This window comes from Desulfobaculum bizertense DSM 18034 (assembly GCF_900167065.1).
GTDB lineage: Bacteria > Desulfobacterota > Desulfovibrionia > Desulfovibrionales > Desulfovibrionaceae > Desulfobaculum > Desulfobaculum bizertense.
In genome coordinates this window covers 57672-171655 of the sequence record NZ_FUYA01000001.1, presented here as the reverse complement: position 1 = coordinate 171655, position 113984 = coordinate 57672, and the positions used below count along the sequence as shown (strand labels likewise).

Here is a 113984-nt window from a genome sequence, read left to right as displayed (position 1 = left end):
GCCTGTCCTTGCAGGCCGCAGTGAACCCACACTGCCTTGTGCACCACTTTGCGCATCAAAGCGTTGAAAAAGAGCTGCGAAAAAACATCAGTCTGGACGACCTGTGGTGGTTCATGCTCTTTGGCAAAGGTGGCATCAATCCAGAGCTGCACTTTCATACCCTCAAGGCTGCTCCCCATCCCAGCAAAAGACACTCGTCTTACAAAAAGCCCAAGCTGCACCTTATTCGATAAAAAAAGCGCCCCTTCGAAAAGGAGCGCTTCTTTTTTTATCCTGATACAGGCATCGTGAGGCGTAAGCCTCTGGCCTGACCGCTGCGAAGCTCTCTGGCTCCACACATTTCCAAAATTGCATCGGCATAGGCCAGCCTGACCGCTTCCATGTATTCCGGGTCAATGGGACCGCGCGCCGTCACGACTTCGGTAAAGCGCTTGGGGATTTTGATACGGTGCGGCTGATAGCCCGTTTCAAAACGGGTTCGCCAGCGCAGTTTTTGCACTTCGGCGGCTTTTTCTTCCAGTCCATCCGCAATTCCACCAAACCCCACAAGGTCCAGACACTGGGCAAAAACGTCACTCGTATAAATCTTTCGGCCAAACATGCAGCCGACCATACAGTTTACAAGAGTTCGCATCCGCTCGTCCTGAAGCAGGACACTGACTGCGACATTGGGGTCACGCTCAAAAAATTCATAATCATAGCAGTAGCACAGATTATCCAGATGGGAGTGCCGGAAGTTCAGACTCTGTGCGGCAAAAAAGACTTCGCCCGTGGCATAGCCTGCCATTTCCTGCCCCAGTACGCAGGTAAAATCTTCACCACCGTACTGTTTGGCAGCGTATGCAGCACCACGCCCCAGCGCCTGATAAAACGGCGTCTCTCCAGCTCCAAGCCGATCAATGGCCTGTGCGTAGAGGTCTGCCCGGCCAAAAGCCAGCGGCAACCCCGTCTCGACCTCGGTCACAATGCCTTTCTCCATTGCTTCCGTTGCCCATGCCAGCACCACGCCCGCACTCATGATGTCCAGTCCCTGCCGTTCTACAGACAGAATCAGCCCCATCACATCATGCGGGTCCGTCACACCAAGCATGGAGCCAAGGGCAAAAATATGTTCATAGTCATAGCTAATAAGCCGAGGGTCAGCAGGCGATGCCCCAAAGGGACGCTTCACATGGGCCAGATGAATACAGCCCGCCGTGCAGCCAGAACAGGCGCGCTTTTCCGCAAAAACGCTTTCCAGAAGCGCTGCACCTGTGATGCGCTCAGCACCAGTATCAGCGCTCTCTTCCAGATTTCGCCACGGTAGCGCACCAAGGGCATTGATGGATTCAACAATCCCCGCCGTTCCCGGACCACGATACTTGGCAGTCTTGGACGAGTTGGCAACGGTTTTGGCCAATTCGCGATAGGCACTCTTGTAGGCCTGCGTTTTGGGCAATTCAATGCTCTTCTGCCCCACGACGGCAAAGGCTTTGAGCCGTTTGGCAGCAAGCGCTGTTCCCGCTCCAAGACGCCCAAAATGTCGGTACGTATCCACTGTGACACAGCCAAAGGTGCTGCCATTTTCTGCAGCAGGCCCAAGTGTGCACAGCGAAGCACGACCAGCATCTGCCCCAAGACGGGCGTGCAGCATCCGCTCTGTGGCAAAAAGATCTTTCCCCCGAAATTCAGGAGCCACAGTACACTGCGCACCACTCGCATCAATGCGGGCAATGCTGCATTCGGCCGCTGCACCAGTAAAGACCAGCGCATCCAGTCCACAGCGGGCAAGGGACATGCCCAGTCGCCCACCTGCGTGAGACTCCGTGTACTGCTCGTGGTACGGCGACTTAAAGCCGCAGACCACCTTACTCATCATGGGAAAACGGCCAGTCAGTGGCCCAATGGCAAAAATAATCGGCTGGGAGGGATGTCGTGCGGGGCGTTCGGCAGCGCCGAACTCGGCAAAAAGCAATGCGGCAAGACCACTTCCGCCAAGGACATCGTCCCGGCCAGGAAATGTATGAAAGCGTGAAATGCCTGTAGAAAGGTCAATATGCAACACGCGAAACATGTGCTGAAAGCTCTGCGTCAAATGAGGGTCCCTCACAAAAATTTGGAATAACGTGGCAGCTCATAGCTTGAGCTGGTCCGGCACTGTTTTTCGCGGAGAACAGCACTCCTGTCAATTATATTTGCAGTAAGAGAATTTTTTCGTGCAGTCACAAAAGATTGGTGAACCACTTTACAAGCTTTCTCGAATGCTCTAGCGTCGCCGGAAAGTGCTAGGGGGGCCGCGTAAGGCGGCTGAGATGGAACCGCGTTCCGACCCTTTGAACCTGACGCAGCTCACACTGCCGGAGGGAAGCCGACTCTGCCAGTACAGGGCCTGCTTTCCGCAGGCCCTTTTTTTATGCGTCACACTCTTTGACAGGACGAACAAATCAGCCTGGGCGCACCATGTGGTGTGTACCAGACGCTGGGGGAGCCAGAAAACTGGCTGAGAGGGAGATGTATGTCTCCGACCCTTGGAACCTGACGCGGTCAAGACCGCCGTAGGAAAGCGTTGGATATGACGTCGAAAAATCCAAAGCCTCTCCAAGAGGCTTTTTTTGTAGGGATTTCTGAACTTCGCACGCATCACTTCGCCCCTCCTCCATCCCCCGGCCATCCTGTTGCAACACAAGATCAAGGAGAGGCTATGCCTGTTCAAATTCACGTGAACGGACGTACCCAAGAGTGCCCTGATGAAACCACTGTGGATGCTCTCCTGCGCAAGCTTGAGCTTGACCCGGCAACGGTTGTTGTTGAGCTGAACACGCAGATTCTGGAAAAACAGGATTTTGCCAGCACCCTGCTGGCAGATGGAGACCATCTCGAAGTGCTCCGCTTTGTCGGAGGAGGCTGAACATGTCGAAGGATATCTTGACGATTGGTGGCAAGGAACTCCAGAGCCGTCTTTTCATCGGCACGGGGAAGTATGGAGATGAAGCCTGCATTCCTGCTGTTGCAGAAGCCTCTGGTGCACAGGTCATTACCGTGGCCCTGCGCCGGGTCGAGCTTCATGCAAAAACCGGAAACGTCATGGATCACATTCCGTCCCACATGCAGCTTTTGCCAAACACCTCCGGCGCACGCAGCGCAGACGAAGCCGTTCGTATTGCCCGTCTTGCCCGTGCAGCTGGCTGCGGAGACTGGATCAAAATCGAAGTCATTTCCGACAGCCGCTACCTCCTGCCAGATGGCTACGAAACCGCAAAAGCCACTGAAATTCTCACCAAAGACGGCTTTACCGTTCTGCCCTACATCAACCCGGATCTCTACGTGGCCCGCAGCTGTGAAGACGCTGGAGCCGCAGCAATCATGCCCCTTGGCGCCCCCATTGGCAGCAACCGAGGCCTTCGCACCAAGGAAATGATCGGCATTGTCATTGAAGAAAGCAGCCTTCCGGTTGTTGTTGACGCTGGTCTTGGCCGCCCCTCACAGGCCTGCGAAGCAATGGAAATGGGCGCAGCCGCCTGTCTCGTGAACACGGGCATTGCCTCCAGTGCCGAGCCAGTACAAATGGCCCGCGCCTTTGGTGAAGCCGTTCGTGCAGGCCGCACAGCATTTCTTGCTGGAGCAGGAGCACAGAACACCGAAGCCGTTGCATCCTCACCCCTGACCGGATTCCTGGGGGCCTAAAATGAGCTTTGGAGAAATTTGCCAAGAGGCACAGAAACGGCAGATCAAACAGGAACTCCAGAGCGTGACCGAAGATGACGTCCGCCGGGTTCTGAGGAAAAACCGTCTGAACGCAGAAGACTTTGCGATCCTGCTGGCACCTGCGGCAGAAAACCTGCTGGAAGAAATGGCCCAGAAAGCGCACGAAATTTCGCTGCGTCACTTTGGCCGCACCATGCAGATGTTCACCCCGCTCTACCTCTCCAACTTCTGCTCAAACGCCTGCCGATACTGCGGTTTCAACTGCTCCACAGGCATCAAGCGCAAAAAGCTGACTCTGGAAGAAGTGCAGGCCGAAGGCAAAAGCATTGCCGGGCAAGGCTTTCGGCAGCTCCTGATTCTTACGGGAGAGGCACCGGCCATTGCAGGCATGGACTATCTCGAAGACTGCATCAAAGTCCTGCGAAACGACTTCCCTTCGGTTTCGCTAGAAGTCTACGCCCTGACCGAAGACGAGTATCGACGTCTAGCTCAGGCCGGAGCTGACGGCATGACCATGTATCAGGAGACCTACGACAAGGATCTCTATGAATACCTGCACCCAAGCGGACCAAAGGCAGATTACGCCTTCCGTCTGGATGCTCCGGAACGGGCCTGCAAAGCCGGAATGCGCGTGGTGAACCTTGGGGCACTGCTTGGCCTGTCCGAGGACTGGCGCAAGGAAGCCTACTGCACGGCCCTGCACCTCCAGTACCTGCACAAGCGCTACCCCAATACCGACCTTGCTGTTTCGCCGCCCCGCATGCGCCCGCACGCTGGCAGCTTCCAGCCCAAGAGCCGGGTCACAGACGTGCACATGGTACAGATGGTCACAGCCATGCGCATCTTTATGCCGTTTATTGGTATCACCCTGTCCTCCCGCGAATCCGCAGAATTCCGCAACAACCTGATTCCTCTCGGCATCACCAAAATGAGTTCAGGTTCCGTCACGGCGGTTGGTGGACATGCAGAAAAAGACACCGAAGACACGGGACAGTTTGAAATATCTGACCCCCGTAGCCTTCCTGAATTCGTTTCAGAACTCACGCGGCAGGGATACCAGCCTGTGTACAAAGACTGGGAGCCTCTTGGTGCCCATCATGAGGCCCTCTTATGAATCTGATTGCACAGAGTATGACCGGCAAGATTGGGGCCTCACGCCTTGCCAGACTCCAGACAGCAAAAATCGGTCTGGCTGGAGCTGGCGGCCTTGGCTCGAACTGCGCCATGCATCTTGTGCGCAGTGGCTTTTGCCATCTTGTGCTCTGTGACTTTGACCATGTGGAAGCCTCGAACCTGAACCGGCAATTCTTTTTTCCGGCGCAGACTGGACTCCCAAAAGTTGAAGCACTTGCCCAGAACCTGCTCCAGATCAATCCCGACCTGGAGCTGACTCTGGTGCAGGAAAAACTCACAGCAGACAACGCGCGCCGCATCTTTTCCGGGTGCGACGCCGTGGTGGAATGTCTGGATGAGGCCGCAGCAAAAGCGATGCTGGCCCAGCAGTTTTTCCCGCAGCCAACGCTCTACGTCGCGGCCAGCGGCATTGGAGGCATTGGCACAGCACAGGGCATGAGGGTCAAAAAACTCAGGGACACGGTCTATATCGTGGGCGACGGGACCAGCGAAGTCTCAGTCGACTGCCCCCCCTGCTCGCCAGCGGTTGGAGCAGCCGCAGCCATGCAGGCAGACCTTGTTCTTTCCTACTTTCTCACTGGAGCGCACGAATGAGTATATCCAGACACACGATTCTCGACACAGACATTTACTGCCTTTCGGGCGAACAGTTTTCTCGCGGACGAAGCAACATTGAGGTGGTGCAGAACATGCTGGATTCGGGCATTCGCCTTATTCAGTACCGCGAAAAAAAGAAAAAAATGGGCGCCAAGCTTGAGGAATGCCGGGCCATCCGGGACATGACCCGGGCCACGGGTGCCGCGTTTATCGTCAATGACGACATTGACCTCGCCATGCTTGTCCATGCCGACGGCGTTCACATCGGGCAGGAAGATCTGCCCATTGAAGCTGTACGCGAACTTGTCGGCCCAGACATGGCTATTGGACTGTCCACACACTCCCCGGAGCAGGCACAGGACGCTGTACGACGGGGAGCCGACTACATTGGCGTCGGGCCAATTTTCCCAACCCAGACCAAAGAGGATGTGTGCGCGGCCGTTGGTCTCGACTACCTCGACTGGGTGGTCAAAAACATTGCGCTCCCCTTTGTCGCCATCGGCGGCATCAAGGAAAAGAACATCAGCCAGGTGGTGCAGCACGGTGCACACTGTGTTGCCCTTGTGACGGAAATCGTCGGTGCGGCCGACATCACGCAAAAAATTCACGACATTCGCCAGATTGTGGCTCAAACAAAGGAAAGACGAACATGACCTATACAACGCAGATGGACGCTGCCAGAAAAGGCATCGTTACCGAGCAGATCAAGACTGTTGCAGAAAAAGAAAACATGCGGGTCGACGACCTGATGGCAAAGCTCGCCAAGGGCACCTGCATCATCCCCTGTAACAAAAATCACCACTCCATCGTGCCCGAAGGTGTTGGTGAAGGCATGCGCACCAAGGTGAACGTCAACCTTGGCATTTCCAAGGACGCCAATGATGTTGAGCTGGAGCTGGACAAAGTCCGCCACGCCCTGCGCCTTGGTGCCGAATCCATCATGGATCTGTCCTGCTTTGGCAAGACACAGGAATTCCGCTCTCGCCTCGTGGAAATTTCCCCGGCCATGATCGGTACCGTGCCCATGTATGATGCTGTTGGTTTCTACGACAAGGAACTCAAAGACATCAGCACCGAAGAATTTTTTAAGGTTGTTGAACGCCACGTTGAAGACGGCGTTGACTTCCTGACCATCCACGCAGGCCTGAACCGTGCTGCTGCCGAGCGTATTCGCAAAAACGAGCGTATCACCAGCATCGTTTCCCGCGGCGGCTCCCTGCTCTACGCATGGATGGAACAGAACGACAAAGAGAACCCGTTCTACGAGCACTATGACCGACTGCTCGACATCTGCGAAAAGCACGATGTGACCCTGAGCCTTGGTGACGGCTGCCGTCCCGGCTGCCTTGCTGACTCCACCGACGCCGCTCAGGTCGAAGAGCTGATTACCCTCGGCGAGCTGACCAAGCGCGCATGGGAGCGTAATGTTCAGGTCATGATCGAAGGTCCCGGCCACATGTGCATGGACGAAATCCCCGGCAACGTCATGATGGAAAAGCGCCTCTGCCACGGTGCCCCGTTCTACGTTCTCGGACCGCTGGTCACCGACATCGCTCCCGGCTATGACCACATCACCGCTGCCATTGGTGGCGCTATTGCCGCTGCGGCTGGTGCAGACTTCCTGTGCTACGTCACACCGGCAGAGCATCTGCGCCTGCCCGACCTTGACGACATGAAAGAAGGCATCATCGCCACCCAGATTGCAGCACACGCAGCAGACATGGCGAAAAAGATTCCAGGCTCCCGCGACCGCGACAACGCAATGGCCCGTGCCCGCGCAGACTTTGACTGGTGCGGCCAGTTTGGTCTGGCTCTCGACCCCGAACGCCCGCGTGAATACCGTCAGGCCTCCCAGCCCGAAGTTGAAGACTCCTGTTCCATGTGCGGTAAAATGTGCGCCATGCGTACCATGAAGCGTGTCCGCGAAGGGAAAGACCTCGGTATGGCCAAATAAGTTTTCCCCATTCCTTCTCCACCCTGCCCGGCACCTTGTGTGTCGGGCTTTTTTTTGCACAAAAAAAAGCGCCCTGCATGTGCAGAGCGCCATAATCTTACGAGGGTGCTATTTTTTCAGACAGCAGCGGGGAGCCTTGTCCGGAGCAGGGTCCTTGACCTCGCCATAGGCAAGGCGACCGTCATGGTCTTCTGGCAGATACTCCGTAATGGGAGAACCGTTTTCTGCCACAAAGAGCATGCAGTGACAATACTTGTACTGCTGCATGTCGTCACAGGGACAAATCCAAGTCCGCTGCTTAATCTCTTCGTGCTTGTCAGGATAAAAGCGGCACGGACACAGTGGCTTGCCCAGATCATCCATATGCGCTGCAAGGCCATGTACAACAGCGTCAGTCACTTCCGGGTCAGGATGCGTAAATGTCCCGGTTTTCTGAGTATATTTTTGGATATAGCCTTTAATAATCTTAACATTCTTTTCGCTCGGCACGATATATTCTCCTTCTCCTTCCGACCTGTCGAAAGGCGTGCAAAGGGAAGATTACTCAACCCCAGTGTATAGAGATGTGCTGTCCAGCCTTCGCTGCAACACATAATAAGCATAAAATTCAAGAATGGGTCTAGGGGATTGCGTACCATACTCGCCCCCTGCTGAAAAGCAGGCATCTGTGGCATCCCCGCACAGGACGGGGCAAAAGTTCCCAGACAACAGAGTGCGAATGCTTTACCTTCCCTCTGGCTCCGCTTATCATGAACACTCTCTGTGGACTTTCAACCAAAGGGTTTTCTCATGAATCATTCCCGCAGTTCAGCGCTTATTCTCGGACTGTGCATTGCCATTGGACTTTCCCTTGCAGGATATTTCCTTGCTGGTGGCCTAATGCAAATCAAAGCCGCACAGCGCTTTGTCACGGTCAAAGGCCTTGCTGAACGCGAGGTCAAGGCAGACCTTGCCATATGGCCCATCACGTTCACGGCCACGGCAGGCCAGCTCCCAGAGCTTCAGCAGTCCATTGCCTCCAGCGATCGGACCATCGTGAACTTCCTCAAGGAACAGGGCTTTGCTGATGACGAGATTGGCCGTTCAGTTCCCCAGATCACAGACTATCAGGCACAGGGCTATGGTGGAGACCGTCCACCCTCAGCCCGCTACTCTGGCCGAGTCACTGTGACGGTCCATACCCGGAAGGTCATGGAACTCAAAAAAGCCATGGCCCAGTCAGGCAAACTCGTTGCTGCTGGCGTGGCCCTGTCGCAGGACTACGGCGCAATGCCCCAGTTCAGCTTCACCGGACTCAATTCCATCAAGCCAGAAATGATCGCCGAAGCAACGCAAAATGCGCGCAAGGCCGCTGGCCAGTTCGCCAAGGATTCCGGAAGCTCCGTCGGAAGCATCCGCCGGGCAACACAGGGACTGTTCTCCATCAATAACCGTGATGCCAACACCCCGGAAATCAAAAAAGTCCGGGTGGTCACGACCATCGACTATTTCTTGCAGGACTAAGCTGCATACAGCAAAAGGCCGAAGCACACGCTTCGGCCTTTCTTTTTATCAAGGGAAAAAACAGAACATTTCAAGGACTTGACCGAGCACGTCCGCTTCGATATCGAAAACTCTTTTATCTCAAACACATTCCCGATATGCTCAACATCGCAATTTTACTCATCGCAATTCTGTGCATTTTCTTCATTCTGACAATGCTTGTTTCTTTTGCCTTTGGCATCTCGAAACTTTTACTCAAAATACTTGGATGTATTCTTCTCGCATTGTTCATTCTCTTTCTTTTTAAAATTCTTTCTCCGCTCATAGCGCTTCTTGTTTCGGCTCTCGTTCTTCTCTGCGTGTACAAATGCTGACAGAACCCAATACGCGCGACAAAAATACAGAGACGACAAGCAGGCCGTACCGCTTGCTCGCCAAAAATTCTATATCATCCAAAAAGCGCTTCATCTCAAAACATCACAAGCTTTGAAATGAAGCGCTTTTTACTGGGCCATTGCCCACAAAAAAAGGGTTCCGAAGAACCCTGTATAATCATTGGTAGCGGGGAGAGGATTTGAACCCCTGGCCTTCGGGTTATGAGCCCGACGAGCTACCGTGCTGCTCCACCCCGCACCACTTCTCATCAAATTATGCTATGATGTTTTTCTGCTGACTTTCGTCAGCACTCTCGACATTGTCACAATTCAAAACCAGATGGTTTTCAAAATATGATTGGTAGCGGGGAGAGGATTTGAACCCCTGGCCTTCGGGTTATGAGCCCGACGAGCTACCGTGCTGCTCCACCCCGCAACGCTGTCGAGAACTGAGTGTTTACAGCCCCGGCACACAAGTGTCAACACTATTTACAAGTTTTTTTAAATTGACTATCCAAGTCCGGTCATGAACAACATAAAAACAGCGACACTGGTTATCCCCGTTTTTAACGAGGAAGAGAACCTCCCCATATTGTTTAAGGAAATCAGCAAAGCAATGGACCGCACCATCGTTGAGTGGACGGTACTTTTTGTTGATGACGCCAGCACAGATACCTCTCTGGAGGTCATTAAAAATCTTGCTGAGCAGGACGAGCATGTCCGATATCTGGCTTTTGCACAGAACTGCGGTCAGTCTGCTGCCTTTGGCGCTGGCTTTGCAGCTGCTAAGAGCGATGTCATTATTACTATGGACGCCGATCTCCAGAACGATCCCGCAGACATTCCTGCCATGATCCAGAACATGCAGACCAATGATGCCGATATGGTCATTGGCTGGCGTGTGAATCGTAAGGACACCGCCGTCAAGCGCGTTAGCTCCCGCATTGCCAACAAAGTCCGTAACGCCATGACCAAAGAAGTTGGCGTACACGACACAGGCTGCTCGCTCAAAATCATGCGCACAGACATGGCTCAGAAGCTGCCCATGTTTACAGGCATGCACCGCTTCCTGCCAACGCTTATGAAAATGCACGGCGCCAAGGTCGAAGAACAGCCCGTCAATCACCGCCACCGCCAGCATGGTGTGAGCAAATACGGCACATGGGACCGCCTCAAGGCATCCTCCTATGACCTGATTGCAGTGCGCTGGATGCAGCAGCGTTTCGTCCAGTATCAGATAAAAGAAAAGAACTAGCCCAGACAATGACCACTCAGCTTCCCTTCTGGACACTCATCATCGGAGTGTGCCTCCAGGGAAGACTCATATACACCCTCTTTCGCAAGCACGCGCCCTCTTTTACAGCTGTCCTACTTGCAGCCGCAGGAGCTTTTTGTGTTCTCGGAGGAGCAGTCTTGCTCCACGACCTCGTTCTCGCCTGTGGTCAGCTCCTTGTCTCTGCTGTATTCTGGTTGTGCATGCGGGATGTCCAGCGCTGACGTCCCCACACCACAGGAGAACCTCGTGGACCCAAAACAGGTCAAAACGTATCTCAAGGGCATTGTCATGCTTGCCGTTCTCGCCGGGATTGGCGTGCTGTTTCAGGCCTTTGATCTGGGCAATGCCCTGGATGAAAGCTGGATAGACAGTCACATCCGCAACCACGGTCTCTATGGCATTACCCTTTTTGTGGGAGCCGGAGCACTGTTTACGGCTGTCGGACTTCCCCGACAGATCATTAGTTTCCTTTCTGGCTATGCCTATGGATTTGTTGCTGGTACAGCCCTCGGTACGCTGGCCACAACCATTGGCTGCGCCCTCGCCTTTTTCTACTCCCGTTTTTTTGGGCGCAGTTTTGTGAATCGCCGCTTTGGGAAACGCATTCAAAAAGTCGACAGCTTTCTTACAAACAACACTATCAGCACCGCGCTGGTCATCCGCTTCATGCCCGTTGGCAGCAACATTCTGACCAACCTGCTGGCAGGCGTAACTGGCGTCAAAAGCGGTCCCTTTCTCCTTGGTTCTGCCATTGGCTTTATTCCACAGACACTCATTTTTGCCCTGCTTGGCAGTGGCTTCAATGTTGACCCTGTCTGGCGCACAAGCCTCAGCATCGCCCTGTTTATCATTTCGACGTGGCTTGGCTTCAAGCTCTACCGCGCCAGAAAAAACAGCCTGCCTCTCGAAGATTCAGAAGACTAGCCCGCGAGAACAGACGTAAAAAAAACGCCCCGCAGCATTCCCTGCGAGGCGTTTTATTTTTTCTGTCCAGACTACTGAAGACGTCCGTTCTGGCGCCAGCGTATTTCTTTTATTGACCGCGAGCACAGCGATAAAAGGACGGCGCAGATGATTGCGGCCATGACTGCGCCAAAAATCCAGCCTGAGCACACATCAATGGGATAATGCTTGGCAAGATAAAAGCGTGACCAGCCAACCAGCATCGGAAAGAGCCAGATACTCTTGCGGCAGGCAGGGAAAAAGAACGCCAGAAGCACGGCAACGCCCATTGAATTTGCGGCATGGGCCGAAGGAAAGGACGATCCTTTTTCCTTGGTCTGCACAAAATCCGCGGGGCGTTGCTGCCATTTCCCATCTTCATGGAAATACACGCTCGCCAGCGCATTCAGGGGACGCACACGCCCGACCTGGTTCTTAACGATATTTGTTCCACCATCTGCCATTCCAAGCAGGGCAAGGAGGGACAGCACAACAAGGACCTGATGGCGGCGGGGCCAGCCTCTCAGTCCAAAGAACAGCCCCACGAGGACCACACCCCACAAAAAAACCGGAGAAGAAAAGAGTGGAGCAAGGAAGTCGAAGGCCTGATTTCGTGTGTAGTGGAAAAATTCAAAAATCGTCTGGTCCCAAACCGGGGTGGCAAATGACATAGTCCGTCCTAATATCCAATGTTATCGTTAATCAGCACAACCTTGATGCGCTTTGCTGGCCAAGATTTTTCACTAATCAGCCAGTGGTTGCAAATGCGGTCAGGGCTGGAACAGTCCATACACTTCAGCGTCTTGGTGCATGGAGTTTTCCGCTTGAGGCGAATGCAGTTCATCGGGGCAACATAATTTTTGATGCGATCTTTTGCGGCCTCAACGTCGGTCACAATCTTGTTGGCGCTCACCATGACGATAACAGAACGGGGACCCCAGGCAATACCTGCGATGCGATTGCCCACACAGTCGAGGTTTACCAGCTCACCTTTTCTGGTCAGCGCGTTGGTGCCCGTCAGGAAAACATCAGAAAGCAGCGCTTCGCGGCGACGCTCCAGCACGCCGTCGTCGTGCAGGTAGGTGTCGATAAGCTCAAAGCGCTCATCTTTTTTCAAATCTTCGTAGACGCCAGAGTCAACAACCGTCATGGAGCCTCCAAAGCTCACAGTCTTGGCGTTTTCTTTTTCGGCCAGCTCAGGGAGAATCTCGTTCATAACGATATCGTGTGCGGCCTGAACGCTCTCTGCGACATAAACCTCAAAATTATTCTTCTCAAGTGCAGCCTTCACTTCTTCGGTACGCGCTGCAACAAACTGACTTTCTGGACTTGTCATCTTCTTTCTCCTTACGGGTAAAACCGGATATTCACTGCACTAGACCTGCCTCAGAAGGAATTTCTGGTCAAGGCAGTACCCGAAAGCATACCATGTCCTCCACAAGGGACAGGGGCAAAAATAAAAAATTTCCCCAGAGCCGGGGAAAGAGACTTTTTTGTAGAACCAGGCTCTTCAGAGCCAGATTTTGGCACATGTTCAAAACGGCAGACTCAGCACATCCCACCACGGCAGAACTCGCAATCAAACAGCGCAAGCAGCCTCAACATTGACACTTTTTTTCCCGCCTTCCCATTCTTTACGCATCAGAACACAAAAAGGTGACGCATTTTCCATGCACTTCCAAGCCTTTTGCGGTATGAAGAAAAGAGCGGTGTGTGCTCGCGACAACGCAGAGCACAGAAAATGCCCCGTGATACGTTTTTATTGTCATTTTTACGACTAAACGGAAGAGTCCGAGATGCCCCGGTTGCGACTTGACATCACCCCCGTGTTCAGGCACATAGCGCGTCTTGCATCATATAAATTTATGGCAAATGAGCCGCATCCTGTGCCGCATCCCCCGCAGAGGCTGCGGCATGACATGTGCTGCGAAGTCCCGTACAACTTGACTTTCGCAGACCTCGGGGGTACTTACCCTAGTTTAGCTTTGCCAAGGAGAAACCACAATGAAAAGAACATATCAGCCGAGCAATACCAGACGCAAAAGAACCCACGGATTCCTCGTCCGTTCCAGTACCAAGAACGGTCGCGCTATCCTTCGCCGCAGACGCGCAAAGGGACGCAAAAGATTAGCAGTCTAACGTTCCCGCGCCAGCATCGTCTACTTCGGCGCCCGGACTTTTTAGCTTGCTACGAGCGAGGCCGGCGGTATCATTCGCGGAATTTTATTCTGTTCGCGCTCCCAAACGGGAACCCCGATGGGGTTTGGCGCGCTGGCTTCGCCGTAAGCAAGAAAGTTGGATGCGCTGTTAGACGCAATCGCACGAAACGCCTCCTGCGGGAATTTTTCCGGCTGCATCAGGACGTCATCAACGCAAATGTTGATTTTGTCGTGGTCCCCAAAAGACACGTTAATCCTTTGCAGCTGACCTTCCAAACCGTCCGGGATGAATTGCTTCCACAATTGACACGCGCTCTCAAAGCGTCTGGCGCTTCGTCAAAAAGCAGTTCCCGACAGCACTAATCATGCGCACGATACTTATTTTCCTCATTCGCGCGTATCAGCGCTTCATTTCCCCGCTTTTCCCCCCGTCCTGCAGGTTTGTGCCGACATGTTCTTCCTACGCCCTTGAAGCTCTCCAGGTACATGGTCTCTTCAAGGGAAGTCTTCTGGCAGCCTGGCGCATTCTCCGCTGCCACCCCTTCTGCAAAGGTGGCTACGATCCTGTGCCACCCCGGAGGCAGCCAGGCCCCCCGGTATCATCAAAACGCCATCATGTAGCAGGTACTTTCAATGGATAACAAGAGAGTCTTTCTTGCAGTCGGTCTGTCCATGATCGTGCTTCTGGCGTGGAGCTACTTCTTCGCACCAAAGCCGAGTGAGCAGCCCGTCAGCACGGAACAGGCCCAGTCCGAAACCGTTTCTGCACCTAACAGCGCAGAAAGCACTACTGCACAGCCAGCATCTGCACCGGCCGCCTTTGTGGCACAGTCCGGCCAGAGCGTGACCGTGGACACTCCCCTGTACAAGGCCGTGTTCAACTCCGCTGGCGGCATCCTGACCTCATTTGAACTCAAAAATTATCGCGAGACTATCGCAGCAGATTCCAAACCCGTTAACCTGATCTCTCAGGAAGCTATCGGACGCGGTCCCCTCGGACTGCTCTGGAACGGAAAAGGAACCTGGCGCGAAGCTCAGTGGGCTGCACCCACCACGAGCACGCTTGCCCTCTCCGGAGAGGAAGCTGGTTCTCTGACCTTTACCGGTCAGGTCAATGGTCTGCGCATCACCCGTACTTTCAAGTTTGAAGCAGACAGCTATTTCATCGATGAAAAAGTCAACCTGCTCAACACTGCGAACGTCCCTCAGTCCGGTCGCCTCGGCTTTACCGTCGCTTCCGAAGCACTGACGTCCAAAGACGACCGCTACAACCAGACCCGAATTTCCTACATGACTGCCGACGGCGTCGACAACGAGAAGGACACTGACGACCTCGAACAGGGTCTCAAGTTCTCCGACGGCGTCAAATGGGGTGCTGTCCAGAGTAACTACTTTGTGCTCGCCCTCGCCCCGCAGTCCGGTGACCTCACCCTGCGTGCCAACTACCAGAACGGTCTCTACCGTGTTCAGGCTGATAAAGATAACCTCACCATCGCCCCGAACACCCAGACGAACGTTCAGGCTGGCTACTACTTCGGTCCCGTCACCGATAAATACCTTGCCGATGCTCCTAACCAGCTCGGCAAAATCGTGACCTACGGATTCTTCGACATCCTGTCGAAACCGCTTCTGACCCTGCTGCGCTTCTTCCACAACTATGTTGGAAACTGGGGCGTCGCTATCATCCTGCTGACCATCCTCATCAAGGGTGTTTTCTGGCCGCTCTCTCACAAGAGCTACAAGTCCATGAACTCCATGAAGAAGATCCAGCCCCTCATGGCAAAAGTCCGTGAGCAGTACAAGGATGACCGTCAGAAAATGAATGAGGAAATGATGCGCCTCTACAAGACCTACAAGGTCAACCCCGCTGGCGGCTGTCTGCCGATGCTCGTGCAGATTCCCGTGTTCTTCGGCCTGTATCAGGCCCTGCTGGGTGCAATCGAACTGCGTCATGCCCCGTTCATCTCTCACGTGCCTTTCACGGACATTATCTGGCTTGCAGACTTGTCCACCAAGGACCCCTTCTATGTCACTCCCGTTATCATGGGTCTGACGATGTTCCTGCAGCAGAAGATGACTCCTTCCCCGGGTGACCCCACCCAGGCAAAGATGATGCTTCTTATGCCCGTGATTTTCACGTTCCTGTTCCTTAACTTCCCCGCAGGACTGGTCGTCTACTGGCTCGTTAACAACGTCCTCTCCATTGCTCAGCAGTGGATGATGTTGCGCAAGGCCTAGTCCATACTGGATACTACTCAGGGGGGTGTTTTTTCACCCCCCTGCTTTTTTCCGGTTCGGTCGACCGGTCACCAATACCAGGAGACCACATGAAGGAATTCAAGGAGTTCGAAGCTAAAACTGTTGACGCTGCCATCGACGCAGCCTGTCGCCACTACGGTGTCGAACGAAGCAAACTCGAAATCGAAATCCTCCGCGGCGAAAGCACCGGTATCTTCGGTTTCGGAAAGAAAAACGCCCTCGTTCAGGCACGCCGAAGAGCATCTGCCCTCGCTTCATCATCCATTCTCGATGATGACTTTCTTCGCAATACCTTCAAGCGACCCAGCTTCTCAAAAAACAACTCAGAAAAACACGATTCCCCCCCCGATTCCGCCCCCTCCACCGGGCACTCCCCTTCCCCCGCTCATGAGGAAACAGCTCAGGCCTCTACGCCTGAACCTCAGACCCCTGCGGCTCCTCCCAAACCCGCCGCAAAAGCTCCTCAGGAACCCAAAAAGCCCGCTACCCAGCGAGATTCTGCCCCAGCCCCTTCTGCGCAAACGACCGCTCCACAGCAGCCAACGCCCCAGAAAGCCCAGCAGAAACCCTCTCAGCGCGCTTCTCACTTCCCTTCAAAGGAAGCTCTCGAACCTGTCGTTACTGACGCCCTGCGCGTCCTTCTCCAGCCCCTGACTTCGCAGTGCAAGCTCAGCTTCTCCCTCGAAGGAACACGCGTCAAAGTCAGGATCGAAAACGAAGACGACCCCGAACTCCTCATCGGTCGCGAAGGCCAGACCATTGCCGCCCTTCAGTATATTCTGAACCGCATCGTCTCCCGGCACTTCGAAACCACTGTTCAGGTCCATCTCGATACAGCAAATTACCGCGACAGGCAGGATGAAGAAATCCGCGACATGGCTCTGTCTCTCGGCTCAAAAGCAAAACGCTCCGGCCGGACACACAGCACTCGTGCACTCTCTTCCTATCATCGCCGAATCGTTCATCTCGCGCTTCAGGATGACCCGGAGCTTCAGACAAACTCCATCGGTGAAGGACCACTTAAACGCGTCCTCATCGAACCTACGACTCGAAAACGTCGCAAGCCTCGGCGATAGAGCTTACGAGACTTCGTCTCGTGCTCTGCAAGGGGCGCAGTTTTATTGGGGCGCTGCCCCAAACCCTGCAAGGGGCGCTGCCCCTTGACCCCGCCCAAGGACGAGGCCCTTGGGAATCCCACTTTCGCCCGAAATAAAAGGGGCCGGATGAGTGAAAGCCTTTGGCTTTCCCCTTCATCCGGCCCCTTTTTTTCGGCCTAATTAACTGGGCGTGTTTTCTTTTTCTTTGCGCTCCACCCCTTTCTTTTTGAACGTGAGCGTTCAAAAAGAAAATGATGGCGAACGCACGAGAAAGAGAAAGAAACTCTTTACGCCATTCTCACCCAAGTTTGAATTTCATTCACGCGAAGCGTGGATGGAATTCAAACTCGATGAGGATACGTAAGGGAATCATTCCCTTACGCGGGGGTTTGGGGGCTGGCCCCCAATCTCTTCTCCCCCACCCATCAGCATTACCGCACTGGGGCTAGCCCCTCAATAGCTTTACTCAACTTTAACCGGGAGAAAGCTCATTTGCTGAAAGGAGTCGATAAGGGCTTTTCCGGTGCGGGTAACACGTGGGTCTTCTCGTCCGGGGACGAGGGAAGTAATGCTGACGCGGCCGATAACGAGGCGTCCTTCTTCACCGGAGCGGGAGCGCGTAGCGAGGCCCCACATAGCGTGATACATAAGCGGGACGCCATCCTTTTCGCCAATGTAGAGCATAATGTGCCCAGGCTTCCAAAAGAGGGTCATCCACGGGATAGCTTTTTCTTTGATAAGGGCGAGCTTTTCAGAGCGCTCAAGCCCCTCAAAAGAGATGGAAGAGACAGTGGACTTCGCCTGCTGAAACGAGTTGCGAGGGAGCCTGATGCCAAAGGGGAGATAAAGGTCCATGAGGAGGGAAGAGCAGTCGCGGTTCTGATAGAGACCGCCCCAGCCATAGCGCTGCCCAATCATACTGTCTGCGAGCTGAGAAAGATGGCGTTCTGTTAACGCGTAAGGAAAATGCTGCACAGACATGGGCGGAGCCTGAACCTGAACCACAGAGGCCTGATGACTCGCGTCAGGCACAACGAGTAAAAGCTTGCCGTCCACCTCTGGCATGAGCATGCCTATGCGCGCGGACCCGCGATACAGGTTGTAGACGTCGGTAAGCGGAGAATTATCGACTATGACGGCGGAGAGGTCAGAGCTTTCGAGACGACGCTGGAGCGAGGGGGAAACCTGCACAATGTCCTCAGCAGGCAACCATCCCGCTGCATAATGCGTTTCAGCAAGGAGCCATGCCCCATCCTGAGAAATATGAGAAATGTAGACGGGAGTCTGCGACCAGACGCCGGTGTTCTGCAAAAGGTCAAAGGGCCAGCCCTGCCCTGCTTTGCGAAAATCGCGAAATGCGGGATGCCGGGTTGGGAAAAGGCGAAGCGCGGTGTTGCGGATGGTGATCGCGGCAAAACCGGAATTGGGGAATGAACGAAGCTGCGACCGAAGTTCAAGCTTCTGCTTCCAGGCAGAGCTGTAAGGGCGCATGTCTTCGCCATAAAAGACGCTTGGGTCAACCCGCTTCAAATACTGCGGGATGTCGTAAGCAGCAGCACCGGGAGTACTCCTGTGCCACGGAGAAAACCACATGCGCCGCATGTACTGAGCCTGCTCAGCAGCCTGATCAGGAGTCAAAAGCTCGCTGTTCCCACCAAGGGGATCAATGTAGGAATTGGTGAGCTGAGAATAGGTGCTCAAGTCCTCAATAGGCAGAGAAGCCTGAGGGGAGAGACGCTGGCCAGACACACAGCCTGTCAGATGAAGGCAGAAGCCCAGCACGGCAACCACAGCCAAAATGTGGAGCGCCTTGCGCTGCGTACGCAAAAAAATGTTCATTCTTGTAGGATACGCAGCAGAAAGACTCTTTGCAATCCCGAAAAGGCTAAAGCGCTGTGAGACCTGAACGTATGGCGACGAACTGCTCCCGCAAAAGAGGGAGAGACTGCGCACCAACAATGCGCTGCCCATCGTCGAGGAGGAAAGTGGGGGCCACCTGAATGTCGCGAGCTTTGGCTTCTTTTTTGACGTCAGCAAGCCGGACTTCATAGCGTCCATCCTGCACAGCCTGAATCATGCGAACGGGATCAAGCCCACAATCACTCGCGCATTCCTTGAGAACTGCGTCGCTGGAAATATCGCGGTCTTCGGTAAAATAGGCGACATACACCCGCTGATGAAAGGCATGAAAGGCACCATTGTCGCGAGCAAATTCACCTGCCAGCAATGCCTTGTGCGAGTTCCGGCTCTTGTGCATAGGGGCATAATGAATGCCAAGCTCTTCACCACGAGAATTCAGCGTGCGAACAAAGCCATCAAGCTCTTCCTGCAAATACTTGTCGAGCAGCTCACTGCCCTGCTCTGGAATCTCTGGATGAAGTTCAAGGGGGAGCCACTCATCCTGAAAATCCAGCTCTTCCCGAAGCTTGGCAATAATGCGTGAACCCAGCCAGCAAAAGGGACAGTTGAAGTCAGAAAAAATACGAATGCGCATTGCCACTCCAGAAAAAGGCGGCCAGTTTCCCGGCCGCCTGAGATACGTTCTTACTTCTTGCGAATCTCGTCTCCGATGGAGAACGCTTTGCCAAGGAACTTGCCAATTCCATAGTAATGGCGAGAACCTGGGCCAAAGACCACAGGCTTCAGCTTGTCGGTATCCAGATGACCGTTCAGGTCAAGTAACTCTTCCTGAACCTTCACGTCCTGAATCTCACCCACAAACAGGGTGTGCAGGCCAACTTCAACAGTATGAACAAGCTTGCACTCCAGCACCATCGGGAAATCCGTGATGATAGGTGCATAGACCAGCTCGCTGGGGATGGTGCTCAGACCAGCCTTGGCAAACTTGTCTTCGTCACGGCCAGAGGCCATGCCGAGGTAGTCAGCTTCCTTCACGAACTCTTCGGAAGGGATGTTCACAGTGAAAGCCTTCTGCGCAATGACAGCGTGGTGCGAATAGGTCGCAGAACGAAGGGAAACGGAAACGCACGGAGGCTTGGAGCAGCACAGACCAGCCCATGCGGCCAGCATAGCGTTAGGCTTGCCGTTTTCATCATAGGTGCCAACTGCCCATGCAGGGGCAGGGAAAGCCAGTGTCTTGGCTCCGAGAGATTTCAACATGAGACTCATTTCCTTTGGCGAATAGTTCGCCTAGTCTTTCTTTTTGAGCGCTTTTCCCACGCTCCAGCAGTCTGCGACAGGCTCCCCAAGAGAGAAGTATTTCTTGGATGCCATGTCAAAAAGCAGCGGCTGCACCTTGGTAATATCGATGTCTTTGCCATCGAGTACCGCAGGATCAACGTGAGTACGCTTCACTTCACCAATAAAAATATCATGGCTCTTGAGGTCGACGACATCATGCACCGTGCACTCCATGCACACAGGGCACTGCTTAATCATGGGTGCAAACGATGTTTCGCCATAAAACACGTCAAAGAGCTGCGATTTATCCGTGTTCTTGCCAGAGACAAGCCCACAGTAATCTGTGATTTCAACCATCTTTTGCGAGGGGACGCACACGCTAAACGCCTGATGATCGTGAATTCCCTTGTTGGTGTGGTGCACCTTGGCAAGGGCAATCGTCAGATACGGATTCTTGCTGTGTTTCAGGATTCCAACATGTGCTACCGCTATAAAATTCTCACGCCCGTTAACAACCGCTCCAACAAGCGTCGTCAGCGAAGGGTATAAGGCGTTCAGTGCTCCTATCTGTTCTTTCACGACAGTGAACTCCTCTTTATGCGATGTCAGTTATGGAAAAAATCCAAGTCCGATATGCTCAGAAAACACAGTCTCTCACCACAGAGGATGAGCTGTGAACGGTATATATCATACCAAAGTCCTAAACAAAGGCCGAACAAGGAAATGTCACCCACTCGTCCCATTCAGCAGTACAGGGCCTGCGCAGAGACGGCGAATTCTTTGCGGGTACTGTGCGCGTAGATCGCATTTTTTGCAAGGCCCTTTGTGTTTTTCCCCAAGCTCTTACCAGCGGTCCAGATGGATTCTGTCCTCACGAAAGCGGTCGACGGTACGAGACGGCTGATCAGGCACACCAATGGGAATAAGAGACAGCGGGACAACGCTTTCTGGCAGTTTGAACATTTCAGAAGCGCCTTTCATGCGGTCTTCCATCGGATAGATGCCGCACCACACAGCCCCAAGCTCCATGCCGCGGGCTGCCAGCAAAATATTCAGAGTCGCAGCCGAGCAGTCCTGCGGCCAGTAATCCTTGTACTTTTCGAGACTCTTGTCTGCGCAGACAATAATCGCCAAAGACGCCTTGCGCAGCATTTTCGAATACGGGTGCCACCCTTCGATAGCGGTCAGAATCTCACGATCGCGCACCACAATAAAATGCCACGGCTGCTGATTGCCAGCACTCGGAGCATCCATTGCAGCTTTCAAAAGCTCCTGAACCTGCTCATCAGAAACATCTTCACCGGTAAATTTACGAATACTTCTGCGGGTATGCAGTGTTTCAAAAATATCCATAACAGCTCCTTTCCTTGAATTCAGTGGTGCATTTACAGAATCATGGTTTTGGAATAAAGCTTTCCAAAAGGCAAGTAGACACTTTATTGAAAGTCAGTTTCTTTTTGAAACCATGAATTCTCTTTCAAGACTGACAAGTATACCCTACTTTCCTGTTTTTCGGCTCCACTTTCGTGTCAGCAAGGAGATTTTTCCATGAAAACAGTTGAACAGCCCTGCCAGCTCAAGCGCTGTGGCGACAAAGAATATTTTTGCAACTTCGAGCTTGCCCTGCAAATTATTGGTGGCAAGTGGAAGCCCCTTATTCTGTTCAAGCTGCACAAAAATGGTGTGCTTCGCTTCGGCGAACTTCGCCGCACCATGCCCAAAATCACACAAAAAATGCTCACCCAGCAACTCCGGGAGCTGGAGCACGACAGCATGGTCCACAGGCAGGTCTATGCGCAGGTTCCGCCCAAGGTTGAATATTCTCTCACGGAGGTGGGACGAAGCTTTATTCCGATTCTGGAAGGCATGTGTGACTGGGGGAAGCTGTATGAAGAACGCTTTGGTTCTTCTGCCGCAGAAGAACAGCACGAAGAGCTGGAACACCTCGCTCTCGCATAAAAAAAGGCGCCACACAGGGCGCCTTTCTTGTTGTCATTATTTGCCGATACAAAAATCGCTAAAGATCGAGTTGAGCACATCCGCCGAGGCAATCTCGCCGGTAATCTCGCCCATGATGTCGCAGACCGTTTCCAGCCTGACCCCAAGCAGATCATATGGAATCTCCGCTCGAATATCTGTGGCCAGCGCTTCCAGCTCAGCCACAGCGCTTTCCATTGCCTGCGACTGTCGCAGGTTCGGCACCAGCTCACCCGCATCAGGCTCGCCACTGCGCCCCACAATCCGCTCCCGGATTGCCACGCACAGCGCATCGACGCCAGCGCCAGAGCGAGCAGAAATTTCTACGCACTGATATCCAGCACGCTCGAACCACCCCGCATCAACAGCCTCGGCGCTCTCGCCGTGTCCATTTTCATCAAACAGATCAGACTTATTGAGTACGACCAGCACTCTTTCCGGTCCAAGGTCCTGCGCCAGCGATATGTCATCAGGAAGAATCTCGCGCGTCCGGTCAATCACCAGCAGCACAAGATCACCCTTCTGGGCCATATCCTTACTGCGCTCCAGACCGACGCGCTCTACCGTGTCCTCGGTCTCCCGAATGCCTGCGGTATCCACAAGGCGCACCGGCAAGCCGTCAATATTTACGGCCTCTTCAAGGTAATCACGCGTTGTCCCGGGGATGTCTGTCACGATAGCCCGATCACGGCCAAGCAAGGCATTCATCAGGCTCGATTTGCCTGCGTTGACCTGCCCGGCGAGCACGGTCAGCGCCCCCTCTCTCCAGCAGCGATCACGATGAAAATTCTTCAGCAGTGCGGCAATGGATTCTCCCACGCTTTGCGTCTCCTGCAAGAACTCTTCTGGAGACAGGCACTCGATTTCTTCATCAGGAAAGTCCACGGCAACGCAGAGCTGAGCACGCAGGTGTTCCAGCTTTGCCCGCAGCCCTGCTATCATTTCTCCCAAGGCTCCAGACAGCTTTGCCTGCGCAAGGGTCATGCCCGCGCGCGTTGGTGCAGCAATCATTTCGGCAACAGCTTCTGCCTGTGTCAGGTCCATACGACCATTCACAAAAGCCCGGTAGGTGAACTCTCCGGCCCCAGCAGCTCGTGCGCCGCTTGCCAACACAGCCTCAAGCACCGTGCGCACAACAACAGGCCCGCCGTGGCTTTGAAATTCCACAACATCTTCGCCAGAATACGAACCCGGTCCCGGCATGAACACCGCAAGGCATTCATCCAGCTTGGCTCCGTTTCGGTCATGCACCCACCCGTGATGCATGGTGTATGGCCGAAAATCAGAAAACGCCTCCCGAGACGAAACAAAAAGCTGTTTCGCAATCTCTTTGGCTCGCGATCCGCTCAGGCGAACAATGCCCACGCCACCGCTTCCGAGCGGCGTTGCAATGGCCGCAATTGTGTCTTTCAATGAATGATTTTGCTGCATGGCTGCTCTATACGTCAGGCCTCACCCATTGCCAAGGGTTCACGCCCCGTGTGCTTCATCCTTTTTTTTCATCAAAACATGGAGATCAATGCTAATCAGATCAAAAACAAGGTGATAGCCCAGCCGGGCAAACAGTCGCCCAGAGCCGTACACCACGCCCCACTGGGTTCGGTCAAAATCAAAGTTGGCCGCAATGGACACGTTTCGCTCTTCGAGGTTTGACACCGTTGCCAGAAGTGGCAGCGGCAAGCGTTCTCCACGAAGCTCCAGCTCGCCCCGAATTTCATAGTTTGGCATTCCAGGGCTTGCGCCTTCGACAGGGCTGGCTCCAGAAATATGGTATCGCGCTTCCGGAAATTCATCGGCAAAGAAAAAATCATCTGACAGCAAGTGCAGAATCAGCAAATTTTTCAGGCTCTCGTCCTCAAGGTCTGTATTGCGCATTGTGTTCAGCGGGATTGTAAAAGATCCCGTCAATCCACCATCCCGGACATCAATTTGCCCACGCGACGCCCGGAGAGTCCCGGTATGCACACTTTTTGCGTTTCGCCCAGCCCAGTGGATCAGACTTTGTGAACGGCTCAGCTCATACTGCCCATTAAACAGCAGCAGCCCTTCCTCTTTTGGAATGCGTTCTGTCCCCGTCGTCTCAAGGCCTTTTTCCACCCAGCCCCACAGACCTCCCGCCAGTATCCACACATTGCGGAAGCCTTGTCTATCCAGCTTTTCCGCCGCAATCACTGCGTCCCGTCCGTCCTCGCTCTCGCCGTACAGCACAACTCGCGACTCAGAACTTTCCACAAGCTCCAGCACCATCTCAACGAATTCCATATCAAAAACACATGCGTTTTCCGCTTCGGGAATTCGTTTCGCCTGGTGCAGCTCTGGCAAAAGCACATCAACCAGTGTAAATTCCTCGCCCGTCGAGCGCCACTTTTGCAACTCTTCCGCGCTGAGCCTTTGGAATCTCTTTTTCATGGCTTGCCTCCTTCACCCTACATTCTACACATTTCCCTCCCTTCCTTCATGTAAAAAGCACTCCCCCCTCTCCGCCCTCCCTTTCGGATTATTTCAGTTCGTCAGTGACACGATAAAAAAAAAGGTGTACGCCTAAAGCTATCTGCAACAGGCAGCCCTCTGCCCTATTTTTCATCACAAGGAGAGACGGTTATGTGTAAGAACTGCGGCTGCGGAAGCCACACGCACAGCAAGTATGAGCAGCTTATTCACGATCATGAGCAGTATCATGATCACTCCCATCCACACACCCATGAGCACGATCATGAGCATCCTCACACGCATACGCACGATCATGTTCACAGCTGCGACGCTCACTCTCATCCACACACTCACGAGCATTCACACGACCACGACCATTCCCACCCTCACACTCACGAACATCATCACGACTAAGTGAGTGGGTTACGAGACTCCGTCTCGTGCTCTGCAAGGGGCGCAGTTTTATTGGGACGCTGTCCCAAACCCTGCAAGGGGTGCCGGGCGGGCGGGTGTTGTTTTTTATTGGGGCGCCGCCCCAAACCCTGCAAGGGGCGCCGCCCCTTGACCCCGCCCAAGGACGAGGCCCTTGGGAATCCCGATTTCGCCCGAAAAAAAGGGGCCGGATGAGTGAAAGCCTTTGGCTTTCCCCTTCATCCGGCCCCTTTTTTCGGCCTAATTAACTGGGTGTGTGTTCTTTTTCTTTGCGCCTCACCCCTTTCTTTCTGAACGCGAGCGTTCAGAAAGAAAATCGCGGCAGCTCGCAGAAGAGAAAAAAGCCGCTTTAAGCAGCCCCAACAAGTTTGAATTTCATTCACGCGAAGCGTGGAGGGAATTCAAACTCGATGAGGATACGTAAGGGAATCATTCCCTTACGCGGGGGTTTGGGGGCAGCGCCCCCAATCTTCCCCCACCCACCCATCCAGCACTTACGTGCTGGGCTGGCCCCGGTTCTCTCCCCTCCCGCCCATCCAGCCCTCGCGGGCTGGGGCAGGCCCCCAATCTTCCCCCCTCCACCCATTCAGCGCTACCGAGCTGGGTAAAATCTGTTCATATAAATGGGCAATCGACAAAATTGAAAAAAGGAGTTGACAGCAAAGTGCAGGGTGTCGTAGCAGGTTTTCAACGGTTTTTGAAAAAGAGCCTCACGTGACTGGCGAGAAAATGTGGGATTACCACAGGGAAGCGTGAGAGCAACAATAGCCGCTCGCCTGGGCTGTATCCTGAGTTCTTTCAGGGTACCGACACGAAACTTTCATTTTATGACAGATGAGAGAGCGTGGGGAATGCCCGTGACCTATCTTGAACTTCTCCAGAAAAATGACTCCGCAGTGTATGATGCGATTGAGGGCGAAAAGAATCGTCAGCGTCTTGGCGTGGAGTTAATCCCTTCTGAAAATTACACATATCCTGAAGTGTTGAGCGCACTTGGCAGCGTATTTACGAACAAATACGCCGAGGGATATCCTGGTCGCCGTTACTATGGTGGCCAACAATACACCGACATTATCGAGGATCTAGCTCGGGAGCGTGCGAAGCAGGTATTTCGCTGTGAGCATGCAAACGTGCAGCCGCTTTCTGGCTCTCCGATGAACCAGGCCGTATACCTTGGTTTACTGGAGCCGGGCGACACGATTCTTGCGATGGATCTTTCTCATGGGGGACACCTGACGCATGGCGCGCCGGTATCTCACATGGGTCGCATCTTCAATTTTGAGCGTTACAAGACGAACCCTGCTGACGGTTCTATTGATTACGACGAGCTTTTGGAGATTGCGAAGAGAACCCAGCCGAAGCTGGTGTTGTGTGGTTACACTTCCTATCCCAGAGACATTGACTACGACGCGTTTAAACGGATTGCCGATGAGGTCGGGGCAATTACGATGGTTGACGCATCGCATTTTGCGGGACTGGTAGCAGGTGGTGTGCTGGAGAACCCATTTGATCATGGGTTTGACATCATGACCACGACCACACACAAATCTCTTCGTGGTCCACGCGGAGGAATGGTGTTGTGCCGGAAGGAATTTGCGGCAAAGATCGACAAGTCTGTTTTCCCTGGTTTGCAGGGCGGCCCGCACATGAACAGCATTGCGGGCATCGCCATCACCTTAGGGAAGGCACTTGAGCCTGAGTTCAAAGATTACGCTGAGCAGGTACTGCTGAACGCGAAAGCTCTGGCGCAGGCATTTATTGAGCGAGGAGTGACGCTTGTAACTGGCGGAACAGATAATCACATGATTGTTGTTGATACTGAAGCGAGCTTTGGCATTGACGGTCGTGTTGCGGAAGAGATTCTCGACACCATTTCGATCACTGTGAACAAGCAGATCATTCCAGATGACCCGAATCCTCCGTTACGTCCGAGCGGAATCCGCATGGGTAGCCCTGCGGCGACGGCGCGGGGGATGAAGGAAGAGCACATGAAAACTCTCGCCGGTTGGATGACCGTGGCCCTGCAGGACCCGACCAACCAGGCCCTGCACAAGTCCATTCGGAGCGAAGTGGAAAACTTGTGCAGGACGTTCCCGGTACCGGGGATAGACTAACCCTCCACCTCTTGGTACCGAAATGCGCCGTCCGCGGGTTGAGCGGCCTGCGGGCGGCGCTTTCCATTCTCTCTCCGATTCAGAAAGTGAAGCAAAACGTCCATTTTGCTGGTCCGTCCCTCCAAGACTTTGGACCAAACAAAAAGGGACCCAAGCCTAAGGCTTGGGTCCCTTTTTGTTTACGCGTTTTTTCGTACGCTAGATTAGCTACAAAAAACTTCGAGCAGACCGAAGACAACGCCACAAGCGGCGAGCTGGTTCAGCAAAGCGGAAACATTAATGACACAGCGGCGTCCAAAGCGTTTGGGCGGAGTGCCAATAAAAGAGTAGCCACAAGAGGTTCTTCTCCGACGGAGTTTAAACGGAGGGAACACAATCATGTACAGCATCACAAAAGTGCCAATAATAAGGACGAGGTCTTTCACTTTCTTTCCACCTACCCAGTTAGGTTCACAGTTACGTGGTAATACACATTACCGATGGTTATACACGTGACACTAAACGCCCATCGGCAGCCAATATCTCGCTCCACCTGCGCGGGATTGCGAAATGTCGTCTTTCTGTGATGAAGATGTCGAATATGACAAAAGGCGACTTTGGGGAAAAAAATAAGCGCCAGACTTGTGTCTGGCGCGAAAAATCATATGAGTGGTGGAGCTGAGGAGAATTGAACTCCTGACCTCTTGAATGCCATTCAAGCGCTCTCCCAACTGAGCTACAGCCCCACTCTGTGTGGAGGAAGAAAATGCACCAGTCGGTGCTACTTGTCAAGAGAGAAATATCTCTCTGAGAAATCTTCCTCGGATGGCTCTACCATGCTCACTGATTTCGCGCCGGACCGTGTCCAGCACAGCGACATGCAGTTTCCTTATGCAAGGGGACTGTATGTCACCTCACAAAAGCCTGTTTACGATGGCATCCGAAGACGGGGTGTCAAGGGGCGGGGGGGCAGAGGAACTGTCCTACAGCCACAAGCGTTTTGCTCAATACTGGGTATATACCCATCAAAAGTTTTTCGTCTACAAAAAAACGCTATTGTGAGAAAGTAATCATAGTCTCCAAATAGAACTTGTTTGGTCTTCAAAACAGCTGACACAAACGTCGCAAAACTGCAACAAATCTATATACAATAACCATTTGAAATAATTTAATTTATTGAATAAGTTTGGTGCAAAAACGGGCGCCAGAATTCCTCCTGACGCCCAAAAAACTTTGCGCAAAAAAGCACAATAAAATGGCGTTTCCAGCCTGTCCTAGTTCTTCATTTGATGAATTGGTGCAGGAATAAGACCACCGAGAGAAATAAAGTCCTCTGCTCCATCCTTGTGCGGCAGCTCCATGATGTGCGCATCACCAAGCAAACCACCCCAGGAAACAGTGTCTCCAGCCTTCTTGCCGGGGACAGGAATAAGACGTGCGGCTGTGGTCTTGGAATTGATCATGCCAATGGCCATCTCGTCTGCAATGATTGCAGAGATGGTCGAGGCAGGAGTGTCACCGGGCAACGGGACCATGTCCAAACCAACAGAGCACACACAGGTCATGGCTTCGAGCTTCTCAATGGAGAGCGAGCCATTTGCCGCGGCCTCGGCAATATTCAAATCCTCAGAAACCGGGATAAATGCACCAGAAAGTCCGCCAACGTGCGAGCTTGCAAAGGCTCCGCCCTTCTTCACCGCGTCATTCAGCATAGCAAGCACAGCTGTGGAACCGGGGGCACCAATGGTGGACAGTCCCATGCTCTGGAAAATCTCACCAACACTGTCGCCAACCTGCGGGGCTGGGGCAAGGGACAGGTCGACAACACCAAAAGGCACGTCGAGCTTGCCAGCAACTTCACGTCCAATGATTTCACCAACGCGAGTCACCTTGTAGGCCGTGCGCTTGATAACCTCGGAAAGCTGACCAAGGTTGAAATCTGGATTGGCTTCGCGGGCACGGTCAATGGCCTTGCGCACAACGCCGGGACCAGAAACACCAACGTTAATCACGGCTTCCGGCTCACCAACACCCAGATATGCGCCAGCCATAAACGGCACGTCCTGCGGAATATTGGCAAAGACAACGAGCTTTGCGCAACCAAGGCCATCAAGATCAGCAGTACGCTCTGCTGTTTTCTTAATAACTTTGCCCATGAGCTGCACGGCATCCATGTTGATACCAGTCTTGGACGTGGCCACGTTGATGGAGGAACAAATACGACCAGTCTGGGCAAGAGCTTCGGGCAAGGAGTCAATCAGCGCGCGGTCTGCCTTGGTCATCCCCTTGTGGACAAGAGCGCCAAAGCCACCCAAAAAGTCAACGCCGACTTCCTTGGCGACATCGTCGAGCACGATAGCAGTGCGAACCATGTCATCAACGCCAAAGTTTGCAGCAATCACAGACATGGGGGAAACGCTGATGCGCTTGTTCACCACTGGGATGCCGTACTTTTCGCCGACCTCGTCGCAGAAGGACACAAGGTTTTCGGCGTGGCGCAAAATTTTGCTGCGGATATTGCCCGCAAAACGGTCAAAGTCGTCACTCACGCAATCAAAAAGACTTATTCCAAGAGTAACTGTACGCACGTCAAGATGCTCATTTTTCAGCATCTTGAGGGTGCTCAGAAGTTCTCTATCTGTCAGCATTCTATTTTCCTCTGATCTCTTGCAGCCTAGAGAGGCTGGACACGGTGCATGGCTTCAAAAATATCACGATGCTGGAGGCTCACTTCACTTCCAAGAGCCTCCGCTTCTTCCCCAAGGGCGGTACGGAATGCAGCCAGATCGACCTGCTCACCCACGACAATCTCAAAACCCACGACAATATGATCGGGGTTGGTGTCACAGGCAAAGGCCTTCAGGTTCTCAATATTTGCGTTGAATCTGGCGAGCACACCACTCATGCGGGCAATAAGTCCCTCGCTGTCTGGTCCCTGAAGCGTCACGACAAAAGGCTGAACCTTGCCGCCGTCCCACTTTCCCTCATGGGAAAATTCTCGCAGCGTGAAGCTCATGTTGTGTGGTTTCAGGCCCTTGGCAATCTGCTTTTCCAGCTCGGCCAGTTCAAGGCCTTTTGGGGGAGTTGCGATGACGATCATGGCGTATTCGCCCTGAAGAATCGTCTGTGTAATTTCGTTGACGCTGCACTTGAGGGAGTGCAGGAGCTTGGCAACATTGTGGGTTACACCGGGGCAATCTCTCCCCAGAAAAGAAGCAACAACCTTATTCATTTTTTCCTCGTATTCATTGAGCAATAGAAAAGGGACAAAAGGACATTTCTTTTCCTGCAAGAGTTGACCATGCAGGCGGAGCGCATTACGAATTGCGCACACCGTGAAAGGGAGAATGAGGATAGTCTCACAAAGCCTTGTGAAAAGCCATATGAAAGATATGGATAGCGCAACAGTACAAATCGCAAACTATTTGTACTCCGAGACTCCTCAAACATAAGGGGAAATCCTCTTCCACGGCCAATTCGCACTTTTTTTCGTATGGGGAGAACCATGACCTATTCCGACGAAGACGTTCGGCGTGGACTTATTGCGACCATCGCCACCTTCTTTATGTTTGGACTGCTTCCAATTTACTGGAAGCTCCTCGCAGCTGTTCCTGCCTCTGAAATTCTCTGCCACCGCATTGTGTGGTCAGCGCCATTTATTGCAGTTATCCTGACGCTCATGCACAACTGGAGCGACGTCGCGGCAGCGCTCAAAAGCCCCAAGACACTCGGCCTGCTGTGCATTTCTGGCTCGCTCATTGGGCTGAACTGGTTCACCTACATATGGTCCGTCAATAACGACCATGTGCTTGACGCCAGCCTCGGCTATTACATTAATCCCCTCATCAGCATGCTGCTTGGGGTGATCTTCTTTCGTGACAAGCTCTCGCGCCTGCAAGTCCTAGCTGTCTTCTTTGCCGTGCTTGGCGTCGGCATAGAACTTGTCCACTTTGGGCGTATCCCGTGGCTTGCCCTTACTCTGGCCATCACCTTTGGTCTCTATGGCCTCATGCGTAAAATCATCCCGGTTTCCTCAATGGTCGGCCTCTTTTTCGAGACCATCATTCTTTCTGGGCCTGCGCTGATCTACTTCAAATTTCTGGCCTCAAATGGACACTTTGCATTCCTGAGCTTTGGGCCAAAGACCGCCATGCTTCTGGTTCTTGCTGGAGCAGTAACCTCCATTCCGCTGGTAACCTTTGGCTATGGTGCGCAACGGCTCCGCCTCACCACGCTTGGAGTGCTCCAGTACATCGGGCCAACCTGCATGCTCTTGCTCGGCGTTTTCGTGTATCACGAGCCATTCAGCTTTACGAAGCTCATTACCTTCTCCTCCATATGGGTTGGAGTTCTGATTTACACGGTCGACAGCGTCATGACCTACCGGGCGCCAAAGCCCCCCAAAGATCACGCATAAAAAAAGGCTGCCTTCTGGCAGCCTTTTTTTTTATCTCTTTTCGCAATCACTTTACTTCTACACTCTGCCCGTCTTCAAGACTGTACACTCCACTCGTGACAATCACATCACCAGAGGAGACGCCCGAAAACAGGACTGCCTGACCATCACGACGTGTTGCCACGTCCACGAGACTCCGGTTCACGGTCTTTGCGGCCTGATCGACCAGCCAGACATAACTGTTTCCACCGGGTTCTCCAAAAACTGCCTTCTCAGGAACGCGCACAAAAGAGAAATCCGACGCGCGATCCATACTGAAATGCACTTCGCCTTCCATGCCATCACGCACCCGGGCATCTGCTTTTTCGAGCAGCACCCGGACCGGAATCAGGCCCGTTGCCTCTGTCTGCCCAATGAACTCAACGCGAGCCGCAAAGTGGACCTCACGGAATACGTCAAAGGTTACGGATGCCGCATCACCTTCCCGCACGTACGGCAACAGTTTCTGCGGGATGCGGGCAAGCATTTCCTTGCCTCTGTTCGCATTGACCATAACGACAGGCTGCCCGGCCACAATCTGTGCCCCCGGCTCGACAGGAAGTGCAGAAACATAGCCGCGCTCTGGAGCAACAAGCCTGCTTCCACCGCCGTTTTTCTGCACTGTATCCATCATCTTTTCCTGCCCATCAAGCTCGGCTTCGGTGCTCAGCACAAGCTCTTTTGTCACTTCATATTCTTTCTTGCTCACAACTTCCTGTCGCAGCAGTTTCCCCATCTTCTGCTCCTGCACCCGGGCATCAGCAAGCTGCGATTTCAGAACCTTAATATTTTCTTTGAGCTGTCGAACATCTTTGGAATCAGTTTTGGATTCCAGCTCAGCAAGGGTCATTCCCTTATCCACGTCCTGCCCCTCACGGACAAAAATACGTGCAAGTTTTCCGGAATGATCAAAGGACAGCGCGAGCGGCTCGGAACTACTGCTCACCCCAACACTCACCCACTCTTTTCCACCGGTTGCAGGCGGAACAGTCATCACGGTTACAGGTTGCCCCGCAGTGCTTTTTTGAATCGTTGGAGCTGCGACCTTGTCCTCTTCGGGAGAGGAACAGCCCATCAGCCCGCCAATGCAAAAAACCATTGCCGCTACGGTCACGAGTACAATTTGTTTTCTCACAGCGTTTCCTCCAGCAGTGTTTATGGAAGTTCACGCGATCGAGCGGGCAGGCCGATGTCTTTCCAGCTCCATTTGCGTGAAAAGCTTTTTTCTTTTCCGTTCCATTTTCTTTATGTTTTCAGCATATTTTCTTGATTCACGAGGGCACATGGTCCCGGTCACGACTCTCGTCACAACAGGCAAAAAGACCGATATACCCCGATAAATCATACACCAAGCCATAAAAAAGAACCATACAGGAAGAAAAAAACTCATCACGCATAAAAAAAGCGCCCAGGAAACATCCGGGCGCCAAGAAAATCTTTTCGCAATACAGAGCGAAAAAGCTCTCTATTATTTTTCAATCCATTGAATTTCATTCAGTTCGCGGGGCGGAACAGCGGAATATTTCACATCCGGGTAGCCCAGCATCAACGTTCCATGCACTTCAAAGCCTTCCGGAATACCGAGGTAGTCCCGAAGCTCAGCACAGTCATTCACGCACTCATTCACGTAGCCAGCCCAGCATGCTCCAAGACCAGCAGCAGAAGCAGCCAGCTCAAGATAGCTTGTTGCAATGACGGCATCCTCACGCGGAGTTGCTCCCTCAACAGGAGCATACGCAAAGCTCAGTGCGGCGGCATTCCGGCAGATCAGATCATGTCCGGCACGCCAGGAACGTACAACTCCTCGCAGGTGGAGCTTCTGAACCAAAGGATGTTTTTCATCAACCTTGGTCTGCATCCAGTCTGCGCAGAACTGCCCAACCCTCTGGACCGCTTCCGGCGTTGCGGCAATTGCCCAGCGCACTTTGCGTTCATTATGTCCAGACGGTGCATAGGCCGTGACATCAAGAAGTTTTTGCAGTTCTTCCTGCGGCAGCGCCTCATCCTTAAAGGACCGCACTGAACGGCGGAAGCTCATCACTGTTTTTACAGCGTCAAAATCAGCCAGAGCAGTGCGTTTCACCCGCTCTGCCTGCTGTCCTTCGAAACATGAAAGGCGAATAGCCCCTGTGGGACAAATTGCCATGCAGTGACCACAATTGAAGCACCGGTCCGCGCGTTTTTTGTGCGGGCCAACACTTCCGGTCTTTTTATCCACGACAATAACGCCGAGTGGACAGTCTTTGGCACACAGTCCACAGCGTACACAGACGTCTGTATCTATGCTGATAGGTGGTTCAATTGCTTGCATACGCATCTTTCTAGTCTATTTTTCTTAAAGCGCAAGTCCCTTCACGCAAAATCGCCAGTCCAACGGAATAACAGGGGATTTTCACTTCTCCTCCACATTAAACTGGTACTTTCGTGGTTGAGCATCCCGCTTTTCTACATAAAATCAGGACAATAAAAAAAGGGCCGGAATCGCAGTTCCAGCCCCATTTCTACAGATTTTTTTGTCTCTACTTTGCGGCTTTTGCAATCACCTGACACACTTCAGCAATCTGCTCTTCCTTCAGGTAAGGATGCATGGGCAGGCTGAAGATCTGGGCTGCGCAGCGTTCGGAAACAGGCATATCACCCTGCTTGTAGTTCAGATCTGCAAACATCTTCTGGAGATGCAGCGGAATCGGGTAGTACGTTGCGGTCGGGATGTCTGCCTCGCGCAGTGCGCTCTGGATGGCATCACGCTTTTCGGACAGCACAGAGTACTGTGCCCATGCGCTCGTGCAGTGCTCCGGCAGGCTCGGAGGAGTCACACCCGGAATCTGGGACAGGCGTTCGCTATATGCGTCTGCAACCTGCTGGCGCTTCACCAGTTCATCAGGGAAAATCTCCAGCTTCGGCAGCAGTACTGCGGCCTGCAAAGAATCCAGACGGCCATTGATGCCAAGGCGCACGTTCTGATAGCGGTCTTCACCCATGCCGTGGATCATCACGGACTGCATCAGCTTTGCGGTCTCATCGTCGTCAGTGAACACTGCGCCGCCGTCACCATAGCCACCAAGTGGCTTGGCCGGGAAGAAGCTCGTTGCGCCAACATGTGACAGGGAACCAGTCCGCTTGCCGTGGTAGGTTGCACCAAAGCTCTGCGCTCCGTCTTCCAGCACGAACAGACCATGCTCTTCTGCAATCGCGTTGATGGCGTCGTACTCTGCCGGAATACCGAACAGGTCAACAGGAATGATCGCACGAGCCTTCAGCTCGGAATCCTTGCACAGCGGATGTGTGCCATTTTCAACGTCTGCGATCACCTTGCGGAGTTCTTCAACATCAATATTGAAGGTCACAGGATCAATATCAACAAAAACCGGGGTAGCCCCAGTCAGAGCAACAACTTCCGCCGTCGCAACAAAGGTGAATGGCGTCGTAAAAACAGCGTCGCCAGGACCAATGTTTTTGGCCATCAGGCCCAGCAGCAGTGCGTCCGTGCCACTGGAGCAGGAAATCGCGTGCTTTACGCCAGCAAACTCTGCCAGCTTTTCGTTCAGCTCGTGGACCTCTGGACCCATAATATACTGGCCGTGCTCAAGCACTGCATCAATGCGTTTGCGAATATCGCTTTCAATGGATTTGAACTGACTCTTCAAATCAATAAAGGGCATCTTCATCGTGTCCACTCCAAATTCGCCCCCGCAGCACGGGAACGTGGTCTATGAAAACAGCCTCGGCTATCTCACCCGGCGTTTTCCTGTCGTTAAATGAATCTCTCGCCTTGGAACTCCCCCTGTCGTTTTCAGACAAGAAAGCTCCAATGGCTCTAAATTTCTGCGGAGCATCAGCTCCCCGCTCACCGTCCAGATTTCCGCGCAACTGCTCTTCATCTGGAACTTTTCCGCCGAAGCAATTGCGACCAAAAGCGCACAGCCCTGTGTCTATTCTGCACCACTTTTCGCCCTTATCACCCCGTTTCGCGGCTCGCTTACTCTCTGTGCAAGAAGCAGGCCGCTTTGAAAAGGTGGGAGGAGTGGGGAGTGGGGAGTGTTTTTATTGGGGCGCTGCCCCAAGCCCTGCAAGGGGCGCCGCCCCTTGACCCCGCCCAAGGACGAGGCCCTTGGGAATCCCGCTATCGCCCAAAATTAAAGGGCCGGATGTGTGAAAGCCGTTGGCTTTCCCTTACATCCGGCCCTTTAATTTTGGTCTAGTGGACGTTTCCCTAGCGCGTGTTCTTCTGCCTTTTTCAGACCGCACTTATTTTCTTTTTGAACGCTCGCGTTCAAAAAGAAAATGGTGGCAACACACGGGAAAGAGAAAGAAGCCGCTTTAGGTAGCCCCAACAAGTTTAAAAACCGTACAAGCGAAGCTTGAACGGCTTTTAAACTCGATGAGGATACGTAAGGGAATCATTCCCTTACGCGGGGGTTTGGGGGCAGGCCCCCAACTTCCCCCACCCACCCATCCAGCACTAATGTGCTGGGGCAGGCCCCCAACTTTCCTCCGCCCGCCCATCCAGCACTAGCGTGCTGGGGCAGGCCCCCAACTTTCCTCCGCCCGCCCATCCAGCACTAGCGTGCTGGGGCTGGCCCCCAACTTTCCTCCGCCCGCCCATCCAGCACTCACGTGCTGGGGCTGGCCCCCAACTTCTCCTAAATTTTACCCATAAAAAAAGAGCTGTGGCGGTGCCACAGCTCTTTTTAAGGACAAATCAGATGCTTACTGAGCTTCGAGGGTCAGGTTTTTCTCACCCATGGAGACGTACATCCGGGAGAGAGCGATCCGATAATCTGCGAGGGCTGCGATAAGGTCAGCTTCTGCATTCGTCAGACGTTCCTGAGCGTCCAACACATCGGTGTTCGTACCGACCTGAGCCTGATAGCGAGCGACTGCCATGCGGTAGCCTTCCTGAGCGGCTTCGACGGCTTTGCGGTTAACCTTAATGCTTTCCGCAGCCTTAAAGATGCTCAGGTGATTTGATTTCACGTCAAAAGTTGCTTCCTGCCGCGTGTTGTCTGCGGTGGAGATCAAGCTTTTCACGTTTTCTTTTGCCTGCTGGACGGCGTAATAATTTTCACCCCATTCCCAGAAGGTCCACGTTGCATTCACGCCGATGGACCACTCACTGAACTCTGTTTTTACGAGATCGCTACCGGAAGCGGCAGGGTCATCGCCAAAAGTTGTCCAGTCAAAGTCAGCGCCGAGCTGCGGATAATAACCGCTACGGGCGATGCTTTCGTCCTTGAGGGCGATTTCAACACTCTTTGCAGCAATGTAGAGATCGGGACGGTTGTGATATGCGCGGGTCAAAACCTGCTCAATTGTCTGGGAGAACGGCGTGTAATCCAGAGAACCCTCATACTCGACATCAGCGGTAAGGGGGATATTGAGCAAGGTATTCAAGCGGGCGTGCTGAGTTTCGACCGAATTCTTGGATTCGATCAAGTTGTCTTCGGCCTGAGCCAAATCAACTTCAGCCTGCAAAACATCGAGTCGAGGCTTGAGGCCCACGTCATAAAAGGCGCGGGTCACTTTCAGCTGCTCCTGAAGTCGAGCCAGTGAATCCTGTGCAGCCCGAACGTCTTCGCGAGCTTTCAGGAGGCCGAGGAAATTCTGCTGAACCAGACCGACGAGTGTCAGCTCTGCATTCTGCAAGGTTGCAGCAGTCTGGTCTTTGCTCAAAACAGACCGCTGATAGGTGGAGAGGATTCTCCAGCCGGTGAAAATATCCTGATGGACATTTAAGCCAGCATTCCACAGATCAGCTTCACGCTGGGCCTCACCTGTTTTCCGAGGTTTTGGCTTGTCGTGGTCTGTGTGCGTGTAGCCATACTGTGCTGTCGCCGACGGGAGGAATGCTCCTCGCGCGGACTTCCGGCCTTCTTCAGCTCCCTGCAAGTCGTGTCGTGCAGCGAGAATGCTCGGGTTGGCTTCCAAGGCCCGTCTGACAGCCTGTTCCATGTTGTAGACGGTGGTTTCCGCGAGTGCAGGCACCGCGGAAAAGACAGCCAGCACCAAAGCAAAGAGCGTTACTCTCAAACCAGGTGTTTTCATCTGCTCGTCCTTTTCTCAGTTACCACCATTCCCTTTTCCATTTCAGATGCCCCCACGGCATCAACGAGTAGAGAGCACAGAACACCCTGTGCAGTCAACAGAATTGGGATGGCACATCCTTCTTTGCCATAGAATTTACGGTAGCCTACCATACAACGTGACAAGTTGCCGCATTTTTTCTGTAATTTGCCCGGAGACGTCTTTGCTGCGCATTCTCCATGCCCAGTTTCCACGGGCGCGGGAGGGAACATTCATCCTGCCCGATGCTGATAAATTCAAGATATCCTGCATGGGGAAAAGAGCAAACCGTGCCGGGGACATACAGGCGAGCCGAATCAGAGCTTCTGCTATGCCGCCTGCAGCCGGGGCGAGGCCAGTGTAACGCCGAAAGCGGGATTTTCGCGCCCCACCGTCACTTTCCCACCAATGCCGACTCGTCGTGTTGTCGTGAGTTCCTGTGTAGGATACGCCATTTTGCTCATGATTGTGAAGCGCATGCGGGCTTTTGGGCAAATCCTCGTCAAACCCGAACTGCAAAACGTGCATTCCGGGCAATGCAAATGCTTTGCGAAGGGCAATAACATCCGGGGTTATTTCACCTAAATCCTCCGCAATAAATGGGAGCTGCGGAATCCGCTGCTGCACGGCCGCAAGAAACGCTTCGCCGGGTCCTGGCTCCCAATGCCCATTTAACGCGGTTTTTTCTCCATGTGGCACGGCCCAGTAGCCCGCAAGGGCACGAAAATGGTCAATGCGTAAAATATCCACCTCGCGCAGACTGTGCTCCATACGATGCAAACACCACGCATAATCCTCTGCAGCATGGGCGGGCCATGCATAGACAGGATTGCCCCAAAGCTGACCAGTCTCGCTAAAGTAATCCGGGGGAACACCTGCGAGCTGCCGAGACTCACCGCGCTCATCAAGCTGAAAAAGCTCCTGATGCGCCCAGACGTCGGCAGAATCATGAGTCGGATAAAACGGAGCATCGCCAATAAGAAGAATTCCACGCCTGCGGCATTCCTCCCGCACCCGCTCCCACTGCGAAAAAAAGAGATACTGCTCAAAAAGAACCTGCTGAATGGTGTCGCGCTCTTCCTCGGCAAAGGCAGACAGGGCCGCAGCATCGCGCTGCCGGTATGGGGCAGCCCAGCGAGTCCACTGCTGCCCGCCATGCTTTTTTTTGAGCGCACAAAACAGAGCAAAATCATCCAGCCACGCCGAAGCATGCCGCTGAACAAAAGCCTGAAAAGCAGAATCCGCGAGGAGCTCTCTGCCCCACCGCAGATAGACCCGGTCAAGAAGACTCTGCCGAAGCACTTCACACCGGGGATAGTCGACTTTTCCTGTATTTGGGAGAGCAAAATCCGAAAGCTCAGAAAGGCGCAGATAGCCATCCGCAGCAAGACGCTCTGGACTAATAAACAGCGTGTTCCCGGCAAAGAGTGAATTGCTGGAATAGGGAGAATTTCCCAGAAAAGAAGAGACGGGCGTCAACGGAAGAATCTGCCAAAGCGTCAGGCCGGACGCCTCCAGAAAATCCAAAAAACGGACAAGACCACTGCCCATGTCGCCAATCCCATATGCAGAGGGAAGTGACGACACATGCAAAAGCACTCCGCTTCGACGCGTGGCAAAGAGTTCATTCATGCAGATAACTCCTGCGTTCAGCCCTCCGAACACTCAAAGAGTACCGCTCCCAGAGGGGGAAGCGCAATTTCAACACTCTGCTCATGCCCGTGGGAAGGAATGGCATCAGACTGCACCCCTCCATAATTTCCCCAGCCGCTGCCCCCATAGGAAACAGCATCACTACAAAGCAGCTCCTTCCAGAACCCGGCCCACGGCACACCCAGCCGATAGTTCTCGCGAGGGACCGGGGTAAAATTCAACACGGCGAGCACACAGCGCTTCTGCTCATCCCGACGAAGAAAGGCAATAACACTCTCCTCAGCATCCCGAAAATCTACCCACTCAAAGCCTTCCGGCAAAAAATCAGCGCCATGTAATGCAGGATCCGAACGCAAAAGCATGTTCAGATCATGAAGATACGCGCTCAGCCCAGCGCCCTGCCCTTCGAGCTGCCCCCACTCCAGCACCCCGTCATGATTCCACTCTCCATGCTGCCCAAACTCCGCTCCCATAAAGAGCAGCTTCTTGCCGGGCATGGTGTACATGTAAGAATACAGGAGCCGAAGCCCTGCCCATTTCTGCCAGTCGTCGCCGGGCATCTTGGTAAAGAGGGAGCCTTTGCCATAGACGACTTCGTCGTGTGACAGCGGAAGCATAAAATTCTCTGTGTAGGCATACCACAGGGCAAAGGTCAGCTTGTCCTGATGGTACTTCCGAAACACCGGGTCCATACTAAAATACTCAAGTGTGTCGTGCATCCACCCCATATTCCACTTCATGCCAAAGCCCAGCCCCCCAAGATGGACAGGACGGGAAACCATTGGCCACGAAGTGGATTCCTCGGCGATGGTCTGCACGTCGGGATACTGCTGATACACGGTGCTGTTAAGCGTACGCAGAAAATCAATGGCTTCCAGATTCTCGCGTCCGCCATACTCGTTGGGAATCCATTCCCCTTCTTTTCTGGAGTAGTCGAGATACAGCATGGAGGCCACGGCATCCACGCGCAGGCCGTCCGCATGATAGGCATCAAGCCAAAACATGGCGGAGGAAATCAAAAAAGAGCGAACCTCGTAACGCCCCAGGTTGAATATGCAGGAATTCCAGTCAGGATGAAAGCCACGGCGCGGGTCTTCGTGGTCATAGAGATGCGTCCCGTCAAAACGGTGCAGCCCGTATTCGTCATTGGGAAAATGCGAAGGCACCCAGTCCAGCACAACGCCAATGCCTGCCCGATGCAGGGCATTCACAAGGTCCATGAACTCCTGCGGACTTCCATAGCGGGAGCTGGGAGAAAAATAGCCGGTGGTCTGATAGCCCCATGAGCCATAAAATGGGTGCTCCATGACAGGCAAAAACTCCACATGCGTGAAGCCAAGCCCAGAAAGATACTCTGGTAAACAGCCCGCAAGGTCCACAAAGCTCATGAGTTCGCCATTGTCTTTGCGCCGCCACGAGCCAAGGTGCATTTCGTAGACGGACCACGGTGCATCCAGCGCATTCCGAGCACCCCGCTCGGCCATCCAGCTTTTGTCTGTCCAAAAATATTCCGTATCCCAGACAATGGATGCACTTTCTGGCGGCGATTCTCCAAAAAGCGCAAAGGGATCACGCTTGTCCCACTCCTGCCCGTTCTGGGCCACCAGATGATACTTGTAGACCGCGCCACGAGTCATGCCCGGCACAAAGCCCTGCCATATCCCGGAGGAATCAAGACGGGGGGCAAGGGGATGTGCACATGGGTCCCAGCCATTCTGATCCGAAATAACGGAAACACTCCTGGCATTGGGTGCCCAGACAGCAAAAAAACAGCCCGAAACGCCATCCGCATCCATCAGATGCGCACCAAGCTTTTCATAAAGCCGATAATGGCGCCCCTCACGGAAAAGATAGATGTCCTGCTCTGTCAAAAGGCTGAGATCATGCCGAACTGCATCAACTGTGTTCATGGACGACTCCTCATTACACCTGACGAAAGAGTGTAGCATTTTTCAACTGCGGTCGCATAGACTGCTTCTGAGGGTACATGCTTTACGCCAGCTGTAAAGCTCACGTTCAAAACACCTTGAAAATTCATACAATTGCCACACGAAAATCCGCCCACCCCAGTTGCTTTCTTTCGAAGCATATTTGTTTTACGCTCCCGTACCAAGCTCAGGGGATTCCCCTTCACGTTTTACAGTAGCGCACGCTGCGAAAGAGGAAGCTGCACCGTATGGCTCATTGCACGACACTATCTTCAGAAAACGATTTTCTTCAGCTGATTCATAAACATTTCCCCAACAGTCACGAGCGAATGCTCATTGGTCGGGGCGATGACTGCGCGCAGCTTCGCGGGCAGGATTCCATTGTGATGACCACAGATATTTTTCTGGAAAACGTGCACTTTCGCCGCAGTTACTTCTCACCCGCCGACATTGGACACAAGGCTCTGGCCGTCAATATTTCTGACATCGCAGGCATGGGCTGCCGTCCCACAGGATTCAGCCTTGGCCTAATCGTTCCAGACGAACACAGTGGTTCCTTTATGCAGGCCGCAGAGTGGGACGAATTCTTTCAGGCCATGAGCGCACTGGCTGCGGAACACAATCTGCCACTGACTGGCGGCGATCTCTCTCTTGGTCCCTGCCTTGGTATCTCCATTACCATCTGGGGCGAACCCGGAGAATCCGGGCGCGTTCTGACCCGCCAGAGCTGCTCGCCCGGCGACGTACTTTTTGTCTGCGGTGATCTGGGACTCCCCCGTGCAGGTCTGCTTGCCCTTGAGGAGCTTGGTCCAGAAGCCCGAAAGCTTTACCCCGGTGCAGTCAATGCACACCTGCGCCCCCTGCCCCGCATTGCAGATGGCCTGCAACTCGCAGAAATCCCCGGTGTGCATGGCGCAATGGACATCTCTGATGGTCTTGCCCGCGACCTTCCGCGCTTCATTGGCCCGGCCTGCGGCGCAGACCTGAATATTTCTGCTGGAGAAATCCCCAAAGACGTTCGGACCTACACTCAGGATAACGGACTGAATCCTCTGCACTTTACACTTCTTGGCGGAGAGGATTACGCTCTTCTTGGAGCAGCCTCCCCAGATGCCCTCGACGCACTGAAAACGCATCTGCCGCACCACACTGTTATAGGTACCGTGACCGCAACCACTGCACTCAGCCTCAACGGTGAGCCTCTGGACCTCACGGGATTCGATCATTTCGCCACTCACGAATAGAGGAGACGGCCATGTCTGAATACCAGCTTGAACCCATTGGGACTGTTGTTTCTCCACTCACGACACTTCGGGACTGCCCAAAGCAGTACTCGGAAAACGCCCCTGAGGCAGACGTCATCATCCGCACCGAATTTGCTGACGCCCTGACCTCACTCAAGCCGGGCATGGATGTTCTTCTGTTTACCTGGCTGCATCAGGCGGACCGCAGCGTGCAGCGCGTTCACCCGCGCGGAAATCTTGCCGTGCCGAAAAAAGGCGTGTTTGGCACCCGCTCACCAGACCGTCCCAACCCCATTGGCCTGCATCACGTCCGCATTTTGGACATTGAAGGCCAGCGCCTGCATGTGGACCGCCTTGAAGTGCTCAATGGCACACCCATTGTGGACATCAAAAGTATTTCTTCGGAGACGAGCGGAGCCAAATACTGGGGTGGAAACATCAGCTCCAGCATTGGGCAAGAGCTGGAAAATGTCTGCCGGGCAGGATGGGAAAAGAATCTGCTCAATGGATTTAACGGCAATGTGTCCATGCGCATTGGCAAAAGCATTGTCATTACCCGCTCTGGCGCAGCCAAAGGATTTTTGTCCCCCGGCGACCTGACCACTATTGACCTTGAAAGCGGCACGGTAACAGGTCCCGGCACCGCAGCCTCCAGTGAGGCCCCGGTGCATCTGGCTGTCTATCGCCAGCAGCCCGAAGCCAAGGCCGTTGTCCACACGCACCCAACAGAGCTTCTGGCCTACAGTCTCAAGCACGGCACCCACTTTGACCTGCCCCTTTTTGAGGCAGACTTTTACACCAAGATGCTCAGCAGCGTGCCGCCCATGCAGCCGGGCACCGAAGAGCTGGGGCTTGCCGTCGGAGAAAAGGCCAAAGACTACCGCGCCATTTTGATGGAGCACCACGGTCTTGTGTGCTGGGGCGATACGCCCATAAGCGCCCTCGCCCTCAACGAAGAACTCAATTCTCTCGCCCGCCTCGCTCTGCTGGCAGGCAAATAAGCATAAAAAAAGGACTGGCTCACAACGAACCAGTCCTTTTCTTTTCTCAATTTTCCACAGCTTAGGCTGTGTTTCGCGGGTGATAGGCAGAATACATAAGCCATGCCCCAATCACGACCATTGGCAGTGAAAGCAGCATCCCCATTGTCAGCCAGTTTCCAAAGAGGAAGCCCAGCTGGATGTCCGGCTCCCGGAAATACTCGCAAGAAATGCGCGCGAGGCCGTAGCCCACGCCAAACAGCCCGGCGACAGCGCGTGTGGGCCGAGGCTTTGACGAGTACCAGTAGAGCAGCACAAAAAGAACCAGCCCTTCCAAAGCCGCTTCATACAGCTGCGAAGGGTGCCGTGGATATGGTCCAGCTCCATAGCCCGGGAAAATCATCCCCAGCGGGGAGTCCGTCACCCGGCCCCACAGCTCGCCATTGATGAAGTTGCCAATACGCCCGGCCCCAAGCCCAATTGGAACAAAGGGAGCGATAAAGTCAGCAACTTCGAAAAAGCTCTTGCCTGTTTTCCTGCCATAGAGCCAAAAACACAGCATCACACCCACAAGACCACCGTGGAAGGACATGCCTCCCCGCCAAATTGCAAAAATCTGGAGCGGGTCGTGCAGGTAGACCGGCAGGTCATAAAACAGGATGTAGCCGAGCCTGCCGCCCAAAACCACACCCAGCATGATGTAGCCAACAAAATCGTCGACCTGCTCTGTTGTCCAGCCCGATCCGGGCTGTTTGGCCCGGTGTCGCCCAAGGAGCCAGCCCGAAACAAACCCCACAAGATACATGAGACCGTACCAGCGCACAGCAAGCGGTCCTATGTGAATGGCAATAGGGTCAAAATGCGGATACACAAGCACAGGCAAATACCTCGGTAAAAGAAAAGCGGCAGAAGCTCTGCCCTGCCGCAAAAAAACTTAGTCCTGCTCCAGCCACACAGCAATGTCGTGGCATTCGTCAGCCCATTCTTTGGAAAGGCGGAGCTGAAGGAACTCCTCAAAAAGCTGATCAAGGAAGCCGAGGCCGCGCTCGATGAGGTACATCTTTTCAAGGAATGCACCATCAGGATCTTCATCCTCTTCTTTGTGGACTTCGACTTTGGGAGTCTTAAAGCCATTGATGGCGAAGTCCTCGGCCCGCAGGGTAAAGCGCCATTCCTCAGAATCCACGTCCACGTGAATCTGGGCCTTGTTCACTTTTTTGCCCATAGCCAGACCAAGCTTGGCTTCTTTCAGCTCGCTCATCAGGCCGCTGACAGAGGTCGTTTCCTTGGAGTCGCCTTCGCCCCCCTGCACGGAAACCCGCTGCTCAACAAACAGGGTAAAGGCTTCATTGTCCGGCATGGAGAACATGCCGTTTTTTGCCTCACTCTTATACCACAGCCACGTCAGAAAATCCTGACCAAGAATCACGTCCTTGGCCTGTCCAAGATATGCGTCTTCCATGTCCCAATCCTTTAGGCGAAGCGCCCGGCTTCGATCTCGTCAAGTTGAGCGGCCTTTTCCTCACCCAAAAGCTCCACAGCCCGGTAGTACGGAGTCAGCGGCTCAAGGTGCAGGTCAAAGGTCAGGGTAAACATATCCTCAAAAAGCGAACGCATTTTCGGCTGAGTGCTGGCGAGGTAAATCATATTGGTGCGGATGTTCCACACCACGTCAAACTGCGCAGGCACAGGCAGGCTCCGAGCACGCAGCTTGAGCTGCACCTGCTCGCGGACTTCCTTTTTCCTCTCGCGAGACACAGACTTGCGTCCCAGCTCACGAGCTTTGGCCAGTTCCTGATTCATGGCAATGGCGACGTGCTTTTTGAGCACGGCAGCGCTAATGCGCCGGGTATCGAGGCGCAGGGCAAAGGTGATGTATTCACCCTTTTCCGGCGGAGCCATTTCGAAACGGGTATCCAGCATGTCGTCGATGGAAACCCAGCCAAAAGACCGTTCATCAGCGGTATCATCAATATCCAGAAAAGCGTGCTTCCTCAGGCGCTCAGTCACCTCAGGCCACAGGCTTTCCGGTACCTCCTCGATGAGGCGGTAGCGAGTAAATGTCGAACTGGCGGATAAGAATCCCACGAGAGTTCTCCTTGTTGTAATGAATGGAGCGGCACAGGCCACTCATGTCGAACGCCATTGCATACCTTTCGCGGCCCGCATCGGCAAGCGGCTTCTCTTTGCTCCTCCTCTTGAACCACTGCTCTCTTTATCGTACCGTAAGAAATATCCATATCTTTTTTTTGAGGAGTTGTGATGCACTTACGAGCCAGCCAGGGAAGCTTTCGGGAGCAACTCGGCCGATGGACAGTCATCTGTCTCTTTCTCGGCCTCATGACGGTTGACCTCTTTGCCCGCCCGGTGGTGGCAAAGCTTGCCCTCTCCTCCGGGACCCTCGCCCTGTATTTCGGCATTTCCATCCTGAATGGTCTTGTCGTCGCCGCCCTCAGCATGTTCCTTGAATGGTGGCGATGCAGCGTCGTTTCCACCCTCGCCCTTGCCTGCCGCATCAACCCACGCGAGCGCATTCTGCGCATGGGCGCCATTGGTTTCATCTGCGGAGCAATGGCCCTTGCCTATGTTCTCAGCCTTTGGGGACTCTTCGCGCTCACAACGCTTATCATCCTGCTCACCCTCGCTCACATGCGGCGCTTCATGCACGGCATTGCCGGACTCCTGCGTCCCAACCGTCGCCCAAGCTGGCAGGATATTGGTTTTCTGGTCCACATCTACATCACAGTGCTCGCCGCCCTCACCACACTGACCATCAGCCTTGAACTCCTCAGCTTTTCCCTTGGAAAAGCCCCAGCATTTCACGGTGCCATCATGACGGGGGAGGCAACCATGATAGATGCCTTTTATTTTTCCATTGTGGTCATGACCACGCTGGGCTTTGGAGACATCACGCCAGCAACCCCAGCGGCAAAACTTCTTGTCAGCTTTATGTGCCTCACGGGCTACGCCATGTTTGCGCTCATCATCGGCGTTGTAACTCGTGGCATCACCACCAACGAAGAGGACGACTAAATCATGCCCAAATACTGTGGAGTCAATCACCTCGCAATGGTAACTGGAGACATGGACAGCACAATCCGCTTCTGGCGAGACCTGCTTGGGCTTCGTCTTGTGGCCGGACTGGGGCATCCGGGCTACCGCCACTATTTTTTTGAAATCTCCCCAACGGACCTGCTGGCTTTTTTTGAATGGCCCGAAGCCAAGCCGCTTCCCATGCGCGACCATGGCTACCCCGTAGCGGGTCCCATTGGCTTCGATCACGTTTCCATTGGTGTTGAAACCGAAACCGACCTGTGGGAGGTCAAAGACCTGCTTGCCGCAGCGGGCTATGATCCCTCCGAAGTCATTCACCACGGATTTATCAAAAGCGTGTATGCCTTTGACCCCAACGGCATTCCCATCGAATTTTCTTTTTCCGTCCCCGGAGCCGACCCACGCCATACCCCCGCAATGGCGGACTCCGCCCCCTCACGCATATGCCTCGAAGGTCCAGACCCGCAGCCGGGGCACTGGCCAAAGCCCACGCCAACGCCACCAAGCCAGCGGCGCGACTACCCCGGAGAGGGCAAAGACGTACTCGAAGAGGACCGCAACAAATGGAAATAAAACGTCACGCCTTCAACAGACTAAAACCCACAAAAAAAGCCGGAGCCCATCAGGACCCCGGCTTTTTATATCTACAGGAATCTACATCTCTTTCTTTTGCAGGACCGGCTCTTCCTTTTCTGCCAGATCTCTATTTTGGCTATGTTCGCCCCGGCCGATCATTTCCCGGAACTCTTCGCCATAGAGGCGCAGCATGACCATTGCGAAAGACAGGATCAGCGGACCATAGAGCAGCCCCGGTGCGCCAAAGGCCTGCAAGCCACCAATCACAGACAGGAAGATGTACAGAAGCGGCATTCCCGAAGCGCCTCGCATAAAGTACGGGCGAAGGAATGTATCAATATTTGTAACCAGCAGCCCGCTCCAAATGACGAGGAACAGCGCAGATTTCCATGAGCCAATAAGGACCAGAAACAGTGTTGCAGGCACCCAGACAAGCCCGGTTCCAACGATTGGAATCAGTGACGAAAATCCCATCATTGTGCCCCAGAACAGTCCTGGAATACCAACAATCGCAAGCCCGATTCCACCTACGATGCCCTGGAGCATCGCAACCAGCAGGCCACCGACCAGCACTGAGCGGGCAATCCGGCGCAGGCTGTCAAAAATTCTGTTTTCCTGATCCTCTCGCAGCGGAGACAGCGACTTGATGTAGTCGATCATGCTCTGCCCGTCACGCAGCAGGAAAAACAAAATAAACAGCATAATCAGGAAGTGCAGGGTCAGGGAAAACGCATTACTCAGAACGCTTGTTCCAAGCTGGATGGAGAATTGCCCAACCTTTTGGGAAAAGCGCACCAGTCCCGCCTGAAAATCTATCTGTTCAAGGTGGATAAACGGCATTTTTGCATCTATCCACGCCATGAAGCTACTCACATGCGTTTGCCCCAGCATGCTATCCACGTCAGTGTGTGTTATCCAGTCCGTCAGCTGTGTAATTGATGATGCGGCCTGTGTTGCCAGCCCACCAAGGAACAGAAATGCGGGAATAAAAATACACACCGTCACCAGCAGCACGACGATACCTGCCGAGATATTGCCTCGGCCGCCGAGTTTCCCCATAAGGAACCTGAAAAGCGGAGTAAAAATACCCGCAAGGACGCCAGAAAAAATAATGGAATTCAAGAAAGGCGCAAAAACTTTCCATGCAAGGTACATGGCAAAGAGAATCAGGGCGAAAAGAAAAAACGAATAATAGCGCCGGCCACTGCGGGCTGACCATCTTTGGCCATTTTCGGTTTTCTCGGTTTTCTGTGTCATTATCATCCTCCGGCAGGGGCACTGCCTGAAAAAGTATCGTCTTCAGATTCAGTCTAACAGCATTTCCACATCACTAACACAGAGCATTATTGAAAAACCAGCGCAGCACATGTGCAAATTTATGCCCGTCAGCGCTGTATTTTCATTTATTTTCTCATCAACTTCTTAATTTTCTTCATTTTTTAATTTCTCCCCCCTCGCGTCTCTTCCAGCTCCGCCACAAAAAATCAGAGAAAACTTCTCTAAATTGACAAGCACCAGCTCTGGCGCTACAGCCCAAAAGCAAATACCAGCGAAGGAGAAACGCCATGAGGGAAAAAATCGAAAAGGCTCTCGAAAAGGTCCGCCCCGCTCTTCAGGCAGACGGTGGTGACGTCGAACTCGTCAACATCACTGAAGAGGGTATGGTCCAGGTCCGCCTTCAGGGCGCCTGCAAAGGCTGTCCCATGTCCCAGATGACGCTGAAAAACGGCATCGAGCGCTTTATTCTCAAAGAAGTGCCCGACGTTAAGGGCGTTGAAGCCGTCTAGGCTGCCCCCGCTTTTTTCATTTTTGTGCCCCGCGTTTTCCGCTTGGACCTGCGCGGGGCTTTTGGCGCTTTTCGCTTTTGCATGATTTTTCCGGTAGCATCGCTATCGAACACATACTGCTTTTTTCAGGAGTTTCCACATGAGCACAATGGTTACCCGATTCCCCCCGAGTCCCACTGGATACCTCCACATCGGTGGTGCCCGTACAGCACTTTTTAACTGGCTGCTCGCCCGTCGAAACGGCGGCCGCTTTGTCCTGCGCATCGAAGATACTGACACCGCACGTTCCACCCCGGAAATGACACAGGCTATCCTCGACGGCATGAGCTGGCTCGGTCTCGACTGGGACGAAGGTCCTTACCTCCAGAGTGAACGCACCGAGCGCTACAACCTCGCTATCGAAAAGCTCCTCGAAACTGGACACGCATATTACTGCGAATGCACCCCCGAGGAAGTTGACGCCATGCGTGAAAAAGCTCGCGCCGAAGGTAAAAAGCCCCGCTACGACGGCTGCTGCCGTGATAAAAACCTCGGCCCCGGCGAAGGCCGCGTCGTCCGCTTCAAGGCTCCTACCGGTACCTGTGCATGGCACGACATGGTCAAGGGCGACATCAGCATGGAATATGAAGAAATGGTCGATGACTTCATCATCCGACGCGCCAACGGCTCCCCAATGTACAACCTCGCTGTTGTCGTTGACGATGCCGAAATGGGCATGACCCACATCCTGCGCGGTGAAGACCATCTCTCCAACACCCCCAAGCAGATCGCCCTCTATCAGGCCCTCGGCTATGACGTCCCTGAATTCGGTCACGTCCCCATGATCTTCGGCAACGACCGCAAGAAACTCTCCAAGCGTCACGGCGCCATGAGTGTCATGGAATACGAAAAGATGGGCTTCCTCCCCGAAGCTATGGTCAACTATCTCGTCCGCCTCGGATGGGGTCACGGCGATCAGGAAATCTTCACTCAGGAAGAACTCATCGGCTGCTTTGATACCCACGGCCTTAACAGCTCTCCCGCTATGTTCGACATGAAAAAGCTCGAAAGCGTTAACGCCCACTACATCAAGGAAGCCAGCATTGATCGTCTCGTCGAGCTGCTCGATCGCCATCTCAAGGACCTCGGCATCTCCGCCGCCCCTGAGAAGCTCGCCCAGATCGTCCCCCTGTATCAGCCCCGCGCTGTCACCATGCGCGACATGGCAGAGCAGTGTTCCTTCTTCCTCGAAGACGACGAAACCCTTGAGTATGATCCCAAGGGCATGAAAAAGCACCTCAAGCCCACCGCCTGTGAGCTGCTTACCGAAGTCCGCGGCATGCTCGCCGACCTCCCCGACTTCGAAGAAGAAACCCTCGACAAGGCTCTCAACTCCTTCGTCGAAACCAAAGAAATTAAATTCGGAAAAATCGCCCAGCCCATCCGTGTCGCTGTCACTGGACGGACCTTTAGCCCCGGACTGCACGAAACCCTGCACGTCCTCGGCAAAGAAAAGTCCCTCCGACGCATCGACCGCGCCCTTCAGCTCAAAGCTGAACAGGCCGCTGAGCAGGCATAGAACTGTACAGAAAAAGATGAGGAAAAGGGGAAAGGTATGTTGGTGGGGGCGCTGCCCCCAAACCCCCGCCGGGGCCAGCCCCGGACCCCGCGTAAGGGAATGATTCCCTTACGTATCCTCATCGCGTTTAAAAGCCGTGGAAGCTTCGCTTCCACGGCTTTTAAACGTATTGGGGCTAGCGTCGAGAGCCTCTTTCTCTTCTGCGTGTTGCCACCATTTTCTTTCTGAACGCGAGCGTTCAGAAAGAAAGGGGTGAGGCGCGAAGAAAAAAAAGACACACCTAGTTAATTAGGCCGAAAAAAAGGGGCCGGATGAAGGGGAAAGCCAAAGGCTTTCACTCATCCGGCCCCTTTTTTCGGGCGATAGCGGGATTCCCAAGGGCCTCGTCCTTGGGCGGGGTCAAGGGGCAGCGCCCCTTGCAGGGTTTGGGGCAGCGCCCCAATAAAACACCCTGCCCGCCCGGCGCCTCTTGCAGAGCACGAGACAGAGTCTCGTCCCCCACCCTCTCGCGCTTTTTTAAATAAAAAAGCTCCAGCTTTGCAGGCTGGAGCTTTTTCGCGTAAAACCAAAAAATTGGTTCGGCAGCGTTTACTTGCTCGGCTTAGCAACCGCGCCGGAGCGGATACAGCGAGTGCAAACGTCAAGGCGTTTTACTTCACCGGAATCGAGCTGCACGCGAACGCGCTGCAGATTCGGGTTAAACCGACGCTTGGACTTATTGTGAGCGTGGCTCACGTTGTTGCCGCTCTGGGGACGCTTACCGCAGATAGCACAAACCTGACTCATGGGAGACCTCCTCAAAATCATCTATTTCGCGACGGTATGCGTTATAGTGCGCACCGTCCAACAAAATCATACTCAATTTTATCCGGCAGAGCTACAATGTTTCACTCACACGGAATTTGCCCCTTTATCTCTTCCACGGCCAAAACGCAAGCGCTTTTGCCTTGACAATAAGAAATAATCACATATAGAGAATCCCTCTTGCGAGGTTAGCATGACGAAATACATCATCAGCATGGCGGACATCCCGGCCGAGGGTCGGGAATTTCTTTTTTCAGAACAGGAACTCTGGTTGGAGCCCTGTAAAGATTTTCATATTGAGGCAAAAACGAAGACGCCCGTAGAGGGTCGTTTGACCGTTCTGCCTCAGGGTCCTAAGTCATGTCTCGTGCGCGGTCAACTGGAAGGCCAAATTACTCTTCCGTGCGATCGTTGTAACGCTGATTCTGTCGTTACCATTTCGGAACATTTTGACGTATACGAAGAAGTGGGCGATACAGACGAGGCGGATGAGCCACGGCTCTTCGAGGAAGACGGCCAAGTAAAGCTTGACGCCGGCGCTATCCTTTGGGAACAATTCCTGCTCGCTCTTCCGGCCAAGCCATTGTGCCGGGAGGATTGCAAGGGGCTGTGCCCGAAGTGTGGTGCGGACCTGAACAAAGGTGATTGCGGGTGTGAGACACAGAGCGCAGATCCACGTTTAGCGGTTCTCCGTGGTCTCAAAATTCCCGACAAAAAATAATTCCACCGAGTCGTCCCTATTATTTGGAGACTTCGCGGATAATACAAGAGAGGTAGACGAAAATGGCAGTACCTAAGAAAAAGACGTCCAAGTCCAAGCGTGGCATGCGTCGTTCTCACGACAGAGTGGCCGTTCCCACTGTGACGTTCTGCGAATGCGGTGAGCCGATGCGCCCTCATCGTGCATGCAGCAAGTGCGGCAACTACAAAGGCAAGCAGCATCTCTTTAAGGATGAAGCCTAGTAACAAGCCACGAATAGCCGTTGACGCCATGGGTGGCGACAGCGGTCCCAGCGTCGTCGTCCCCGGTGCGGTCGAAGCAGCCCGCAGGCACAATCTTGCCATTGTGCTTGTTGGTGATGAGTCCTCTATTAGCACCGAGCTGTATAAGCTCGATACTACAGGACTAGATATTTCTATCGTCCACGCCGGGGACGTCGCTGAAATGAGCGAAAAACCCTCGGAAATTCTTCGGCGCAAAACCGACACCTCGATTCAGGTAGCCTGCCGTCTGGTCAAAGACGGCGCTGCAGATGGTGTTGTTAGCGCTGGACATTCCGGCGCCACGGCAGCCTGTGGTATGTTTATCATTGGCCGCATCCGTGGCGTAAAGCGTCCTGCCTTTGCGAGCGTCCTTCCTACCGTAAAAAAACCGATGGTCCTTCTCGACGTCGGTGCCAATGTCGATTCCAAGCCTCAGCATCTTTTCCAGTTCGCCATCATGGGTGACGTATTTGCCCGGGACGTACTGGGATACAATGCCCCGAGCGTGGGCCTGATGTCCATTGGTGAAGAGGAAGGCAAGGGAAACTCCACTGTCCGAAAAGCTTTTGAGCTTATTCGTGACTCTGCGGTTTCGTTCCGGGGCAACGTTGAGGGGCGTGATGTTTTCACTGGCGACGTTGACGTCATTGTCTGCGACGGTTTTGTTGGAAACGTTGTGCTCAAGCTTTCCGAGGGCCTTGGCAGCAGCCTAGGCAAAGTGCTCAAGCGTGAGCTTTTGGGAAGCTGGCTCGGACGAATCGGGACATTCCTTGCAAAGGGACGCCTCAAACGCTTTGCCAAATTCGTGGATTACGCCGAATATGGTGGTGCACCCATTCTGGGACTTAATGGAATTGTCATTGTTTCGCATGGCTCTTCCAACCAGAAAGCCATCACAAATGCCGTAAAAATGGGCGGACAGTTCGTACTGTCCGGGGCAAATGAGCACCTCAAGGCTGCTCTTCAGGCCGACAGGGAAATCCTCAAGGCTGCTGGCTAGTCCAGCATACTGCCCGATATAATTCCGAAGACGCATCTTGCGTGCAAGGTGCTTCCGAGACAATCTAAAAAGTTGATGGTGCAATGACTACGAAAGCATATATCCGCGGTCTCGGCTATCACGTTCCAGAGAAAATCGTAACCAACACCGATCTGGAAAAGATTGTTGAGACGTCCGACGAGTGGATCTCTACCCGTACTGGAATTCGGCAGAGACATGTTGCCGCAGAAGGCGAAGCGACGTCTGATCTTGCTGCAGGAGCATCGCGCAAAGCGCTTGATGCCGCGGGGATCAGTGCCAAAGAGCTGACGCACATTTTCTGCGCAACCTGCACTCCTGACGAAGCCTGCCCAAGCGCCTCGACCCGACTCCAGCACAAGATTGATGCTGCACAGTGTATGTCCGTGGACATGAACGCAGCGTGCTCTGGTTTTCTGTACGCGCTGGAAACAGCCCGAGGCATGATCGCACTGCATCCCCAGTCCAAAGTTCTGGTCAGCGCCGCAGAGGTCATGACCAGCCGCATCAACTGGGAAGACAGGACAACCTGTGTTCTTTTTGGTGACGGAGCGGGAGCAGCTGTTGTGAGTGGCGAAAAGGGAGACGACGGAATCGAGCTTGTTGATTCCATTGTTGAGGCTGACGGCCAGCACGGCGACCTTCTGGTCATGCCTGCAGGCGGCTCCAAAATCCCCTATCGTCTTGGCGACGTCATCAGTGAAGAGCATTTTCTGCACATGACGGGTCGCGAAGTTTTCAAGGTAGCAGTTCGCAGCATGGTTGATGTTTGCAAGCGGATTCTGGCCCAGAATGACCTGACCGTGGACGACATTGACTGGCTGGTTCCGCACCAGGCCAACAGCCGCATTATTGAAGCTGTCGGCAAAAAACTTCAGGTTCCCACAGAAAAAGTTTTTGTCAACGTGGACCGCTTCGGCAACACCTCTGCCGCAAGCATAGCCATAGCGCTTGGTGAAGGCGTCGAGTCTGGGGATTTCAAACCCGGCCAGACCGTCCTTCTGACCACTTTTGGTGGTGGCTTCACATGGGCCGCTTACCTGCTGCGCTTTTAGTCCAATCTCGCGTCGTTTTAGACCGTCTAAAAACATGCGTGCGCAACGTCTTCGCTAAGCGACTGACTTTGCACGTGATTGGAACTTGCGACGAAAGTTGAAGTCCCGTAAGAATTCGGCTACAAAATTCAGGTTCAATTCCCTGTCTGAAACATAAGGAAGAATGACATTATGAGCGATCTCGTAAAAACAGCCCTGGTCACTGGTGGCTCACGCGGCATTGGCAAAGCGTGCGCACTGCGCCTTGCGCAGGACGGTTTCCAGGTCTATCTGACCTATGTCAGCCGCCCAGAAGAAGCTGAGGCTGTGGTAAAAGAAATCGAAGAAAACGGCGGTAGCGCCAGCTGCTTCCGTCTCGATAGCTCTGACCGCGACGCCGTGGCTGCATTCTTCAAAGAACATGTGAAAGGCAAGGTTGAGCTTGCAGCACTGGTGAATAACGCTGGCCTCACCCGCGACGGTCTGCTCATCCGCATGAAGGACGAGGACTGGGACCGCGTGCTTGAGGTCAACCTGACTGGCGCCTTTACCTGCCTGCGCGAGGCTGCCAAAATTATGGTTCGCCAGCGCTCAGGACGTATCGTGAACATGGCCTCCGTGGTGGGTCAGTCCGGCAATGCCGGACAGGCAAACTACGTTGCGTCAAAGTCTGGTCTTATTGGTGTGACCAAAACCGCAGCTCTTGAGCTTGCAAGCCGTGGCATTACAGTAAACGCTGTTGCCCCTGGTTTCATCACCACCGACATGACCAAAGACCTTCCGGAAAAAGTTCTGGAAGCCTTTACGTCCCAAATTCCCCTAAAGCGACCCGGCCTCCCCGAAGACATCGCTGGAGCGGTTTCGTTCCTCGTGTCCAAGGATGCCGCGTACGTTACGGGGCAGGTGCTGTCTGTGACTGGCGGCATGTACATGTAGTTTGGCGCAGACAGGCAAAACCTGCTACGCTTACCATCACGAAAACACTGCTCCCCGAGAGCAAAAAAAAGACACTGGAGGGCACATTATGTCCGTTGAAGCAAAAGTAAAAGAGATCATTGTCGAGCAGCTCGGCGTTTCCGAAGACGAAGTGAAGAACGAAGCATCCTTTGTTGAAGATCTCGGCGCTGACTCCCTGGACCTCACCGAACTCATCATGGCTATGGAAGAAGAGTTCGGCTGCGAGATCGACGATGACGAAGCCCAGAAGCTCATCAAGGTGCAGGACGCCATCGACTACGTTGCTAAAAATAAGTAGGTTTTTTCCTACTTTTCCCATATTGTCCCGAAGCGTCTTGAGCCACTAACGGCCCAGGGCGCTTTGGCATTTCAAAACCCCAGACGCGCAAGCGTGTCCCCGACCAGAAAAGGCGAGGAGCAATGAACAGAAAAAGGGTTGTAGTTACAGGCCTCTCGGCCATCACACCTCTCGGCAAGGACCTTGATTCCAGCTGGGACAATCTCGTTAAGGGTGTTTCCGGTATCGCTACCGTCACCCAGTTCGACGCCTCCGAGTTTGCCACCCAGATTGGCGGCGAGGTCAAGGATTTTGATCCCAAAGCGTTCATCCCACCCAAGCAGGTACGACGCATGGAGCGTTTTACCCAGTTTGCCGTGGCGGCAACCAAGATGCTGATGGACGATGCAGACTACAGTATTCCTGAAGAGGAAGCACACCGTGTCGGCATCAACATCGGCGTTGGCCTCGGCGGTCTTCACACCATCGAGACAACACACGAAAAACTGATGAAGGGCGGACCCCGCAAGGTGTCTCCGTTCTTTATCCCGATTGTCATCTCGAACATGGCTCCGGGCATGGCCGCCATTAACATTGGCGCCAAAGGTCCGAACCTGACCACCACTTCCGCGTGTGCCTCTGGCACTCACGCCATTGGCTATGCATTCTCCGAGATCCTTCTTGGCCGTGCAGACGTCATGGTTTGCGGTGGTTCCGAATCGACAATCACCCCACTGGGCTTTGGTGGCTTCTGCTCCATGCACGCCCTGAGCACCAGAAATGATGAGCCAGAAAAGGCATCCCGTCCCTTTGACAAGGACCGCGACGGCTTCATCATGGGTGAAGGCTGCGGCCTGCTGCTCATCGAAGAATATGAGCACGCAAAGGCACGTGGCGCAAAAATCTACGCAGAAATCGTTGGCTTCGGCGCTTCTGACGATGCACATCACATGACCTCTCCCATCGATGATGGTTCTGGCATGTCGCTGTCCATGCAGAATGCGCTGGATGATGCTGGTGTCACCCCTGACGTTGTTGATCACATCAACGCTCACGGTACCTCCACGTATCTGAACGACCTCTGCGAATCCCGCGCAATCAAGAATGTCTTTGGGGAGCGAGCCAAGGATATTTCTATTTGCAGCACCAAATCCATGACCGGTCACCTGCTTGGCGCCGCTGGCGGCGTTGAAGGTGTGTTCTCCGTGATGGCCCTGCACAAGGGCGTGGTTCCTGGAACCATCAATCTGGATAACCCCGGCGAAGAGTGCGACCTTGATTACACCGCAAACGGCTCTGTTGAGCGCCAGTGCGAGTACGCAATGTCCAACTCCTTTGGCTTTGGCGGTACCAACGGTACCCTGCTGTTTAAGCGCTTCGTCGACTAGTTCTCTCGGGCATCCGGTCCCAAAGCCGGATGCCTGATTTTTCTCTCTCCAATCACCGCACAAAAGGGGTCGACCATGGAAGAACTTTTCCTTCAGGATCGAGAGATTGCCAAAGCAATTGATCTCGAAATCGATCGGCAGATCAGCAAGCTTGAGCTTATTGCATCCGAAAACTTTACTTCTCCTGCTGTCCGTCAGGCTATGGGCAGCGTGCTGACGCACAAGTACGCCGAGGGCTACCCCGGAAAGCGCTACTACGGTGGCTGCGAATACGTCGACATGTGCGAAGACCTCGCACGTGACCGAGCAAAAGACCTTTTTGGAGCTGAATACGTTAACGTCCAGCCCCATTCTGGTTCTCAGGCCAACATGGCTGTGTACTTTGGTTTCCTGAAACCCGGCGACACCATCATGGGCATGGACCTGTCTCACGGCGGTCACCTGACCCACGGAAGCCCGGTCAGCTTCTCTGGCAAACTTTTCAACGTCGTGTCCTACGGTGTCAGCAAAGACACCGGCACCATTGATTACGACGAAGTTGCAGAAATTGCCCGCAAGAATCAGCCCAAGCTGATCATTGCCGGTGCCAGCGCCTACCCCCGCATCATCGACTTTGCCCGCTTCCGCGCCATTGCCGATGAAGTTGGCGCCAAGCTCATGGTCGACATGGCACACATCGCCGGTCCCATTGCTGCTGGCCTGCATCCCTCCCCGATTGGGTATGCTCACGTCACCACCACAACCACGCACAAAACCCTGCGCGGCCCCCGTGGCGGCATGATTCTGTCCAGCGAAGAGTTCGGCAAAACCCTGAACTCCCAGATTTTCCCCGGCATTCAGGGCGGCCCGCTGATGCACGTCATTGCATCCAAGGCCGTTGCCTTTGGCGAAGCCCTGAAGCCCGGCTTCAAAAAGTACCAGAAGCAGACCCTTGCAAACTGCAAGACTCTGGCGCAGACACTGACCGACGCAGGCTACTCCCTCGTGTCCGGCGGCACGGATAATCACCTCGTGCTCCTTGACCTGACGGATAAAGATATTACTGGTAAAGATGCAGAGCTTGCTCTCGACACGGCAGGCATCACCTGCAACAAAAACACCGTACCTTTCGATACCCGCTCTCCCTTTGTGACTTCGGGCATTCGTCTTGGTACTCCGGCCCTGACCACCCGTGGCATGACCGAAGCAGATATGCAGAAAGTAGGCGGCTGGATTGTTGATACCCTCAAGAATATTGACAATGAGACCCGCCTCGGCGAAATTCGACGTGACGTAGAAGCATTCGCCCGTCAGTTCCCTCTGTACGCCTGGTAAACAACACGATCACAAACCGGGCGGGAGGAGAACAGTGCCTCCCGCCCGTTTTTTTTGCCTTCGGGCACTGCGGGCGCTAGCCTCATTTGAAATTCGACTCCGCGGCCTGCCAGCCGCAAAGGGATACGCTTATGGAAAACAGACTCCCCTGGCCCGATTACTTCATGGGCATAACCTACATGGTTGCTGAACGTTCCACCTGCACCCGGCGCAAAGTCGGGGCTATTGCGGTGCGGGACAAGCGTATCCTTGCCACTGGGTACAACGGTGCCCCTGCCAACCTCTCCCACTGCCTCGAAGTGGGCTGCCTGCGCGAACAGCTCAATGTGCCATCTGGCCAGCGACACGAAATCTGCCGCGGCCTCCACGCCGAGCAGAATGTCATCATTCAGGCTGCCGTGCACGGCATCAGCATTGCCGAAGCCGACATCTACTGCACGACCCAGCCCTGCCTCATCTGCGCAAAGATGCTCATCAACTGTGGGATCAAAAATATTTATTTCGCTGAGGGCTACCCCGACGAACTCTCTGAAAACATGTGCAAAGAAGCGGGGGTACGTCTTGTCCGACTCGAATACACGCCTCGTTAATGCCACGGAGCTGATGCTCCACGCTGTGGAACTGGCTAAAAAAGGCCGTCGCCACACAGCTCCCAATCCCAGCGTTGGCGCCCTGCTTGTGCAGGATGGCGCCATCGTTGCCGAAGGATGGCACAAAGCCTATGGCGGCCCACATGCAGAGATCGAATGCCTGCGTGATGCAGAAGCACAAGGCGTCAATCCAGCGGACTGCACCATGTTCGTCACACTTGAGCCGTGTAACCACACGGGCAAAACTCCGCCCTGCTCCAAAGCAGTGCTCAAGGCTGGCGTCAAGGAACTGTACATCGGCGCTCTGGACCCAAACCCGGTTGCCCAGGGCGGCGCTGAATTCCTGCGCGAAAACGGCGTCACAGTGCACACAGGCATTGCAAAAAAAGCCTGTGAATCCCTGATTGCGGATTTCCGCATCTGGAACAAGACCAGCAGCCCCTATGTCATCCTGAAACTCGCCAGCACCATTGATGGCAAAATTGCCACCCGCACAGGACATTCCCAGTGGATTAGCTGCGAAGAGTCCCGCAAGGCCGTGCACAGGCTCCGCGCAGGCGTTGATGCCGTGCTCATTGGTGCAGGAACGCTCCGGGCAGACAATCCAAGCCTGGACGCCCGTCTCGAAGGCCTTCCTGAGGACTTTGAACAGCCCCTGGCTGTTGTCGTCACCCGCCGCCTGCCCAACTCCGAATCCGACATTCAGCTTTTGCGCCGCCGCGCGTCCTCCACTATTTTTTGGACAACGGTTGCTGCCGCTTCCAGCTCGCAGGCAAAAGCACTGCGCGAACTCGGATGCCGAGTCTGGGGTTTTTCCCCGCAGGGCAAGGGAATTGACCTTGCAGCTGGTTTAGAACAATTGCGTGAAGAATGCGGAGCTTACCGGGTTTTATGCGAGGGAGGGGGCGTTTTGGCCTTGAATTTCCTCGAATCTGGTCTTATTGACGAATTCCGGCTTTTTGTTGCACCCAAGATTTTGGGCGACACAGAAGCCCGCGATCTTTTTTCCGGTCGCTCTCCGCTGACTATGGATGAAGCCATCCAGCTCAGGACTTCCGAGTCCCGGCCAAGCGGCGACGACACACTCATAATTTACCGACGGGAGGCTGGCTAAAATGTTCACCGGACTCGTGCAGACCACGGGAACCGTACGCGCGCTCAATCCGCGAGGAAACGAGACGCGTCTTAACATTGGCATTCCCGCTGGAAGCTTCCAGAACATCGAGCTTGGCGAAAGTATCGCCATCAACGGTGTCTGCCTTTCCGTAGAAACGTTTGGTGACGCCTGGTTTACCGCCTACGCCTCTGGCGAAACACTCTCCCGGACCAATATTGGTGCCCTGCGCACCGGGTCCATTGTCAATCTGGAGCGTGCGCTTGCCCTTGGTGACAGGCTTGGTGGACACATCGTCAGCGGACACATCGACTGCCTTGCTCACGTCGAGTCTATCGCTCCCGCTGGACAGTCCCGCATATATCGACTCAAATTCCCCACAGCGCAGGGGCAGTACGTCATAGAAAAAGGTTCTGTTGGTCTTGATGGCATTAGTCTGACCGTCAATGACTGCGGACCCGACTGGCTAGAAGTGAATATCATTCCAGAAACGCAGCGAACCACGACCATCAGCCAGTGGGCACCTGGGTATGGTGTCAACATGGAAACCGACTTGATTGGAAAATACGTGCGTCGTATGGTCGCGCCCTGGAATGGAGAAACCCCATCTTCCACAACGGAAGACGCTGGTATTACCGAAGCATTCCTTCGCCTGAACGGATTTTAGATCTGCTCACACCGCCTGTGCGCCTGCACGCAGAGGCGGGCACAGCGGACAATCCAGCGATATATTTGAAAGAGGTAGAAAGTCATGAGCAATAGCCCCATTTGTACGGCTGAAGAAGCCATCGAAGAAATTCAACAGGGCAAAATGATTATTCTCGTTGATGACGAGGACCGTGAAAACGAAGGCGATCTGACTATCGCCGCAGAATTTGCAACCCCCGAAGTCATCAACTTCATGGCAAAATACGGCCGTGGTCTCATTTGTCTGCCAATGGCAGAGCAGATGGTTGACCGCCTCCAGCTGCCCATGATGACCAACAAAAACGAATCCGGTTTTGGCACCCCCTTCACCGTGTCCATCGAGGCACGCGAAGGCGTCAGCACTGGCATTTCCGCTTTTGACCGCTCCACCACCATCCTGACCGCCATCAAGGACGACGTGACCCCTCACGACATCGTGACTCCCGGCCACATCTTCCCCCTGCGCGCCAATCCCGGTGGAGTTCTGGCCCGCGCTGGCCAGACCGAAGGAAGCGTCGACCTCGCCAAGCTCGCAGGCCTCAAGCCCGCAGCTGTCATCTGCGAAGTCATGCGTGACGACGGCAACATGGCCCGCATGCCAGACCTCATTGAATTTGCCAAAGAGCACAACCTGAAAATCGCCACCATCCGCGACCTCATCGAGTACCGCATGAAGTTCGGCAAGCTCGCTGTGGACCGCGTTGCAGAGGCTGACCTGCCCACCTGCTTTGGCGGCATGTTCAGAGCTGTTGCTTTCTACTCCGACATTGATAAAAAAGAGCACCTCGCGCTTGTGAAGGGCGACATCCAGCCCGGAGATGAAGTGCTGGTCCGTGTGCACTCCGAGTGCCTGACCGGTGATACCCTTGGCTCTCTTCGCTGCGATTGTGGTGGCCAGCTTCAGGCGGCCATGAAGATGATCGAAGACGAAGGCAAGGGCGTCCTTCTTTACATGCGTCAGGAAGGCCGCGGAATCGGCCTGTGCAACAAAATCAAGGCATACGCACTTCAGGACAAGGGCCTCGACACTGTCGAAGCCAACCAGAAGCTTGGCTTTAAGGCCGACCTGCGCGACTATGGTGTCGGCGCACAGATTCTGGTGAGCCTTGGTGTGACCAAGATGCGGCTCATGACCAACAACCCCAAAAAGATCATCGGCCTCGAAGGCTATGGTCTGGAAGTTGTGGACCGTGTGCCCATCGAAATGAAGTCCTGCGAATGGAACTTCCACTACCTTGAGACCAAGAAAGAAAAAATGGGGCATATGCTCCATCTGGACGACGAGGAATAACGGCCTGACAGTCCGCCCAATATCCCAGAAAGGAGACCTACCATGTACCATGTGAAAACCATTGAGGGACAGCTTGAGGCAAAAGGCCTGAAGTTTGCTATCGTTGCCAGCCGTTTCAATGACTTTATTGTTGACCGGCTCGTTGGCGGCGCTGTTGATTATCTGTCCCGTAACGGTGCAGAAAAGGACGACCTCGTCATCGTCAAAATTCCCGGAGCATACGAAATGCCTCTGGTCGCCCGCAAGCTTGCCCGTTCCGGCAAGTACGACGGCGTCATTTGCGTGGGTGCCGTGATTCGCGGTGCTACCCCGCACTTTGATTATGTGTGTGCTGAATGCGCCAAGGGCATTGCTCAGGCATCTCTGGATACTGACGTTCCCGTTGGTTTCGGCATACTGACAACTGACACACTCGAACAGGCCATTGAACGTGCTGGTTCCAAGGGTGGCAACAAGGGCGTTGAAGCCGCTAGTGCTACTCTGGAAATGGTCCGTGTCATGGAGCAGATCTAGTCAATGACTGAACAGAAAAAAGGAAGCCGCCGGGGCGGACGCCGCCGTGCATTTGAAGTTCTCTATTCCCTGAACTTCAATGAAGTTGACAGCAAACGGGACCTCGAAAAGATGTTCCGCCTTGCTCCGGCCCCCTCCGAAGAAGCCGCAGAGCGTAACGCTTCGGAGCGAAAGGAGTTTGCTTGGGAACTCGTCTCTGGTGTCTGGGAACATAACGCCGACATCGACAAGAAAATTGACGAGTACTCCCAGCACTGGAAGCTATCGCGAATTGCACGCATCGAGCTGACTATCCTGCGCCTTGCCCTTTTCGAAATGCTGTACGTGAATGACGTCCCCTTAAAGGTCGCCATCAACGAAGCAATCGAACTCGCAAAGCGTTTTGGAGACGACAATTCCAAAAACTTTGTTAACGGCATTCTGGATGCTGTTGCCAAAGCAATTGAAAATGGTCAGCTTAGGGTTCGTTAAAGACGCAAGGCAACTTCCGCTCATAACGCCGCGTGTCTGTCTCAGGCGCGCGGCGATTACGCATGGGCAGGGTTCTTCTACTCTCAGTACGTGGACACACCGCAGAAAGCGGCAAAGCGAACTGAGATGGGATGTCCCTGCCTCACTCATTGCCTCTGGCAACTGGGCGGAACCTCTGGCCGAAACAGTGTTTCGGCTCAACTGGACGTCGTGGATTTTGTGCACGGAAAGCATCAAAGAGACATGCAGTGCTTCCGTAACGGAATCCCTCTCCGCATGGGGGCGGGGCTTTTGGCCCAGCTACACCGCAGACGCCGTGGTCTACATCGAAGTAGGCGACAGCATGCGCGAAGACGTCTACGCCTGCGTCCGGGAATGGCAAAAAGCCTATTCCCATGTGACGTTTCAAAGCGCATTTGATATTGACCTGCAGGTGAAGCAGGAACGTGAGCGCTGGCAAAACGCATCAACAAAAGAACGCGCCGCGATACTGTGGAACCGCATTCGCGAAAGATTCTAAAAGGAAATTCAATGTCTGAGTATACTCCCGACAGCATAGAGAAAAAATGGCAGGAGATCTGGGAAGAGAACAAATATTTCAAGGCCGAAGTCGACCACAGCCGTGAAAAGTACTACTGCCTCGAAATGCTCCCCTACCCCTCCGGCCGCCTGCATATGGGCCACGTCCGGAACTACTCCATTGGTGACGTTCTGGCCCGCTACGAGCGTATGCAGGGCAAAAACGTTCTCCATCCAATGGGCTGGGATGCCTTTGGACTGCCGGCAGAAAATGCTGCACTGAAAAACAACACCCAGCCTGCAAAGTGGACCTACGAGAACATCGCCACCATGCGCGCACAGCTCAAGCGGCTGGGCTACTCCTACGACTGGGATGCCGAGCTGGCGACCTGCCATCCCAAGTATTACAAGTGGGAACAGGAATTTTTCATCAAGCTCTACAACAAGGGCCTGATTTATCGCAAAAAGGCACCCGTCAACTGGTGCCCGAAGTGCAACACCGTGCTGGCAAACGAACAGGTTGAAGACGGCCTGTGCTGGCGCTGTGATTCCAAGGTTGAGCAGAAAGAGCTGTCCCAGTGGTTCCTGCGCATTACAGAATACGCAGACGAACTGCTTGAGTTCCTCGACAAGCTCCCGGGCTGGCCTGAGCGCGTGCGCACCATGCAGCGCAACTGGATTGGCCGCAGCTACGGTTCCGAGCTGGACTTTGAACTCGAAGGTCTGGACGAAAAGCTCACTGTCTTTACCACCCGTCCCGACACCCTGTACGGCTGCTCTTTCATGAGCATCGCTGCGGAACACCCGATGGTTGAAAAACTCATCGAAGGCAAGGAACAGGCTGAAGCTGTCCGCGCTTTTGTGAAAGAGACCACCGAAATGGACCAGTTCGACCGCAGCTCTGACAGCCTCGAAAAGAAGGGTGCCTTTACTGGCGCATACTGCATCAACCCTGTGAACGGCGACCGTCTGCCCATCTTTGTGGCAAACTTCGTTCTCATGGGCTACGGCACTGGTGCTGTCATGGCTGTTCCGGCTCATGACCAGCGCGACTTTGAGTTCGCCCAAAAGTATGACCTGCCCCTCAAGGTTGTCATCCAGCCCAAGGACGAGGCTCTTGATCCGGCAAACATGACCGAAGCCTACACTGCTCCGGGCGTGCTGGTGAACTCCGCCCAGTTTGACGGCATGGAAAACAAACCTGCACAGGAAGCCATTACCGACTATCTCGCCGAGACGGGTCGCGGCCGCAAGACCGTGAACTACCGCCTGCGCGACTGGAACATTTCCCGCCAGCGTTTCTGGGGTGCTCCCATCCCGATGATTCACTGCGACAAGTGCGGCATTGTTCCGGTTCCGACCGAGAATCTGCCCGTGCAGCTTCCTGACGATGCACAGGTTCTGCCTGACGGCCGCAGCCCGCTGCCGCACACCCCGGAATTCTACGAAGTGACCTGCCCGGTCTGTGGTGGCAAAGCCCATCGCGAAACCGACACCATGGACACCTTCATGGAATCCTCCTGGTACTTCCTGCGCTACACCTGCGCCAAGGACGACACACAGGCTCTTGATCCCGAAGCCGTAAAATACTGGCTGCCCGTCGACCAGTACATCGGTGGCATTGAGCACGCTATCCTGCATCTGCTCTACGCCCGTTTCTTCATCAAGGCCCTGCGCGATGAAAATATTATTGAACTCGACGAACCATTTGAAAACCTGCTCACTCAGGGTATGGTGCTCATGGATGGTTCCAAGATGTCTAAATCCAAGGGCAACGTTGTTGACCCTGACGAGATGATCGGCAAATACGGTGCAGACACAGTCCGCCTGTTCTGCCTCTTTGCTGCTCCGCCGGAAAAAGACCTTGAGTGGAACGACAAGGGCATTGAAGGCTCCGCCCGTTTCATCAAGCGTATCTGGCGTGTCGTGAACGATCTCGGTGGAAAGCTTGACGCTGTTGAGCCTTGCGCATCTGTTGAGGGCATGAGCCTCTCCTCCGCTGCCAAGGACATGCGCCGCAAAGAGCACGAAACCGTCAAGAAGGTCACCGAAGACATTCGCCGTGCCTTCCAGTTCAACACCGCCATTGCAGCCGTGATGGAGCTGGTGAACGACATCTACCATCAGAAAGACGAGCTGATGAAAACCGAAGACGGCCGCTATGTGCTGGCCTCTACCCTGAGCACGGCCCTGACCGTTCTGTCTCCGGTTGCACCGCACGTCTGCGAAGAACTCTGGCAGCAGCTTGGTCACGCCGACCATCTGGCAGCCCGGTTCTGGCCCAAGTATGACGAAAAAGCCCTGGTCCGCGACGAAATAACCGTCGTTGTTCAGGTCAATGGCAAGCTCCGCGGCCGTCTGAACGTCGCTGCAAACGCTGCACGCGAAGACATCGAAAAGGCCGCTTTGGCCGAGTCCAACGTCGCCGCTCACATCGAGGGCAAAACTGTCCGCAAGGTCATCGTTGTACCCGGAAAACTGGTCAACATCGTGGTAGGCTAAATGCGACATCTGCTGACGACTCTTTTGGCAACTCTGCTGGCTCTGGTTCTGACAGGATGTGGATACCATTTTTCTGGTCAGGCAAGTGGCGACGACATCGTCCTTGACTCTGCACACAGAAAACTCTGCATCCGTAGTGTGGAAAACCCCACCCTGAAACCGTGGCTGGAAAGCCTTGTGCGTTCCCGCGTGCGTGATGAATTCACCAAAAGGCAGATCATTGAATGGGCTTCTGTCAAAGACGCCACCGCCGACATGTACATTGACGTGACCTCGTTTACGTCAAACTCTTCACTGAAAGACTCCGATGATGTCACAGTGAAATCTTCGGCAGACATCAACCTGACTGCAAAAATCGTTAGCAGAGAAACTGGCGAGACGCTCTGGAGCTCCGGCAATGTTTCTGCAAGCCAGACCTTTACCACTGCCCGCGACGCTGCTGAGCGCCGGGTGGTCGACCTGGCCCTGCGGCGACTTGCTGACCGCCTCTTTGAAGCGTACTAGTCACCACAACCACGCAACCACACTGCGCCGGTCCGCACTCTGGCGGGTCGGCGCAGTTTTTTAGCTCACCACAACGGGGGAGCCGCATGTCCCGTCCCGGATTTTCTTTTCTTCTCTGCCCAGATGCAGAACTTCTCCGCCTGCGAATCGAGGACCTTGTTCAGGAACACGGTGCAGACACAACATGGGTGCGCCGCGTCTACTGGGCTGATGAAGGCGACCTTCCCGGTGCCTTTTGGCAGGACATGAGCATTCCTGACCTCATGGGGACCTCCCGCCTTGTCGTCATCCGCCGCGCCAACGCCTTTCTCGTGGACAGCTGGAACAAGCTAAGCTCCACGCTTGCCAGTTTCAACAGCCAGATATGGCCAATTTTTTGCCTTGAGGGCGGGCTGGATAAAAAAGGAAATCCCAAGACACCCAAAACGCTCACCAAGCAAAAATACTGGGCTGTGGCAGAAAAAAAAGGCTGGGTCTGGAGTTCACCGGGACTCACCAGAAACACCCTCCCCAATTTTATTGCTGACTATGCCCGCCGCAACGGAAAAGACATTCCGATTCCGGTTCGCCAGTCCCTGACCCAGCTTTTGCCGCTGGATGCAGTGGGAGCACGAAACGAACTGGACAAGCTCGCACTCGCGGCAGGCGACAGCGAACGCATCACGGACGAACACCTTGGCATTATCTCTTCCGAGGCCGACGTGGATGTTTTTTCGTTCATCTCCATGCTCTTCTCTGGCCGCTCGCCAGAAAAAGTCTGGAAGCGCGTTTTTGACAACCGCCTTGTCAGTTCTTCCGACAATATTTTATTTTCCTTTCTTGCCCTGCTCCAGCGAGAGGCCCGCATCCTGTGGGAAATGTCGATGGGTGAACCCCCGTCCACATGGGTTCCTCGCAACATGGTCGGCAAAAAACAGACACTCGCCCGACAGCTCGGCCCATCCCGGCTCGCCAGTGTCTGGGATCTCGCCTTTGAAGCAGAACTGGGCATCAAGTCTGGCCAGCGAAGTCCAGAGCAGGCATTCGAGGCCCTTATTGGGGGACTCTATGCTGTTTTTCGGGATGCAAACCCTTCCAGAATGCGATAACCCCTCTTCATAACGGGAAGAAGCAGCAAGAAATTCTGCGCAAATCTCTTTAATTTCAGGTGGCCCTCTTGCCCGCCCCGTTCCGAAGACCTATTATGACTAATACTCGGCATTATATGGGGCACAGAAAACGGCTTCGCGAACGCCTTGCCCATGACCCCCGGCAGCTTGCGGATTATGAAATCCTTGAGATGCTGCTGGGCTATGTGCTTGTTCGGCAGGATACCAAACCACTGGCAAAAGCCCTGCTTGACGAATTCGGTTCTCTTCCCGGAGTTTTTGCCGCGCATCCTTCCGATCTTCGACGCATCAAAGGCTTTGGACCAAAGCTGGAAAGCTTCTGGAGTCTCTGGAAGGAAACATGGGCCAGAATGAGCGAACTTCCGCTCAGGTCCCGCCCACAGCTCAACACCCCGGACGCGGTTGCCTCAATGGCAATTGCCCGCCTTGGCACCTGCACCCGCGAAGAATGCTGGGTTGCACTCCTGGACAAGGCAAACGGCCTGCTCTCATGGGACAGGCTCACGCAGGGCACTGTTGACCAGACCCCTATTTATGTCCGGGAAGTCCTTTCACGCGCGCTGGAACATGGAGCAAGCTCCATCATCCTTGTTCACAACCATCCAAGCGGAGATACTCACCCGTCCCGTCAGGATGAAGAAGTGACAGCACGCGTCTGCCGGTCCGCGCGAGACATGGGAATGCGAGTCCTTGACCATCTGGTGGTCAGCGGCAACTCCTTTTTTAGTTTTCAGTCGCACGGACTACTCTAAGCCGCCCAGCCTGGGCGTTTGCACAGGAGGAGGGTCATGAGACAGCGTACAGGCACACGACACAGCCACGCAGCCCCCGTGTCCCCGGCAGAAGACATTCGGCACAGGCCGAGAGATTTTTTCATGACTAATGAACAGCTTTTCGTGGCGACACACAGAGCAGCGACTGTGCACGGGCCGCGTCCAGAACAACGATACTCAAGCATTCCAGAGGGAGCGCACATGACGGACGATATACTCGAATCAATTCTCGTTCTCGCCGAAGAGGACGACGCATCCGCCGGGGCCATTGGAACTGCCCCTGACGACGATGACAAAAGAAGCACCATCCAGTACCCGGATGTCCTGCCTGTTTTGCCTGTGCGGGATATCGTCGTTTTTAATTACATGATCCTGCCACTTTTCGTGGGTCGAGAGAAATCCATCTCCGCTGTCCAGTCCGCACTGGAAAAACAGCGTTTCCTGTTCATGCTGACCCAGCGTGACGAAAAAGTGGAAGATCCCAAGCCAGACGAGCTGTACGAATACGGCACAGTCTGCTCCATCATGCGTACGCTCAAGATGCCTGATGGTCGCCTCAAAATTTTGGTTCAGGGCATGAGCCGCGGCCGGGTCAAAAGCTTTGTGGAAACAGAGCCGCACCTGCGCGCCGAAGTGGAAATTCTTCCTGAGCCAAAGCTCGAAGAAACCAACTCCACCATTGAAGCCATGATTCGGGCCGCCAAGGACCAGACCGAGCGCATTATGAACCTGCGCGGTGTGTCCTCCCCAGACATCATGGGTGTCCTGAACAGCGTCAGCAATCCGGGCCGTCTCTCTGATCTGGTTGCATCCAACCTGCGCCTGCGCGTACCGGATGCCCAGGCCATTCTGGAGACCCTCGACCCGGTTGACCGTCTGGACCTCACCAATGCCCAGCTTGCCAAAGAAGTGGAAGTTGCCTCTATGCAGGCTCGCATCCAGTCTCAGGCCAAAGAAGGCATGGACAAGGCTCAGAAAGATTTTTACCTGCGTGAACAGCTCAAGGCGATCCGCCACGAGCTTGGTGACATGGCCGACGAAAGCGAAGAGCTGGACGAAATCCGCGAAGCGCTGAACAAGGTCAATCCGCCAGAAGCCGTGCGCAAAGAAGCTGACAAGCAGCTCAAGCGCCTGACCAGCATGCACCCGGACTCTTCCGAAGCAACCGTCATCCGGACCTATCTGGACTGGATCACTGACCTGCCGTGGCAGGAGCTTTCCGAAGACCGTCTGGACATCAAGGAAGCCCAGAAAATTCTGGATACGGACCACTACAACCTGCAAAAGGTCAAGGAACGTATTCTGGAATACCTGTCCGTGCGCAAGCTGAACCCTGAAATGAAAGGACCGATTCTCTGCTTTGTTGGCCCTCCCGGAGTTGGCAAGACCTCTCTTGGTCGTTCCATTGCCCGCGCCCTTGGCCGCAAGTTTCTGCGCATTTCCCTTGGTGGCATGCGCGATGAAGCAGAAATCCGAGGCCATCGCCGCACTTACATTGGCGCCATGCCCGGCCGCATCATTCAGGGACTCAAGCAGGTTGGTACCCGCAACCCTGTGTTCATGATGGACGAAATCGACAAGCTCGGCGCAGATTTCCGGGGCGACCCGTCCTCTGCCCTGCTCGAGGTTCTTGATCCAGAGCAGAACAGCAGCTTCTCGGATCACTACATGAACGTGCCTTTTGACCTGTCTGGCATCATGTTCATCTGCACGGCAAACTCGCTGGATTCGGTTCCGGCTCCCCTGCTTGACCGCATGGAAGTCATCCGCATCCCCGGATACACCGAGCAGGAAAAGGTCAAAATTGCCCACCGCTATCTCCTGCCCCGTCAGATCAAGGATAACGGTCTGGAAGCACAGGAAGTTCAGCTTTCCGACACGGTACTGCGTGACATTATCCGCGGCTACACGCGTGAAGCTGGCCTGCGTAACGTTGAACGCGAAATCGGAAGCGTTTGCCGCAAGCTGGCCCGCAAAAAGGCCGAAGGCAAATCAGGTCCCTTCCGCGTCACCCCTGCTGGTCTGGAAAAATATCTTGGCCCGGCAATCTTCCTTGACGAGGAAATGGAAAAGAATCTGCCCGCAGGCGTTGCCATTGGTCTTGCATGGACCCCGGTTGGCGGCGAAGTTCTTCACATTGAGGTCACAACCATGAAGGGCAAGGGAAAACTTGTCCTGACAGGCAAGCTTGGTGACGTGATGAAAGAATCTGCACAGGCCGCTCTTTCTCTGGCCCGCAGCCATGCTGATGTCTTTGGCATCGATCCGGAATTCACGGAAAAGCATGACATCCACATCCACGTTCCGGCCGGAGCAACACCAAAAGACGGCCCGTCCGCTGGCGTAACGCTGGTCACCGCCCTGATTTCTGCCCTCACCGATATTCCGGTGCGCGCAGACGTGTGCATGACTGGTGAAATCTCCCTGCGTGGCCGAGTCCTGCCTGTTGGCGGCATCAAGGAAAAAATCCTTGCTGCGGTTGCCCACGGCATGACCCATGTCTTCATCCCCAAACAGAACCGCCGCGACCTTGCCGAAGTTCCCGCAGAGCTTCGCCGCAAGATCAAGGTCACCCCTGTTGAAATGGTTGACGAGATCTGGCCTCAGGTCTGCACCAAAAAAGCTGACTAGCCAGTTCCTCATAAAAAAACAGACGGCCCGCTTCCATCGCTGGAAGCGGGCCGTCTTTTTTCTGCTTTCAAAAAACGTTGCGCAGTCGTCAGGCTACTCTTCGAGCAGACCTTTTTTTGCGGCATGGTCGACCATTTCAACAACAGCCCGGTCGCCATCAAGAAACAGCTCAATCAACTCTTCCTTTGTCCGCTCGCTCAGGCAGGAATCAATGAAATCCTTGATGCCAAGAGCAACGCACATCTGCGCAAGTTCGGGAAGTTCTACACCTTCGGTGACATGCTCAAAAAGCGCACCGTCATAACACTCCAGCAGCTCTTCGTGCGAAAGAGCTTCCAGTTCTGCACGTTCATCCTGTGCCATCGTCCTATCCTCCAGAACGCAAAAAGTCGTTTGTCGTGCCCATGTACTCACTGGCCGGGCTTCTGTCCATAGACTGCCACTGGCCTTCCCCACCCACTGTGCTATGCTCAGAAGCATATCGCATGTTTTGACCTCAGCCCGCTGGCGCATGCCCCGGCTGTGCCGCACCTACAGGGGGACCTCATGTCTTCACTTTGCATACACGGTCACTTTTATCAGCCACCACGCGAAAATCCGTGGCTTGGAAGCCTCCCGCCAGAGGGAAGCGCGGCTCCGTTCCTCAACTGGAACCAGCGCATTGGCCGGGAGTGCTATTCCCCACTCGCCTGGGCATCCATCCTAGATGCACAGGGCAAAGTCATGACCCTGTGCAACTGCTACGAGCATATCAGTTTCAACTTTGGCCCCACGCTTCTCTCATGGATGCAAAGCAACATCCCCAAAACCTACCACAAAATTCTTCGTGCCGACGCGGCCTCGCGGGAACGCCTCGGCTTTGGCAACGCTCTTGCTCAAGTCTGCCACCATCTTATCATGCCGCTGGCAAGCGACGAAGACAAAAAGCTCGAAACAGCATGGGCCATCAAAGACTTCGAACACCGCTTCAAGCGCCATCCAGAAGGAATGTGGCTCCCGGAAACCGCCGTGGATACCGCAAGTCTTGAAGTCCTTGCAGAGCACGGCATTGCCTACACCATACTCGCCCCCCGGCAGGCAGCCGCAGTCTCCCCCCGCGACGCAGACGACTGGCACCCGGTCACCGAGGCGCAGCTCGACTGCACCCAGCCCTATCGGGTGGATCTGCCCTCTGGTCGAAACATCTCAGTCTTTTTCTATAACGGTCCCATCTCACAGGCCATTGCCTTCGAAGAACTTTTGCGCAACGGCGAAAATTTCTGGCAACGCCTGCGTGGTGCCAGCTCACAGGGCCTGCTGTCCATTGCCACGGATGGAGAAAGCTATGGTCACCACTTCACCTTTGGAGAAATGGCGCTGGCCTACGTGCTGGGACAGGCTGAAAAATCTCACGATATTCAGCTCACCAATTACGCAGCATACCTTGCAGCACATCCGCCTCTGAACCGGGTCCGCATCCACGAAAACAGCTCATGGAGCTGCGCACATGGCATTGAGCGCTGGCGCTCGGACTGTGGCTGCAACACAGGCGGGCACAGCTCATGGAACCAAAAATGGCGCACACCCCTGCGCCACGCTCTGGACAATCTGCGCACGGGCATTCGCCAGCACTTTGAACGCAGCGCCCCGCGCTACTTCCAGAATCCAGACAACGCCGTGCAGGACTTTGAACCCGTTGCGCTCTGCTCGGCAGATGCTGACGAATTTGCCTACCACCACCTCCGCACCGAGCTCAGCGAAACAGAACGCACCGAGGCATGGAGCCTTTTGTCCATGCAGCTCTGGTCCCTGTCCTCGCTCGCGAGCTGCTCATGGTTCTTTGACGACATTGACCGCATAGAACCGCTTAACGCCATGAGCTACGCCACCCGCGCCCTTGAGCTGGCCGAGTGCACCGGAGCAGATGCAAAAGCCCTCAAAGAGGCGTTCCTGCACGAACTGGAGCCTGCCATTCCAAACAGCGGCCGGGCCGCAACAGGCCGCCAGCTCTATGACCGTTTCATCACACCTCGCCGCATTAGCCCCATGCGGAGCCTGTGCCTCAGTCTGTACAGGCTCCATGTGCAAAACTGCCTGCCGTCCCCCGGCAACAGAACAGAACTCCACTGGCCGCTTCTGACAGCCGCAATCACTTGCACAGAGCACAGCGGCTCGCAGGCAAAAGGACGAGCAGAACTCACCCTGCTTTTTGGTGAACGGCACCAGCTCAACTGGCAATGGGACGCGCCGGGAGCACCAGACTTTGGACGCTGCTCACTCTGCTCAGAAACAGGCGAAATTCTGGAAAGCTGCACTCTGCAAGAGCTTTCTTGGGGCCAAAAACAGGCACTGGCACTGGAAGGAATAGAAATCAGCGCGGCTCAGCACTGGGCGCAGGAGACAACACAGGCGCGAAGGCTTTTGCCCCTGCTCCAGCCCATGACAGAGGGCCAGACACAGGAAAATCTCCGCTATCTCTGGGCGCAGATATGGGCAGCGCTGGGGTGGGAATACTGCCGACAGGAACAGATTCCTCAGGAAATTGGGAAAATCGTGGCCGGACTTGGGCCGGGAGAGGACGAAAAGCAGCGTTTCTCGCATCAGGTCGAGCGCGGAATGCTGGGACTTTTGGAATTGTCCCCGACGGATGCTGACGGTGCGCTGTGGCTTCTTTTGCGCGCGCGGGAGCTTTTCCCGGAAATAGACTGCTGGCGTCTCAGAAACCGGGTCTGGGATTTGGGCGTCCAGAAGCCCGAGCTGCGAGAGCTGGCTCTGGCACTGGGCTTTGCTCCAGACGCCCTAGGAAACTAGAAAGAATAGTGCGGCGGAGGCGGATCAGGAATGTTCCCGCCTTCGTCGTAATCTATTTCAAGGAGCTTGCGCGTCACTCGCTCAAGCTGCCGTTCCATACGGTCAATCTGTTTCTGCTGCGAAGCAATCACGTCGTTGAGATCATCAATCACCTTGAGATTCATCGCGGTATCGCTTTCCAGCCGAATAATCCGTTCTTCAAGAGTGCGTTCCATAACATCCTCCTTGAGTTCACGCTGAGGACGTTCACCCCATGTCCCTGACCAGTTCAAGGATGCGGGTGTATTCTTCCTCACGGACCGGCTGGACCGACAGCCGGGAGCCTTTTCGCAACAGCTCCATGCCCTCCAGTCCAGACACAGTTCGTAAATATTTCAGGGGGAGCGGAGCAGAAAAAATCTGCACCAGCCTGATGTCGACCATAAACCACAGCGGCTTTTCCGGTGTGCTTCGTGGGTCAAAGTGGCTATCTTCCGGGTCCCATGCGGTAAAGTCCGGATAGCTTTCCCGAACCACCTCGGCCTCGCCCACAATGCCGGGCGACTTCACACTGTGATAAAAAAGCACCCGGTCTCCAAGGCGCATCTCATCACGCATAAAGTTTCGGGCCTGATAGTTGCGCACCCCGTCCCACGGCGTGGTCTGATTCGGGGAAGCCGCCAGATCATCGATGGAAAAGGCACCGGGTTCTGTTTTCATCAGCCAGTACTTGCGAGCCATCTGCTCCTCCTTTGCCCCAGAAAATTCTAAAGATCGTTCTCCTGCTTCCACGCAGCCCAGGAATCCAGGGCACGCTGAGCATAGAGTTCCTTACGTTTTTTCTTGCCTGCACGCTGATTTAGCGCGGGCATCAGGCCAAACTGCACGTTAGACGGCTGGAAATTCTTTACTTCTGTACGCAGGTGAGAAAGCAGCGCCCCAAGGCAACTTTCGCGAGGCGGCAGGCCGATCTCTTTTCCGTTCAGCTTGGCAGCAAGGTGCGCACCGAGCCACAGCCCACAGGCCGAGGATTCAACATAGCCCTCAACGCCCGTAATCTGCCCGGCAAGATAGACACTGGGACGATTCTTAAGCTGGAGGGTCTCGCTCAGGCTGTGCGGTGCATTCACATAGGTATTGCGATGGATGCTGCCGAGGCGCTCAAATTCTGCATTTTCCAGTCCCGGAATCATGCGGAACACCCGTTTCTGCTCAGGGTATTTCAGCTTGGTCTGGAATCCAACCATGTTGAAGCTGGTTTTTTCTGCATTTTCGGCCCGAAGCTGCACAATAGCAAAAGCCTGCTCCCCGTCCTTGTGCGGATTGGGCAGGCCAACAGGCTTGAGCGGCCCAAAGGTCAGGGTCTTGATACCACGCTCGGCCATTGCCTCAATGGGCAGACACCCTTCAAAATGCACTTCTTTTTCAAAGTCGCGAGGCTGGACTTTCTCCGCCTCAAGCAAGGCATCATAAAACGCGTTGTATTCTTCCTCAGTCATGGGGCAGTTGAGGTAATCGCTGTCTTCCGGACGCCAGCGTGAACCCCAGAATGCCACGTCAAGATTGACGGAGTCTGCGGTCACAATCGGCGCAATGGCATCATAAAAATACAGGCGCTCATCACCCACGACCTCGGCAAGGCTCGCGGCCATACTGTCGCTTGCCAGCGGTCCGGCGGCCAAAACCACCGTCTCGTACTGCTCCAGCTCGGCATCATCCAGAGACGGAATCTCGCGCCGAATAACAGTAACCAGGGGATGCGACTCCACCTTGTCCGTCACGTAGGCAGAAAACTTTTTGCGATCCACGGCCAGCGCCTTGCCTGCGGGAACGCAGGTTGCGTCAGCAGCTTCCAGCACCAGACTTCCCATGTCGCGCATTTCGCGCTTCAGGATGCCAATGGCGGTGACGGGTTCGTCACTGCGGAACGAATTGGAACAAACCAGCTCGGCCAGTCCCTCTTCCACATGTGCCGGAGAATACTTTTCCGGTTTCATTTCATACAGCACAGTGGCAATGCCAGCCTGCGCCAGACGCCATACACATTCACAGCCTGCAAGGCCGCCGCCAATGACAGCTACTTTTGCCTGAGTCACTCTGACCTCGATTCTTGGAAAAAAGACATAGGTTCCCCACAACCGGGGACACTGAGTATACCACAGCCGGACCCTGTTTCATGTAAAAATACGCACTGAAACCGCAGTGGCAAGGTGCCGCGCATTGACAACACAGGACGGCCCGCTTCACAATGTTTGCGAGAACGCTATTTTTCATAATTCCACCCGAGAGGCAAATACCTTCATGCAGCTGCTCACCATTTCGGATCTCCAGACCCAGTTTTTTACCTCGCACGGCGTGGCCCATGCGGTTGATGGCGTTTCCCTGCACGTGGACAAAGGCGAACCACTGGCCATTGTTGGCGAATCTGGCTGCGGAAAAACCATGCTGGCCCTGTCCATCATGCGCCTTGTGCCCTCCCCTCCCGGAAAAATAGTCTCTGGTTCCATCAGGCTTGGGGACACCGAACTCCTCACCCTGCCCGAAAAAGACATGCAGCGCATCCGCGGCAATCGCATCGGCATGATCTTTCAGGAGCCAATGACCAGCCTCAATCCTGTTTTTAAGGTGGGCGAACAGATTGCCGAAGCTCTTCGCCTGCACCGCAAGCTCTCCCAAAAAGACGCCAAAGACATGGCCGTGGACATGCTCCACGCCGTTGGCATCCCCGAAGCCCGCCGCCGGGCCGCAGCCTACCCTCATGAACTGAGCGGCGGCATGCGTCAGCGCGTTGTCATTGCAATGGCACTCGCCTGTGACCCGGAGCTTGTGCTTGCGGACGAACCCACAACAGCCCTCGACGTCACCATTCAGGCCCAGATTCTGGAACTGATGATGGAACTCCAGCACAAACGACAGGCATCTGTCATCTACATCACTCACGACCTCGGCGTCGTGGCCCAGACCTGCACCCGTGTCGCTGTCATGTACGCTGGTCACATCGTCGAAGAATCCCCGGTGGAAGACATTTTCCACGAGCCACTCCATCCCTACACCAAAGGGCTTATGCGCTCAGTCCCCCGCATCGATCAGGACCAGACCCTGCGCCCCATTAGCGGACTGGTGCCCAACCTCTATGACCTGCCCACAGGCTGCCGGTTCCACCCCCGCTGCCCGTACGCCATGGACAAATGCCGGGAGCAGGCTCCCGAACTTGTCCGCGACGGTTCACGCAGAGTCCGCTGCTGGCTGCACGCCTCATGAGCCTGCTCGCGGTCGACCTTGGAGTCCGCACAGGCCTTGCCCTGTATGGCGCTGACGGCCGTCTTGTCTGGTACCGATCCCACAATTTTGGAAGCGCAGCCCGCCTCAAAAAAGGTGCCCCCGGCATTTTGCGTTCCTGTCCCGAGCTTGATTTCTGCATACTCGAAGGCGGTGGCCCGCTCGCCGAAATCTGGGAACGGGAAGCCCTGCGCCGGGAGCTTTCCGTCACGGTCATTGCCGCGGAAGTCTGGCGCCAGCATTTTTTTCATCCTCGCGAACGCAAAGACGCATCACACGCCAAAGCCTCCGCAGGGCAACTCGCACGAAGCATCATCAGCTGGGCCGGAGCCAAGGCACCAAGCTCCCTGCGGCATGATGCCGCCGAAGCAGTCTGCATTGGACTTTGGGGTGTCCTGCACACCGGTCTGCTCCAAAGCCTCCCAGCTCCTCTCGTCAAACGCTGTGCCGGACTCCCTCCGGTTCCTCGACGCCAATAAAAAAGCCACGTCCCATCCCGGACATGGCTTTCTTTTCTCGCTGTGTGCTGGCTCTAGTCCAAAAGACTTGAGCGATGCACTCTGTGACGTCCTAGCACGTAGAATACGGCCAAAGAAAATACAGCACCCAATGTGTCTGCCAGCATATCTTTTTGCGCATCCCAGATGTCTCCCTGTGCTCCAAGGAACTCGACACCCGCTTCACCACCATCCGAAACCGCATAAATCCATTCTATAATTTCATAACCTGCGGCAATGGACATAATGGAAAACAGCGCAAAGAAGCAGGCCAGTACAGGGCCACACCATCGTTTTCGCAAAAGCAGTTCAGCAATAGGGAAGGCATAAAAGCCCACAGAAAAATGCCCAATACGGTCAAAGTGATTGCGTTCAAATCCAAAAAAGTCCGTAAACGCATCAAAGGGAACATTGGCAAAGGTGTAGTGCCCGCCAATAGTATGCCAGAACAGCCAAAATGCCATAAACGCATAGGCCAGACTGGAAAAACGAAATGACCTGTACGTCAGGACAAGCAGCAGGAAAACAGCCATTATAGGAATATTTTCTGCCCACCAGACATCACGGGCAAATGGATTAATAGCCATGTACACCCAGAATGGGACAAAGACTGTCGCAAGAAAACCTGGAAGTCTCTGTTTTTTTCGTCGCATGAGAAGCTCCTTTTCTACCGTACGAGATTCTTTTTACGTAGTATTATGAAAATACAGAGATTTTCACTAGCATAGCAATACAAAATATCTCACTTGCAATTTCCCTGTTCTCAGCATAATCAAAATAACTTTGACAGAGGTTCGTCTTGACACAATCACATGAAACGCCCCGCGTGGGGCCTGCATAGGAAAGTAATCAATGAACTCAGGGAAAGGAAATGCGCTAGCGCTTCTGCCGCTGGCCGTGTTCCTCGTCATCTTCATCGGTACGGGCACCTGGCTGACGTTGTCCGGTACGAAGATGGCGTTTTATCAGGTATCCGCAACCGTCGCCATCCTTCCAGCCATTGTTTTGGCTGTGATGATGGCCCGCGAAAAAGCCACCGAGAGCATCGGCGCCTTTATTGAAGGTGCTGGAGATGGAAGTATCGTGACTATGTGCATGATCTACCTGCTCGCAGGCGCTTTTGCCAAGGTTGCCGGTTCTGTTGGCGGTGTGGAATCCACTGTCAACTTTGGCCTGTCAATCATCCCTGCATCAATGGTTCTGCCTGGACTGTTCGTCATTGGTGCATTCATTTCTACCGCAATGGGCACCTCTATGGGAACCATCGCGGCAGTTGCACCCATCGCAGTGGGTGTCGCCGCCAAGACCGATATTTCTATGGCCCTGCTCGTCGGTGCCGTAGCTGGTGGCGCCATGTTCGGCGATAACCTCTCCATGATTTCTGACACAACAATTGCTGCAACCCGTACTCAGGGTTGTAACATGCAGGACAAGTTCAAAATGAACTTTGGCATTGCCCTGCCTGCAGCAATTTTGAGCATACTTATTTTTGCCTTCCTTGGCGCAAGCGGCTCTGTTCACCACAGCGGTGAATACCAGATTGTCAAGATTCTGCCATACCTTGGCGTTCTTGGTCTGGCGCTGGCTGGCATCAACGTCTTTATCGTACTGATGACAGGCATCGTGCTTGCTGGCGGTGTTGGCCTTGTCATGAATGACGGCTACACCCTGCTGAACCTGTCCAAGGATATTTACGGTGGATTCACCGGAATGCAGGAAATCATGGTGCTTTCGCTCATGATTGGCGGCCTTGGCGCGCTTATCAAGCGCGGCGGCGGCATCACCTCCATTCTGAACTTCATCGAGCGCGTCACAAAGGGAAGCCGTAGCCAGAAGGCTGGAGAACTCTCCATTGCCGCTTTGGTCAGCCTTGTTAACTGCTGCACCGCAAACAATACTGTCGCAATTATTGTTACCGGTGGCGTTGCCAAAGAAATTGCCCAAAAGAATGGTCTTGACCCGCGCCGCAGCGCAAGCCTTCTCGACATCTTCTCCTGCGTCATTCAGGGCCTTGTCCCCTACGGTGCACAGATTTTGCTCGCTGGCTCCATCGCTTCCCTCTCGCCAATTAGCATCATGAGCAACATGTACTACTGCTACATTCTCGCCGCAGTCTCTATTCTCAGCATCCTCTTCGGATTTCCCAAAGTTCGAAAACAGTAGTTTATCCGGTTAGTTTTTGGTGCAGCACTCACAACGTTGCGCCAAGAGCAGAAGGACCTTGATAATAACGCAGTCTGGCATTTGCCGGACTGCGTCTTTGGGTATTGTACCCTTTTTATTATTAGTTTACCCATAAAAAGCTGCACCAAGGCAGCTCAAACTTACACTCCCATAAGAAGAGAGGTTCACTTCAATGCGACAGCGATTCCTTACCAGAACGCTTTCCGGACTCGGAGTAGCACTCCCCATGCTGCTTCTGTTCGCCGCAAACGCTTTTGCCGCAGACGCCAGTCTTGGCCCGGCAAATGCCAAGTACTATGGCATGCTCACACTTCTTCCCCCGCTTATCGCCATCGTGCTCGCGTTCATCACGAAAAATGTTATCTTTTCCCTGTTCCTCGGCGTGTTTACTGGCTGTTTCATGCTCGAAGGAAAAGGCTTTGCCATCTACGACGGTTTCGTCAACGGCTTCCTCCGTTTCTCTGGCGAAATTCTCAACTCTCTTGCTGACCCATGGAACGCTGGTATTGTTCTTCAGTGCCTCGCCATCGGTGGCATGATCGCTGTTGTTTCCAAGATGGGTGGCGCAAAGGCCATCGCCGAAGCTCTCGCCAAGAAAGCAAACAGCCCCAGAAGCTCACAGTTCGTCACCTGGGTCATGGGTATCCTGATCTTCTTTGACGACTACGCCAACTCTCTGACTGTTGGCCCGATCATGCGCCCGGTTACCGACCGCATGAAGGTTTCCCGCGAAAAGCTCGCCTTCCTCATTGACGCTACAGCAGCACCTATCGCCGGTATCGCCCTGATTTCGACCTGGGTCGCGTACGAAATCGGTCTGATTCGTGACGGCTTCCAGTCCGTTGGCATCACCACCAACGCCTATGGCGCTTTCGTCGAAACCATTCCTTACCGTTTTTACAACATCTTTATCCTGATCTTCATCCTCGGCACCGTCTGGATGCTTCGCGAATTTGGCCCCATGCACAAGGCTGAGCATCGCGCACGCACCACAGGCAAAGTCATTGATGACAGCGCCAAGCCCATGGTCGCCGATGAAGCAACAGGACTTGAGCCGCACCCAGGAGTCAAGGCCAGCATCTGGTACGCCATTATCCCCATTGGCACCCTGATCGGCGCGGCCTTCCTCGGCTTCTACTTCAACGGGTACAACGCCATTATGGCTGGTTCTGACAAGGCTCTCATCGAGCAGGTCACCAACCATCCGCTGGCATTCTACACCATTCAGTCCTGCTTCGGTGGCTCCGACGCCTCCGTGGTTCTGTTCCAGTCCGCACTGCTCGCCGGTATTGTCGCAATCCTCATCGGTCTTGCACGCGGTATCTTTAAGCTGGAAGAAGCTGTTTCCATCTGGGTGCAGGGTGTCAAATCCCTGAACATCACCGCCGTCATCCTGCTGCTCGCATGGTCCCTGTCTGGCGTCATCAAGGAGCTTGGAACCGCAACATATCTCGTTCAGATTCTGTCTGACTCTATTCCGCCGTTCCTGCTTTCTTCCATCATCTTTATCCTTGGTTCCTTCATCTCGTTTGCAACAGGAACCTCCTACGGCACAATGGGCATCATGATGCCGCTGGCTATCCCGCTGGCATTCGCCATCAACCCGGACCACGCCTACGTCATCATGAACGTCGGTGCTGTTCTGACTGGTGCTATCTTTGGTGACCACTGCTCCCCCATCTCCGACACAACTATTCTGTCTTCGATGGGTTCAGCCTGTGACCACCTTGACCACGTTAGGACGCAGCTCATCTACGCCCTGTCCGTGGCTGCCGTAACCATCTTCTTTGGCTACATTCCGGCTGGCCTCGGCCTTCCCGTAATGATTGTCCTCCCGCTTGGCATCGTTGCTACCCTGCTGATGATTCGCATCTTCGGTAAAAAGCTTCCTGCCTAAGTTCCTGTCTCTTCGACAGATTTCTGACAGCACAGGGCAGTTCCACTTTCGGAACTGCCCTTTTTTTGCGTCGAAAAAACGACACTCCGCCCTTAAAACGTCACGTCAGTTTTTTAACACACCTCTCAAAAGCCGCGCAGTATCTGCTTTCGCAATTCTTTACATTAATATGGTCCAAATTTTGCTTACAGAACCAGCGGAATCACTTTCAGCTAACACTTTTCAGACCAGAGAAGGAGATCTAAAATGGCTCTTAACAGTGTACAGAACACGCTGACTGGCGCTCTTGCAGCTTCCTTGCAGCAGATCAACGTTGAAAGCCGGGGGCGTGAAAAATCTGACGGTACATCTCAAGGCTCCGACCACATCGAACTCTCCAGCCTTGGCGACCGTCTCGCCAACCTCATTGCCACCGACCCAAGCCGCGATGTCGTCGCAGGACTTCGCGAGCAGCTCGAGCAGCTCAAAGGCTTTTTTGCCGAAGAGCTTCAGGAACAGCTCAATGGTATGGGCATCGAAAAACCCCAGTTCACCATCACCAAAGCCGCTGACGGACATTTTGACATCTCCAACGCCAATGTCGACGCTGAGCAAATCACAAAGGCTTTTGAGGACAATCCAACCCTCACCAAGGCTTTTGACCAGATGTCTGACATCTCCGAGGCCCTGCACAAAGTCGACAACACCCCGTCTCTCATGCAGGCTCGTACTGGACTTCAGGCCTATCTGAGCCAGACCGAAACTGAATTCTTCCAGAGCTCTTTCCAGCTCGCCATGAATGGCAGCAACATCAGCACATTCTGGATGTAATAGATTCGCTCTCACGCCCGGTGCATGAGCGTCTCGTTTTCCGGCACGAGGGGTGCCGGAACAGACACCCAAAGATTTCAGGACACACACCCGCATTATGAAAAAGTTCCGCACGTCACTTACTCTGTCGACCGTTTTGGCTGCCTCGCTCCTTTGCGTCAGCCCAACAGTTTCCCATGCCATAAATCTGACAGACAGCCACCTGCGGACCTATCAAAAATTTACAGTCGGCTCCGCTACCGAGCGCGATGCTGTCCGTCCAATTGACAGGCCAGCCTTTGTCAGCGCCGAGGACGCCGCTCTGTTTCTCGAATCAGACGAGCAGGTCTTTCTCGAAGAACCCGCCGTCACAGGTCGCGAAGCCCTCGTCTATCCGCTCCGCGTCCTCGCAAGGCACGAAGTCGTCAACCTTGAGCAGGACGGCGTTCTTCGCTCCCTCACCTTCTGCCCCCTGACAGGCTCACTCGCCTGCTTTGTCGGCGAGCTTGATGGCACTCCCTTTTCTCTCGGTACAACCGGAATGCTCGTCAGCTCCAACCGCGTCCTGTATGACCGCGCAACAGGAAGCAAGTGGTCACAGATTCTAGGGCAGGCCCTCGGTGGGCAGCTCAAAGGCAAAACCCTTCGGCGCTCTCCCGTTATCTGGACAACCTGGGACAAGGCTCGCGCTGCCTATCCCAACCTTCGCGTCCTCGCCCGCCCTCGCTCCGGTACCGCCCCGTCAAAATATGGGCACAACCCGTATGGCGAGTACAAGGACCTGCAAAGCTATTTCAGGAACAACGCTCTCTTTTTCCCGCCAATGCACATCGACGAGCGCTTTCCGCTCAAAGAGCACATCATCGGAGCAACTGACGCTGACGCAGCCCTCGCCGTCTCGTACAGTGCTATGCTCAAGCAGAAAGCCATCAGCATTGACGTCGGACTCTCCACCATTGCCGCCCTCTACGACTCGCGCCTCGGTGCCGTGCGGCTCTTCTCCGCGGTCCTCGAAGGGCAAACCCTTCACTTCACCGCAAGCAACGGCCGCATCATTGACCGAGAAACGCACTCCGTCTGGGACCCCTACGGCAAAGCCATCTCTGGACCACTTCACAGCTCACAGCTTCGGAGACTTCCAGAAACCCACTCCATGTGGTTTGCATGGAAAGCCTTTCACCCCTTCACAGCCTACTGGAATGGAAAACTCCACTTCCCCCTCCCTCAATAATTTTTCGTGATTGACAGAGGCTTACAAGCCGGAATCAGTGTGGCAGCACTGACTCCGGCTTGTGTGTTTTTATGGGGTATGTGATGGGCTGAGTCCCAAGCCCTGCAAGGGCTTTGGGGTGGGTGGGGTACGAGACTCCGTCTCGTGCTCTGCAAGGGGCGCTGCCCCTTGACCCCGCCCAAGGACGAGGCCCTTGGGAATCCCGCTTTCGCCCGAATTAAAAGGGGACCGAAATGTGATGAGAGCTACGCTCTCCTCTCCATTTCGGTCCCCTTTTTTTCGGCCTAGTGGCGTTTCCCGAATGCGTGTTCTTCTGCCTTTTCCAGACCGCACTTATTCCTTTTGAACGCCGAAAGGCGTTCAAAAGGAATGGTGGCAACTCGCAGAAGAGAAAGAAGCTCTCGACGTTATTTTCATCAAGTTTGAATTTCATTCACGCGAAGCGTGGAGGGAATTCAAACTCGCTGAGGATACGTAAGGGAATCATTCCCTTACGCGGGGTCCGGGGCTGGCCCCGGTTCTCTCCCACCCGCCCGTCCAGCACACACGCTGCCCCCCCCTAATCTTTAGCCTTCTGAAAGACGTCCATGCAGGCGACGCGCGAGGCGAAGACGTGATGAGAGAGGGGGCGGAGGGGGGAAGGGAGGCGAGCCTCACGAATGAGGGCACCAAGGGCGCCGCGCCGATGATAGTCCTGCCAGTTCCGAAAATGCTGAAGCCCTGCGGCGCGCTCAATGATCGCACTCAAAAAAAAGCCCCATGAAGAGGCGGAAGCACGGGGGAGATAATCGGTTGTAATGAAGAGACCGCTGGGGCGAAGGACGGAAAAGGCGGAACGGACGAGTTGAAGAGCACAGGGCCAAACCTTCTCATGGAGGGCGAAACTGAGGGCAACAATGCCAAAGGATGCTGGAGGGAAGGGGAGCTGCCCTGCATTGCCCTGAACGAGAGAAAAGCCATGCTGCGAGGCACGGGGGGAGGCTTTTTGTAACATCGCAGCGGAGAGGTCAATGCCTATGATAGGCTGGAGATGAGGCGCAGCATCGAGGGCGACGAGCTGGAGTCCAGTTCCACAACAGATGTCGAGAAAAGGGCCTTGCGCACTGCGAACAGTTGCCGCGAGCAGCTCACGATTTTCCCGAAGAAAGGGGGCAGTACACGCGTCGTAAACACGCGCAACTGTTCCATATTCGTCATGGTCCTTTTCATAAACACACTGCGAGTCCATAGATGCCTCTCCATAAAAGGGAATCTCTTTTGTAGATAATCGTATAAAAACATATATGCGTGAGGGAAAGAATTTAACAGCTTTTCAAATTTTTTCTTAATGCGCAGCAAAGGGGTTCTGTGGCATAGAAAAGGAAGAGTCTGCACAAGCGGGTGAATGCTCACGTACGGAGATGCAGAGCTGACATTTTTCTTCTACATGCCCTGAAAGACTCAAAAAATATTTCATACAGGCTTGCCTAGGCGAGTGCTTTTCCGTAGGGTTTGAGTTCTCCATACAACAGAACCTGTGCTCGTCTTGACACACGGCGCAGGGTTTTGATGACCGTAGGGGAAAAACGGTTTTCTGACATTCTGATGGAGAGAAAAATACTGCATAGGGAGAACGTATGGGTACCCAGAAAAGAGGTGCGCGCATCCGGATGTATCGGGAGCGCCAAGGGTTAACTGTGGCCGAACTCGCTGAACGTAGCGGGATGTCGTCGGAATATATCAGCTCTGTTGAGGCGGGAGAGATCCAGCCTGCACTGGGCGTCATGGTTAAACTTGCGCGGACTCTTGGCACACGACTTGGAACCTTCATGGATGACGAGTTAACGCCGGACCCACTCATCACGCGCCTTAAAGACCGCACATCCGAAACTGTTGGCCATTCTGGCAGCTCACCATCCACAGACATGGTTTACCATCACCTTGGTCGCGGCAAAGCCGACCGGTCGATGGAGCCCTTTTTCATCAGACTAGAGCCTCAGGACAATGACGGCGAACTGTCCTCCCATGAAGGAGAAGAGTTCATAATTGTTGTTTCTGGGGAAGTCATGCTGCGTTACGGTAAGGAAACACACATCCTGAGAGCCGGGGACAGCATGTACTACAATTCCGTGGTTCCGCACCACGTCTCTGCCTACGGAGACAGCGCTGCGGAGATCCATGCCGTGATTTACGTCCCGGCCTGATGAAAAGGAGCCGATAATGAGTACCGAAGCAATCCGTCACATCACTTTGGGGCGGATACTGAACGAGACAGTTTCCCGTTATCCTGACGAGGACGCCGTCATTTACGTCGACCGCGAATTCCGACTGACATGGAAAGAATTTGGGGGGCTTGTTGATGACCTCGCCAAGGGGCTTATGGCTCTGGGCATCCAGCGTGGGGAAAAGCTTGTCCTGTGGGCGACCAACCTCCCCTACTGGGTTGCGTTCCAGTTTGCCACAGCCAAAATTGGCGCAGTTCTCCTGCCGCTGAACACCAGCTACAAATCCGCTGAACTTGAGTACGCGCTCCAGCAGTCCGAGGCCGAAAATATCTTCGTCATGGATAGATATTATGACACGGACTACATCCTGACGATGTACGAAAAAGTTCCAGAGCTGCGAAACAGTGAACGCGGCAAACTCAAAAGCGCAAAATTTCCACACCTGAAACGCGTGGGTTACCTCGGTGCAGAAAAACACCGGGGAATGTACTCCATTCCTGAACTGACTGCACTTGGCCAGTCGATTTCGGAAGAAGACTATACAGCGCGCCAGGAGAGCCTTGACCCTGACGATGTGGTCAACATGCAATACACATCCGGGACCACGGGCTTTCCAAAGGGCGTTATGCTGACGCACAAAAGCATCGGCAATAATGGCTTCTGGATTGGGGAAAACCAAAAATTTACCCATGACGACCGCCTGTGCCTGCCGGTTCCACTCTTCCACTGCTTTGGCTGCGTGCTGGGCGTGCTGGCGGCAGTGACTCACGGCACCACAATGGTCATCGTAGAAAAATTTGATCCCATCATGGTGATGAAAAGCATTGAACAGGAACGCTGCACAGCTGTGTACGGCGTGCCCACAATGTTCATCGCCATCCTGCACCATATCCTGTTCGACAAATTCGACTTTTCGAGCCTGCGAACAGGAATCATGGCGGGTTCTCCGTGTCCGGTTTCTGTCATGCGCGAAGTCATGGACAAAATGTACATGAAAGACATCACGATTTGCTACGGACTGACAGAGTCCAGCCCAGTGATGACCCAGACGCGTGTTGACGATTCTGTAGAGCGCCGTACCCAGACCGTTGGGCGCGCCATGCCCGAGGTTGAGGTCGGTGTCTTTGACCCGGAAACAGGAGAAAAATGCCCGAATGGCACGCAGGGTGAAATCTGCTGCCGCGGCTACCTGCTGATGAAAGGCTATTACAAGATGCCGGAGGCCACAGCCAATGCCGTTGATACTGAAGGCTGGCTGCACTCTGGTGATCTCGGCGTCATGGATGATGAAGGCTACGTCTCCATCACAGGGCGTCTGAAAGATATGATTATTCGCGGCGGGGAAAACATCTACCCCCGTGAAATTGAAGAATTCCTCTATACAATGGAGGGAGTAAAGGACGTTCAGGTCGCGGGAGTCCCCAGTGTCAAATATGGCGAAGAGCTTGGTGCCTTTGTCATTGTGCACAAGGGAGCCGACCTGACACCAGAAGACGTTCAGGATTACTGCCGCGGCAAAATCGCCTGGCACAAGATTCCGAAATACGTTGCATTCGTGGAGGAATATCCGCTGACAGCAAGCGGTAAAATTCAAAAGTATAAATTACGGGAAGAGGCGTCTCGGCTTTGGCCAAACGCCTAAAAAAACGGGCGCATGCCGTGGGGGCGGCGCCCAGACCCTGCATTATATAATGCAGTTTTGAAGAGGACAGTACCTCATGGTCAGCAAGGAGAACCCAATGGAAACAGTAACTCAGGCGTACAAAGAAATCGCCCCCCGACTCGTCGGGCTACGTGATGCTCTGGGAATGAGCACACGCGAGCTTGCCGAACGGGTTCACGTCGATGAGGCGACGCTTGTGGGTTACGAGTCCGGGACTGTTGAAATCCCGGTCAGTTTCCTCTTTAACGTTGCGCAGGCCTGCGACATCGACCTGACAGCGCTACTTTCAGGTGCGGATGCGCATCTTAGTACCTACTCGCATGTCAAGTCAGACGAAGGTTTGGCTGTCACGCGGCGCAGGGACTATGACTATCGCAGTCTTGCCTACAAGTTCACAGGCCGGAAAATGGAACCGTTCAAGGTTCGGGTTCCTGCCCGCGAACCAGAGGAGCTGCATTTCGCAACCCATCCAGGTCAGGAATTCATCTACCTGCTCACTGGTCGGCTGGAAATCCGGCTCGACCAAAACACTGTCACCCTGGAGCCGGGCGACAGCTTCTACTTTGGCTCCGAGACTCCACACGCATTACGCGGCCTCGATGGACAGGACGCGGAATTCATCGACGTCATTATCTAGGTGTTTCATCGCGCACGGTGAAACACCTCCCCCACTGTAGACGTCAATTTCATGAAATCCGTGTTTTTTCTTTTCGAGGTGTACTATGAAAAAGCTGACCCCTTCCTCATACGAGGAATTCTGTAAAGACTTCTGTCTGGATCTTCCCGATCATTTTAATTTTGCTTTTGATGTGCTGGACAAACTTGCCGAAGAAACTCCGGACAAGCTTGCCCTCATTCATGTTGGCCCCGACCATGTCCGCCGGGAATACACATTCCAGTGGCTGGCCGAGGCATCCTGCCGACTCGCAAACACCCTGTCTGAACGCGGAGTCAAAAAAGGCGACCGGGTCATGCTGATCCTCTTCCGCCGCATTGACTTCTGGGTTTCCATGATGGCCCTGCACCGTCTTGGTGCTGTTGCCATCCCTTCCCCTCATCTGCTGACTGCCAAAGACATCACCTACCGCATGCACGCCGCCAAGGTTCGTGCCGTGGTCTGTGAGGACTCTGTTGCGGCCACTGTTGAGCGTGCAAGTCAGGATGTGCCGAGTCTTGTAGCAAAATTCCAGTGCGGACCAGGGCCTGTCCTGCCCGGCTGGGATGACATGAAAACCGCCTGCGCAAACAGTGCAAACAGCTTTCCGCGCCCTGCGGATTCTGCTGGTGGAGAAGATCCTCTGCTGGTCTTCTTTTCCTCTGGCACCACAGGACAGCCCAAAATGGTCGTGCACAAGCACAACTATGTGATGGGACATGCTGTTACAGGCATGTACTGGCACGACCTGCGTCCCGGAGACCTGCACCTGACCGTGGCCGACACGGGCTGGGGCAAGGCAATCTGGGGCAAAATGTATGGGCAGTGGATGGCTGGTGCTACGGTCTTTGTCTATGACTTCCGTGGCAAGTTTGATGCAGCAGACCTGCTCACCGTCATGAGCAAGAACAAGGTCACATCGTTCTGTGCTCCGCCAACCGTATACCGTTTCATGGTGCGCGAGGAGCTGGAGAAATTTGATCTTTCACACCTTCGGCACTGCACCACGGCTGGTGAGCTGCTGAACACCAGCGTTTTCAATGACTGGAAACGCGTGACCGGGCTTTCCATCTATGAAGGCTATGGCCAGACGGAAACAACGCTACAAATCGCGACGTTCCCGTTCATGGAGCCAAAGCCCGGGTCCATCGGCAAGCCAGTACCGGGCTGGGACATCGTTTTGCTGAACAAGCGGGACGAACTCTGCTCGACTGGTGAAGAAGGTGAAATCTGCATCCGACTCACAAACGGCACGCCAGCGGGGCTTTTCCTCGAATACGTGGATGAACCGGAAAAAACCAAATCCGTGCGCTACAACGGCTTTTACCACACAGGTGACAAGGCGTGGCGCGATGAAGACGGCTATTACTGGTTTCTGGGCCGGGTTGATGATCTCATCAAAAGCTCCGGCTACCGCGTTGGTCCTTATGAAGTAGAAAGTGCTCTGGTTTCTCACGAAGCCGTTCTGGAAGCAGCTGTGACAGGCGTTCCAGACCCGGTCCGAGGCCAGGCTGTCAAAGCGACGGTTGTGCTCGCCCGGGGCTTCTCCGCAAGCCCGGAACTTGCCAAGGCGCTTCAGCAGCACGTCAAGACCGTGACGGCTCCGTACAAATATCCCCGAGTAGTGGAATTTGTTGACGAGCTTCCCAAGACGCTATCCGGAAAAATCAAACGCGGAGAAATCCGCAAGTCTGATCTCAAGCGCTTTGATGAGACATCTGCCCGACCTCATCTTGTCGAAGTGCCCCGCCGGGTAGCCGCAGCGCGTTAAGAATTCTGCTTTCCCTTCACCTCGGCCGAAGCCTGAATCCCCAGGCTTCGGCCATTTTCTTGTGCAAATGCGCCATGAAAACCTTGTCCGCTCGCCCTTTTCCATGCAAACTAGACCCGGAACTGTTCACTTTCTTTCTTTTTCGGAGGCTCTTTTTCCATGAAAGAAGCAATTTTTCGCGGCATGCTGTCTGGTGGCGCAATGGGCGTCATCGCAACATTCATGCTCGACATGAATGCCCCCCGGGCTTTTTTTCTCGGCGTTGTTGCTGGCATCGCAGCCAGCCTGACCCACTACTTCCTCAAAAAAAAATAAGCACTGCCCCCCATGCAGCACAAAGCATCCCCTCCAGAAGTGCAGCGAACTTTTTTTGCCATTCTTATGGCTGGTATCGCCCTGCTCCTGACCCTGAGCCTCATGTCTGATTTCATGCCACCCTACAGGCCCCTGTATGGTCCCGTGAGTCTGGACAACGTGCTCCACGGTCTTGCCTTTGCCTGCCTTGCCTGCGTTGCACCTCTGGCCTTTCCTCAGCGCCTGACCGCGCTTGCCTCTCTTGTCTTTTTGGCACTTTTGGGCTTTTCGCTCGAATTCTGGCAAATTTTTCTGCCAACCCGGCGCTGTACCATTGAAGATGCCCTTGCCAATCTTTTGGGCATCACCATTGGTGGCATCATCGGATTTTGCCTGCGCAAAGCCGTGTTCAAGCGCTTCCCACCCTCGCAGTCTTCTCCCTGCGCATCACACAAAAAAGCCCCTCGCTAAGGAGGGGCCATTTTCTTTCCTGTTCTTATTTCGCCAAAAGCTTTTCATTCACGACGTGACTGGGACGACCATCAACGTACGCTTTGACATTGCTCACAAGCATCCGCATCAGATTATTCCGTGCGGTGAGTGATGCCCACGCGATGTGCGGAGTCACAATGCAGTTTTTGGCTTTCAGAAGCGGATTATCCGGCTGAACTGGCTCTGTAGAGACAACATCCAGTCCTGCTCCACGGATAACGCCAGTATTCAGAGCTTCTGCGAGATCAGCCTCATTCACCAGCTTGCCCCGTGCGGTATTAATAAGCACGGCATTGCTTTTCATCCGGGCCAAAAGCTTGGCGTTGATGAACTCTGTATTTTCGGACGTTAGCGGGCAGTGCAGCGTAATCACATCTGCCTTTTCAAACACCTCTTCCATGCTGGCCCATTCAAAATGGCGCATGTCAGGCTTGGGCTTTTGACTCCGGGTACTCGCCATAACCTTCATGCCAAAGGCATGAGCCAGCTCACCAACACGGCTTCCGATGGCACCGTAGCCGATAATGCCCATTGTCTGCCCCGTCAGCTCAATCTGCGGACTTTTCCAGTAGCACCAGTCCTGATTTGACGTCCATTCTCCAGCCTTCACGCTCTGGTCGTGGATCTCAATCCGATGATTCAGCTCCATGAGCAAAGCCATGACAAACTGGGCAACCGCATTCGTTCCGTAGCCCGGAATATTGCACACAGGGATACCGCGTTCAGCAGCTGCAGAAATATCGACACAATCATATCCCGTTGCCGAAACAGCAATGCATTTCAGCTCTGGAAGGCTGGCAATGGTTTCTGCATTCAGCACAACCTTGTTTGTCACAATGACTTCGGCACCTTCGGAGCGTTCCAGAACGTCTTCAGCGTCCGTACGATCAAAGACCTCGACATCTCCAAGCTCCTGCAATGCAGACCAGGGATTATCACCAGGATTTAATGTAAACCCATCAAGTACAACAATCTTCATAATGACACCTTATGTTGTGTATTGCCGCGTCTCATCAGACAGGCAGCGCATGTTCGTCACAAACATTTCTTCGCGCAGTGCAGGCACAGGGAACAAGCCATTCTGTGCAGCGCAAAAAAAAGACACAGACATAGCAGAGTCTCGCAGGATGCATCATTTTGTGCAAGTACGCCCTGCAAGGCTCTTTTTATTCATAACCATTACTTTTCGGTTGAATAGATTTTCGATATTTGCTAAAAATTTCCGGTTCATAGGCATAAAGAAAAGAGATTTTCCGACCGAAAACACCCTCATTCTGAACAGTACAACAGCATTTTTGACCTTTCTCGTCATCTGTCACTGTATTCCGCTTTTTTTGAGCATTTTCTCCAGATGCCGGCCACACTCGCTTTCCGTCAAAATGCGTTTTCCTATTTTCACCTAGAGTTCGTAGCACCCGCTCTCCTGACCTGAGCAGGTACAGGGGACATTCCCCCCACGCGCTCTCTGCTCCTCTAATGGAATGCGAATGAACAAACCCCGCCTCTTTACCCGTATTTTTCTTCTTCTCCTCATTGGCATGGGAATCTGGGTCATCGTCCTCAGCTCCTATACTCTCTGGCGGGAAAAAAACAGGCAGATTATCTCGTTGCAGGAAAAAGGACTGCTCCTTGCCCAAAGCATGGCTCTGGACAAGCTCCAGCGTCTCGAATCCGCAGACCAAAAATATCTTAATGAGCTTCTCGCTAAGTATGTTTCTCTCAGGGGCATTGACTATCTGCTCCTTATTGACGGAACAAACAGCATTCGGGCGCAGGCCTTTTCTTCTGCCCTGCCCTTTCCTGCCCAATGGCTCATCAGGAATGTCACCCACGGCACGAGTTCCACGTACTCGGTCATCGACGGAGGTGAAAACGACATCCTCCAGCTTGCCTGGCCTCTGCCCAGCAGCACTGGCACTCTGCTCATTGGCATGTCCATGATGCCAATTCATGACTTTTTGACCCGAAGCCTGAGCCACATTCAGGCCCTGAGTCTTATTTTCTTCGCCATACTTGGCGCGGCAGGCTATTACCTTTCCCGTTCCGTCACGGCCCCTATTTCTGAGCTTATTGAGTTCAGCCACCGCGTTGCCAATCATGATTTCACAGCAAAACTCAACGCGGACCCCACAAGTCAGGATGAAATTTCTGTCCTGAGCCGCGTTGCCTTCAGAACGGTCTGCGAAGTCAAGAACCACATCGTCATGCTCGAAAAAAAGCTTTCCGCAGCAACGCAGGAAAATGAGCAGTCTCTTCAGCAGCTCTACACCATTGTGCACAGCATGCCAGATGCCCTGATTGTCTGCGCTCAGGATGGCACCATTTTACGCGCCAACAAAACCTGCCTTCGCCTCTTTTCTCTTTCGGCCGAGGGCGTCCTGCTCAAAAACATCAGTGACTTTCTGGACAGCAGTCTCGAAGAACTTCTGACCTCTTTTGGCACCACTCTTTCCGAGCTGGTCCAGCACTCAGACGAATACCCCAAAACAGCAGAGCTGACACTCAGGCAAGACGGCCTCAGCATCCCCATTTCTCTCAGCATGAACGCCGTCATGCGCAAGGACGAGAACTACTGCATTCTTATTTTACGCGACATTTCAGACTGCAAGCTCATGGAAACGCAACTTCGGGAAATAGGTCAGAAGCTTGAGCTTCGCGTCGCCGACCGGACCGAGCGTCTTGAACATGTCATTGCCCAGCTTCGAGCAGAAATGGAGGAGCGCAAGCGTGTTGAGCAGGCCTTACGAGCTGCTGAGGCCGACTATCGCAGCATTTTCGAGAACACCATCGAAGGCATTTTCCGCATGAGCGACGACGGGCACTTCACCGACGCCAACCCCGCTCTTGCCAAGATGTTTGGTTTTGAGCAGCCTCGCGAAATTTTAGACGCCCTGCGCAGTGGAAACTTCACCCTCATTCCTCCCGTGGACTTTGACCGTGTGCTTCAGCATCTTTCCCAGCACGACGAGTTACACAACTATGAGCTTCGCTCGCACAAAAAAGACGGCACCAGTGTGTGGCTCTCTCTCAACGCCCGACGGGTTCTCGACAAGGATCGCCAGCTCCTTCATCTCGAAGGCTCTCTGGATGACATCACCAAACGCATTAAATCCGAAGAAGAACTTCGCCACCGCGCCTTTCACGACCCGCTCACAGCACTGCCAAACCGCGATTTCTTTCAGTCGCATCTCCAGAAAGCCCTCAACCGTTTTCAGCGCAATCGTGAGTACAAATCCGCGGTCCTTTATCTTGATCTCGACCGTTTCAAGCTCATCAACGATTCCCTCGGTCACTCCACAGGCGATCAGCTTTTGCGCCACACCTCGTCCATTCTCCAGAACTGTGTCCGGAACATGGACACTGTGGCCCGTTTTGGCGGGGACGAATTCGCCGTCCTGCTCGAAGGTTTTCACGCACCCCGCGAATGCATCACTGTTGCCAAGCGTATTTTGAAAGAAATTGAGAAGCCCGTCGTCATTGACGGTTGCGAGGTCTTCACCTCTGCGAGCATTGGCATCGTTATTGTCACTGACGAGTATTGCTCGCCCGACGCCGTTCTTCGCGACGCCGACACAGCCATGTATCGCGCCAAGGAAATGGGCCGCAGCCGATTCAAGGTCTTCAACCAAAAAATGCACGATCAGGCCATGCGTCAGCTCATGCTTGAGACTGACATTCGGCACTCCCTTTCCGCCGGGAACTTTGAGCTGTATTACCAGCCCATTCTTGCCCTCAGCACCGGAAAGCCTGTCGCCCTCGAAGCCCTCATTCGCTGGAATCATCCCGACATGGGACTTGTCCTTCCTTCGGAATTTATTTCCATCGCCGAAGAAACAGGCCTCATTCTCCCCCTTGGCGAATGGGTCATGCGCGAAGCCTGTTCGCAGGTCGCCGCCTGGCGCAAAGAATTCAACCTCTCCATCCCCGTGAGCATCAACCTCTCTGCGCGTCAGTTTCTCAAGCCGTCCCTCGTCCACGACGTGCGCAACATTCTTGAGGAAACAGGCACTCCTCCCAGTTTGGTCACCTTCGAAATCACCGAATCCGTGCTCATGAAGAACACCAGCGCTGCAACCGAAATGCTCAACCTTTTTAAAAAAATGGGCATCACCATCAGCATGGATGACTTCGGCACTGGCTACTCGTCCTTTACCTATCTCACCAGCTTCCCCATTGATATTCTCAAGATAGACCAGCGCTTTATCGCACGTCTTGAGCACGAAAAGCATTGCCGCTCCATCGTCAAGACTCTCATCGGACTCGCCCAGAACCTCGGACTCCTCGTCGTCGCCGAAGGCGTCGCCACCCCTGAGCAGGCTCAAATCCTCGCCAGCTTTGACTGCCCTTATGCCCAAGGCTTTCTCTATTCCCGACCACTCCCCGCGCAGCAAATCGAAACTCTCATAGGTCAGCCACTCCTCGCTCGCGCTGAGTGAAAAGTTGTGTATGGATGGGGGGATGTTTTATTGGGGCGCTGCCCCAAGCCCTGCAAGGGCTTTGGGGTGGGTGGGGGTACGAGACTCCGTCTCGTGCTCTGCAAGGGGCGCTGCCCCTTGACCCCGCCCAAGGACGAGGCCCTTGGGAATCCCGATTTCGCCCGAAATAAAAGGGGACCGAAATGTGATGAGAGCTTCGCTCTCCTCTCCATTTCGGCCCTCTTTTTTTCGGCCTAATTAACTGGGCGCGTGTTCTTTTTCTTTGCGCTCCATCCCTTTCTTTTTGAACGCAAGCGTTCAAAAAGAAAATGGTGGCAACGCACGAGAAAGAGAAAGAAGCCGCTTTAGGCAGCCCCAACAAGTTTAAAAGCCCTGCAAGCGAAGCTTGCAGGGCTTTTAAACTCGATGAGGATACGTAAGGGAATCATTCCCTTACGCGGGGGTTTGGGGGCTGGCCCCCAATCTTCCCCCGCCCACCCATCCAGCCCTCACGGGCTGGGGCAGGCCCCCAATTTTCTCTCACCCACCCATCCAGCGCTAACACGCTGATGGAGGGTCAAATATTTTTATTCACCACGCAGGACGATTTCAGCGAGGGCGTTAATCGTTGCCGCGGCGAGGGTGGAACCACCTTTGCGGCCATAAATCGTAATAAAGGGAAGGTCCATGCGAGCTTCGAGAAGTGCCTTGGACTCAGCGGCATTCACAAAGCCGACAGGCATGCCAACGATGAGCTTGGGCATAATCTTGCCCTCGTCGATGAGGTCGAGAAGCCGCAAAAGCGCAGTGGGGGCATTGCCAATGACAAAAATATCAGGCTGTAACTCAGAGACAGCAATGTCGACAGCCATACGGGCACGGGTGTTGCCAGTCGCCTTAGCCTGCTCGATCACGCGAGGGTCATTCATCAAACATTGCACAGTGCTGTTGAGAGGCTCCATGCGACGCATGGGAATACCCATCCGGGCCATCTGCGTATCGGTAACGATGTGACACCCTGCGCGAAGGGCTTCGAGACCGGACTCAACGGCATGGTCGGAAAAACGAACAAGGTCGAGCATCTCAAAGTCGGCGGTGGTGTGAATCAGACGGCGAACGACTTCCCACTGCTTCCCCTGAAACGGGCGGGGTTCTGGCACTTCGGAGTCAATGATACCAAGGGACCGTTCTTCAATAGCCATTGGCGCAAAGCAATTCTGCACCTTGACGTTTTTCTCTCCACTCATGAAATTTCTCCAGTAATTTTTCGAGCCTTAAACCGCAGGTTCTCTGCCTGCATGTGGTTCCCGAGATGCTGATGACAGATCGCGGCAAAGTGCAGGGCCTGCGGATTGGATTCAAAGGGTTCCAAAAAGGCGAGAGCCTTTCCAAAGTCGCCACAGTTCATCAGACTGATAGCGAGGGCGAGACTCAACTTTTCATGGCCTTTGTTAGCAGTGAGTCCATAGGCAAAAATCCGAACGGATTCAGCGTAGCGACGTTCCTTCTGATACATCATTCCCAACCCGAGGGCAGCTGTCGCATCGGGATAATAGTCTAATGCCCTTTGATAAAGCTTCTCGGCAATATCCGGGGAATCGAGAAGATTCAGGTTCGAGGCATAATCTCCTTCGTGAAACGTCATGCCGAGGCGGGCGAGAAAGTCGGCATGAAGTGGAGCGAAGTCTGGATCGTCCACCAGCTCGATTTCGTCGACGAACTGCGGCAGCCACGAATAATACGTCTCGCGCAAGGTGTGGCCGTACTGCTCAACGGTTTTTAGATCAAGCGAATCGTCCAGTTCGAGATATTTTATATCCTCAATTTGGTCAGCCCAAATATGATCGTTGGCGCCAGTTTTTTCCTTAAACCGCTCATAAAGCGCAGTACCGGGAAAAACGGAGAGAATAAAAAAGTGAACAATCAGGGGTTTGATCTTCTTTATAAGGTCGAGCGTCTGCTGAATAGTCTCGGGAGTTTCTCCGGGGCATCCATATATAAAGTACGCGCGGGCAAGGATGCCGTAACGGGTGGTGAGCTGAAAAGCCCGAATAACGTCTTCCTCACGAATACCTTTGTTAAGATACTCGCGAATTTCAGGAGAGCCGGACTCAACGCCATAACTGATCTGAATGCAGCCAGCCTTGCGCATCCAGGACAAAACTTCCTCATCAACACGGTCGACGCGCGAGATAGCTGCCCAGCTAATATTAAGTTTTCGGGCAAGAATGTCCTGACACACGGCGATGACACGCTTTCGGTCAAGGGTAAACGTATCGTCAGAGACGTAGAAAAAATTTTCTCCACGCTCGTGAAGCAGCTCCAGTTCATCCACAAAATGTTTTGCAGAACGGAGTCGGACCTGAGACTTCCATAAAAAAGGCGAGCCACAGAACGTACAGTGGCCGGGACAGCCTCGCCCAAGAATCACGTGCTGATAGGAAAAATATTTTGCAGGAATCGGCAATTCATCAAGATTTTTGATTCGTGGCCGTTCTTCGGTTGCGTAGGGGACGCCCTGCTTGTCGCGGAGTGCAATGCCTGGTATTGCAGAGAAATCTGCATTATCTTGCTCAAGGTTTTGCACTAGCTCAAGCATAGTGTACTCACCTTCGCCAAGAACGCAGGCATCAACTTGTGAATAATTCCGAAGAAAAAAGTCCCAAAGAGTCGTTGAACCGACACCACCGAGGATATTTATAACTTTGGTATTCACCTGCTTGGCAATTTGAGCTATCTCAAGAGCGCCAAAGCGGTTTGCCTGAAGAACAGAATAGCCGATGACATCGGGTTTTTTCGATTCAATTTCGGCGCGGATTTCGTCTGGAGAATTTTTTTTATCACTCCAGTTGCATATCTCGACGTCATAATTATGCTCCTTGAGCAAGGCAGCAATCCAGTACACACCGATTGGCACACTTACTACATCTTCAGTGTGCGTCCGATCTTCGAGCCAATATGGGTAAACAAGAAGTATTTTCAACTTTCTGGACATATTTCTATATCGCTTTAGGCTGCATTTATAAGGTTACTCTAAAGAGGAATGTTTGTGAGGAGTCGTAACTGATGCCAGAACAAACAACCAGCAAAAAACGGATCTGAAAATTGGACCCGAAAAAGAAGCCCTGCTAGGATTCCGAAAATTCAAGCGATCAGTTTGACGAAAGGGCCTTATATTCATTATATGCTGGTCAAGTTTTTCTCCCATGAGGGACCCGGAACTCCCAAACTGTCATGAATGTATCCCCTTATTGATACTCAATTTCAGCGGTTTACAAACACGGCAGGATGGTAGACTGGTACGCGTAATTTTATCCAAAAGAACGCGCTTAATTCTCCATAAAGCATAGGGTATTGTCATCATGACACTTGCAGAACTGCTTACAAGCCGGCGTGACGAAATTCTCGACAGATGGTTCGATCTTGTCGTGAAAACCTATCCCGGACTAAGCTCGATTTTTCTGAAAAAGGATAACCCTTGGGGCAACCCTGTTGGCGTGCACCTGCACTCCGCCATCACGGGTATTTATGACGAACTGCTCAAAGATGAGGCTGACGACAAACTGCCCGCCTATATTGATGAGATAGTTCGCATACGCGCTGTTCAGGAGTATTCTCCTTCCGAGGCAACTGCAATTATTCTGTTGGTAAAACACGTTGTGCGTGAACAGATCAAGAAGCAGGCCAAGGAAGAAAACGTTCCTCCATCATTCGAACTGATTCAGGAACTCTGGGATTTTGAATCCCATGTTGATACAGTCACGCTTATTGCGTTCGACATGTATACCAAATGCCGAGAAAAGCTGTTCGAAATCCGGCTTCAGGATTCGAAGCAGCGTTTTTCCGGGCTCTTGAGGAGAGCCGGTTTGGTTTGCGACTTCTCGGAGTGGGCCGATGAGAAGAAGGATGACACTCCAGAGTCAGGTGACGGGTAACTGGCACTGCAACTTTAATCGAGGTAGGGGCTTATGAACGCTTTGTATTCACTTTTTTTAGTCTTCGCGCTGGCTCTCATCGCGCTGCTGGGTGCGGGGGCTATGGGGATGCATACCCTTTTTGGGGTCATCATCCCGTACCTTGCAATCGCGTTGTTCTTCGGTGGCGCCATTGCAAAGGTGATCGGATGGGCCAAAACGCCTGTCCCCTTCCGTATTCCCACGACTGCGGGGCAGCAGCTTTCGCATGACTGGATCAAGCATGACAAATACGACAATCCTGCTACTGGCTGGCAGGTTTTTGTGCGTATGGTGCTTGAAGTTCTTTTCTTCCGTTCCCTGTTCAGAAACCTCGCTGTACAGCGTTTTGGTTCTGCATCGGACGGCGTGGACGCCAAAGTCCGCTACGCCTCTGCAAAGTGGCTGTGGGCTTTTGCACTTTTGTTCCACTACTCGTTCCTCATTGTCTTCGTGAGGCACTTCCGCCTGTTCACCGACCCAGTTCCGGGCTTCCTGCTCGGCCTTGAGTGGGCAGACGGCTTCCTGCAGCTTGGAGCACCGACTCTCTACATCACCGACCTCACTCTGGTCGCTGGTGTGACTCTGCTTCTGCTGCGCCGAGTTCTGATTCCACAGTTGCGCTACATTTCTCTTTTGGCGGACTACTTCCCGCTGTTCCTGATCCTGAGCATTGCTGGCTCCGGTATCCTGATGCGCTACTTCGCTAAGACGGACATTATTGGTGTCAAAGAGATCACCATGGGCCTGTTCTCTTTCAGCCCCGTTGTCCCTAGCCCGGAAATCGGCGTCATCTTCTACATTCACCTCTTCCTGGTCTGTGTGCTGATCTCCTACTTCCCCTTCAGCAAGCTGATGCACATGGGTGGCGTTTTCTTAAGCCCCACCAGAAACCTGGCGAACAACAACCGCGCCAAGCGTCACGTGAACCCCTGGAACGATCCGTCCATCAAGGCTCACAGCTATGCTGACTACGAGGATGATTACAGACAGAAAATGGTCGACGCAGGCCTGCCTGTAGAAAAGCCCCTCGAAGAGACTGAAAAAGAGGCCTAGTAGCCCAAGGAGATAAGTAATGGCTTGGAATTTGAAGCCAGAAGAACTTTTGGAGTACACCTACAAAGTTCCTTCTAAAAACTGGATGGACGTGCCACCCGAGTTCCACCCGGGTAACTGGTGCTATCCTGCTAAGCCCGAAGTCGTGAATTACCTCAACGAGGAAACTCACGGGCAGTTCCCCCATGCTCGGAAGTGGGTTCCCACTGACGAAGACTGGCATCTGCCGGAAAACTGGCGCGAAATCGTCAGAACAGAGTTCCGTAAGCGTCTGAAGAAATACCGTTCCTTCAAGATCTTTATGGATGTCTGTGTGCGCTGTGGTGCATGTGCTGACAAGTGTCACTTCTACATCGGTAGTGGCGACCCCAAGAACATGCCCGTACTGCGTGCAGAACTCCTCCGCTCCATTTACCGCGGTGAGTTCACCCTCGCAGGTAAAATCCTCGGCAAACTCGCCGGTGCACGTAAGCTCGAAGAGGACGTCATCAAAGAATGGTTCCTCTACTTCTATCAGTGTACTGAGTGCCGCCGTTGCTCCCTGTTCTGCCCCTACGGCATCGATACCGCAGAAATCACCATGATGGCTCGTGAGATCCTTCATGCGCTCGGACTCAACATCAACTGGATCCTTGAGCCTGCTGCAAACTCGAACCGTACCGGTAACCACATGGGCATTCAGCCCCATGCGTATTACGACATGATGGAATTCATGGTCGACGACATTGAGGACGTCACTGGCGTCAAAGTCAATTGTCCCGTCAACGAAAAAGGCCACGAAATCCTCTTCATTACCCCCTCCGGCGATATCTTCGCTGACCCGGGTACATACACATACATGGGTTACCTCATGCTCTTCCACGAGCTGGGTCTGGACTACACCTGGTCCACCTACGCTTCTGAGGGCGGTAACTTCGGTCTCTTCACCTCCGATTCCATGATGAAAAAGCTCAACGCCAAGATGTATGCAGAAGCAAAGCGTCTCGGTGTTAAGTACATCATCGGTGGTGAGTGTGGTCACATGTGGCGCGTTATCAACCAGTACATGGACACCATGAATGGTCCTTCTGGCCTCGAAACTCCGGTCAGCCCCATCACAGGCACCCGTTTCGAAAACGCCGCATCTACCGGCATGATCCACATCACTGAGTTTACTTCTGATCTTATCCATCACAATAAGCTCAATCTGGACCCCAGCCGCAACGACCACCTGCGTGTCACCTTCCATGACTCCTGCAACCCCGCACGCGCTATGGGTCTTCTGGACGAGCCTCGTGATATCATCAAGGCCGTCTGCAACAACTTCTATGAGATGCCCGAAGACACCATCCGCGAAAAGACCTTCTGCTGCGCTGGCGGCTCCGGTCTGAATACGGACGAGTTCATGGAAATGCGTATGCGTGGCGGCCTGCCGCGTGGTAATGCACTGCGCTATGTTCAGGAGAAGCATGACGTCAACATGCTCGCCACCATCTGCGCTATCGACCGTGCAACCCTGCCTCCGCTGGCGAACTACTGGGCCCCGGGCGTCGACGTAACTGGCGTACACGAACTCGTGGCAAACGCCCTGGTTATGAAAGGCGAACACAAACGCACGACCGACCTGCGCGGTGAAGACCTCCCCAACGTGGAATAATGGAGGGAAACTAAATGTATGATGGTGGAAAGATCATAGCCGGAATCATCGTATTCCTCGCCTTGATGACATTCCCTTTCTGGTACAACGTGGGGCAGGCTTCATATGTCACCCCCGAACTCCAGAAGCCTGCTAACGCTACGGAATGCATCGAAGACCCCAACTGGATGAAAGCTGAGCATATGCACATGCTCAACATATGGCGTGACGAAGTTGTCCGTAACGGCAATCGCGTCTACACCAGCAAGCTCAATGGAAAGCACTACGAAATGAGCCTGCAGAAAACCTGCATGAAGTGCCATACCTCCAAAGAGCAGTTCTGCGACAAGTGCCATACCGCAGCAGCAGTCAATCCGTACTGCTGGGACTGCCATATCGCTCCTAAGGAGGGTATGTAGATGAAAAATACCAGACGTAACTTTCTGAAGGTTGCAGCCGTCACCACCCTCGGTGTCGCTGCAGGCGCAGGTACCGCCGCTGCGAGCTACCTGCCCCACTATGACCACATGACCCCAAAGCCAGAACAGCTCAAAGCAAAGCGCTGGGGCATGGTCATCGATACCCGAAAGTTCCACTCCGCTGACGACTACAAGCCCCTGATCGAAGCCTGCCACGTCTACCATAACGTGCCAGAATTCTCTGGGAAAAAAGAAGTCAAATGGATGTGGCTGGACAGCTTCCATCACACCTTCCCCCATGCTCACAACGAGTTCATGAGCGAAGAAGTCGAAGAGAAGCCCTTCCCGCTGCTTTGCAACCACTGTGAAGAACCGCCCTGCGTGCGCGTGTGTCCTACTCAGGCCACCTTCAAACGCGCCGACGGCATCGTCATGATGGATATGCACCGTTGCATCGGTTGCCGCTTCTGCATGGCTGGCTGCCCCTACGGTTCCCGTAGCTTCAACTTCCAGGACCCCAGAAATGGCCTGAAAAAGGAAAACCCCAAGTACCCCACACGCACCAAGGGTGTCGTCGAAAAGTGCGACTTCTGTGTGGAACGCCTCTCCGAGGGCAAAATGCCCCTCTGTGTCGAAGCGTCTGAAGGGAAAATCCTGTTCGGCGATCTGGGTGACCCCAACTCTGAGGTCAGAAAAGCCCTGGCAGAGAACTACTCTATTCGCCGTAAACCTGACCTGGGCACAAACCCCAGCGTCTTCTACATCATCTAAGGTGGTGAGCCATGCTCGAAAAAGCACTTACCGGAGATAAAAGATACTGGGGCTGGATCGGCTTCCTGCTGGTGCTCATCGGTATTGGCTTTGGGGCCTATGTCATCCAGTACCAGGAAGGCCTCGTCGTTACCGACATGAGCCGCGACGTTTCCTGGGGCTTCTACATTGCCCAGCTCACCTACCTCGTTGGTGTTGCTGCTTCCGGCGTTATGCTGGTATTGCCCTATTATTTCCATAATTATAAAAAGTTCGGCAACCTCGTCGTCTTCGGCGAATTCATGGCTATTGGTGCTATCATCATGTGCCTGCTCTTCGTTATCGTTGACCTTGGTCAGCCGCAGCGACTGTTTAACCTCGTTATCCACCCGACTCCCAATTCAGTCTTGTTCTGGGACGCTCTCGTACTTAACGGATACCTCTTCCTGAACATCATCGTCGGCTGGGCTTCCCTCGAAGCTCAGAAGAAAGGCGTGCCCTACGCTAAATGGGTCCGCGTTCTGGCCATCATCTCCGTGCCGTTCGCTTTCTCCATTCATACCGTTACCGCATTCCTGTACGCTGGTGTCCCCGGCCGCCATTACTGGCTTACCGCTATCATGGCTGCCCGCTTCCTCGCTTCCGCATTCTGCGCAGGTCCTGCTATCATGCTGCTCCTGCTCATGGTCGTGGAAAAGGTCGCAAAGTTTAAGCTCGGTAAAGAAGCTGTCAGCATGCTCGCGAAGATCATTACCTACGCTATGGTTGCTAACGTCTTCTTCTTCCTGCTCGAACTCTTCACCGCGTTCTACTCCAATATCCCAGGCCACAAGGCGTCTATCGTCTACCTGTTCTCCGGCCTCGAGGGACACACTGAGCTTGTACCGTACTTCTGGGCTGCCTCCTTCATGGGCATCCTCTCCCTGGTCCTGCTCATTCCGCCCCGCTTCCGGAACAACAAGCCTCTCCTGATCTTCGCGCTGCTGATCCTTATCGCAGCAACCTGGATCGACAAAGGCCTCGGACTCGTCGTGGCGGGCTTCATCCCCAATATGTTCGAGGGCGTGACTCCGTACATCCCCTCCGGCATCGAGCTGACCATCTCTATGGGCATTTACGCCCTCGGTGCGCTCATCGTGACTGTGCTTTGGAAAATCGCCGTCACCGTAAAAAAAGAAGCCGCTTCCTAAACCGAAGACGACTCGATTACAAAGCCCTCCTGCAAAAGCAGGAGGGCTTTTTTTGTGGGAAAGAGAGAACAGCGCGTTAGTGCTTGCTGGATGGGCGGGAGGGAGGGAAGAAGATTGGGGGCCTGCCCCCAAACCCCCGCGTAAGGGAATGATTCCCTTACGTATCCTCAGCGAGTTTGAATTCCATCCACGCTTCGCGTGAATGAAATTCAAACTTGTTGGGCATAACGTCGAGAGCCCCTTCTCTTTCCCGTGCGTTGCCACCGTTTTCTTTTTGAACGCGAGCGTTCAGAAAGAAAGGGTTGAGGCGCAAAGAAAAAGAACACACGCGCAGTTAACTAGACCGAAAAAAAGGGGACCGAAATGGAGAGGAGAGCGTAGCTCTCATCACATTTCGGTCCCCTTTTATTTCGGGCGAAAGCGGGATTCCCAAGGGCCTCGTCCTTGGGCGAGGTCAAGGGGCAGCGCCCCTTGCAGAGGTGCGGGGACAGACCCCCCGCCCGCCCACCCTAGCGTCCCTTGCAGAGCACGAGACAGCGTCTCGTACCCACCCTCCCCTTGCTCTGACAGAACACGAGACAACGTCTCGTAACCTTCCCTAAAGTTAGCTCATAAAGGTCCGATAAGGGATAAAAGCGAGACAGGAGGTCTGCAGCATGAGTGGTATCGTAGCCCTGGCTGAATTTAGGAAGAAGAAGGAAGCGAAGCGGGTCGCGAGTCGCGTTTCGCATAAACATACGCGCCCGACGCTGAGCGACGGACAGATATTTTCAAAAGATTATACGACAACGGAGGGGGTGCTTTTTGGAGTGCTCAAAATCCGTGAAGTCCTGCAATACTATGTTTCGGACACAGACGAGTGGAACCATGAACTGATGGACGTTCTGGAGTCTGCGAGCAAATATACACAAGACCAAGAGTACGAGGCGGAGCTGACAGAGCGCTGCCAAACACTGAAGGGATATATTCTTGGAGCGATGAACGAGGACAATGCTGAAGACATGACACTGGGTCTGCTGATCACAGATTTAATTCAGAAGTCACCAGCAGTTCGCCGCGCCAAATCTCTGTAATGAGAAAAAGAAGAAAAAAAGAAAGAAATGAAGAACGAGAAAAAACCGCCTCAGCGAGCTGGGGCGGTTTTTTCATGCTTTTAACTAAGAGACGAAGTGGTGTTTACCAGTTTTCGGTTTTCACTTCGAAGTGAGCCTGCGGGTGAGCGCAAGCGGGGCAAAGCTTGGGAGCTTCGACACCTTCGTGGATGTAGCCACAGTTGCGGCAACGCCACACGATTTTGTCACCCTTCTTGAAAACGGTTCCGTTTTCAATGTTGGCAGCGAGTGCGCGATAACGCTTCTCGTGGAATTTTTCAGCATTGGCAATAGCTTCGAAGATCGCGGCGATCTCGTTAAAGCCTTCTTCGCGAGCGATGACGGCAAAGGAAGGATACATGTGCTCATGCTCTTCCTGCTCGCCAGCGGCGGCGGCCAAAAGGTTTTCCATGGTGTTGCCAATCACACCAGCGGGGAAAGCACCGGCGACCTCGACTTCTCCACCTTCGAGCAGCTTAAACAAACGCTTAGCGTGTTCTTTTTCCTGGTCAGCGGTTTCTGCAAAGATTGCAGAGATCTGAACATATCCCTCTTTCTTTGCAACACTAGCCCAGTAGGTGTACTTATTACGAGCCTGAGACTCACCGATAAATGCAGTCAGAATGTTCTTCTCAGTTTTGGATCCAACAATAGATTTCATCATGCACTCCATATGCTGTTATTTTTAAGATACTGTATTGTGCGATATTCTTGCACAAGCTGCAACGTAAACAGACGAAAAGGTTTGCGTGCTACAATCCGACAGCTTCGCGGGCTTCCAGCTTTTCCTGGCAGTCTGCGCATAATCCATAAAACTCAAGAGATTGACTATGAATAGTAAAGCCTTCGCAATGGAAATGCTCCATAGAAGGCAGCACGACTTCACCATCATGTTCCACATCACCAACTCTGCCGCACTGCACGCAGCGGATATGGTAATGCGGTTCAGGGTTACCATCAAAACGTTTCTGGCTTCCAGCGGACTCCAGTTTTAGGATGTCACCCTGTTCAGACAATACCTCAAGGTTTCGATAAACTGTCCCGAGACTGACCCGTGGCAAACGCGCACGGACAATCTCATACAGCTCGTCTGCTGTAGGGTGAGATGTGAGTTTCCGAAGCTCCTCAAGGATGATCTTGCGTTGCTTAGTCATCCGCTTAGGTCTCTTTGCTTCCATATCGACACCCTCCTTACACAAATAGGAACTATTACTGTTAAGCGTAGAAGTCAAGGCTTTTTTCTTTCTCTTCCGCAAAGCGCGGCAACGATTTCAGATTCATTAAAAACACCTTGGAAATCCCGCCTTTCAGTAAAAGATAAGGAGGCGAAACCTCGGACGATTCTCGCATGAACGACGGTCAAAAGACTTCTCCAACGTTAAAAAAGGGGCGGTTCTGCCGTGAACCGCCCCAGCAGATTAAATGTGATCTAATCCTCCACCTCTTTCCAATAAGGATTGGAAATATCCTCAAAAACAGCCAAAGCGGCTGTAGCTCCCTCGCCCACAGCCGTCACGATTTGCTGCACTCCCCCGATCACATCGCCACAGGCGTAGACCCGTGGGATGTTCGTCCGCATATGTCGGTCAACATCAATGTATCCCCAATCATTGGTCTTGACGCCGAGCTGCTGGGCGAGTGGTGTTTCTGGTTTCCATCCGATGGCGATAAAGGCACCGTCCATGTCGAGATCGAACTCGGAATCCTCAGCGACATTGCGGAAGTGGACTTTTTTCAATCCATCGTCATCGCCGACGAATTTTTCGACGACGGTGTTCCACAAGACCTGAATTCCCTCTCTTTCGACATTTTTCTGGAGGTGTTTTTCTGCCCGAAAAGCATCTCTCCGGTGCACAAGAGTCACCTTAACGCCCATGTTGTGAAGGTGCAGGGCCTCAGTCAGGGCAGAGCTTCCGCCACCGACAACGATGACGCTTTTCCCTTTGTAGGCCCAGCCGTCACAGCTTGCGCAAACAGAGACACCGCGACCAAACAAATCATTTTCTCCTGGGACGCCGAGCATTTTTGCGGTAGCGCCCGTCGCGAGAATAACGGCACGTGCGATGTAATGTGTTTTATTGGTAAAGACTTCCAGATCTTTGCCAACCTTTATTTCTTCGACTTCCTCACCGACCTTGATGTCGCTGTACTCACGGGCGTGATTTGCCATGAGGTCCATCAACTCAATCCCCCCGACTCGCTTGTAGCCGGGATAGTTTTCGACTTCTGGGGTGAGCGAAACCTGTCCCCCAATCACATTTTTTTCCAAGACAATACTACTCAACCCTGCGCGTTCGGTATAAATAGACGCGGCAAGGCCAGCGGGACCAGCGCCAATAACAACGACATCAATCTGCACAGCGTCTGTGCTTTTCTTTTTAGGGACATTGGCTTCTGGCTGTTCACTGTCATGCTCGCGAAGCAACTCTTCTGCTGTTCGCAGGTTGACGAGTTCAACAATAAACCGCTCTTCAGGGAAGAGTCCCTTCTGGGTAAACGTTTCATTGATGACTGTCTTGGGTAAAGAACTGGCCTGATATTTCAGGGCCAGATCCTGATTTTCTGACGTTTCGATACAGATGGCAGAAACGAGCTTCGGATTTTCGATGGCAGCGCGAAAGGCGTTGAGCATCTGTCCGGGACAATACGGGCAGGTCGGGCTGACAAAGACTTTGACTTCCCTCTCCTCAGAAAGCTCGGCCATCATTTCCCGAGATACCGCAGAAAGTCCACTGTCTCCGGCCGAAAGATGAAGTATGACCTCGACAAAGGCGCGGGCTTCCTGCCCGAGCGGTGCACCAATGTACGTGAGATGAAGCTCATCAGGGTTGAAGACAATGCACGGCGAACGATCAACACCGCGTTTCGAAGCCTGTTCACTGTCAGTGGAATATTCCGCAAGTACAACCTTGTCGGACAACACTGCCAAGTCGCGGCAAAAGCGAACGGTTGCTTCGTTGTAGGCATCGTTGTCACCGTTACGGGTAAAGAGTTCCAGATACACTGGTTTCTGAAGTTCCTCAAAGGCTTCCCGCAAGTGATCCCGACTTTCTTCTGGAATGAACCAGTCGTAAGAATTATTATCCGAATGCTCGTTGCTCGTCATAAAGGAGACTCCCTACCGGCTAACTCCGGCAAAAAAAATCGTTATGTTTTTCATCCAAGAGTAAATATTGACAACAAGTTATACTTTTCCCATTGCAATAGTGCCAGTTTCGAGCCTGCTTTTCCATTATATTTTTGCGGATACAATATGGACTTTGCGCTCACTTTGCATCAAAAAATTAACTATCCTCAAGAGTTACAAGATAGATTACAGTTAGCATTATTATTTTGGGACCTTAAGCACAAAATCTGCCCGAGGAAAGGAACTGGTAAATTTACGACAGTCGGGATACTGTTTCTCTCAGGAAAACCATGCTTGAATACCTTCGCATACAACATCTCGCCCTTATCGACGACGTCGAACTTGAGTTCGCTTCAGGCCTTAACGTCCTGACAGGCGAAACCGGCGCTGGCAAAAGCTTTATCCTTCGTGCACTCAGTTTTTTGACCGGGGACAAACTCGGTAAAGACATGGTGCGCCCAGGCACAAACAAAGCTTCTGTGGAAGCCGTGTTTCAGGTGGATGGCAACGAATGCATCCTCCGCCGAGAACTCAACGCCGAAACAGGGCGAAGCCGCATATTCATTAATGACCGACTGAGTTCACAAAGCTCTGTTCGGGAGCTGAAGCCACGCCTTTTGCTCCACACCAGCCAGCATGGGCAGCAGCGCCTGCTCTCGCCTTCCTATCAGGGAAAAGTCCTCGACGAATTCCTTGATGACCGAGAGCTTGTTTTGCAAAAAAACGCCCTGCTCGCCGAGCTTCATGAGCTGCTCAAAAAACGCGAGGAACTCAGCAGCAAAATGCGGGAGCTGTCAGACAAACGCGAATTCATGGAATTCCAGCTCCAGTTCATTGAAAAAGTTGACCCTCAGCCGGGTGAGGAAGATGAACTTCTGGAGCAAAAACAGCAGCTCAAAGACTCCGCCGACGCGGCCAAGACTGTTGAAACCGCGCTGGCCGCATTTTATGGCGAAGAAGGCAGCCTGCATGAACGAATTTCTCTTTTGGCGAGAGAAATGGATGCGCTGGCAAGCCTTGACGACGACTGGCGTGAAGATGCCGAAGACGTCGAAGAAATGCGGCTCAAGCTCCGGGAGCTGGAAACCCGCCTGCATCACATTCAGCGCAATTCTCAGAGCGAGGGCGAGCTGGAAAACATTGAAGCCCGGCTTTTTGAGCTGGCCCAGCTCAAGCGCAAACTGAATCGAAATCTCAACGAGATTCTTGAATTTCGCGCAGAAATGGATGCCAATATTTCTTTCCTTGATTCCTGTGCCTTGGACCTTGCCCAGCTTGAAAAGCAGGAAACAGACTGTGCTTCGCGTCTTAAAAAGTGCATAGAATGCCTCAATGCCGCGCGAGAAACCGCCGCAGGAGAGCTTTCTGGACTTCTGGCACAGGAACTCCGGGGCCTCGGGTTTAACGAGGCTGTCGAGGTCGAATTCGAATTCACACCAGCAGAACTTTACCCCGGCATTGAGGAACAGCGCGGACGCATGCTTTGGGTCCCAAACCCCGGCCAGCGTCCCCAGCCTCTGGACCAGATCGCGTCTGGTGGCGAGCTGTCGCGTTTCCTGCTTGCCCTTGTTGGGCTGATGACCCGCGAAAGCATCCCAACCCTTATTTTTGACGAAGTAGACGCTGGGATCGGTGGTCTCACTCTCAACTACGTTGCAGACCGGATTACACAGCTTGCCCAAAACCGCCAGATCATCCTGATTACGCACTGGCCCCAGCTCGCCAGCCGTGCCGCGTGTCATTTCCAGGTGGCCAAGCAGGTGGTGGACGAGCTGACGACTGTGTCCTGCTCTCAGCTCAGCGCAAAACAGGTCTTTGAAGAACTCAAGCGAATGGCTGGCGGCGGCGCTCAGGGTGACGCGCTGGCGCGGCAGCTTCTGGAAAAAGCAACAGCATAAAAACACAGATCCCGGACATTTTTTGCCCGGGATTTTCTTTTTTCTGCACCCACCCTTGAGTTTGCAGACTTTTCATCACAAAATTTTTTCTTTCGATAAAGAAAAAATCAATTGGTTTTTTCTATTTGAACCAATTTAATTCCCTACAATATCAGGGAATACACCTGTTTTCCCGGTGCCTTTGCCATGCAGCACTCAGGAATGGTCTGGTACTGTTCAAACTCTTGTGTTTCGTTTATGTGACCCCACATGACCCCTTTGACACAGTTCTGTAACAAAGCTGTGACATATCGCTCGCAGCCGCTCACAGCACTGCCCATCGCAGTGCAGCTTTTTCGTCACACAGTGTCTCAAGGAAGAGCAGATGGACATTTATGACCTTTTTTATATCCTGTCCCTTGGGGCAGGATTTCTGATGGCCTTTAACCTTGGCGCCAACGATGTCGCAAACTCTATGGCGTCTGCTGTAGGTGCCCGTGCCATCACGGTAAAACAGGCGGTTTTCATCGCCGGTGGACTCAACTTTGTTGGTGCTGTTTTCCTTGGTTCCCACGTGACCGCGACGGTCAGTAAGGGCATCATCAACGCCAATGTTATTGGCGACCCCAAGCTCATCATGATCGGTATGTTTGCCGCGCTGATAGCTGCAGCCCTCTGGGTCCTCATCGCCACACTCACCGCGCTCCCGGTCTCGTCAACACACTCTATTGTTGGCTCCATTCTGGGCTTTGGTCTTGTTGCCGCTGGCCCGAGTGTCGTCAACTGGATGAAGCTTGTCGGTGTGGTCTGTTCCTGGATTATTTCGCCATTTCTTGCCGCAGGAATTGCCTTTTTTATCTTTTCGCAGATCCGCAAAAAGATTTTTATGCGCAAGCGGTTTATCAAACAGGCCAAAATCTGGGGTCCACGCTGGATGGCGTTCACGATGGTTTTGGTCGGATTCTCATTCCTTTTCAAGACTCCCGTCGGCAAACAGCTTTCTCTGTCAGTCTATGAATCCACTGCCCTTGTCGCTCTTTTGACGATTCTGGCCTGGATCGCTGGCAAAATCATGGTGACCCGTATCGCGGTCAAGGTTGAAGAAAGCGTCGAAGGTGTCGAAACAATTTTCCGCCGCCTCCAGATTTTTACCTCCTGTTATGTAGCCCTGTCCCAGGGCGCAAACGACGTCGCCAACGCCATTGGCCCTATTGCCGCCATTTACGTGCTGGCAAAACACCACTCTTTCCTGACTCAGGCAGAAGTACCAATCTGGCTTCTGGCAGTGGGTGGCGCTGGTATTGCCCTTGGTATTTGCGTTTTAGGGCATCGAGTTATGTCGACGGTTGGCGAAAAAATCACTACGCTGACAAATACACGTGGTTTTGCGGTCGATTTTGCCGCTGCAACCACTGTTCTTGTTGCATCCAAGCTGGGCCTGCCTGTTTCTACCACACACGCCACTGTTGGCGCGGTTACAGGTGTCGGACTCGCCCGAGGCTTCAAGGCGGTTGACTTTAGCGTACTCGGCAAAATCGTGGTCTACTGGCTTCTGACTGTTCCGATTGCCGCGTTTACATCTATCGTTATTTTTCAGATTTTAAAGTGGTCGTTTTATTGATATATTACGCCCATACCTCACTTTGAGGAACAAGGAGGACCCCGATGCGTTTGCCGCTCTTTGGACTGCTTGCGTCCCGCAGCCCTCTCGATGGGCTGGTGGATCACTATGAAAAAATCCACGAGTGCACCGAACTGGTGAAGGACTCTATGGAGTGCTATGTCGCTGGTGGTGCATGCCGTGAGTTCATGGAACTCACGAAGCAGATAGATCACATTGAAAATCAGGCTGACCTCATCAAGCGCAGGATTCGTAACCACCTGCCGCGCGGTCTGTTCATGCCTGTCGACAAGACTCTGTTCCTGAACTACACCAAGGCTCAGGACAATGTCCTTGATGATGCGCAGGAAGCCATGCAGTGGCTTGCCATGCGCCCTGTGAGCATTCCGCCCAAGTATCAGCGGAAGATCATTGACCTCATTGATGACGTTGACACCCTGACTGACATGCTTGGACCTGCCCTCAAGGCGACGCTGGGTCTGCTCTACACTGAGCATCTTGACCGACGCGGCACCAAGGACCAGTTCTGGGCCATCAGAAAGAAGCGTCACGCCATTTTTAAGGCCAAGAACAAGCTCATTTCTGAAATCTACAATGAAGACATGGACTTTAAAGATATTTACCAGCTCTTCCATTTTGTAGAAAAACTTCACGGTATGGCACACAATACCGAGAATTGCGCAGATATTCTGCGCTCGATGATTGCCCGCTAGCACGGAGCATTTCACAAAAAAAGCCCCCATCCTGTGGTATGGGGGCTTTTGTGTTTTCTGGGAGCAGGCAGAGAAAGAGGAACCCGCCAGCCCACAGAAAAGCACATTATGATTTGTGGCAGCGGTGCTTGATATTCAGGCCCTTGTTGATAAAGACCACGGTTTCACCAATGTTGGTGGACAGATCGCCGACCCGCTCAAGGTGACGTGCAGCCAAAATGGTATTAACGGAGCGCGACACGTCTGTGGCCTCTGCCACCATGCTTGCCATTGTCTGCCTGAGAATCCGAACATTCAGCTCGTCAGCGGTTTCGTCCATCTTACAAACGTCACCCGCCTTGTCCACGTTCTCCTCGCGGAAGGCCTCAATAGCGACCTTGAGCATGTCCAGCACCACGCTAACAAGCTCTTCCAGCATTGGCGGATGCGCCTTGCCCTCTGTCTTGCTCAGGTACCGCGTTTTCTCGGCAATGTTCACAGCCTCGTCACCGAGCCGCTCCAGATCAATGATTGTCCGGCGCACACCTGTAATAAAGCGCAGGTCACGGGCCATTGGCGAATCCAGCGCCAGAAGCCCGATGGACATTTCATCAATCTTCATTTCCATGTTGTTAATGATGCTGTCATTCTCAATCACGCGTTCTGCGGCTTCACGGTCCAGCGTCAGCAGAGCCTCGCAAGCCGAGGCTACGGCCCGCTCCGTATATGCTGCCATCTCAAGGGCCAGCATCCGCAGCTCGTCGAGCTGGCGGTGAAAATGTCTTTCCTGAATCATACAAATCTCTCTTAGCCAAAGCGGCCGGTTATGTAGTCCTCGGTCTGCTTTTTCTCTGGACGGGTGAACATGGTCTTGGTCGGTGCCGATTCGATCAGCTCTCCCATGTAGAAAAATGCGGTCACATCAGAAACACGCGCTGCCTGCTGCATATTGTGCGTCACGATGATGATGGTCAGTTCATCCTTGAGCACATGAATCAGTTCCTCAATCTTCTGGGTCGCGATGGGGTCAAGCGCACTGGCAGGCTCATCCATCAGCAAAACTTCCGGCCGAACAGCAAGGGCACGGGCAATGCACAAACGCTGCTGCTGGCCACCAGAGAGGCCCAGGGCAGAGCTGTGAAGACGGTCTTTCACTTCATTGAACAGTGCAGCATGCTGGAGACTCTCCTCCACCCGCTCCGCAATGGCCGCCTTGTCGGTCCAGCCATTTACGCGCAGCCCGTATGCCACATTTTCAAAAATTGTTTTTGGGAACGGATTAGGCTTCTGAAACACCATTCCAACCCGGCGGCGCAGCTCGACCACATCAAGTCTGGCGTCATAAATATCCTCGCCATCAAGTGCGACCAGCCCATCAACCCTGGTGCCGGGAATGAGATCATTCATGCGGTTCAGACAACGTAAAAAGGTACTTTTTCCGCAGCCAGAAGGGCCAATAAGCGCTGTGACTTCCTTTTCCACAAAGTTCAGGGAAATATCCTTGAGCGCCTTAAAATCGCCATAATAAAAATCAAGACCAGATGCGGCCATTTTATACTGAGTCATAAGCTCGTTCCTGTCAGGACTGTGTCGTTTCGTGATGCATTTCTGGACGGGCCTCGCGCAGAGTAAACTCAAAACGCGCCCCCCCCTTTCCATCCAGC

General features: G+C 53.7%; 109 protein-coding genes, 3 tRNA genes and 3 riboswitches (2 of these 115 cut by a window edge). Of the genes, 69 read left to right on the top strand and 43 right to left on the bottom strand.

Going from position 1 to position 113984, the window contains the following annotated elements:
- Nucleotides 1-233, top strand: the final stretch of a protein-coding gene (locus tag B5D23_RS00820; protein ID WP_078683491.1) for a hypothetical protein. Its footprint begins 736 nt before the window's first position; only the last 233 of its 969 coding nucleotides appear in the window; its start codon lies off the left edge, out of view; it ends in the stop codon at nucleotides 231-233.
- A 35-nt stretch (nucleotides 234-268) separates the two neighbouring features.
- On the opposite strand, the gene B5D23_RS00815 is transcribed toward B5D23_RS00820, so the two are convergent.
- Complete coding sequence (locus B5D23_RS00815) at nucleotides 269-2053, bottom strand: aldehyde ferredoxin oxidoreductase N-terminal domain-containing protein (RefSeq protein WP_144012500.1); 1785 nt, start codon at nucleotides 2051-2053, stop codon at nucleotides 269-271.
- A 203-nt stretch (nucleotides 2054-2256) separates the two neighbouring features.
- Nucleotides 2257-2362: riboswitch (TPP riboswitch) on the top strand.
- An 88-nt stretch (nucleotides 2363-2450) separates the two neighbouring features.
- Nucleotides 2451-2558, top strand: a riboswitch (TPP riboswitch).
- A gap of 122 nt (nucleotides 2559-2680) precedes the next feature.
- On the opposite strand from B5D23_RS00815, the gene thiS reads away from it, so the two are divergent.
- Genes thiS through thiC form a run of 6 tightly spaced genes read left to right on the top strand, consistent with a single transcriptional unit; the run spans nucleotide 2681 to nucleotide 7369 of the window.
- Complete coding sequence (gene thiS, locus B5D23_RS00810) at nucleotides 2681-2887, top strand: sulfur carrier protein ThiS (RefSeq protein WP_078683489.1); 207 nt, start codon at nucleotides 2681-2683, stop codon at nucleotides 2885-2887.
- A 2-nt stretch (nucleotides 2888-2889) separates the two neighbouring features.
- The gene (locus B5D23_RS00805) at nucleotides 2890-3663 is read left to right on the top strand and encodes a thiazole synthase (protein WP_078683488.1); all 774 of its coding nucleotides are present in this window, start codon (nucleotides 2890-2892) and stop codon (nucleotides 3661-3663) included.
- Between the two features lies 1 nt (nucleotide 3664).
- A complete protein-coding gene (gene thiH / locus B5D23_RS00800; protein WP_078683487.1) occupies nucleotides 3665-4798 on the top strand; it encodes a 2-iminoacetate synthase ThiH in 1134 nt (377 codons plus the stop codon).
- Complete coding sequence (gene thiF / locus B5D23_RS00795; RefSeq protein ID WP_078683486.1) at nucleotides 4795-5412, top strand: sulfur carrier protein ThiS adenylyltransferase ThiF; 618 nt, start codon at nucleotides 4795-4797, stop codon at nucleotides 5410-5412. The genes thiH and thiF overlap by 4 nt, the downstream gene beginning before the upstream one ends.
- Complete coding sequence (gene thiE / locus B5D23_RS00790; protein WP_144012499.1) at nucleotides 5409-6068, top strand: thiamine phosphate synthase; 660 nt, start codon at nucleotides 5409-5411, stop codon at nucleotides 6066-6068. The genes thiF and thiE overlap by 4 nt, the downstream gene beginning before the upstream one ends.
- The gene (thiC, locus tag B5D23_RS00785; RefSeq protein WP_078683485.1) at nucleotides 6065-7369 is read left to right on the top strand and encodes a phosphomethylpyrimidine synthase ThiC; all 1305 of its coding nucleotides are present in this window, start codon (nucleotides 6065-6067) and stop codon (nucleotides 7367-7369) included. Before thiE ends, thiC begins: the two co-directional genes overlap by 4 nt.
- Nucleotides 7370-7477: 108 nt before the next feature.
- Here thiC and B5D23_RS00780 read toward each other — a convergent pair whose 3' ends face one another.
- Nucleotides 7478-7858: a ferredoxin-thioredoxin reductase catalytic domain-containing protein gene (locus tag B5D23_RS00780; protein ID WP_233813542.1), complete on the bottom strand. Its 381-nt coding sequence runs from the start codon at nucleotides 7856-7858 to the stop codon at nucleotides 7478-7480.
- A 300-nt stretch (nucleotides 7859-8158) separates the two neighbouring features.
- On the opposite strand from B5D23_RS00780, the gene B5D23_RS00775 reads away from it, so the two are divergent.
- A complete protein-coding gene (locus B5D23_RS00775; RefSeq protein WP_078683483.1) occupies nucleotides 8159-8872 on the top strand; it encodes an SIMPL domain-containing protein in 714 nt (237 codons plus the stop codon).
- 535 nt (nucleotides 8873-9407) lie between these two features.
- Here B5D23_RS00775 and B5D23_RS00765 read toward each other — a convergent pair.
- Nucleotides 9408-9484, bottom strand: a tRNA-Met gene (locus tag B5D23_RS00765).
- Nucleotides 9485-9584: 100 nt separating this feature from the next.
- Nucleotides 9585-9661, bottom strand: a tRNA-Met gene (locus B5D23_RS00760).
- Nucleotides 9662-9751: 90 nt separating this feature from the next.
- Here B5D23_RS00760 and B5D23_RS00755 point away from each other — a divergent pair.
- Together B5D23_RS00755 and B5D23_RS00745 are read left to right on the top strand one after the other, a co-directional pair.
- Nucleotides 9752-10480, top strand: coding sequence for a glycosyltransferase family 2 protein (locus B5D23_RS00755; RefSeq protein ID WP_078683481.1), 729 nt, complete (start codon nucleotides 9752-9754; stop codon nucleotides 10478-10480).
- A 267-nt stretch (nucleotides 10481-10747) separates the two neighbouring features.
- Complete coding sequence (locus tag B5D23_RS00745) at nucleotides 10748-11425, top strand: TVP38/TMEM64 family protein (protein ID WP_234985048.1); 678 nt, start codon at nucleotides 10748-10750, stop codon at nucleotides 11423-11425.
- 71 nt (nucleotides 11426-11496) lie between these two features.
- On the opposite strand, the gene B5D23_RS00740 is transcribed toward B5D23_RS00745, so the two are convergent.
- Entirely contained in the window at nucleotides 11497-12114 is a 618-nt protein-coding gene (locus B5D23_RS00740; RefSeq protein ID WP_078683478.1) for a phosphatase PAP2 family protein, read from the bottom strand.
- A gap of 8 nt (nucleotides 12115-12122) precedes the next feature.
- Nucleotides 12123-12779 carry a lactate utilization protein gene (locus B5D23_RS00735; RefSeq protein WP_078683477.1) on the bottom strand — a complete coding sequence of 219 codons (657 nt, stop codon included), beginning with the start codon at nucleotides 12777-12779 and terminating at the stop codon, nucleotides 12123-12125.
- Nucleotides 12780-13447: 668 nt separating this feature from the next.
- Here B5D23_RS00735 and rpmH point away from each other — a divergent pair.
- The 5 genes from rpmH to B5D23_RS00710 all read left to right on the top strand — a co-directional run bounded on the left by rpmH (nucleotide 13448) and on the right by B5D23_RS00710 (nucleotide 16937).
- Nucleotides 13448-13582, top strand: coding sequence for a 50S ribosomal protein L34 (gene rpmH / locus B5D23_RS00730; protein ID WP_078683879.1), 135 nt, complete (start codon nucleotides 13448-13450; stop codon nucleotides 13580-13582).
- On the top strand, nucleotides 13570-13965 hold the full coding sequence (gene rnpA / locus B5D23_RS00725) for a ribonuclease P protein component (RefSeq protein ID WP_078683880.1): 396 nt from the start codon (nucleotides 13570-13572) through the stop codon (nucleotides 13963-13965). Before rpmH ends, rnpA begins: the two co-directional genes overlap by 13 nt.
- A 2-nt stretch (nucleotides 13966-13967) precedes the next feature.
- A complete protein-coding gene (gene yidD, locus B5D23_RS00720) occupies nucleotides 13968-14243 on the top strand; it encodes a membrane protein insertion efficiency factor YidD (protein ID WP_078683476.1) in 276 nt (91 codons plus the stop codon).
- Entirely contained in the window at nucleotides 14236-15840 is a 1605-nt protein-coding gene (gene yidC, locus B5D23_RS00715) for a membrane protein insertase YidC (RefSeq protein WP_078683475.1), read from the top strand. The genes yidD and yidC overlap by 8 nt, the downstream gene beginning before the upstream one ends.
- A gap of 89 nt (nucleotides 15841-15929) precedes the next feature.
- The gene (locus tag B5D23_RS00710; RefSeq protein ID WP_078683474.1) at nucleotides 15930-16937 is read left to right on the top strand and encodes a Jag family protein; all 1008 of its coding nucleotides are present in this window, start codon (nucleotides 15930-15932) and stop codon (nucleotides 16935-16937) included.
- A gap of 483 nt (nucleotides 16938-17420) precedes the next feature.
- Here B5D23_RS00710 and B5D23_RS00705 read toward each other — a convergent pair whose 3' ends face one another.
- The 5 genes from B5D23_RS00705 to B5D23_RS00685 all read right to left on the bottom strand — a co-directional run bounded on the left by B5D23_RS00705 (nucleotide 17421) and on the right by B5D23_RS00685 (nucleotide 21452).
- Entirely contained in the window at nucleotides 17421-18797 is a 1377-nt protein-coding gene (locus B5D23_RS00705) for an SH3 domain-containing C40 family peptidase (RefSeq protein WP_159445863.1), read from the bottom strand.
- 46 nt (nucleotides 18798-18843) lie between these two features.
- Nucleotides 18844-19452 (bottom strand): DsbA family oxidoreductase, encoded by a 609-nt coding sequence (locus tag B5D23_RS00700; protein ID WP_078683472.1) that lies wholly within the window; start codon nucleotides 19450-19452, stop codon nucleotides 18844-18846.
- A 50-nt stretch (nucleotides 19453-19502) separates the two neighbouring features.
- On the bottom strand, nucleotides 19503-20078 hold the full coding sequence (locus B5D23_RS00695) for a flavin reductase family protein (protein ID WP_078683471.1): 576 nt from the start codon (nucleotides 20076-20078) through the stop codon (nucleotides 19503-19505).
- 30 nt (nucleotides 20079-20108) lie between these two features.
- The gene (locus B5D23_RS00690) at nucleotides 20109-20678 is read right to left on the bottom strand and encodes a flavin reductase family protein (RefSeq protein WP_078683470.1); all 570 of its coding nucleotides are present in this window, start codon (nucleotides 20676-20678) and stop codon (nucleotides 20109-20111) included.
- Nucleotides 20679-20942: 264 nt separating this feature from the next.
- Nucleotides 20943-21452 carry a nitroreductase family protein gene (locus B5D23_RS00685; RefSeq protein ID WP_078683469.1) on the bottom strand — a complete coding sequence of 170 codons (510 nt, stop codon included), beginning with the start codon at nucleotides 21450-21452 and terminating at the stop codon, nucleotides 20943-20945.
- A gap of 195 nt (nucleotides 21453-21647) precedes the next feature.
- Here B5D23_RS00685 and B5D23_RS00680 point away from each other — a divergent pair, with 195 nt between their 5' ends.
- Nucleotides 21648-22058, top strand: coding sequence for a winged helix-turn-helix transcriptional regulator (locus tag B5D23_RS00680; protein ID WP_078683468.1), 411 nt, complete (start codon nucleotides 21648-21650; stop codon nucleotides 22056-22058).
- A 36-nt stretch (nucleotides 22059-22094) separates the two neighbouring features.
- Here B5D23_RS00680 and mnmE read toward each other — a convergent pair whose 3' ends face one another.
- Both mnmE and B5D23_RS00670 read right to left on the bottom strand, forming a co-directional pair.
- A complete protein-coding gene (gene mnmE / locus B5D23_RS00675; RefSeq protein ID WP_078683467.1) occupies nucleotides 22095-23507 on the bottom strand; it encodes a tRNA uridine-5-carboxymethylaminomethyl(34) synthesis GTPase MnmE in 1413 nt (470 codons plus the stop codon).
- 39 nt (nucleotides 23508-23546) lie between these two features.
- Nucleotides 23547-24485 (bottom strand): YceI family protein, encoded by a 939-nt coding sequence (locus B5D23_RS00670; RefSeq protein WP_078683466.1) that lies wholly within the window; start codon nucleotides 24483-24485, stop codon nucleotides 23547-23549.
- Between the two features lie 192 nt (nucleotides 24486-24677).
- Here B5D23_RS00670 and B5D23_RS14875 point away from each other — a divergent pair, with 192 nt between their 5' ends.
- Complete coding sequence (locus tag B5D23_RS14875) at nucleotides 24678-24920, top strand: hypothetical protein (RefSeq protein ID WP_144012498.1); 243 nt, start codon at nucleotides 24678-24680, stop codon at nucleotides 24918-24920.
- A gap of 722 nt (nucleotides 24921-25642) precedes the next feature.
- Nucleotides 25643-25727, top strand: a riboswitch (ZMP/ZTP riboswitch).
- A gap of 38 nt (nucleotides 25728-25765) precedes the next feature.
- Nucleotides 25766-27052: a serine hydroxymethyltransferase gene (gene glyA / locus B5D23_RS00655; RefSeq protein WP_233813532.1), complete on the top strand. Its 1287-nt coding sequence runs from the start codon at nucleotides 25766-25768 to the stop codon at nucleotides 27050-27052.
- 203 nt (nucleotides 27053-27255) lie between these two features.
- Here the strand turns inward: glyA (B5D23_RS00655) and B5D23_RS00650 are convergent, their stop codons facing one another.
- The 4 genes from B5D23_RS00650 to B5D23_RS00635 form a co-directional block, all read right to left on the bottom strand.
- Nucleotides 27256-27477 (bottom strand): hypothetical protein, encoded by a 222-nt coding sequence (locus tag B5D23_RS00650; protein ID WP_078683462.1) that lies wholly within the window; start codon nucleotides 27475-27477, stop codon nucleotides 27256-27258.
- Nucleotides 27478-27701: 224 nt separating this feature from the next.
- Nucleotides 27702-27777: transfer RNA gene (locus B5D23_RS00645), tRNA-Ala, on the bottom strand.
- Nucleotides 27778-28305: 528 nt separating this feature from the next.
- Nucleotides 28306-29679, bottom strand: coding sequence for a PFL family protein (locus B5D23_RS00640; protein ID WP_078683461.1), 1374 nt, complete (start codon nucleotides 29677-29679; stop codon nucleotides 28306-28308).
- A gap of 26 nt (nucleotides 29680-29705) precedes the next feature.
- A complete protein-coding gene (locus B5D23_RS00635; protein WP_144012497.1) occupies nucleotides 29706-30263 on the bottom strand; it encodes a glycine cleavage system transcriptional repressor in 558 nt (185 codons plus the stop codon).
- A 273-nt stretch (nucleotides 30264-30536) separates the two neighbouring features.
- On the opposite strand from B5D23_RS00635, the gene rarD reads away from it, so the two are divergent.
- The gene (gene rarD, locus B5D23_RS00630; RefSeq protein WP_078683459.1) at nucleotides 30537-31448 is read left to right on the top strand and encodes an EamA family transporter RarD; all 912 of its coding nucleotides are present in this window, start codon (nucleotides 30537-30539) and stop codon (nucleotides 31446-31448) included.
- A 46-nt stretch (nucleotides 31449-31494) separates the two neighbouring features.
- Here rarD and B5D23_RS00625 read toward each other — a convergent pair whose 3' ends face one another.
- From B5D23_RS00625 to glgB, 6 genes are all read right to left on the bottom strand, one after another.
- Nucleotides 31495-32601 carry an efflux RND transporter periplasmic adaptor subunit gene (locus tag B5D23_RS00625; protein WP_078683458.1) on the bottom strand — a complete coding sequence of 369 codons (1107 nt, stop codon included), beginning with the start codon at nucleotides 32599-32601 and terminating at the stop codon, nucleotides 31495-31497.
- 333 nt (nucleotides 32602-32934) lie between these two features.
- Entirely contained in the window at nucleotides 32935-33777 is an 843-nt protein-coding gene (locus B5D23_RS00615; RefSeq protein WP_159445862.1) for a nitroreductase family protein, read from the bottom strand.
- A 208-nt stretch (nucleotides 33778-33985) separates the two neighbouring features.
- The gene (locus B5D23_RS00610) at nucleotides 33986-35134 is read right to left on the bottom strand and encodes a DegT/DnrJ/EryC1/StrS family aminotransferase (protein WP_078683455.1); all 1149 of its coding nucleotides are present in this window, start codon (nucleotides 35132-35134) and stop codon (nucleotides 33986-33988) included.
- Between the two features lie 1042 nt (nucleotides 35135-36176).
- Nucleotides 36177-37511 (bottom strand): TolC family protein, encoded by a 1335-nt coding sequence (locus tag B5D23_RS00600; protein WP_078683453.1) that lies wholly within the window; start codon nucleotides 37509-37511, stop codon nucleotides 36177-36179.
- Nucleotides 37512-37646: 135 nt separating this feature from the next.
- Entirely contained in the window at nucleotides 37647-39161 is a 1515-nt protein-coding gene (malQ, locus tag B5D23_RS00595) for a 4-alpha-glucanotransferase (RefSeq protein WP_078683452.1), read from the bottom strand.
- Nucleotides 39162-39178: 17 nt separating this feature from the next.
- Entirely contained in the window at nucleotides 39179-41092 is a 1914-nt protein-coding gene (glgB, locus tag B5D23_RS00590; RefSeq protein WP_078683451.1) for a 1,4-alpha-glucan branching protein GlgB, read from the bottom strand.
- 266 nt (nucleotides 41093-41358) lie between these two features.
- Between glgB and thiL the strand changes: the two genes are divergently transcribed.
- Nucleotides 41359-42354: a thiamine-phosphate kinase gene (thiL, locus tag B5D23_RS00585; protein WP_078683450.1), complete on the top strand. Its 996-nt coding sequence runs from the start codon at nucleotides 41359-41361 to the stop codon at nucleotides 42352-42354.
- An 11-nt stretch (nucleotides 42355-42365) separates the two neighbouring features.
- Nucleotides 42366-43355 (top strand): tRNA (N6-threonylcarbamoyladenosine(37)-N6)-methyltransferase TrmO, encoded by a 990-nt coding sequence (gene tsaA / locus B5D23_RS00580; protein ID WP_078683449.1) that lies wholly within the window; start codon nucleotides 42366-42368, stop codon nucleotides 43353-43355.
- A gap of 61 nt (nucleotides 43356-43416) precedes the next feature.
- On the opposite strand, the gene lgt is transcribed toward tsaA, so the two are convergent.
- Genes lgt through rdgC form a run of 3 tightly spaced genes read right to left on the bottom strand, consistent with a single transcriptional unit; the run spans nucleotide 43417 to nucleotide 45422 of the window.
- A complete protein-coding gene (gene lgt, locus B5D23_RS00575; protein WP_078683448.1) occupies nucleotides 43417-44211 on the bottom strand; it encodes a prolipoprotein diacylglyceryl transferase in 795 nt (264 codons plus the stop codon).
- A 57-nt stretch (nucleotides 44212-44268) separates the two neighbouring features.
- Nucleotides 44269-44796: a hypothetical protein gene (locus B5D23_RS00570; RefSeq protein WP_078683447.1), complete on the bottom strand. Its 528-nt coding sequence runs from the start codon at nucleotides 44794-44796 to the stop codon at nucleotides 44269-44271.
- Nucleotides 44797-44807: 11 nt separating this feature from the next.
- Nucleotides 44808-45422, bottom strand: a complete 615-nt coding sequence (gene rdgC / locus B5D23_RS00565; protein ID WP_078683446.1) for a recombination-associated protein RdgC — start codon at nucleotides 45420-45422, stop codon at nucleotides 44808-44810.
- Nucleotides 45423-45596: 174 nt separating this feature from the next.
- Here rdgC and B5D23_RS00560 point away from each other — a divergent pair, with 174 nt between their 5' ends.
- Nucleotides 45597-46367, top strand: a complete 771-nt coding sequence (locus B5D23_RS00560; RefSeq protein WP_078683445.1) for a potassium channel family protein — start codon at nucleotides 45597-45599, stop codon at nucleotides 46365-46367.
- Between the two features lie 3 nt (nucleotides 46368-46370).
- Nucleotides 46371-46961 (top strand): VOC family protein, encoded by a 591-nt coding sequence (locus B5D23_RS00555; RefSeq protein ID WP_078683444.1) that lies wholly within the window; start codon nucleotides 46371-46373, stop codon nucleotides 46959-46961.
- Nucleotides 46962-47042: 81 nt separating this feature from the next.
- Here the strand turns inward: B5D23_RS00555 and B5D23_RS00550 are convergent, their stop codons facing one another.
- The gene (locus B5D23_RS00550; protein WP_159445861.1) at nucleotides 47043-48221 is read right to left on the bottom strand and encodes an AI-2E family transporter; all 1179 of its coding nucleotides are present in this window, start codon (nucleotides 48219-48221) and stop codon (nucleotides 47043-47045) included.
- Nucleotides 48222-48529: 308 nt separating this feature from the next.
- Here B5D23_RS00550 and B5D23_RS00545 point away from each other — a divergent pair, with 308 nt between their 5' ends.
- The gene (locus B5D23_RS00545) at nucleotides 48530-48751 is read left to right on the top strand and encodes a NifU family protein (protein WP_078683442.1); all 222 of its coding nucleotides are present in this window, start codon (nucleotides 48530-48532) and stop codon (nucleotides 48749-48751) included.
- 139 nt (nucleotides 48752-48890) lie between these two features.
- On the top strand, nucleotides 48891-50309 hold the full coding sequence (gene gltX / locus B5D23_RS00540; protein WP_078683441.1) for a glutamate--tRNA ligase: 1419 nt from the start codon (nucleotides 48891-48893) through the stop codon (nucleotides 50307-50309).
- Between the two features lie 588 nt (nucleotides 50310-50897).
- Here gltX and rpmB read toward each other — a convergent pair.
- Entirely contained in the window at nucleotides 50898-51095 is a 198-nt protein-coding gene (rpmB, locus tag B5D23_RS00535) for a 50S ribosomal protein L28 (protein ID WP_078683440.1), read from the bottom strand.
- A 211-nt stretch (nucleotides 51096-51306) separates the two neighbouring features.
- Here rpmB and B5D23_RS00530 point away from each other — a divergent pair, with 211 nt between their 5' ends.
- The 20 genes from B5D23_RS00530 (at nucleotide 51307) to lon (ending at nucleotide 70789) form a co-directional block, all read left to right on the top strand.
- Entirely contained in the window at nucleotides 51307-51834 is a 528-nt protein-coding gene (locus B5D23_RS00530; protein ID WP_078683439.1) for a YceD family protein, read from the top strand.
- 62 nt (nucleotides 51835-51896) lie between these two features.
- Nucleotides 51897-52076, top strand: coding sequence for a 50S ribosomal protein L32 (gene rpmF / locus B5D23_RS00525; protein ID WP_078683438.1), 180 nt, complete (start codon nucleotides 51897-51899; stop codon nucleotides 52074-52076).
- Nucleotides 52066-53097, top strand: coding sequence for a phosphate acyltransferase PlsX (gene plsX, locus B5D23_RS00520; protein WP_078683437.1), 1032 nt, complete (start codon nucleotides 52066-52068; stop codon nucleotides 53095-53097). Before rpmF ends, plsX begins: the two co-directional genes overlap by 11 nt.
- Before the next feature lie 83 nt (nucleotides 53098-53180).
- On the top strand, nucleotides 53181-54170 hold the full coding sequence (locus B5D23_RS00515) for a beta-ketoacyl-ACP synthase III (RefSeq protein ID WP_078683436.1): 990 nt from the start codon (nucleotides 53181-53183) through the stop codon (nucleotides 54168-54170).
- A 171-nt stretch (nucleotides 54171-54341) separates the two neighbouring features.
- Nucleotides 54342-55085: a 3-oxoacyl-[acyl-carrier-protein] reductase gene (gene fabG / locus B5D23_RS00510; RefSeq protein ID WP_078683435.1), complete on the top strand. Its 744-nt coding sequence runs from the start codon at nucleotides 54342-54344 to the stop codon at nucleotides 55083-55085.
- Between the two features lie 88 nt (nucleotides 55086-55173).
- A complete protein-coding gene (gene acpP / locus B5D23_RS00505) occupies nucleotides 55174-55404 on the top strand; it encodes an acyl carrier protein (RefSeq protein ID WP_078683878.1) in 231 nt (76 codons plus the stop codon).
- 122 nt (nucleotides 55405-55526) lie between these two features.
- Nucleotides 55527-56771 carry a beta-ketoacyl-ACP synthase II gene (gene fabF / locus B5D23_RS00500; RefSeq protein WP_078683434.1) on the top strand — a complete coding sequence of 415 codons (1245 nt, stop codon included), beginning with the start codon at nucleotides 55527-55529 and terminating at the stop codon, nucleotides 56769-56771.
- Between the two features lie 75 nt (nucleotides 56772-56846).
- Nucleotides 56847-58085, top strand: a complete 1239-nt coding sequence (gene glyA / locus B5D23_RS00495; protein WP_078683433.1) for a serine hydroxymethyltransferase — start codon at nucleotides 56847-56849, stop codon at nucleotides 58083-58085.
- Nucleotides 58086-58216: 131 nt separating this feature from the next.
- On the top strand, nucleotides 58217-58675 hold the full coding sequence (locus B5D23_RS00490; protein ID WP_078683432.1) for a deoxycytidylate deaminase: 459 nt from the start codon (nucleotides 58217-58219) through the stop codon (nucleotides 58673-58675).
- A complete protein-coding gene (gene ribD, locus B5D23_RS00485) occupies nucleotides 58647-59789 on the top strand; it encodes a bifunctional diaminohydroxyphosphoribosylaminopyrimidine deaminase/5-amino-6-(5-phosphoribosylamino)uracil reductase RibD (RefSeq protein WP_348980878.1) in 1143 nt (380 codons plus the stop codon). Before B5D23_RS00490 ends, ribD begins: the two co-directional genes overlap by 29 nt.
- Before the next feature lies 1 nt (nucleotide 59790).
- On the top strand, nucleotides 59791-60456 hold the full coding sequence (locus B5D23_RS00480) for a riboflavin synthase (RefSeq protein ID WP_078683430.1): 666 nt from the start codon (nucleotides 59791-59793) through the stop codon (nucleotides 60454-60456).
- Between the two features lie 84 nt (nucleotides 60457-60540).
- Nucleotides 60541-61767: a bifunctional 3,4-dihydroxy-2-butanone-4-phosphate synthase/GTP cyclohydrolase II gene (locus B5D23_RS00475; RefSeq protein WP_078683429.1), complete on the top strand. Its 1227-nt coding sequence runs from the start codon at nucleotides 60541-60543 to the stop codon at nucleotides 61765-61767.
- A 42-nt stretch (nucleotides 61768-61809) separates the two neighbouring features.
- Complete coding sequence (gene ribH / locus B5D23_RS00470) at nucleotides 61810-62280, top strand: 6,7-dimethyl-8-ribityllumazine synthase (protein WP_078683428.1); 471 nt, start codon at nucleotides 61810-61812, stop codon at nucleotides 62278-62280.
- A gap of 3 nt (nucleotides 62281-62283) precedes the next feature.
- The gene (nusB, locus tag B5D23_RS00465; RefSeq protein ID WP_078683427.1) at nucleotides 62284-62751 is read left to right on the top strand and encodes a transcription antitermination factor NusB; all 468 of its coding nucleotides are present in this window, start codon (nucleotides 62284-62286) and stop codon (nucleotides 62749-62751) included.
- Entirely contained in the window at nucleotides 62729-63271 is a 543-nt protein-coding gene (locus tag B5D23_RS00460) for a hypothetical protein (protein ID WP_078683426.1), read from the top strand. The genes nusB and B5D23_RS00460 overlap by 23 nt, the downstream gene beginning before the upstream one ends.
- A gap of 11 nt (nucleotides 63272-63282) precedes the next feature.
- Entirely contained in the window at nucleotides 63283-65772 is a 2490-nt protein-coding gene (gene leuS, locus B5D23_RS00455; protein ID WP_078683425.1) for a leucine--tRNA ligase, read from the top strand.
- A complete protein-coding gene (gene lptE, locus B5D23_RS00450; RefSeq protein ID WP_078683424.1) occupies nucleotides 65773-66276 on the top strand; it encodes an LPS assembly lipoprotein LptE in 504 nt (167 codons plus the stop codon).
- 86 nt (nucleotides 66277-66362) lie between these two features.
- Nucleotides 66363-67364 carry a DNA polymerase III subunit delta gene (holA, locus tag B5D23_RS00445; protein ID WP_078683423.1) on the top strand — a complete coding sequence of 334 codons (1002 nt, stop codon included), beginning with the start codon at nucleotides 66363-66365 and terminating at the stop codon, nucleotides 67362-67364.
- 95 nt (nucleotides 67365-67459) lie between these two features.
- Nucleotides 67460-68137 carry a JAB domain-containing protein gene (locus B5D23_RS00440; protein ID WP_078683422.1) on the top strand — a complete coding sequence of 226 codons (678 nt, stop codon included), beginning with the start codon at nucleotides 67460-67462 and terminating at the stop codon, nucleotides 68135-68137.
- 222 nt (nucleotides 68138-68359) lie between these two features.
- Nucleotides 68360-70789 (top strand): endopeptidase La, encoded by a 2430-nt coding sequence (lon, locus tag B5D23_RS00435; protein WP_078683421.1) that lies wholly within the window; start codon nucleotides 68360-68362, stop codon nucleotides 70787-70789.
- Between the two features lie 93 nt (nucleotides 70790-70882).
- On the opposite strand, the gene B5D23_RS00430 is transcribed toward lon, so the two are convergent.
- The gene (locus B5D23_RS00430; RefSeq protein WP_078683420.1) at nucleotides 70883-71152 is read right to left on the bottom strand and encodes a hypothetical protein; all 270 of its coding nucleotides are present in this window, start codon (nucleotides 71150-71152) and stop codon (nucleotides 70883-70885) included.
- 183 nt (nucleotides 71153-71335) lie between these two features.
- Between B5D23_RS00430 and B5D23_RS00425 the strand changes: the two genes are divergently transcribed.
- Nucleotides 71336-73579, top strand: a complete 2244-nt coding sequence (locus tag B5D23_RS00425) for a DUF3536 domain-containing protein (RefSeq protein ID WP_078683419.1) — start codon at nucleotides 71336-71338, stop codon at nucleotides 73577-73579.
- On the opposite strand, the gene B5D23_RS00420 is transcribed toward B5D23_RS00425, so the two are convergent.
- Genes B5D23_RS00420 through trmFO form a run of 3 tightly spaced genes read right to left on the bottom strand, consistent with a single transcriptional unit; the run spans nucleotide 73576 to nucleotide 75654 of the window.
- The gene (locus B5D23_RS00420) at nucleotides 73576-73794 is read right to left on the bottom strand and encodes a SlyX family protein (protein WP_078683418.1); all 219 of its coding nucleotides are present in this window, start codon (nucleotides 73792-73794) and stop codon (nucleotides 73576-73578) included. The two genes, B5D23_RS00425 and B5D23_RS00420, sit on opposite strands and share 4 nt — an antisense overlap.
- Nucleotides 73795-73825: 31 nt before the next feature.
- Complete coding sequence (locus B5D23_RS00415; RefSeq protein WP_078683417.1) at nucleotides 73826-74299, bottom strand: EVE domain-containing protein; 474 nt, start codon at nucleotides 74297-74299, stop codon at nucleotides 73826-73828.
- 26 nt (nucleotides 74300-74325) lie between these two features.
- Entirely contained in the window at nucleotides 74326-75654 is a 1329-nt protein-coding gene (trmFO, locus tag B5D23_RS00410) for a methylenetetrahydrofolate--tRNA-(uracil(54)-C(5))-methyltransferase (FADH(2)-oxidizing) TrmFO (RefSeq protein ID WP_078683416.1), read from the bottom strand.
- Between the two features lie 205 nt (nucleotides 75655-75859).
- On the opposite strand from trmFO, the gene B5D23_RS00405 reads away from it, so the two are divergent.
- Together B5D23_RS00405 and B5D23_RS00400 are read left to right on the top strand one after the other, a co-directional pair.
- Nucleotides 75860-76819 (top strand): ABC transporter ATP-binding protein, encoded by a 960-nt coding sequence (locus tag B5D23_RS00405; RefSeq protein ID WP_078683877.1) that lies wholly within the window; start codon nucleotides 75860-75862, stop codon nucleotides 76817-76819.
- Complete coding sequence (locus tag B5D23_RS00400) at nucleotides 76816-77316, top strand: hypothetical protein (protein ID WP_078683415.1); 501 nt, start codon at nucleotides 76816-76818, stop codon at nucleotides 77314-77316. The genes B5D23_RS00405 and B5D23_RS00400 overlap by 4 nt, the downstream gene beginning before the upstream one ends.
- A gap of 53 nt (nucleotides 77317-77369) precedes the next feature.
- On the opposite strand, the gene B5D23_RS00395 is transcribed toward B5D23_RS00400, so the two are convergent.
- Nucleotides 77370-77987 (bottom strand): DUF2238 domain-containing protein, encoded by a 618-nt coding sequence (locus B5D23_RS00395; protein ID WP_078683414.1) that lies wholly within the window; start codon nucleotides 77985-77987, stop codon nucleotides 77370-77372.
- Nucleotides 77988-78186: 199 nt separating this feature from the next.
- Between B5D23_RS00395 and B5D23_RS00390 the strand changes: the two genes are divergently transcribed.
- From B5D23_RS00390 to B5D23_RS00375, 4 genes are all read left to right on the top strand, one after another.
- A complete protein-coding gene (locus B5D23_RS00390) occupies nucleotides 78187-79497 on the top strand; it encodes a Na+/H+ antiporter NhaC family protein (protein WP_078683413.1) in 1311 nt (436 codons plus the stop codon).
- 193 nt (nucleotides 79498-79690) lie between these two features.
- Nucleotides 79691-81415, top strand: a complete 1725-nt coding sequence (locus B5D23_RS00385) for a Na+/H+ antiporter NhaC family protein (protein ID WP_078683412.1) — start codon at nucleotides 79691-79693, stop codon at nucleotides 81413-81415.
- Nucleotides 81416-81661: 246 nt separating this feature from the next.
- Nucleotides 81662-82225, top strand: a complete 564-nt coding sequence (locus B5D23_RS00380) for a hypothetical protein (RefSeq protein ID WP_078683411.1) — start codon at nucleotides 81662-81664, stop codon at nucleotides 82223-82225.
- Nucleotides 82226-82322: 97 nt separating this feature from the next.
- Nucleotides 82323-83435 (top strand): DUF3179 domain-containing protein, encoded by a 1113-nt coding sequence (locus B5D23_RS00375; protein WP_078683410.1) that lies wholly within the window; start codon nucleotides 82323-82325, stop codon nucleotides 83433-83435.
- A 559-nt stretch (nucleotides 83436-83994) separates the two neighbouring features.
- Here B5D23_RS00375 and B5D23_RS00370 read toward each other — a convergent pair.
- The gene (locus B5D23_RS00370) at nucleotides 83995-84663 is read right to left on the bottom strand and encodes a class I SAM-dependent methyltransferase (RefSeq protein ID WP_078683409.1); all 669 of its coding nucleotides are present in this window, start codon (nucleotides 84661-84663) and stop codon (nucleotides 83995-83997) included.
- Nucleotides 84664-85051: 388 nt separating this feature from the next.
- Between B5D23_RS00370 and B5D23_RS00365 the strand changes: the two genes are divergently transcribed.
- From B5D23_RS00365 to B5D23_RS00345, 6 genes are all read left to right on the top strand, one after another.
- Entirely contained in the window at nucleotides 85052-85618 is a 567-nt protein-coding gene (locus B5D23_RS00365) for a cupin domain-containing protein (RefSeq protein ID WP_078683408.1), read from the top strand.
- A gap of 16 nt (nucleotides 85619-85634) precedes the next feature.
- Nucleotides 85635-87281: an AMP-binding protein gene (locus B5D23_RS00360; protein WP_078683407.1), complete on the top strand. Its 1647-nt coding sequence runs from the start codon at nucleotides 85635-85637 to the stop codon at nucleotides 87279-87281.
- Nucleotides 87282-87378: 97 nt separating this feature from the next.
- The gene (locus B5D23_RS00355) at nucleotides 87379-87939 is read left to right on the top strand and encodes a helix-turn-helix domain-containing protein (RefSeq protein WP_078683406.1); all 561 of its coding nucleotides are present in this window, start codon (nucleotides 87379-87381) and stop codon (nucleotides 87937-87939) included.
- An 85-nt stretch (nucleotides 87940-88024) separates the two neighbouring features.
- A complete protein-coding gene (locus tag B5D23_RS00350) occupies nucleotides 88025-89728 on the top strand; it encodes an AMP-binding protein (protein WP_078683405.1) in 1704 nt (567 codons plus the stop codon).
- Nucleotides 89729-89887: 159 nt separating this feature from the next.
- Complete coding sequence (locus B5D23_RS14970) at nucleotides 89888-90043, top strand: hypothetical protein (protein WP_159445860.1); 156 nt, start codon at nucleotides 89888-89890, stop codon at nucleotides 90041-90043.
- Between the two features lie 12 nt (nucleotides 90044-90055).
- A complete protein-coding gene (locus tag B5D23_RS00345) occupies nucleotides 90056-90493 on the top strand; it encodes a VanZ family protein (protein WP_078683404.1) in 438 nt (145 codons plus the stop codon).
- A gap of 25 nt (nucleotides 90494-90518) precedes the next feature.
- Here the strand turns inward: B5D23_RS00345 and B5D23_RS00340 are convergent, their stop codons facing one another.
- Complete coding sequence (locus B5D23_RS00340) at nucleotides 90519-91493, bottom strand: D-2-hydroxyacid dehydrogenase (protein ID WP_078683403.1); 975 nt, start codon at nucleotides 91491-91493, stop codon at nucleotides 90519-90521.
- A gap of 508 nt (nucleotides 91494-92001) precedes the next feature.
- On the opposite strand from B5D23_RS00340, the gene B5D23_RS00330 reads away from it, so the two are divergent.
- Entirely contained in the window at nucleotides 92002-94950 is a 2949-nt protein-coding gene (locus B5D23_RS00330) for an EAL domain-containing protein (RefSeq protein WP_159445859.1), read from the top strand.
- Nucleotides 94951-95516: 566 nt separating this feature from the next.
- On the opposite strand, the gene B5D23_RS00325 is transcribed toward B5D23_RS00330, so the two are convergent.
- Both B5D23_RS00325 and B5D23_RS00320 read right to left on the bottom strand, forming a co-directional pair.
- On the bottom strand, nucleotides 95517-96176 hold the full coding sequence (locus B5D23_RS00325) for a precorrin-8X methylmutase (RefSeq protein WP_078683400.1): 660 nt from the start codon (nucleotides 96174-96176) through the stop codon (nucleotides 95517-95519).
- Nucleotides 96173-97924, bottom strand: a complete 1752-nt coding sequence (locus tag B5D23_RS00320; protein WP_078683399.1) for a B12-binding domain-containing radical SAM protein — start codon at nucleotides 97922-97924, stop codon at nucleotides 96173-96175. The genes B5D23_RS00325 and B5D23_RS00320 overlap by 4 nt, the downstream gene beginning before the upstream one ends.
- 367 nt (nucleotides 97925-98291) lie before the next feature.
- Between B5D23_RS00320 and B5D23_RS00315 the strand changes: the two genes are divergently transcribed.
- From B5D23_RS00315 to B5D23_RS00285, 7 genes are all read left to right on the top strand, one after another.
- Nucleotides 98292-98864: an RsbRD N-terminal domain-containing protein gene (locus B5D23_RS00315; RefSeq protein ID WP_078683398.1), complete on the top strand. Its 573-nt coding sequence runs from the start codon at nucleotides 98292-98294 to the stop codon at nucleotides 98862-98864.
- Between the two features lie 33 nt (nucleotides 98865-98897).
- Nucleotides 98898-99938, top strand: a complete 1041-nt coding sequence (dsrM, locus tag B5D23_RS00310; protein WP_078683397.1) for a sulfate reduction electron transfer complex DsrMKJOP subunit DsrM — start codon at nucleotides 98898-98900, stop codon at nucleotides 99936-99938.
- Nucleotides 99939-99957: 19 nt separating this feature from the next.
- Nucleotides 99958-101574, top strand: coding sequence for a sulfate reduction electron transfer complex DsrMKJOP subunit DsrK (gene dsrK, locus B5D23_RS00305; RefSeq protein ID WP_078683396.1), 1617 nt, complete (start codon nucleotides 99958-99960; stop codon nucleotides 101572-101574).
- A gap of 14 nt (nucleotides 101575-101588) precedes the next feature.
- Nucleotides 101589-101972 (top strand): sulfate reduction electron transfer complex DsrMKJOP subunit DsrJ, encoded by a 384-nt coding sequence (dsrJ, locus tag B5D23_RS00300; RefSeq protein WP_078683395.1) that lies wholly within the window; start codon nucleotides 101589-101591, stop codon nucleotides 101970-101972.
- Nucleotides 101973-102743 (top strand): sulfate reduction electron transfer complex DsrMKJOP subunit DsrO, encoded by a 771-nt coding sequence (dsrO, locus tag B5D23_RS00295; RefSeq protein ID WP_078683394.1) that lies wholly within the window; start codon nucleotides 101973-101975, stop codon nucleotides 102741-102743.
- A gap of 11 nt (nucleotides 102744-102754) precedes the next feature.
- Nucleotides 102755-103912 (top strand): sulfate reduction electron transfer complex DsrMKJOP subunit DsrP, encoded by a 1158-nt coding sequence (dsrP, locus tag B5D23_RS00290; protein WP_078683393.1) that lies wholly within the window; start codon nucleotides 102755-102757, stop codon nucleotides 103910-103912.
- Between the two features lie 656 nt (nucleotides 103913-104568).
- A complete protein-coding gene (locus B5D23_RS00285) occupies nucleotides 104569-104985 on the top strand; it encodes a hypothetical protein (protein ID WP_078683392.1) in 417 nt (138 codons plus the stop codon).
- A 103-nt stretch (nucleotides 104986-105088) separates the two neighbouring features.
- Here the strand turns inward: B5D23_RS00285 and rbr are convergent, their stop codons facing one another.
- From rbr to B5D23_RS00270, 3 genes are all read right to left on the bottom strand, one after another.
- Nucleotides 105089-105664 carry a rubrerythrin gene (gene rbr / locus B5D23_RS00280; protein ID WP_078683391.1) on the bottom strand — a complete coding sequence of 192 codons (576 nt, stop codon included), beginning with the start codon at nucleotides 105662-105664 and terminating at the stop codon, nucleotides 105089-105091.
- 91 nt (nucleotides 105665-105755) lie between these two features.
- Nucleotides 105756-106157 (bottom strand): Fur family transcriptional regulator, encoded by a 402-nt coding sequence (locus tag B5D23_RS00275; protein WP_234985047.1) that lies wholly within the window; start codon nucleotides 106155-106157, stop codon nucleotides 105756-105758.
- 275 nt (nucleotides 106158-106432) lie between these two features.
- Nucleotides 106433-108109, bottom strand: a complete 1677-nt coding sequence (locus B5D23_RS00270) for an FAD-dependent oxidoreductase (protein WP_078683389.1) — start codon at nucleotides 108107-108109, stop codon at nucleotides 106433-106435.
- Between the two features lie 311 nt (nucleotides 108110-108420).
- Between B5D23_RS00270 and B5D23_RS00265 the strand changes: the two genes are divergently transcribed.
- The 3 genes from B5D23_RS00265 to B5D23_RS00255 all read left to right on the top strand — a co-directional run bounded on the left by B5D23_RS00265 (nucleotide 108421) and on the right by B5D23_RS00255 (nucleotide 112341).
- Entirely contained in the window at nucleotides 108421-110028 is a 1608-nt protein-coding gene (locus B5D23_RS00265; protein WP_078683388.1) for a DNA repair protein RecN, read from the top strand.
- A gap of 364 nt (nucleotides 110029-110392) precedes the next feature.
- Nucleotides 110393-111628 (top strand): inorganic phosphate transporter, encoded by a 1236-nt coding sequence (locus B5D23_RS00260; RefSeq protein WP_078683387.1) that lies wholly within the window; start codon nucleotides 110393-110395, stop codon nucleotides 111626-111628.
- Nucleotides 111629-111672: 44 nt separating this feature from the next.
- Nucleotides 111673-112341 (top strand): DUF47 domain-containing protein, encoded by a 669-nt coding sequence (locus B5D23_RS00255; RefSeq protein WP_078683386.1) that lies wholly within the window; start codon nucleotides 111673-111675, stop codon nucleotides 112339-112341.
- Nucleotides 112342-112447: 106 nt separating this feature from the next.
- Here the strand turns inward: B5D23_RS00255 and phoU are convergent, their stop codons facing one another.
- The 3 genes in view from phoU to B5D23_RS00240 are tightly spaced (at most 13 nt apart) and all read right to left on the bottom strand, a layout consistent with a single transcriptional unit that may run on beyond the window.
- A complete protein-coding gene (gene phoU, locus B5D23_RS00250; protein WP_078683385.1) occupies nucleotides 112448-113116 on the bottom strand; it encodes a phosphate signaling complex protein PhoU in 669 nt (222 codons plus the stop codon).
- An 11-nt stretch (nucleotides 113117-113127) separates the two neighbouring features.
- Nucleotides 113128-113886 carry a phosphate ABC transporter ATP-binding protein PstB gene (gene pstB, locus B5D23_RS00245; protein ID WP_233813490.1) on the bottom strand — a complete coding sequence of 253 codons (759 nt, stop codon included), beginning with the start codon at nucleotides 113884-113886 and terminating at the stop codon, nucleotides 113128-113130.
- Between the two features lie 13 nt (nucleotides 113887-113899).
- On the bottom strand, nucleotides 113900-113984 hold the 3' end of the coding sequence (locus tag B5D23_RS00240) for a sensor histidine kinase (protein WP_078683384.1). The gene runs 1745 nt beyond the window's last position; 85 of the gene's 1830 nt are visible here — the last part of the coding sequence; its start codon lies beyond the right edge, outside the window; its stop codon occupies nucleotides 113900-113902.

What these genes read in the sequence shown, in the direction of transcription:
- B5D23_RS00815 (WP_144012500.1), bottom strand. Translation starts at nt 2,053, where the DNA reads ATGTTTCGCGTGTTGCATATTGACCTTTCTACAGGCATTTCACGCTTT.
- thiS (WP_078683489.1), top strand. Translation starts at nt 2,681, where the DNA reads ATGCCTGTTCAAATTCACGTGAACGGACGTACCCAAGAGTGCCCTGAT.
- B5D23_RS00805 (WP_078683488.1), top strand. Translation starts at nt 2,890, where the DNA reads ATGTCGAAGGATATCTTGACGATTGGTGGCAAGGAACTCCAGAGCCGT.
- thiH (WP_078683487.1), top strand. Translation starts at nt 3,665, where the DNA reads ATGAGCTTTGGAGAAATTTGCCAAGAGGCACAGAAACGGCAGATCAAA.
- thiF (WP_078683486.1), top strand. Translation starts at nt 4,795, where the DNA reads ATGAATCTGATTGCACAGAGTATGACCGGCAAGATTGGGGCCTCACGC.
- thiE (WP_144012499.1), top strand. Translation starts at nt 5,409, where the DNA reads ATGAGTATATCCAGACACACGATTCTCGACACAGACATTTACTGCCTT.
- thiC (WP_078683485.1), top strand. Translation starts at nt 6,065, where the DNA reads ATGACCTATACAACGCAGATGGACGCTGCCAGAAAAGGCATCGTTACC.
- B5D23_RS00775 (WP_078683483.1), top strand. Translation starts at nt 8,159, where the DNA reads ATGAATCATTCCCGCAGTTCAGCGCTTATTCTCGGACTGTGCATTGCC.
- B5D23_RS00755 (WP_078683481.1), top strand. Translation starts at nt 9,752, where the DNA reads ATGAACAACATAAAAACAGCGACACTGGTTATCCCCGTTTTTAACGAG.
- B5D23_RS00740 (WP_078683478.1), bottom strand. Translation starts at nt 12,114, where the DNA reads ATGTCATTTGCCACCCCGGTTTGGGACCAGACGATTTTTGAATTTTTC.
- B5D23_RS00735 (WP_078683477.1), bottom strand. Translation starts at nt 12,779, where the DNA reads ATGACAAGTCCAGAAAGTCAGTTTGTTGCAGCGCGTACCGAAGAAGTG.
- rpmH (WP_078683879.1), top strand. Translation starts at nt 13,448, where the DNA reads ATGAAAAGAACATATCAGCCGAGCAATACCAGACGCAAAAGAACCCAC.
- yidD (WP_078683476.1), top strand. Translation starts at nt 13,968, where the DNA reads ATGCGCACGATACTTATTTTCCTCATTCGCGCGTATCAGCGCTTCATT.
- yidC (WP_078683475.1), top strand. Translation starts at nt 14,236, where the DNA reads ATGGATAACAAGAGAGTCTTTCTTGCAGTCGGTCTGTCCATGATCGTG.
- B5D23_RS00710 (WP_078683474.1), top strand. Translation starts at nt 15,930, where the DNA reads ATGAAGGAATTCAAGGAGTTCGAAGCTAAAACTGTTGACGCTGCCATC.
- B5D23_RS00705 (WP_159445863.1), bottom strand. Translation starts at nt 18,797, where the DNA reads ATGAACATTTTTTTGCGTACGCAGCGCAAGGCGCTCCACATTTTGGCT.
- B5D23_RS00700 (WP_078683472.1), bottom strand. Translation starts at nt 19,452, where the DNA reads ATGCGCATTCGTATTTTTTCTGACTTCAACTGTCCCTTTTGCTGGCTG.
- B5D23_RS00695 (WP_078683471.1), bottom strand. Translation starts at nt 20,078, where the DNA reads ATGTTGAAATCTCTCGGAGCCAAGACACTGGCTTTCCCTGCCCCTGCA.
- B5D23_RS00685 (WP_078683469.1), bottom strand. Translation starts at nt 21,452, where the DNA reads ATGGATATTTTTGAAACACTGCATACCCGCAGAAGTATTCGTAAATTT.
- B5D23_RS00680 (WP_078683468.1), top strand. Translation starts at nt 21,648, where the DNA reads ATGAAAACAGTTGAACAGCCCTGCCAGCTCAAGCGCTGTGGCGACAAA.
- mnmE (WP_078683467.1), bottom strand. Translation starts at nt 23,507, where the DNA reads ATGCAGCAAAATCATTCATTGAAAGACACAATTGCGGCCATTGCAACG.
- B5D23_RS00670 (WP_078683466.1), bottom strand. Translation starts at nt 24,485, where the DNA reads ATGAAAAAGAGATTCCAAAGGCTCAGCGCGGAAGAGTTGCAAAAGTGG.
- B5D23_RS14875 (WP_144012498.1), top strand. Translation starts at nt 24,678, where the DNA reads ATGTGTAAGAACTGCGGCTGCGGAAGCCACACGCACAGCAAGTATGAG.
- glyA (WP_233813532.1), top strand. Translation starts at nt 25,766, where the DNA reads ATGACAGATGAGAGAGCGTGGGGAATGCCCGTGACCTATCTTGAACTT.
- B5D23_RS00640 (WP_078683461.1), bottom strand. Translation starts at nt 29,679, where the DNA reads ATGCTGACAGATAGAGAACTTCTGAGCACCCTCAAGATGCTGAAAAAT.
- B5D23_RS00635 (WP_144012497.1), bottom strand. Translation starts at nt 30,263, where the DNA reads ATGAATAAGGTTGTTGCTTCTTTTCTGGGGAGAGATTGCCCCGGTGTA.
- rarD (WP_078683459.1), top strand. Translation starts at nt 30,537, where the DNA reads ATGACCTATTCCGACGAAGACGTTCGGCGTGGACTTATTGCGACCATC.
- B5D23_RS00615 (WP_159445862.1), bottom strand. Translation starts at nt 33,777, where the DNA reads ATGCAAGCAATTGAACCACCTATCAGCATAGATACAGACGTCTGTGTA.
- B5D23_RS00610 (WP_078683455.1), bottom strand. Translation starts at nt 35,134, where the DNA reads ATGAAGATGCCCTTTATTGATTTGAAGAGTCAGTTCAAATCCATTGAA.
- B5D23_RS00600 (WP_078683453.1), bottom strand. Translation starts at nt 37,511, where the DNA reads ATGAAAACACCTGGTTTGAGAGTAACGCTCTTTGCTTTGGTGCTGGCT.
- malQ (WP_078683452.1), bottom strand. Translation starts at nt 39,161, where the DNA reads ATGAATGAACTCTTTGCCACGCGTCGAAGCGGAGTGCTTTTGCATGTG.
- glgB (WP_078683451.1), bottom strand. Translation starts at nt 41,092, where the DNA reads ATGAACACAGTTGATGCAGTTCGGCATGATCTCAGCCTTTTGACAGAG.
- thiL (WP_078683450.1), top strand. Translation starts at nt 41,359, where the DNA reads ATGGCTCATTGCACGACACTATCTTCAGAAAACGATTTTCTTCAGCTG.
- tsaA (WP_078683449.1), top strand. Translation starts at nt 42,366, where the DNA reads ATGTCTGAATACCAGCTTGAACCCATTGGGACTGTTGTTTCTCCACTC.
- B5D23_RS00570 (WP_078683447.1), bottom strand. Translation starts at nt 44,796, where the DNA reads ATGGAAGACGCATATCTTGGACAGGCCAAGGACGTGATTCTTGGTCAG.
- B5D23_RS00560 (WP_078683445.1), top strand. Translation starts at nt 45,597, where the DNA reads ATGCACTTACGAGCCAGCCAGGGAAGCTTTCGGGAGCAACTCGGCCGA.
- B5D23_RS00555 (WP_078683444.1), top strand. Translation starts at nt 46,371, where the DNA reads ATGCCCAAATACTGTGGAGTCAATCACCTCGCAATGGTAACTGGAGAC.
- B5D23_RS00550 (WP_159445861.1), bottom strand. Translation starts at nt 48,221, where the DNA reads ATGACACAGAAAACCGAGAAAACCGAAAATGGCCAAAGATGGTCAGCC.
- B5D23_RS00545 (WP_078683442.1), top strand. Translation starts at nt 48,530, where the DNA reads ATGAGGGAAAAAATCGAAAAGGCTCTCGAAAAGGTCCGCCCCGCTCTT.
- gltX (WP_078683441.1), top strand. Translation starts at nt 48,891, where the DNA reads ATGAGCACAATGGTTACCCGATTCCCCCCGAGTCCCACTGGATACCTC.
- rpmB (WP_078683440.1), bottom strand. Translation starts at nt 51,095, where the DNA reads ATGAGTCAGGTTTGTGCTATCTGCGGTAAGCGTCCCCAGAGCGGCAAC.
- B5D23_RS00530 (WP_078683439.1), top strand. Translation starts at nt 51,307, where the DNA reads ATGACGAAATACATCATCAGCATGGCGGACATCCCGGCCGAGGGTCGG.
- rpmF (WP_078683438.1), top strand. Translation starts at nt 51,897, where the DNA reads ATGGCAGTACCTAAGAAAAAGACGTCCAAGTCCAAGCGTGGCATGCGT.
- plsX (WP_078683437.1), top strand. Translation starts at nt 52,066, where the DNA reads ATGAAGCCTAGTAACAAGCCACGAATAGCCGTTGACGCCATGGGTGGC.
- B5D23_RS00515 (WP_078683436.1), top strand. Translation starts at nt 53,181, where the DNA reads ATGACTACGAAAGCATATATCCGCGGTCTCGGCTATCACGTTCCAGAG.
- fabG (WP_078683435.1), top strand. Translation starts at nt 54,342, where the DNA reads ATGAGCGATCTCGTAAAAACAGCCCTGGTCACTGGTGGCTCACGCGGC.
- acpP (WP_078683878.1), top strand. Translation starts at nt 55,174, where the DNA reads ATGTCCGTTGAAGCAAAAGTAAAAGAGATCATTGTCGAGCAGCTCGGC.
- fabF (WP_078683434.1), top strand. Translation starts at nt 55,527, where the DNA reads ATGAACAGAAAAAGGGTTGTAGTTACAGGCCTCTCGGCCATCACACCT.
- glyA (WP_078683433.1), top strand. Translation starts at nt 56,847, where the DNA reads ATGGAAGAACTTTTCCTTCAGGATCGAGAGATTGCCAAAGCAATTGAT.
- B5D23_RS00490 (WP_078683432.1), top strand. Translation starts at nt 58,217, where the DNA reads ATGGAAAACAGACTCCCCTGGCCCGATTACTTCATGGGCATAACCTAC.
- B5D23_RS00480 (WP_078683430.1), top strand. Translation starts at nt 59,791, where the DNA reads ATGTTCACCGGACTCGTGCAGACCACGGGAACCGTACGCGCGCTCAAT.
- B5D23_RS00475 (WP_078683429.1), top strand. Translation starts at nt 60,541, where the DNA reads ATGAGCAATAGCCCCATTTGTACGGCTGAAGAAGCCATCGAAGAAATT.
- ribH (WP_078683428.1), top strand. Translation starts at nt 61,810, where the DNA reads ATGTACCATGTGAAAACCATTGAGGGACAGCTTGAGGCAAAAGGCCTG.
- nusB (WP_078683427.1), top strand. Translation starts at nt 62,284, where the DNA reads ATGACTGAACAGAAAAAAGGAAGCCGCCGGGGCGGACGCCGCCGTGCA.
- B5D23_RS00460 (WP_078683426.1), top strand. Translation starts at nt 62,729, where the DNA reads ATGGTCAGCTTAGGGTTCGTTAAAGACGCAAGGCAACTTCCGCTCATA.
- leuS (WP_078683425.1), top strand. Translation starts at nt 63,283, where the DNA reads ATGTCTGAGTATACTCCCGACAGCATAGAGAAAAAATGGCAGGAGATC.
- lptE (WP_078683424.1), top strand. Translation starts at nt 65,773, where the DNA reads ATGCGACATCTGCTGACGACTCTTTTGGCAACTCTGCTGGCTCTGGTT.
- holA (WP_078683423.1), top strand. Translation starts at nt 66,363, where the DNA reads ATGTCCCGTCCCGGATTTTCTTTTCTTCTCTGCCCAGATGCAGAACTT.
- B5D23_RS00440 (WP_078683422.1), top strand. Translation starts at nt 67,460, where the DNA reads ATGACTAATACTCGGCATTATATGGGGCACAGAAAACGGCTTCGCGAA.
- lon (WP_078683421.1), top strand. Translation starts at nt 68,360, where the DNA reads ATGACGGACGATATACTCGAATCAATTCTCGTTCTCGCCGAAGAGGAC.
- B5D23_RS00430 (WP_078683420.1), bottom strand. Translation starts at nt 71,152, where the DNA reads ATGGCACAGGATGAACGTGCAGAACTGGAAGCTCTTTCGCACGAAGAG.
- B5D23_RS00425 (WP_078683419.1), top strand. Translation starts at nt 71,336, where the DNA reads ATGTCTTCACTTTGCATACACGGTCACTTTTATCAGCCACCACGCGAA.
- B5D23_RS00420 (WP_078683418.1), bottom strand. Translation starts at nt 73,794, where the DNA reads ATGGAACGCACTCTTGAAGAACGGATTATTCGGCTGGAAAGCGATACC.
- B5D23_RS00415 (WP_078683417.1), bottom strand. Translation starts at nt 74,299, where the DNA reads ATGGCTCGCAAGTACTGGCTGATGAAAACAGAACCCGGTGCCTTTTCC.
- B5D23_RS00405 (WP_078683877.1), top strand. Translation starts at nt 75,860, where the DNA reads ATGCAGCTGCTCACCATTTCGGATCTCCAGACCCAGTTTTTTACCTCG.
- B5D23_RS00400 (WP_078683415.1), top strand. Translation starts at nt 76,816, where the DNA reads ATGAGCCTGCTCGCGGTCGACCTTGGAGTCCGCACAGGCCTTGCCCTG.
- B5D23_RS00395 (WP_078683414.1), bottom strand. Translation starts at nt 77,987, where the DNA reads ATGCGACGAAAAAAACAGAGACTTCCAGGTTTTCTTGCGACAGTCTTT.
- B5D23_RS00390 (WP_078683413.1), top strand. Translation starts at nt 78,187, where the DNA reads ATGAACTCAGGGAAAGGAAATGCGCTAGCGCTTCTGCCGCTGGCCGTG.
- B5D23_RS00385 (WP_078683412.1), top strand. Translation starts at nt 79,691, where the DNA reads ATGCGACAGCGATTCCTTACCAGAACGCTTTCCGGACTCGGAGTAGCA.
- B5D23_RS00380 (WP_078683411.1), top strand. Translation starts at nt 81,662, where the DNA reads ATGGCTCTTAACAGTGTACAGAACACGCTGACTGGCGCTCTTGCAGCT.
- B5D23_RS00375 (WP_078683410.1), top strand. Translation starts at nt 82,323, where the DNA reads ATGAAAAAGTTCCGCACGTCACTTACTCTGTCGACCGTTTTGGCTGCC.
- B5D23_RS00370 (WP_078683409.1), bottom strand. Translation starts at nt 84,663, where the DNA reads ATGGACTCGCAGTGTGTTTATGAAAAGGACCATGACGAATATGGAACA.
- B5D23_RS00365 (WP_078683408.1), top strand. Translation starts at nt 85,052, where the DNA reads ATGGGTACCCAGAAAAGAGGTGCGCGCATCCGGATGTATCGGGAGCGC.
- B5D23_RS00360 (WP_078683407.1), top strand. Translation starts at nt 85,635, where the DNA reads ATGAGTACCGAAGCAATCCGTCACATCACTTTGGGGCGGATACTGAAC.
- B5D23_RS00355 (WP_078683406.1), top strand. Translation starts at nt 87,379, where the DNA reads ATGGAAACAGTAACTCAGGCGTACAAAGAAATCGCCCCCCGACTCGTC.
- B5D23_RS00350 (WP_078683405.1), top strand. Translation starts at nt 88,025, where the DNA reads ATGAAAAAGCTGACCCCTTCCTCATACGAGGAATTCTGTAAAGACTTC.
- B5D23_RS14970 (WP_159445860.1), top strand. Translation starts at nt 89,888, where the DNA reads ATGAAAGAAGCAATTTTTCGCGGCATGCTGTCTGGTGGCGCAATGGGC.
- B5D23_RS00345 (WP_078683404.1), top strand. Translation starts at nt 90,056, where the DNA reads ATGCAGCACAAAGCATCCCCTCCAGAAGTGCAGCGAACTTTTTTTGCC.
- B5D23_RS00340 (WP_078683403.1), bottom strand. Translation starts at nt 91,493, where the DNA reads ATGAAGATTGTTGTACTTGATGGGTTTACATTAAATCCTGGTGATAAT.
- B5D23_RS00330 (WP_159445859.1), top strand. Translation starts at nt 92,002, where the DNA reads ATGAACAAACCCCGCCTCTTTACCCGTATTTTTCTTCTTCTCCTCATT.
- B5D23_RS00325 (WP_078683400.1), bottom strand. Translation starts at nt 96,176, where the DNA reads ATGAGTGGAGAGAAAAACGTCAAGGTGCAGAATTGCTTTGCGCCAATG.
- B5D23_RS00320 (WP_078683399.1), bottom strand. Translation starts at nt 97,924, where the DNA reads ATGTCCAGAAAGTTGAAAATACTTCTTGTTTACCCATATTGGCTCGAA.
- B5D23_RS00315 (WP_078683398.1), top strand. Translation starts at nt 98,292, where the DNA reads ATGACACTTGCAGAACTGCTTACAAGCCGGCGTGACGAAATTCTCGAC.
- dsrM (WP_078683397.1), top strand. Translation starts at nt 98,898, where the DNA reads ATGAACGCTTTGTATTCACTTTTTTTAGTCTTCGCGCTGGCTCTCATC.
- dsrK (WP_078683396.1), top strand. Translation starts at nt 99,958, where the DNA reads ATGGCTTGGAATTTGAAGCCAGAAGAACTTTTGGAGTACACCTACAAA.
- dsrJ (WP_078683395.1), top strand. Translation starts at nt 101,589, where the DNA reads ATGTATGATGGTGGAAAGATCATAGCCGGAATCATCGTATTCCTCGCC.
- dsrO (WP_078683394.1), top strand. Translation starts at nt 101,973, where the DNA reads ATGAAAAATACCAGACGTAACTTTCTGAAGGTTGCAGCCGTCACCACC.
- dsrP (WP_078683393.1), top strand. Translation starts at nt 102,755, where the DNA reads ATGCTCGAAAAAGCACTTACCGGAGATAAAAGATACTGGGGCTGGATC.
- B5D23_RS00285 (WP_078683392.1), top strand. Translation starts at nt 104,569, where the DNA reads ATGAGTGGTATCGTAGCCCTGGCTGAATTTAGGAAGAAGAAGGAAGCG.
- rbr (WP_078683391.1), bottom strand. Translation starts at nt 105,664, where the DNA reads ATGAAATCTATTGTTGGATCCAAAACTGAGAAGAACATTCTGACTGCA.
- B5D23_RS00275 (WP_234985047.1), bottom strand. Translation starts at nt 106,157, where the DNA reads ATGACTAAGCAACGCAAGATCATCCTTGAGGAGCTTCGGAAACTCACA.
- B5D23_RS00270 (WP_078683389.1), bottom strand. Translation starts at nt 108,109, where the DNA reads ATGACGAGCAACGAGCATTCGGATAATAATTCTTACGACTGGTTCATT.
- B5D23_RS00265 (WP_078683388.1), top strand. Translation starts at nt 108,421, where the DNA reads ATGCTTGAATACCTTCGCATACAACATCTCGCCCTTATCGACGACGTC.
- B5D23_RS00260 (WP_078683387.1), top strand. Translation starts at nt 110,393, where the DNA reads ATGGACATTTATGACCTTTTTTATATCCTGTCCCTTGGGGCAGGATTT.
- B5D23_RS00255 (WP_078683386.1), top strand. Translation starts at nt 111,673, where the DNA reads ATGCGTTTGCCGCTCTTTGGACTGCTTGCGTCCCGCAGCCCTCTCGAT.
- phoU (WP_078683385.1), bottom strand. Translation starts at nt 113,116, where the DNA reads ATGATTCAGGAAAGACATTTTCACCGCCAGCTCGACGAGCTGCGGATG.
- pstB (WP_233813490.1), bottom strand. Translation starts at nt 113,886, where the DNA reads ATGACTCAGTATAAAATGGCCGCATCTGGTCTTGATTTTTATTATGGC.